The organism is Rhodothermaceae bacterium, assembly GCA_009838195.1.
Lineage (GTDB): Bacteria > Bacteroidota > Rhodothermia > Rhodothermales > Bin80 > Bin80.
On the sequence record VXSC01000018.1, the window covers coordinates 115,343 to 230,685 of the forward strand.

General features: G+C 50.0%; 90 protein-coding genes, 1 tRNA gene and 1 pseudogene (2 of these 92 running past the window's edge). 37 read left to right on the forward strand and 55 right to left on the reverse strand.

Annotation, left to right across the window (positions count from 1 at the left end; all coding sequences use genetic code 11):
* From F4Y64_03565 to F4Y64_03595, 7 genes are all read right to left on the reverse strand, one after another.
* Window positions 1-1,930 carry the 5' portion of a DUF1080 domain-containing protein gene (locus F4Y64_03565; protein ID MXX96676.1) on the reverse strand. 701 nt of this gene lie to the left of the window's left edge, so 1,930 of the gene's 2,631 nt are visible here — the first part of the coding sequence; the start codon lies at window positions 1,928-1,930; the stop codon falls past the left edge of the window.
* Between the two features lie 137 nt (window positions 1,931-2,067).
* Window positions 2,068-3,042: an aldo/keto reductase gene (locus F4Y64_03570; protein ID MXX96677.1), complete on the reverse strand. Its 975-nt coding sequence runs from the start codon at window positions 3,040-3,042 to the stop codon at window positions 2,068-2,070.
* Window positions 3,042-3,485, reverse strand: a complete 444-nt coding sequence (locus F4Y64_03575) for a DMT family transporter (protein MXX96678.1) — start codon at window positions 3,483-3,485, stop codon at window positions 3,042-3,044. Before F4Y64_03575 ends, F4Y64_03570 begins: the two co-directional genes overlap by 1 nt.
* Before the next feature lie 43 nt (window positions 3,486-3,528).
* Window positions 3,529-4,662, reverse strand: a complete 1,134-nt coding sequence (locus tag F4Y64_03580; GenBank protein MXX96679.1) for a Gfo/Idh/MocA family oxidoreductase — start codon at window positions 4,660-4,662, stop codon at window positions 3,529-3,531.
* 166 nt (window positions 4,663-4,828) lie between these two features.
* Window positions 4,829-5,884, reverse strand: coding sequence for a lactonase family protein (locus tag F4Y64_03585; GenBank protein MXX96680.1), 1,056 nt, complete (start codon window positions 5,882-5,884; stop codon window positions 4,829-4,831).
* Window positions 5,884-6,780, reverse strand: coding sequence for an NAD(P)-dependent oxidoreductase (locus F4Y64_03590; GenBank protein ID MXX96681.1), 897 nt, complete (start codon window positions 6,778-6,780; stop codon window positions 5,884-5,886). Before F4Y64_03590 ends, F4Y64_03585 begins: the two co-directional genes overlap by 1 nt.
* 184 nt (window positions 6,781-6,964) lie before the next feature.
* A complete protein-coding gene (locus F4Y64_03595; protein ID MXX96682.1) occupies window positions 6,965-8,221 on the reverse strand; it encodes a DUF2088 domain-containing protein in 1,257 nt (418 codons plus the stop codon).
* A gap of 147 nt (window positions 8,222-8,368) precedes the next feature.
* Here F4Y64_03595 and F4Y64_03600 point away from each other — a divergent pair, with 147 nt between their 5' ends.
* A complete protein-coding gene (locus F4Y64_03600) occupies window positions 8,369-9,823 on the forward strand; it encodes an arylsulfatase (GenBank protein MXX96683.1) in 1,455 nt (484 codons plus the stop codon).
* A gap of 85 nt (window positions 9,824-9,908) precedes the next feature.
* On the opposite strand, the gene F4Y64_03605 is transcribed toward F4Y64_03600, so the two are convergent.
* Both F4Y64_03605 and F4Y64_03610 read right to left on the reverse strand, forming a co-directional pair.
* Window positions 9,909-10,154 carry a hypothetical protein gene (locus tag F4Y64_03605; GenBank protein MXX96684.1) on the reverse strand — a complete coding sequence of 82 codons (246 nt, stop codon included), beginning with the start codon at window positions 10,152-10,154 and terminating at the stop codon, window positions 9,909-9,911.
* Window positions 10,155-10,500: 346 nt separating this feature from the next.
* The gene (locus F4Y64_03610; GenBank protein MXX96685.1) at window positions 10,501-10,716 is read right to left on the reverse strand and encodes a hypothetical protein; all 216 of its coding nucleotides are present in this window, start codon (window positions 10,714-10,716) and stop codon (window positions 10,501-10,503) included.
* Window positions 10,717-11,167: 451 nt separating this feature from the next.
* On the opposite strand from F4Y64_03610, the gene F4Y64_03615 reads away from it, so the two are divergent.
* The 4 genes from F4Y64_03615 (at window position 11,168) to F4Y64_03630 (ending at window position 16,092) form a co-directional block, all read left to right on the forward strand.
* Complete coding sequence (locus F4Y64_03615) at window positions 11,168-11,893, forward strand: SDR family oxidoreductase (protein MXX96686.1); 726 nt, start codon at window positions 11,168-11,170, stop codon at window positions 11,891-11,893.
* Window positions 11,894-12,098: 205 nt separating this feature from the next.
* Window positions 12,099-14,789, forward strand: a complete 2,691-nt coding sequence (locus F4Y64_03620) for a TonB-dependent receptor (protein ID MXX96687.1) — start codon at window positions 12,099-12,101, stop codon at window positions 14,787-14,789.
* Window positions 14,790-14,821: 32 nt separating this feature from the next.
* Window positions 14,822-15,781, forward strand: coding sequence for a hypothetical protein (locus F4Y64_03625; protein ID MXX96688.1), 960 nt, complete (start codon window positions 14,822-14,824; stop codon window positions 15,779-15,781).
* Between the two features lie 125 nt (window positions 15,782-15,906).
* Window positions 15,907-16,092, forward strand: a complete 186-nt coding sequence (locus tag F4Y64_03630) for a hypothetical protein (protein ID MXX96689.1) — start codon at window positions 15,907-15,909, stop codon at window positions 16,090-16,092.
* Here F4Y64_03630 and F4Y64_03635 read toward each other — a convergent pair.
* From F4Y64_03635 to deoC, 3 genes are all read right to left on the reverse strand, one after another.
* Window positions 16,086-16,670, reverse strand: coding sequence for a DUF2911 domain-containing protein (locus F4Y64_03635; protein MXX96690.1), 585 nt, complete (start codon window positions 16,668-16,670; stop codon window positions 16,086-16,088). The genes F4Y64_03630 and F4Y64_03635 overlap by 7 nt on opposite strands.
* 331 nt (window positions 16,671-17,001) lie before the next feature.
* Entirely contained in the window at window positions 17,002-17,568 is a 567-nt protein-coding gene (locus F4Y64_03640; GenBank protein MXX96691.1) for an SPOR domain-containing protein, read from the reverse strand.
* The gene (deoC, locus tag F4Y64_03645) at window positions 17,558-18,253 is read right to left on the reverse strand and encodes a deoxyribose-phosphate aldolase (protein ID MXX96692.1); all 696 of its coding nucleotides are present in this window, start codon (window positions 18,251-18,253) and stop codon (window positions 17,558-17,560) included. The genes F4Y64_03640 and deoC overlap by 11 nt, the downstream gene beginning before the upstream one ends.
* A gap of 66 nt (window positions 18,254-18,319) precedes the next feature.
* Between deoC and F4Y64_03650 the strand changes: the two genes are divergently transcribed.
* The 3 genes from F4Y64_03650 to F4Y64_03660 all read left to right on the forward strand — a co-directional run bounded on the left by F4Y64_03650 (window position 18,320) and on the right by F4Y64_03660 (window position 21,271).
* Complete coding sequence (locus tag F4Y64_03650) at window positions 18,320-19,201, forward strand: ABC transporter substrate-binding protein (GenBank protein MXX96693.1); 882 nt, start codon at window positions 18,320-18,322, stop codon at window positions 19,199-19,201.
* Window positions 19,198-20,214 (forward strand): iron ABC transporter permease, encoded by a 1,017-nt coding sequence (locus F4Y64_03655; GenBank protein ID MXX96694.1) that lies wholly within the window; start codon window positions 19,198-19,200, stop codon window positions 20,212-20,214. The genes F4Y64_03650 and F4Y64_03655 overlap by 4 nt, the downstream gene beginning before the upstream one ends.
* Window positions 20,215-20,275: 61 nt before the next feature.
* Window positions 20,276-21,271, forward strand: a complete 996-nt coding sequence (locus F4Y64_03660; GenBank protein MXX96695.1) for a polyprenyl synthetase family protein — start codon at window positions 20,276-20,278, stop codon at window positions 21,269-21,271.
* A gap of 6 nt (window positions 21,272-21,277) precedes the next feature.
* On the opposite strand, the gene F4Y64_03665 is transcribed toward F4Y64_03660, so the two are convergent.
* The 4 genes from F4Y64_03665 to F4Y64_03680 form a co-directional block, all read right to left on the reverse strand.
* The gene (locus F4Y64_03665) at window positions 21,278-23,266 is read right to left on the reverse strand and encodes a GWxTD domain-containing protein (GenBank protein MXX96696.1); all 1,989 of its coding nucleotides are present in this window, start codon (window positions 23,264-23,266) and stop codon (window positions 21,278-21,280) included.
* Window positions 23,267-23,310: 44 nt separating this feature from the next.
* Window positions 23,311-23,505 (reverse strand): general stress protein CsbD, encoded by a 195-nt coding sequence (locus F4Y64_03670; protein MXX96697.1) that lies wholly within the window; start codon window positions 23,503-23,505, stop codon window positions 23,311-23,313.
* 74 nt (window positions 23,506-23,579) lie between these two features.
* Entirely contained in the window at window positions 23,580-24,041 is a 462-nt protein-coding gene (locus tag F4Y64_03675; GenBank protein ID MXX96698.1) for a hypothetical protein, read from the reverse strand.
* Window positions 24,042-24,052: 11 nt separating this feature from the next.
* Window positions 24,053-26,488 carry an acyl-CoA dehydrogenase gene (locus tag F4Y64_03680; GenBank protein MXX96699.1) on the reverse strand — a complete coding sequence of 812 codons (2,436 nt, stop codon included), beginning with the start codon at window positions 26,486-26,488 and terminating at the stop codon, window positions 24,053-24,055.
* Between the two features lie 494 nt (window positions 26,489-26,982).
* On the opposite strand from F4Y64_03680, the gene F4Y64_03685 reads away from it, so the two are divergent.
* From F4Y64_03685 to F4Y64_03710, 6 genes are all read left to right on the forward strand, one after another.
* Entirely contained in the window at window positions 26,983-28,395 is a 1,413-nt protein-coding gene (locus F4Y64_03685; GenBank protein MXX96700.1) for an NAD(P)-binding protein, read from the forward strand.
* Window positions 28,396-28,518: 123 nt separating this feature from the next.
* Window positions 28,519-29,637: a hypothetical protein gene (locus F4Y64_03690; GenBank protein MXX96701.1), complete on the forward strand. Its 1,119-nt coding sequence runs from the start codon at window positions 28,519-28,521 to the stop codon at window positions 29,635-29,637.
* 341 nt (window positions 29,638-29,978) lie between these two features.
* Window positions 29,979-31,109: a hypothetical protein gene (locus tag F4Y64_03695; protein ID MXX96702.1), complete on the forward strand. Its 1,131-nt coding sequence runs from the start codon at window positions 29,979-29,981 to the stop codon at window positions 31,107-31,109.
* A gap of 1,340 nt (window positions 31,110-32,449) precedes the next feature.
* Entirely contained in the window at window positions 32,450-33,562 is a 1,113-nt protein-coding gene (locus F4Y64_03700) for a hypothetical protein (protein MXX96703.1), read from the forward strand.
* A gap of 219 nt (window positions 33,563-33,781) precedes the next feature.
* Entirely contained in the window at window positions 33,782-34,264 is a 483-nt protein-coding gene (locus F4Y64_03705; GenBank protein ID MXX96704.1) for a thioredoxin family protein, read from the forward strand.
* 271 nt (window positions 34,265-34,535) lie between these two features.
* Window positions 34,536-36,059, forward strand: coding sequence for a sulfatase-like hydrolase/transferase (locus F4Y64_03710; GenBank protein MXX96705.1), 1,524 nt, complete (start codon window positions 34,536-34,538; stop codon window positions 36,057-36,059).
* A 206-nt stretch (window positions 36,060-36,265) separates the two neighbouring features.
* Here the strand turns inward: F4Y64_03710 and F4Y64_03715 are convergent, their stop codons facing one another.
* Both F4Y64_03715 and F4Y64_03720 read right to left on the reverse strand, forming a co-directional pair.
* Window positions 36,266-37,456 (reverse strand): thiolase family protein, encoded by a 1,191-nt coding sequence (locus F4Y64_03715; protein ID MXX96706.1) that lies wholly within the window; start codon window positions 37,454-37,456, stop codon window positions 36,266-36,268.
* Window positions 37,457-37,468: 12 nt separating this feature from the next.
* Complete coding sequence (locus F4Y64_03720) at window positions 37,469-39,820, reverse strand: 3-hydroxyacyl-CoA dehydrogenase/enoyl-CoA hydratase family protein (protein ID MXX96707.1); 2,352 nt, start codon at window positions 39,818-39,820, stop codon at window positions 37,469-37,471.
* A 442-nt stretch (window positions 39,821-40,262) separates the two neighbouring features.
* Between F4Y64_03720 and F4Y64_03725 the strand changes: the two genes are divergently transcribed.
* Window positions 40,263-40,937 carry a hypothetical protein gene (locus tag F4Y64_03725; GenBank protein ID MXX96708.1) on the forward strand — a complete coding sequence of 225 codons (675 nt, stop codon included), beginning with the start codon at window positions 40,263-40,265 and terminating at the stop codon, window positions 40,935-40,937.
* Window positions 40,938-41,336: 399 nt separating this feature from the next.
* Here F4Y64_03725 and F4Y64_03730 read toward each other — a convergent pair whose 3' ends face one another.
* Window positions 41,337-42,242 (reverse strand): DUF4097 domain-containing protein, encoded by a 906-nt coding sequence (locus F4Y64_03730; GenBank protein MXX96709.1) that lies wholly within the window; start codon window positions 42,240-42,242, stop codon window positions 41,337-41,339.
* A gap of 141 nt (window positions 42,243-42,383) precedes the next feature.
* Between F4Y64_03730 and F4Y64_03735 the strand changes: the two genes are divergently transcribed.
* Both F4Y64_03735 and F4Y64_03740 read left to right on the forward strand, forming a co-directional pair.
* Complete coding sequence (locus F4Y64_03735; GenBank protein MXX96710.1) at window positions 42,384-42,830, forward strand: OsmC family protein; 447 nt, start codon at window positions 42,384-42,386, stop codon at window positions 42,828-42,830.
* Between the two features lie 13 nt (window positions 42,831-42,843).
* Complete coding sequence (locus tag F4Y64_03740) at window positions 42,844-43,275, forward strand: OsmC family peroxiredoxin (GenBank protein ID MXX96711.1); 432 nt, start codon at window positions 42,844-42,846, stop codon at window positions 43,273-43,275.
* 178 nt (window positions 43,276-43,453) lie between these two features.
* Here the strand turns inward: F4Y64_03740 and F4Y64_03745 are convergent, their stop codons facing one another.
* Together F4Y64_03745 and F4Y64_03750 are read right to left on the reverse strand one after the other, a co-directional pair.
* The gene (locus F4Y64_03745) at window positions 43,454-45,304 is read right to left on the reverse strand and encodes a DUF3459 domain-containing protein (GenBank protein MXX96712.1); all 1,851 of its coding nucleotides are present in this window, start codon (window positions 45,302-45,304) and stop codon (window positions 43,454-43,456) included.
* Window positions 45,279-45,644, reverse strand: coding sequence for a cupin domain-containing protein (locus F4Y64_03750; protein ID MXX96713.1), 366 nt, complete (start codon window positions 45,642-45,644; stop codon window positions 45,279-45,281). The genes F4Y64_03745 and F4Y64_03750 overlap by 26 nt, the downstream gene beginning before the upstream one ends.
* 370 nt (window positions 45,645-46,014) lie before the next feature.
* Between F4Y64_03750 and F4Y64_03755 the strand changes: the two genes are divergently transcribed.
* Window positions 46,015-47,724: an amidohydrolase gene (locus tag F4Y64_03755; GenBank protein MXX96714.1), complete on the forward strand. Its 1,710-nt coding sequence runs from the start codon at window positions 46,015-46,017 to the stop codon at window positions 47,722-47,724.
* 227 nt (window positions 47,725-47,951) lie between these two features.
* On the opposite strand, the gene F4Y64_03760 is transcribed toward F4Y64_03755, so the two are convergent.
* The 7 genes from F4Y64_03760 to F4Y64_03790 all read right to left on the reverse strand — a co-directional run bounded on the left by F4Y64_03760 (window position 47,952) and on the right by F4Y64_03790 (window position 56,107).
* Window positions 47,952-50,036 (reverse strand): TonB-dependent receptor plug domain-containing protein, encoded by a 2,085-nt coding sequence (locus F4Y64_03760; GenBank protein MXX96715.1) that lies wholly within the window; start codon window positions 50,034-50,036, stop codon window positions 47,952-47,954.
* A 367-nt stretch (window positions 50,037-50,403) separates the two neighbouring features.
* The gene (locus F4Y64_03765) at window positions 50,404-50,643 is read right to left on the reverse strand and encodes a hypothetical protein (protein ID MXX96716.1); all 240 of its coding nucleotides are present in this window, start codon (window positions 50,641-50,643) and stop codon (window positions 50,404-50,406) included.
* Window positions 50,644-50,851: 208 nt separating this feature from the next.
* Window positions 50,852-52,084 carry an AAA family ATPase gene (locus F4Y64_03770; GenBank protein MXX96717.1) on the reverse strand — a complete coding sequence of 411 codons (1,233 nt, stop codon included), beginning with the start codon at window positions 52,082-52,084 and terminating at the stop codon, window positions 50,852-50,854.
* A 300-nt stretch (window positions 52,085-52,384) separates the two neighbouring features.
* The gene (locus tag F4Y64_03775) at window positions 52,385-53,581 is read right to left on the reverse strand and encodes a nucleotidyl transferase AbiEii/AbiGii toxin family protein (GenBank protein ID MXX96718.1); all 1,197 of its coding nucleotides are present in this window, start codon (window positions 53,579-53,581) and stop codon (window positions 52,385-52,387) included.
* A complete protein-coding gene (locus F4Y64_03780) occupies window positions 53,571-54,383 on the reverse strand; it encodes a hypothetical protein (GenBank protein ID MXX96719.1) in 813 nt (270 codons plus the stop codon). Before F4Y64_03780 ends, F4Y64_03775 begins: the two co-directional genes overlap by 11 nt.
* 310 nt (window positions 54,384-54,693) lie before the next feature.
* The gene (locus F4Y64_03785; protein ID MXX96720.1) at window positions 54,694-55,644 is read right to left on the reverse strand and encodes a 3'(2'),5'-bisphosphate nucleotidase; all 951 of its coding nucleotides are present in this window, start codon (window positions 55,642-55,644) and stop codon (window positions 54,694-54,696) included.
* On the reverse strand, window positions 55,634-56,107 hold the full coding sequence (locus tag F4Y64_03790; GenBank protein ID MXX96721.1) for a type I restriction enzyme HsdR N-terminal domain-containing protein: 474 nt from the start codon (window positions 56,105-56,107) through the stop codon (window positions 55,634-55,636). The genes F4Y64_03785 and F4Y64_03790 overlap by 11 nt, the downstream gene beginning before the upstream one ends.
* A gap of 55 nt (window positions 56,108-56,162) precedes the next feature.
* Between F4Y64_03790 and F4Y64_03795 the strand changes: the two genes are divergently transcribed.
* Window positions 56,163-56,236: transfer RNA gene (locus tag F4Y64_03795), tRNA-Pro, on the forward strand.
* A gap of 423 nt (window positions 56,237-56,659) precedes the next feature.
* Here the strand turns inward: F4Y64_03795 and F4Y64_03800 are convergent.
* Window positions 56,660-56,839, reverse strand: coding sequence for a hypothetical protein (locus F4Y64_03800; GenBank protein ID MXX96722.1), 180 nt, complete (start codon window positions 56,837-56,839; stop codon window positions 56,660-56,662).
* 620 nt (window positions 56,840-57,459) lie between these two features.
* On the opposite strand from F4Y64_03800, the gene F4Y64_03805 reads away from it, so the two are divergent.
* Window positions 57,460-58,863, forward strand: coding sequence for a sulfatase (locus tag F4Y64_03805; GenBank protein MXX96723.1), 1,404 nt, complete (start codon window positions 57,460-57,462; stop codon window positions 58,861-58,863).
* Window positions 58,864-59,664: 801 nt separating this feature from the next.
* On the opposite strand, the gene F4Y64_03810 is transcribed toward F4Y64_03805, so the two are convergent.
* The 7 genes from F4Y64_03810 to pdhA all read right to left on the reverse strand — a co-directional run bounded on the left by F4Y64_03810 (window position 59,665) and on the right by pdhA (window position 69,952).
* The gene (locus tag F4Y64_03810) at window positions 59,665-63,447 is read right to left on the reverse strand and encodes a c-type cytochrome (GenBank protein MXX96724.1); all 3,783 of its coding nucleotides are present in this window, start codon (window positions 63,445-63,447) and stop codon (window positions 59,665-59,667) included.
* 711 nt (window positions 63,448-64,158) lie between these two features.
* On the reverse strand, window positions 64,159-64,341 hold the full coding sequence (locus F4Y64_03815; protein ID MXX96725.1) for a hypothetical protein: 183 nt from the start codon (window positions 64,339-64,341) through the stop codon (window positions 64,159-64,161).
* A gap of 18 nt (window positions 64,342-64,359) precedes the next feature.
* Window positions 64,360-65,748 carry a glycosyl hydrolase gene (locus F4Y64_03820; GenBank protein MXX96726.1) on the reverse strand — a complete coding sequence of 463 codons (1,389 nt, stop codon included), beginning with the start codon at window positions 65,746-65,748 and terminating at the stop codon, window positions 64,360-64,362.
* Entirely contained in the window at window positions 65,745-66,557 is an 813-nt protein-coding gene (locus F4Y64_03825) for a metallophosphoesterase (protein MXX96727.1), read from the reverse strand. Before F4Y64_03825 ends, F4Y64_03820 begins: the two co-directional genes overlap by 4 nt.
* 32 nt (window positions 66,558-66,589) lie before the next feature.
* A complete protein-coding gene (locus F4Y64_03830) occupies window positions 66,590-67,831 on the reverse strand; it encodes a 2-oxo acid dehydrogenase subunit E2 (GenBank protein MXX96728.1) in 1,242 nt (413 codons plus the stop codon).
* Window positions 67,832-67,858: 27 nt separating this feature from the next.
* Window positions 67,859-68,842 carry a pyruvate dehydrogenase complex E1 component subunit beta gene (locus tag F4Y64_03835; protein ID MXX96729.1) on the reverse strand — a complete coding sequence of 328 codons (984 nt, stop codon included), beginning with the start codon at window positions 68,840-68,842 and terminating at the stop codon, window positions 67,859-67,861.
* 3 nt (window positions 68,843-68,845) lie between these two features.
* Complete coding sequence (pdhA, locus tag F4Y64_03840; GenBank protein MXX96730.1) at window positions 68,846-69,952, reverse strand: pyruvate dehydrogenase (acetyl-transferring) E1 component subunit alpha; 1,107 nt, start codon at window positions 69,950-69,952, stop codon at window positions 68,846-68,848.
* Between the two features lie 110 nt (window positions 69,953-70,062).
* Here pdhA and F4Y64_03845 point away from each other — a divergent pair, with 110 nt between their 5' ends.
* The 8 genes from F4Y64_03845 to F4Y64_03880 all read left to right on the forward strand — a co-directional run bounded on the left by F4Y64_03845 (window position 70,063) and on the right by F4Y64_03880 (window position 79,092).
* Window positions 70,063-70,788 (forward strand): polyprenol monophosphomannose synthase, encoded by a 726-nt coding sequence (locus F4Y64_03845; GenBank protein MXX96731.1) that lies wholly within the window; start codon window positions 70,063-70,065, stop codon window positions 70,786-70,788.
* 43 nt (window positions 70,789-70,831) lie between these two features.
* Window positions 70,832-72,091 carry an NADP-dependent isocitrate dehydrogenase gene (locus tag F4Y64_03850; protein ID MXX96732.1) on the forward strand — a complete coding sequence of 420 codons (1,260 nt, stop codon included), beginning with the start codon at window positions 70,832-70,834 and terminating at the stop codon, window positions 72,089-72,091.
* Window positions 72,092-72,237: 146 nt separating this feature from the next.
* On the forward strand, window positions 72,238-73,161 hold the full coding sequence (locus F4Y64_03855) for an ATP-binding cassette domain-containing protein (GenBank protein MXX96733.1): 924 nt from the start codon (window positions 72,238-72,240) through the stop codon (window positions 73,159-73,161).
* A gap of 35 nt (window positions 73,162-73,196) precedes the next feature.
* Entirely contained in the window at window positions 73,197-73,904 is a 708-nt protein-coding gene (locus tag F4Y64_03860; protein ID MXX96734.1) for an ABC transporter permease subunit, read from the forward strand.
* Window positions 73,905-73,925: 21 nt separating this feature from the next.
* Complete coding sequence (locus tag F4Y64_03865) at window positions 73,926-75,440, forward strand: ABC transporter (protein ID MXX96735.1); 1,515 nt, start codon at window positions 73,926-73,928, stop codon at window positions 75,438-75,440.
* 11 nt (window positions 75,441-75,451) lie between these two features.
* Window positions 75,452-76,342 carry a DUF4340 domain-containing protein gene (locus F4Y64_03870; protein MXX96736.1) on the forward strand — a complete coding sequence of 297 codons (891 nt, stop codon included), beginning with the start codon at window positions 75,452-75,454 and terminating at the stop codon, window positions 76,340-76,342.
* 15 nt (window positions 76,343-76,357) lie between these two features.
* Complete coding sequence (gene htpG / locus F4Y64_03875) at window positions 76,358-78,205, forward strand: molecular chaperone HtpG (protein ID MXX96737.1); 1,848 nt, start codon at window positions 76,358-76,360, stop codon at window positions 78,203-78,205.
* 8 nt (window positions 78,206-78,213) lie between these two features.
* Complete coding sequence (locus F4Y64_03880; protein ID MXX96738.1) at window positions 78,214-79,092, forward strand: ROK family protein; 879 nt, start codon at window positions 78,214-78,216, stop codon at window positions 79,090-79,092.
* Window positions 79,093-79,381: 289 nt separating this feature from the next.
* On the opposite strand, the gene F4Y64_03885 is transcribed toward F4Y64_03880, so the two are convergent.
* The 10 genes from F4Y64_03885 to F4Y64_03930 form a co-directional block, all read right to left on the reverse strand.
* The gene (locus tag F4Y64_03885; GenBank protein MXX96739.1) at window positions 79,382-81,280 is read right to left on the reverse strand and encodes a hypothetical protein; all 1,899 of its coding nucleotides are present in this window, start codon (window positions 81,278-81,280) and stop codon (window positions 79,382-79,384) included.
* Entirely contained in the window at window positions 81,277-83,649 is a 2,373-nt protein-coding gene (locus tag F4Y64_03890; protein MXX96740.1) for a sensor histidine kinase, read from the reverse strand. Before F4Y64_03890 ends, F4Y64_03885 begins: the two co-directional genes overlap by 4 nt.
* 20 nt (window positions 83,650-83,669) lie before the next feature.
* Window positions 83,670-84,131 (reverse strand): hypothetical protein, encoded by a 462-nt coding sequence (locus F4Y64_03895; GenBank protein ID MXX96741.1) that lies wholly within the window; start codon window positions 84,129-84,131, stop codon window positions 83,670-83,672.
* Window positions 84,132-84,152: 21 nt separating this feature from the next.
* Window positions 84,153-86,279, reverse strand: coding sequence for an AAA family ATPase (locus tag F4Y64_03900; protein MXX96742.1), 2,127 nt, complete (start codon window positions 86,277-86,279; stop codon window positions 84,153-84,155).
* A 12-nt stretch (window positions 86,280-86,291) separates the two neighbouring features.
* On the reverse strand, window positions 86,292-86,522 hold the full coding sequence (locus F4Y64_03905) for a hypothetical protein (GenBank protein ID MXX96743.1): 231 nt from the start codon (window positions 86,520-86,522) through the stop codon (window positions 86,292-86,294).
* A gap of 16 nt (window positions 86,523-86,538) precedes the next feature.
* The gene (locus F4Y64_03910; GenBank protein MXX96744.1) at window positions 86,539-88,710 is read right to left on the reverse strand and encodes a DEAD/DEAH box helicase; all 2,172 of its coding nucleotides are present in this window, start codon (window positions 88,708-88,710) and stop codon (window positions 86,539-86,541) included.
* Between the two features lie 312 nt (window positions 88,711-89,022).
* On the reverse strand, window positions 89,023-89,958 hold the full coding sequence (locus tag F4Y64_03915) for a phosphoadenosine phosphosulfate reductase family protein (GenBank protein ID MXX96745.1): 936 nt from the start codon (window positions 89,956-89,958) through the stop codon (window positions 89,023-89,025).
* Entirely contained in the window at window positions 89,951-93,385 is a 3,435-nt protein-coding gene (locus tag F4Y64_03920; protein ID MXX96746.1) for a hypothetical protein, read from the reverse strand. The genes F4Y64_03915 and F4Y64_03920 overlap by 8 nt, the downstream gene beginning before the upstream one ends.
* 117 nt (window positions 93,386-93,502) lie before the next feature.
* Window positions 93,503-94,414 (reverse strand): DUF4007 family protein, encoded by a 912-nt coding sequence (locus F4Y64_03925; protein MXX96747.1) that lies wholly within the window; start codon window positions 94,412-94,414, stop codon window positions 93,503-93,505.
* 572 nt (window positions 94,415-94,986) lie between these two features.
* Window positions 94,987-95,604, reverse strand: coding sequence for a bifunctional 4-hydroxy-2-oxoglutarate aldolase/2-dehydro-3-deoxy-phosphogluconate aldolase (locus F4Y64_03930; GenBank protein ID MXX96748.1), 618 nt, complete (start codon window positions 95,602-95,604; stop codon window positions 94,987-94,989).
* A gap of 205 nt (window positions 95,605-95,809) precedes the next feature.
* On the opposite strand from F4Y64_03930, the gene F4Y64_03935 reads away from it, so the two are divergent.
* The 6 genes from F4Y64_03935 (at window position 95,810) to F4Y64_03960 (ending at window position 102,802) form a co-directional block, all read left to right on the forward strand.
* Window positions 95,810-97,393: an aminotransferase class V-fold PLP-dependent enzyme gene (locus F4Y64_03935; GenBank protein ID MXX96749.1), complete on the forward strand. Its 1,584-nt coding sequence runs from the start codon at window positions 95,810-95,812 to the stop codon at window positions 97,391-97,393.
* 471 nt (window positions 97,394-97,864) lie between these two features.
* Window positions 97,865-98,239, forward strand: coding sequence for a hypothetical protein (locus F4Y64_03940; GenBank protein MXX96750.1), 375 nt, complete (start codon window positions 97,865-97,867; stop codon window positions 98,237-98,239).
* Between the two features lie 57 nt (window positions 98,240-98,296).
* The gene (locus tag F4Y64_03945) at window positions 98,297-98,530 is read left to right on the forward strand and encodes a hypothetical protein (GenBank protein MXX96751.1); all 234 of its coding nucleotides are present in this window, start codon (window positions 98,297-98,299) and stop codon (window positions 98,528-98,530) included.
* 708 nt (window positions 98,531-99,238) lie between these two features.
* The gene (locus F4Y64_03950; protein MXX96752.1) at window positions 99,239-100,099 is read left to right on the forward strand and encodes a hypothetical protein; all 861 of its coding nucleotides are present in this window, start codon (window positions 99,239-99,241) and stop codon (window positions 100,097-100,099) included.
* Window positions 100,099-101,241, forward strand: a complete 1,143-nt coding sequence (locus tag F4Y64_03955) for a DNA methyltransferase (protein ID MXX96753.1) — start codon at window positions 100,099-100,101, stop codon at window positions 101,239-101,241. Before F4Y64_03950 ends, F4Y64_03955 begins: the two co-directional genes overlap by 1 nt.
* 106 nt (window positions 101,242-101,347) lie before the next feature.
* Complete coding sequence (locus F4Y64_03960) at window positions 101,348-102,802, forward strand: arylsulfatase (protein ID MXX96754.1); 1,455 nt, start codon at window positions 101,348-101,350, stop codon at window positions 102,800-102,802.
* Between the two features lie 125 nt (window positions 102,803-102,927).
* On the opposite strand, the gene F4Y64_03965 is transcribed toward F4Y64_03960, so the two are convergent.
* The 8 genes from F4Y64_03965 to rpoN all read right to left on the reverse strand — a co-directional run bounded on the left by F4Y64_03965 (window position 102,928) and on the right by rpoN (window position 109,968).
* Window positions 102,928-103,788, reverse strand: a complete 861-nt coding sequence (locus tag F4Y64_03965) for a serine hydrolase (protein ID MXX96755.1) — start codon at window positions 103,786-103,788, stop codon at window positions 102,928-102,930.
* 31 nt (window positions 103,789-103,819) lie between these two features.
* Window positions 103,820-104,668 (reverse strand): ATP phosphoribosyltransferase, encoded by an 849-nt coding sequence (locus F4Y64_03970; protein MXX96756.1) that lies wholly within the window; start codon window positions 104,666-104,668, stop codon window positions 103,820-103,822.
* 12 nt (window positions 104,669-104,680) lie between these two features.
* Window positions 104,681-104,944, reverse strand: coding sequence for a phosphoribosyl-ATP diphosphatase (locus F4Y64_03975; GenBank protein ID MXX96757.1), 264 nt, complete (start codon window positions 104,942-104,944; stop codon window positions 104,681-104,683).
* Between the two features lie 204 nt (window positions 104,945-105,148).
* Window positions 105,149-105,370 carry a hypothetical protein gene (locus F4Y64_03980; GenBank protein MXX96758.1) on the reverse strand — a complete coding sequence of 74 codons (222 nt, stop codon included), beginning with the start codon at window positions 105,368-105,370 and terminating at the stop codon, window positions 105,149-105,151.
* 406 nt (window positions 105,371-105,776) lie between these two features.
* Window positions 105,777-106,841 carry a ferredoxin--NADP reductase gene (locus tag F4Y64_03985; GenBank protein MXX96759.1) on the reverse strand — a complete coding sequence of 355 codons (1,065 nt, stop codon included), beginning with the start codon at window positions 106,839-106,841 and terminating at the stop codon, window positions 105,777-105,779.
* Window positions 106,838-107,968 carry an aromatic ring-hydroxylating dioxygenase subunit alpha gene (locus tag F4Y64_03990; GenBank protein ID MXX96760.1) on the reverse strand — a complete coding sequence of 377 codons (1,131 nt, stop codon included), beginning with the start codon at window positions 107,966-107,968 and terminating at the stop codon, window positions 106,838-106,840. Before F4Y64_03990 ends, F4Y64_03985 begins: the two co-directional genes overlap by 4 nt.
* 158 nt (window positions 107,969-108,126) lie before the next feature.
* Complete coding sequence (locus F4Y64_03995; protein ID MXX96761.1) at window positions 108,127-108,369, reverse strand: hypothetical protein; 243 nt, start codon at window positions 108,367-108,369, stop codon at window positions 108,127-108,129.
* 156 nt (window positions 108,370-108,525) lie between these two features.
* Window positions 108,526-109,968: an RNA polymerase factor sigma-54 gene (rpoN, locus tag F4Y64_04000; protein MXX96762.1), complete on the reverse strand. Its 1,443-nt coding sequence runs from the start codon at window positions 109,966-109,968 to the stop codon at window positions 108,526-108,528.
* A gap of 122 nt (window positions 109,969-110,090) precedes the next feature.
* Here rpoN and F4Y64_04005 point away from each other — a divergent pair.
* From F4Y64_04005 to F4Y64_04015, 3 genes and pseudogenes are all read left to right on the forward strand, one after another.
* A pseudogene (locus F4Y64_04005) lies at window positions 110,091-110,288 on the forward strand (Holliday junction branch migration DNA helicase RuvB).
* 48 nt (window positions 110,289-110,336) lie between these two features.
* Window positions 110,337-111,647, forward strand: a complete 1,311-nt coding sequence (gene ruvB, locus F4Y64_04010) for a Holliday junction branch migration DNA helicase RuvB (protein MXX96763.1) — start codon at window positions 110,337-110,339, stop codon at window positions 111,645-111,647.
* A 169-nt stretch (window positions 111,648-111,816) separates the two neighbouring features.
* Complete coding sequence (locus F4Y64_04015; protein ID MXX96764.1) at window positions 111,817-114,753, forward strand: FAD-binding protein; 2,937 nt, start codon at window positions 111,817-111,819, stop codon at window positions 114,751-114,753.
* A 14-nt stretch (window positions 114,754-114,767) separates the two neighbouring features.
* On the opposite strand, the gene F4Y64_04020 is transcribed toward F4Y64_04015, so the two are convergent.
* On the reverse strand, window positions 114,768-115,343 hold the end of the coding sequence (locus F4Y64_04020) for an MFS transporter (GenBank protein ID MXX96765.1). 882 nt of this gene lie beyond the right edge of the window; 576 of the gene's 1,458 nt are visible here — the last part of the coding sequence; its start codon lies off the right edge, out of view; the stop codon is at window positions 114,768-114,770.

Below are 115,343 nucleotides of genomic sequence, written 5' to 3' on the forward strand. Positions count from 1 at the left end.
GTGCATTCAGCGTTTCATCCCATCCTCCGTGATGCTGCAGAGCGATCGGGCCGCGCTCAGGGAGATCCGGGATTTCGGCGTTCTTAATCACCTGCTTCCCGTTCAGCATGACCCAGATTCGATTACCGATGAGGGTAATGTCCATGGAATTCCATTCTCCCATCGCATGATCTGCACGCATGCGGGGGACGGCTGCCGCACGTTGCTCAGGTGTTGCATCAGGGTTTGTACGTACCCCCCAGAGCTCACCGGAGCCAACCCCCCAGTTCCAGAGATTTACCTGTTGTGTGGTGCCGCGCAAAAATATACCGGAGTCTGAGTTAGGAGTAGGAGTGGTCATGATGGTGCCATCCTCGTCCATCTGGTAGGACCCATCCGGAAGGATTGTCGGCATGTCAAAGATTCCACTGGCACCTTTGAATCTCCAATCCACATGCAACTGTAAATCACCGAATTTTTCGGTCGTCCAGAGGTGCTTGTCCTCTGCTTCGGAGAGGGCATCGTAGTCAATCATGTACTCTTTGACGGTCCAGTGCCCCCCGTCTCCTTCCGGTACGTTCCAACCCGAGAAATCCTTCCCATTGAAAAGCGCGCGATATGCTGGCCATTCACGCCACGTTGGGTAGGTATAACGAGGGGGAAGTTCATTCGCGTAGCGGGGCTTCGGCGGTGTTCCTTGGTTGTAGAACACATAAAGCCCGGTCTTCCCTGCAAGGACCACGTCCTGATCGCCATCTTTGTCCATGTCCTTCACATTGATCTTCATTCCGACGCCAACGACATTATTGGGTGGTGGGCTGATCCCTCCCTCATCCGGGTAATACGGGACATGATTGTATGAGAGAATATGCCGCTGAAATTCGCCACCTTTGATATCGTACCAGAACACAAAAGATGGATCTCCGACACCGACATCTCCTCCGTAGTGTGCAAATAGGCGCTTACCCGCAATCAGATCATCTTTTCCATCCCCATTGAGGTCTCCCATCGCCAGTGAGTGGAAAACACTGAAATCGGTTTCAATCCAGTGCCTTGTAAATGATCGTGTGCCAGAGGCGTCTACGGACTGTTCGTACCAGGCGAGCCCATATGCATGCGCACTGCCAAGGATGACATCATTCAGGCCGTCCTCATTGACATCATGTACGATATTCGGATGTGCGGTTGCTCCTGCTTTTTCGGAGAGGGCACTTTCAAAATTCCAGTCGGCGTGGAAGGGCCAAGGTCCGCGCGGATCGTCCGGCTGCTCGTACCAGCCCAGGCCCGTGACAATATCGAGGCGGCCGTCCATATTCAGATCCCCAAGTGCGTTGCCATGGGTATCTCCATCGGTTCCAACAATGTACTCAATCCAGTACGGGGGTTCGTCAATATGCTCGAGCCATGTCATCCCCTGTCCTTCAACTAGGCTCCAGTGGTTGACCAGAATATCTTCGTCTCCATCCCCATCAATATCTCCATGCACGACTCCTTCCATATTAAAGGCCTGATGGATCTTGTGTGATTCCCATTGCTCACCTGGATTAAGTGGCCTTCCAGGGTTACGATACCAGTAGGCTCCTTTCATGAACATCCATCCGCTGCTCACGATATCTTCCCATCCATCAAAGTCAACATCGAGCGCAAATTCGCTGTTGCTTTCCGTTTCCGGGCCATTGGTTTCAGCTCCTGGGCGATAGTTCAGGTGCTTAATCCACAGAGGGGCCTCGTACCAGTTTCGCCCTGCTGCGATATCGTAGTCTCCATCGTTGTCAAGATCAGCAACAGATGCGGTTTCTGAAAAGGGTCCGAACCAGTAACTGTTCTGGAGAGGATCATGTACGGGGCCATCAATCTTTACGGGTGTAAATATGATTTCCTGTGCATGGGCAGATACAGTCAGATTCAGAAGAACAAGCAGTGTCAGGGTGGAGCGGAGGAAGTAGGTCATGGTTCAATCGGTATAACGGTCTATTCGGATTACTGCGTAGCGAGCCGGGGCAAAGAATCCCTACGCCTTGGCTGGCCTCGACTCATGATCTTCTCGAAGCCTTATGGGGGCAAGCACGTAAGGTTTGACATTGTCCTTTATCTCAGCCACGCTTTCTTTACATCGGGGTTTCCTGCGTCTGTAAGGTGCTCCATCTGGGCTTCAGATAGCTTCAAGTCCAAAGCGGCCAGGTTCTCCAAAACCTGCTCTTCCTTGCTTCCTCCAATGATCGGGAGCACCGGTGGATCACTCTGTCGCATCCAGGCGATGATGACCTGATTCACGGTTGAGCCGGTCTCCGAAGCTACAGACTGTAGCGCCGCTAGGCGTTCGTCGGCTTCCGGGCCTGCAAATTGTGCAGGCACAGGGCGGTCATCACGGGAGTAGGCGCCCTGCAAAAGAATTGAGTATGCAATCAGCGATATATTGTGATGAGTACAGAACCGCTTCATGTCGTCAGTGATACATATTTGCGGTCCAAAATCTGCGCCATGCCGCGGCCGCAGATAGGTATACCGCTGCTCAACCACGCTGTATTGCGTAAATCCCTGTAGGGCGGCCAGCATATTTGCCTCTGCCACTCGCCAAAGCCACAGATTACTCGCTCCCAGGATGCGCACTTTTCCGGCAGTCACCAGGCGATGGAATGCCTCCATGGTCTCTTCGACCGGGGTCTCGAAGTCATCTCTGTGTGCATAGTAGACGTCAATACAGTCTGTCTGGAGGCGTTGAAGGCTCTTGTTGCACTCTGATTCAATCTCCGAGGCACTCAAGCCACCTTCACATCCAGGGTAATCGAATCCGAGTTTGGTACTGAGCACCATCCTGGCGCGATTGCCTCGCGCCGCCATCCAGCGTCCAATCGTGCTCTCACTCTCCCCTCCCACGCATCCCGGGTACCAACTTGCGTAGAAGTTACCAGTGTCGATAAACGTGCCTCCGTGGTCCGCAAATAGATCCAGCAGTGTGTGGGATTGGGTTTCGTCTACGCGGCTGCCAATCAGGTCTGTTCCATAGCAGAGTGCACTGACCTGTACGTCAGTATTTCCAAGTCTTTGCTGATCCATCTCCATCAGTCAACAAAGGTCACAATCGCAGCACCACCGAGCAAGAGCACTACGCCAAGGCTTTTGATTAAGGTAATCGGTTGTTCGGGTGAACCCAGCCAGCCATAATGGGATAGCACCATTGCAGTAACCACCTGTCCAGCAAGGAGTGACATGAATAACGCACCTGCACCGACCTTTGGAATGATGGCGGCAATCGCAAAGACAAGGAGTGCGCCCATGATCCCTGCAGTGAGCAGTACCGGGTTCACATCCTGCAGGCGACCAAAAAATTCTGAATCCCAAGCGGTCAAGCCCACAACAATGGCGGTGACCGCGCCGATGCACCAGAAGAGGGCGTTGGCCATTTGTGGATTCTGAACGGCTGCGCCAACGCGTCCGTTCATGGCTAGGTGGACTGCCAGCACAACGCCGAGTCCGAGTGTGAGCAAGAAGAATGCCGCTTTCATTTATCTAGGGATTTTGTGTATGTGTGTTGCAAAAAGATCGAACTCAGAGGTGAACCCACCTCTGCTTAGTATGGCTCTCCAAAACTGCATCACAGAGAACCATCGTATGGAGACCATCTGCGAAGGTTGGGTAGCGTGCCGACTGAGGGTCTGCACCCGATGTAATATCCTCATAAAAGGCGCGAAAACACTGTTTGAATGCATCGGGGAAGCCTTCATTGTGGCCACCGGGGTAGTTGCTGAATCCGCGGACCGTAGCATCCATCAGGGCGGGGTCACGTGCCAGCAACTCATTAGATTTGGACCTGTGGCCCATGAATAATTCGTTCGGACGCTCACTGCACCATGAGAGGGACCCTGTTTCGGTTGAAATCTCGTAGGTGCAGTAATTCTTGCGTCCAGCGGTCACTTGCGATACCCAAAGTACTGCCTGTGCGCCGCCTTCCATGCGTAGGATCACACATCCACAGTCCTCTGTATCGATGGGAATATCCTCCAGCTCTTGCCCTTCAGCACTAGTATATGTAGCGACTCCACCTTTCGGTTTCTTTCGGATGGGATGAATCGTGCTTAGATCTGCAAATACAGACTCAACTTCGAGACCAGTAATTGAGCAGATTAGATCCATCCAATGGGTGCCAATGTCTGAGACAGCACGCAGGGCACCTCCCTCAGAACTTAAAACGCGCCAGTTAAAGTCGGTATCGTAGAGTAGCCAGTCCTGAACGTAGCGCCCGACGATGCTGTATACTTTTCCCATGTTCTGGACGCGTGCACGTGCCTCAAGATTCAGCGGGTAGAAGCGGATATTGTAGCATACTCCGGCGTGCAGGTTTTTCTCTTTGGCCAAAGCAACCAGTTCCTTTCCCTCTTCCGCATTCATTGCCAGCGGTTTTTCACACATCACATGTTTGCCGGCAAGGAGCGCCCGACGCGAGAATTCGTAATGCATAACGTTGGGTACAGCCAGGTGAACAGCCCGGACGGTCGGATCGGAGAGGACCTCATCAAAACTGCCGTAGGCGTGAGGCAGGCCGAGGTTTGCCCTGGCAGCCTCCGACTCTTCAAGATCTATACCTAAAATGCCTCGTATTGGCATACCGAGACGACGCAGGGCTTCTACATGAACCGGACCGATAAAGCCTGCTCCCGCAACAACAACACCGATGTCTTTCATCTTTGACAGCTGTTTGAGTGAGTGAATGTCAGGGTCGTCCCCGCCATCGGGGAGGGGAGGTCGCGACGGGTATAATCACAGTGTTTAGATTGCTTCATAGCGAAAGGTTGATTGCGTAAGTGAAAGTACAAAATAGGACACAAATAGATCATCCCATACACCTTTGTCATTGAATGATTTTGACACAGGCAGGGCTGGGTACATGTACAATTTGACTGGGTCCAGCAAGATGCCCGGTTTCTTGATCAATACGAAAAGCGACTAGCGTATCCGAATCCTGATTCGCAGCGATCAAATGCTCTCCAGAGGGATCCAGAGCAAAATTGCGGGGAGTTGTTCCGTGAGTCGAAAACCACGCGGGGCTTGATAACCCCCCATCACCTGAGATCTGGAAGCAGACAATACTGGACGGGCCGCGTAGTGACGCGTACAGAAATCGTCCAGTTGGATGGACATGGATATCTGCGCCGGACCGCTCCCCGGTGTACTCCCGGGGTAGGGCGTCCACGGTATTCAGTACGTCCAAATGGCCATCTTTCCAGGAAAGAATTGAAATAGAGGAATCCAGTTCGTTGAGCAGGTATACAGTCGTTCCAGAGGGATGGAAGACCAAATGTCTTGGACCTGCTCCCGGATGAATTGTTAAGGGATCACCAGAAACTCTCAGGCTCCCATTATCTGTATGGTACACGCATACCTGATCTGTGCCCAGATCTGGAACGAGGCAGTATTTACCCGTTGGATCAGGAACAATTGCATGTGGATGGGGGGCTTCCTGTCGTGCTTGATTTGGCCCGGATCCCGTGTGTTGTACGTGCCTTGCAATCTGCTCAAGCCCACCGTGATCGGACAATTTTACGGCGGTGACAGACCCGCCCACATAGTTGGCAGCCAAGAGGTGGTTTTCGTTGATGCTGACATAGCATGGAGCACCTCCTTGCGTACCGATATGGCCGAGCGGCTCAATAATTGCCGGGTTGGCATCCCACCCCCACGCCTGCAGGGCGCCCTGAGTCGAACCGTCAAACTCCAGTGTTTCACTTGTCGCGTAAAGTCGCTGACGGGCGGCGTCTACAGCTAGGTACGAGGGACTCGGAAGCCCACGAAACGCATTCTCTGGCCGAAGCCCACCTTCGCGGAAGGAATAGGTGTAAATGCCTGTTCCACGCCCATTGACATGGTCAAGTCGCTGAGTATAGGTACCAACAAATACGGTTGCCATTAGTCCGGTGTACCAATTTGCACGCCAGCTAGGTTCTCAAGTGCCATGATGAGTGCATGATTTCCTTCACCTCCGAGTCCTCGCTCCTGTAGGCTGCGATAGAGTTGAAAAATTTGGCCGGTCATTGGCAGGGGAATGCCCAATGCATCGGCTGCCTCCAGAACCAGTCGCAAATCCTTTTGCTGGAGGTCAATTGTGAATCCGGGTTCAAAATCTCGCACGATCGCTTGGGTCCCACGGTTACTGAGCATCCAGCTGCCCGCTGCTCCATGTTCGACAGCCTCCAGCGTTTTTGCCAGATCCAGCCCTCCTTTCTGTGCAAAGAGGAGAGCTTCGCTTATAGCCATCATGGTGCCCACCACTAGGATCTGATTTACGAGCTTCACCATCTGGCCCGCTCCTGTGCCTCCCACATGCGTAATCCGGCTGGCCATTGCCTCCAACGCACCCATCGCACGCTTCACGTCAGATTTGTCCCCACCGACCATGATACTCAGGGTTCCATTGGCCGCGCCTTCGCTGCCGCCGCTGATGGGTGCATCCAACATTCGCAATCCCGCTGTATGAAGCCGGGCTTCCATGCTGACGGTCGCCTGAGGACTGATTGTACTGGTATCAATGATCAGTGAACCGGCGTTAGCACCATGTACAACTCCATTTTCTCCGAACAGTACCTCTTCAACATCGCGGGTTTCGCTCACACAGAGGATGATGATATCAGACCGTGCTGCCACGGTTGCAGCATCGGGTGCTCCATTCGCTCCAGCGGCCTCAATGGGTGCCATGCGAGAGGAGGTCCGATTCCAGACATGCACTTCAAAACCGGCTTTCAGGAGGTTGCGCACCATACCCCCGCCCATAATGCCGAGACCAATAAATCCAATGATTTCTTTCATCGTCAGCAAGGAATATAACACAGGCTCTTTTATTTGGGCGATTGCTGAACGGATCTGCAGGTTTATTCCTGAACTGGCCGTAATGGCATTCTGCTCAAGACCTCGGAACTAAAATAATTTTCTGGACCACTGCGGAGATGTCGCAAATTCAGGGGTCAGCCGGGATGGCGAGGTAGGAAAATGTCTAGGTCTTCGCAGAATCAAGCTTATACAGATGCTCTCCGGCTCTGGGTACGTACAGATAATCTGGATCCTTTCGGTTTCTCCACCAGCGAAGGTCAATGGAGTCTAGGTCATGGTATCCAAGTCCAACTTTTTCGCATCGTTCTTTGGAAATCTGGCTGGCGAGTGTAAGACGGATGCGAGGGGTTTCCACACCATCCTTATAGGTGGTTTGCCCACGAACATGTGCCGCATGTGCAAGAACAGTCCACGGAAAATGACGATACTGATTCCAGTTTGCTTTGAAGTAGTCCGTGCCGTGAAAGCCGATGGTATCCAGGAGTGTGCCGTGGGTATACGAGAGCTCTGAAATATGCGGGGCATAGAGGAGGATTTCGCCACCATCGGCAATAACCGGTTCCAGTTTATACATCCCTTTTGCTCCTGTCCATAGATCATCATACATGGACGGGATGATTGCGAATGCCTGAGAAACTGGCTTTTTCATCCACGTGATATGTAGTTGAGCAGAATGCCGGGCTGCTCTCAACCAGGATTCATCCTCATCGTCCCCGATGTACACTCCGGCCAAACCATCGTCCTGCACAACCAGATTCATGAAGACGCGATTGCAAGGAAGCTCATTGGCCGCACGGTTGATCAACCGGCGAATCGGCGTGTCATACGTGCCGATAATCGCACGGCTGGACATGAGGGCACCGACCCAGTGCGTAAAGTCAATCACTTCCGGTCCACTGATTCCAGGAAAAAAGTATTTGTTTCCCCCTGAAAACCCCGCCACCTCATGTGGAAAAACCGGCCCGCACACCAGGGCCACGTCATAGTCAAGCACTTTTCTGTTGATTGTTACAGGAAGTGGGCGTTTGATCAGTCCTCTGGTGATTGAAAAAACCTCTTCATCCGGGATGGTTGTCAGGGTGATCAGTTCTGACGGGTCAGCCCATGCATGATTAAAAATATTGACGCTCGAGTAACGGCCGCATTTTTCAGCATGTGAGATTCCCACAAGTGCTAGCCGAGCCTGCTCACTCATCGGCGGATGGGTTCCAAGTGCAATCAGGAAATCCAGAGCCGCGACCCGTTCCAGTAGAAGATCACAGACCAAGGGGAAGATTGTAGGCAGTGGTGCCGTACGCGTTGCATCCGGGATGATCACTAGGATTCGATCATCGCGTGCAAACCGGTCCCCTAACTCTTTTTCAAGAATCCGGGCGATATCTGTTTGAGTCAGCAGCGCTATTGGTGATTTAGATCCCATCAAGGTTTGTATTAATCCTCGAAGTATTAGATTCCTTCTGATAGCAGGATTCAATAGAACATGATACTCAAAAAATTCTGGGGAATTGGTTTCTTTCTTGTGGTAGCTGGGGTTTTAGGCTGCCAAACATCGCCAGAGCGTCCGAATATTCTGATCATTCTGGCGGACGATCTGGGATATTCGGATATCGGAGCGTACGGAGGCGAAATCCATACGCCAACTCTTGACACGTTGGCGGAAAATGGAGTCCGTTTCCGCCAGTTCTATAATGCGGGACGCTGCTGCCCGACAAGAGCTTCCCTGTTGACCGGCCGCTATCCGCACGGTGTCGGGATGGGGGCAATGGTGTCTTCCGTTGACAGCGAGCTGACGACGGGACCCTATCAGGGCTATCTTAGCGAATCGGCATTGACCCTTGCGGAGATGCTTCAGGACTCTGGTTACCGCACCTATATGTCCGGGAAATGGCATGTCGGAGAGCGCCCTCAGCACTGGCCCCGCACGCGCGGGTTCGAACGTTATTTCGGTTTAATCAGCGGTGCGAGCAGTTACTACGAGATCATCGAAAACCAGCCTCGCAAACGGCAAATGGTATTGGATGATGATCCTTGGAGCCCACCAGACTCGGGGTTCTATATGACGGATGCATTCACGGACCGAGCGATTGAATTTCTTCAGTCGCACCCATCTGAGAAGCCGTTCCTGCTCTATTTGGCTTACACTGCTCCACATTGGCCTTTACATGCACTCCCCGAAGATATTGCCAGATATGCACATGAGTACGAAGAGGGATGGGACGTGCTGCGTCAGGATCGCTATGCACGAATGCAGGAATTGGGAGTGATCGATGAAACGTATGCTTTTTCTTCCAGGCCCCCAAGGCTGCCTGCCTGGCAGGATATGATCGACAGAAATGATTGGGCGCTACGCATGTCCGTATATGCCGCGATGGTGGATCGTATGGATCAGGGGATTGGGAGGGTGATCGATCAGTTGCGGTCTACGGATGCGTTGGACAACACATTGGTGATTTTTCTCTCAGATAACGGTGGATGTGCCGAGAGTGTGGATGGGCGCCGGTTGCATGACCCAAGTACACATGCAGGCGAGCGAGGATCATATCTGGCTTATGAGGAAGCATGGGCGAATGCCTCGAATACTCCCTTCAGGCTTTATAAGCAGTGGGTACACGAAGGTGGCATCGCGACTCCCCTGATCGCACACTGGCCTGCCCGCATCAGAGGGCCAGGCAGAATTATTGACGAGCCCGGCCATGTCATAGATCTAATGGCAACGGTTGCCGAGGTTGCTCGGGCCACCTTGCCTCATTCCGATGGAAAGAGCCTATTGCCACTGTTGGATACGCCCGAGTACAGTTGGCCGGATCGTACCCTGTACTGGGAGCACATTGGGAATCGTGCGATCCGTCAGGGGGACTGGAAACTGGTTTGGGACCGCGGACGCGCTGAGTGGGAGCTCTATAATCTTGCATTGGACGCAACGGAATTGTATGACCTTGCTGCGGAAGCTCCGGAGATTGCTTCTAGCTTGCAGCATCGTTGGGAGGTCTGGGCAGACTCCATCGGGGTTCAACTGCGTTGATAATTTCAGCCAACAGATGAGGTGAGGGTAAGAGGTTCAATAAGATTCCTTTCGGGTCAAGTGCGTGAACCACGAGTCCCTGTGTTTACCCACTCGGTGTTTTAGCATTCGTCCCCTTCTGTTCAGGTTCAACATTTTGGAAGGAAGCTAAAAGTCTAACCTCATTTTGTGCAATGGAGTCCAATATCCTTGCCTCGCTTTTTTCAATAGTGCGAGAAACCCGCCGGGTGATCAGTAAGATTATTCCGTACAGAACTCCAAAGATGGCAAGTAGAAGGACTGCAATGATGAGGAGGGTGATAATGATTTCAAAAGGACCTAGACTGAACATGATTTTGAGATTATTTTGTCTTACCAGTTCCGGATACACAATAATCGCCCACTCGGCGCCTAAACGTCCGTCACCTTCTGTTAATTTTCAGTGTTTTTGAAGGAAGCTGCAAGTCGGGTCTCGCGTTGTGCAATAGAGGTCATAATTCTGGCCTCACTTTGTTGTAGGGAGCGAGAAACCTTCCGGTTGATCAGTAAACTAATGCCGTACAGAATTCCAAAGTTGACAAGTAAAACGACTGCGATGATGGAGATCATGAGGGTTCCAAAAGGACCTAGGTCATAAATAATTTTGAGGTTGATCTACCGTGTCGGTTCCTGACACACAACACCTGCCCACATGGCACTTATGCATTCGTCCCCTTCTGCTCATTTTCAATGTTATTGAGGGAAGCTGCAAGTCTGGCATCACTTTGTGCAATAGAGGTCATAATTCTGGCCTCGCTTTGTTCTACGGAGCGAGAAACCCGCCGGGTGATTATTGAAATTCCACAGTATATAACTCCAATGAGGACAAATGAGTAGACTGCGAGGACAAGGGGTTCATATGGGAAAAATAGCATGTTATCGATCTGTTAAACCTGTTTTATTTTGTCGATTCCTCGTACACATCGCAATGGCTTACGACAGGTCGGTCAGAACCACGTTTAGAAACACCGATAGGATTCGAAACGTGATCAACTGCTTTGTACACATAAAGTAGCGTACGTACGCCGGTCTAATCCACGCTGGTCCCCAACGGGAGAATACCAATTCTCATGCAGCGTTTAGGTTCCAGTCTTTCCGAGAAACAGGGGTCACGCCGGGAGGCTTTTTCTGAGGATTCTTAATTTCGGCTTTGCTAATTTCGAAAACATCTAAAGCTTGCACATAGCAGTGAAATCCTTGGGAATACTATATGATCTTCAAAGGGTAGAGTCGAGTTAAAAGCGGCAGGGCTATTTTAAAGCGTCAGTGTTTTTCTGACGATTCCATTGCTCCCAGATCTAGGGTCTAGTTCATTCAATCATAACCATGCGACGCACAATTCTGATTACAGGTGCCAGTACAGGCATAGGTGCCGAAACGGCTCGGTGCCTAGCCAAGGGCAATACCTTAATTCTTCACCATAACCAATCCCCGATTGAACCCGTGGTGGAAGAGGTACAGGCTATGGGTGGCACTGCCTATACATCCCAAGCTGATCTCATGAGCGAAGCCGGGTGTTACTCCCTGATGCAGGAGGTGAACCGTGTTACAGAACACCTTGATGTATTAATCAATAACGCGGGAAGTCTGCTCCAGCGTCACCTGGTTGAAGAGGTGACATGGTCACTCATGGAGCGCATCTTTACACTGAATACCTATTCGGCGATGTTGCTTACAAAGCTGTGTGTTCCATTGTTACGGAAAGGAAATTCACCCAGCATCGTGAACATGACTTCCATTGCAATGCGGCATGGTGCGCCTACAGCAACGGTGTATGGGGCCGCAAAAGGAGCGATGGACTCGTTCACGCGTGGATCGGCACGTGAGCTTGCCCCGGACATTCGTGTCAATGCGGTTGCTCCTGGTGTGATTCTCACACCATTTCATGATCGCTATTCCACTGACGAAAAATTGGCTGCTATGGCCAACGATACACCTGTGGGCTTCAATGGCGAAAGTGATCATATCGCGCAGACGGTAAAACTTCTGATCGAAAACTCCTTCATCACCGGCGAGACCATAGATGTCAATGGTGGGTTGTTTATGCGCTAATTACCATTTTTCTTTGTGACCCGGAGCGCATCGTAAAAGCCGTCACGTACCGGTCTGTCTGAAAAAGCATATCAGGAATTATCTTCTGGGCGTGTGAACCTATGCTGTGTCAAATTGTCTTAGTTTCGTCACTAGCTACCTGCAGCAGTTTATTGCCACTCAGAAAAGTTGAGAACATTTTAGCAAGGCTCCCTAATAATTCGTAATGAAACACTTCCTGTTAATTTTTTCAAGTCTCCTTTTTGTGAGTGCCTCTCTGGCACAGTATAACATGACCGGGACCGTTGTCACGCTTGATGTCGGCGACTCATTACCTGGTGCTTCTGTAGTTCTGGAGGGCACTTCTCGTGGAACTACAACGGATACAGAAGGACGTTTTGAGCTCTCCGGCGTTTCGCCTGGTACCTACACGATTACCGTTTCCTTTGTGGGCTATGAAAATGCATCACAGGTGGTGACCGTACGGAGTGCTGATATCGTGCTGAATTTCGAACTTGAGTCTACCAGTGTGGCTTTGGAGGGCTTGGAAGTATTTTCTTCGAGAGCATTGGAGCAGCGGACTCCGGTTTCCTTCACGACCCTGGGGCGAGCAGAGTTGCGGCGTGATCTTGGTTCGCGTGATGTGCCACTGGTGCTCAATAGCGCACCGTCGGTCTACAGTACAGCGCAGGGAGGTGGTGCGGGTGACGCGCGTGTGAATGTACGGGGGTTCAATCAGCGCAATATTGCCATCATGGTCAACGGGATTCCAACCAATGACATGGAAAATGGCTGGCTTTACTGGTCAAACTGGGATGGTTTGGGGGAGGTGATAAACTCCATCCAGCTTCAACGTGGCCTGTCTGTTGTCACACTGGCGACGCCGTCCATCGGTGGTACAATGAATATCCTTACCGACCCGGCACGTAATACCCGACAAATACTCCTCAGACAGGAATTCGGGAACGATGGGCTTCGTAAGACCAACCTTGTACTGTCCTCCGGGCTGATTAATGGTAAGGTTGCCGTGACCGTATCCGGGGTTCGAAAGACGGGACGGGGGTATGTGGACGGAACGTGGACGGACATGTGGTCCTATTACGCTGCAGTCGGTTGGAATGCAAGCAGTAGGCATCGTATAGACTTTTTTGCAATCGGTACACCTCAGCGCCATGGGCAAAACCTGTTCCGGCAGAATATTGCTGCCTATGACCACGGCTTTGCAAGAAAAGTGTTTGAGCGGGATGGATTGGATGAAGAGACGATAGACGATATTCTGCGGCAATTCCCAGAAAGAGGGCGGCGCTGGAATCAAAACATCGGCGCCGTCTCAGAGAGCTATACACGAGATCAGCACAATGGCTTTGGGCCCGTTCGGCGCAAGAATGCCGAATATATTGATGAAATTGAGAATTTTTTTCACAAGCCCATTGTGAGTTTGATCCATTTTGGACAGCTGACAGACAAGTCCCTGCTTTCGACTACCCTGTATTATTCAGGAGGAAAAGGCGGTGGCTCTGGGCGCCATGGTGCATTTATCCAGAATTATGATGGCCCGTCCCCTGTCCCCGACTATGATGCGCAGATTCAGTGGAACAGAGAGAATGGGCAGTCTTTCGGTATAATCCGCAACCGCCATAATGTCCAGTGGACACTGGGAGCTATTTCCAAGTTGACTCACCAGGTGAGCAGCCGCTTCAAGTTGGAGGTAGGAATTGACTGGCGCACGGCGGAAATTCAGCATTTCAGTACGGTGAGGGATCTACTCGGAGGGAATGGGTATTTGCGAATTGGAGATAGTGACTTCTGGGATCCGGAAGAGCAGGTCCGGCAACTGGGTGAGCGCTTTGAGTACAATGATGAGGTGACGGTGGATTGGATCGGGGGATTTCTGCAGGGGCAGTATGATGCAGGTCCATGGAGCGGTTTTGCAGTTGCAGGTTATACCAGTGTGAAGTATTCGTTTGAAGATTTCTTCACCGATGACGGAAATGGGGAATTTTTCACGGCGTCGCCACCTTCCATTGGCGGTTATCAGGTCAAAGGTGGCGTAAGTTATAGCCTGAATGATGCGGTCTCCGTTTATGCAAATTCAGGCTATATCTCCAAAGTACCTGTTTTTGATGGTGTCATAGATGCCATCTCGGGCAGCATAAACCCAGACCCTCAGAACGAAACATTCGTCGGGATAGAAAGCGGTATGAGTTTCAGGTCTCTCAACAGAAAAATGACGGCGAAGCTCAATTTCTATCACACTACATGGAATGATCGTACGGTGACTCGCAATCTCGTGGAGCAAAGCGGTAATGATGAACTCGTAAGTATCAAAGGGTTGAATGCACTGCACAAAGGAATCGAAGGAGAGCTTGCCTGGCAGCCGGTGGATTTCGTGCGCGTGGATGGCGCTTTTTCTTTTGGTGATTGGCGCTACACCGATGATGTGTCGGGTACATACACACTTGATCGCTCTAATCCGGATAGTCAGCAGGAGGTGTCGCTTCCGCTTAGTGGCGTCAAGGTAGGCGATGCTCCCCAGTCACAAGCGGCCTACGCGATAACGGCATTCCCGTATTCGGGGCTACATGTTAAGCTGACCGGGCGCTCCTATGCCCGGCATTTTGCGGATTTTGATCCTGCAGGATATAGTGATCGAAGGAGTACTGTATGGAGGGCTCCGGGATATAGGGTATTTGATCTACAGGCTGGCTATGATTTTGACAGAGGACGATACGGCATTCGCTTGTTTTTGCATGTCTTCAACCTAACGAATGCGTTCTATGTGCAGGATGCCGTAAATAATTCCCGTTTTCACGCCTATATCGAGAATGGTTCAAATATGGGAAGGGCAGACGATGCAGAGGTATTCCTTGGTTTACCCAGAACATTTAACGTTGGGACGCGCATCACCTTCCACTGAGATTGGTATCTTAGATAATACACCAAGAAGCCATGGCGCACGTTGCTCCGAGACGGCAGGTTGTAGGAAATAGGCTCACTGTTCGTTTCAACGATCACAACATAAACCAGGTAAACGTACATTTGGCCAACGCTTTGCGTGAGGTGGATCCTCAGTGGCGCAAAGAACCACTCTCACAAATGGCCTCTGTTATAGACCTTGATCGCGAATCAGTTTCGCTAGTCCTCGTACATGAGATCCACGGTGGCGTGGACAAAGAAATTGTCAAATTTTCGGAGCCCAAGTATGCGCCGTCGCCTGACAGATATCTCAAACTTGCCAAACCCGCCTACTACAGGGACGAGGAATGCCTAGTTGCGGGTATCCGCGACCCTGAGGACGGGACGCAAATAATGGACGCCACACCGTACATGAGCCAGACTATTCCAGTAGAATTGTCTAGTGGCATGATTCGGAACCTTAGCGCACAGTTTACGCTAAGGTCAGACAATGCCCCTTGGGTTTACTGCACGTCTATTCGGCCAAATAGCCAAATCGAGTACAGCAAGCTAAAGCAACTTTTTGATGACGATTACAAATACAGTGCAGTCACGAAAATCCAAGATCCCAGTGCGTTTGCCCTCCAATTGGGTTTGGATTTCGTGCTCATGGATGATTCGTCCGAACACGTAGAAGTGGACATAATTGCCGCATGGGGCTATGAGAGAGCCAGTGCTAAGTGCAGTCTATGGGATGGCCCGCGCTCGATTAACAGAATTGTCCACGTTTACCACGGCCCCGTTTCCTATCAGGACCAGTCAGGGGTATTGCAGGATCTGAACGACTTCAGGCGGCTGCCTGACGGAATCTACGCCACGTTTACAAAACGCGCTAAGTACCGTAATCAGGTCGAGTACCGGTTTGCTATATCTCCCCTCGGCATAGCGAAACGAGACACCCTGTTGCTGCCCGTATCAGAGGAGCTTTATAAACTGGTTGTTCCGGAGTCGTGATTCTTTGGACTAAGCGCTGATCAGTTCAAATGAACGACAACAAAACAACGCCGAAAGAACGCGAGCGTCTGTTAAACGAGTGAACCAATGTCCTCAGCCCCAACTTGTGCTATACGGGGCTTATCGTGTTGAAAGTTTTTGCAGGAGGGAAGCTAGAAGGATGGAAACAGCAAGCGCAAACGCAGGCACAAGCCGAAGTCGGGCCGCATGTCGTGCGGTCCACAATATATGGTGGCCTTTACCCGAATACATGGGCACCTTCAATTTCTGCAGACGCCGCTACGTATCTGAAAGTTTACAGCCGCTACTGAACGACCGTGAAGGGAACGCTCGCCATTGTATGCTCCCATATCATAGAAAGCACGCCACCTTTATCCGTCACGTCGAAAAACCCAATCGTGAATTGATCAGCGCTGTGGGTCATCTCACTCACCGTCATGGGAACACGGACGACATCTTTGTCAGCAGTATAGCCATAGGCACCCCAGATTCCGTCCCCGGGAGCTCGGCCAGAATCTTTGGCTGCGTGCGCAGAAAGAATAAAGGTCCAGCCATCCTGGCTTAGATCAACGAATACACTGTATTCACCAGCCGCAATCTGGACATCGCCAATCATGAGGGGAATCTCGGTGTGCAACCGTGTTGACTTGTTTGCACCCGCGCGCCAGACAGGCGCAGGCCCGGTCACCATCGTACCATAGTCTTCGTCAGAGCCAAAGATTCCTGTGCGGCCACGAAGGATTGGACGCCCATAATCAACAATGATCCACGCTTCTCCAATCTGCGTCGATGCTTCGCCGCGAGGGGAGGAAGGCCGCTGAGATAACGCGTCACTGGCTCCAAATAAGAGAAATGCCAACAGGAAGAGTGCAGTATTGAATCGGTACATGAGAGTGTGTAAGTGATATGTTTTTCGGCTCTGTCAACGCAGGGGCTGCGCTCCTGTTTCCTTGGTCAGCAAGCCGGCACTGAAGTGTCCAACACTGCATATGTATTGACATTCGGCTCCCGGTCACGCGACATGCATCGGGATTCGTTCTACGGTTTGTAGCGTCAACGTTGCTACGTTTATCACAGGTTTGTAGAGTGTACGCTGGATGATTCACACAGTAGATCTTTCCATGCCAGTTGAGACAAACTTCAATCTGGACCCGACTCATACGATTTCACTGCGACTGCGTCTTGTACCGTATTTCATGCTGACCCCGAACCCGTTTCAACTACTCTATCGGAGTTCCAATAATGACCATGTCTGGTGCGATGAACGCACTGGCATAACTCTTCTCAACCGCTTCCAAGAAGAGCACGGCATCATCCCGATTGATAAAGTTTCCGAGCCGAACGCGATAGTAGGGGGCACGGAAATCCTGGTAGACTGGTGGCTCCGGTTCGATTTGTGGGTACAACTCATAAACTGAAGCATCCTTGACAAAATTCCGCCACCAGGCCAAAGCATCTTCGACCACCTGATCTGCTTCCTGTTTATCTAGTGTAGATATAATCTGAATTCGAAAACCAGATTGCGCATCCGAAGGATCGAATAACAGCAGATCAGCAGATAGCAGCACCTCAGGAACGTCGTGTTGGATCATGTTTGAAGGATCTTCCAACTGTTCCTGATACGCTTCTGGATTGAAGTCCTCATACTCGGTCCAATCGATCGGCACTTCGTCCCCGACTTTTGTGTCCATCGTATCAACAAGCGACCTTGATCCCGGAGCGGAGCAGCCGACTGCACTAAGAAGCAGGAGGATCAGGATCCAACCACGATTAGAATCAATCATCATTCATTCCTTGGATAATTGCTACCGAAGCACTGGCCCCAATCCTGCTTGCTCCTGCTCGAATCATCGTCAGCGCTTCAGCACCGGTTCGTATTCCACCGGATGCCTTGATGCCAAGCCTACTCCCAATTGTATCATACATCAGGGCAACATCTTTTTCGGTGGCTCCTCCACCCGCAAATCCTGTTGAGGTTTTGACATAATCTGCTCCGGCATCGCTCGCTAAACGGCATGCTGTGCGCTTTTCTTCATCCGTCAGTAGAACGCATTCAAGAATCACCTTCACCAAGGCAGTGCCCTCACAAATTCGTACAATTGCCTCAATATCCTTTTCGACATCCTTGTACAAGCCACTCTTCAGCAGCCCCACCGCCATGACCATATCAACCTCGGTTGCTCCCTTCTCAACAGCAAGCGATGCTTCCTTGGCTTTTGCGGTAGTACAACTGTTTCCATGTGGAAATCCTAGCACTGTACAGACTGCCGGAGACTTTTCCTGGAGCATCAATTTAGCTTCTGTAACGTAGCACGGAGGAACACACACACTAGCAAACTCATACTTGGCGGCTTGTTGACAAAGAACGTCTATATCTTTGATCGTAGTATCAGGACCGAGTTTGGTATGATCAATCATCCCAGCCAATTCGACAGCATTCAAGTCTAAGGTGTTGAGGCGAATATCACTCATTGAGGAACTAAGGATTCCCTGTTATAACTTCTGATCCGTCTACGGGTGCCATCCGTCCAATTCTCAATGCGTCAAATCTGTTTGCTTTTCCTGGTCCTTACCGGCTGCTCGGCCAGCCTGGAGGGAGAACGCACGATTCAGGATGATCTAGGTCGCACCGTAGAGGTACCCCATAGCATTGAAAGGGTTGTCCCTTTGGCACCCAATATCACAGAACTCCTCTTTGCCTCCGGGGCTGGATCAAAAGTTGTCGGGGTATCGGCTTATGACGATTTCCCCCCTGCGGTTGATTCACTGCCCCGGTACAGTGTCATCCCAATGGACTTTGAAGCTATTGTCGCTCTTGACGTAGATCTGGTCTTTGCAAGTGAACAGGTGAACAATCCAAAGGATGCAAATACTTTTGCAGCAGTAGGGATTCCTGTCTACTTTGTTGCTGTAAATACACTCGAGGACTTAACGAGGGCAATGCGGGATCTGGGCGAACTTCTCGGTACATCAGGGGCCGCGCACAAACGTGCCACACAGCTTGAAGACTCACTCGCTCAGCTTGCCGTTCTGACCGCAAATCTACCCGAAAAACCGGACGTACTGTTTTTGATAGATACGACCACATTGTATGCATTCGGGCAGGGGAGCTACATACATGAAATTATTGATATAGCTGGCGGTCATAGCATCACGAAGACCCATTCTATACGGTTTCCTATTCTGACAGATGAGTTCGTTTTGGCCTCTGATCCAGATGTGATTGTAGGTTCATTTGGCCCTGGATTCGAGAAGTCCCGGCTGCTTGCACATCATCCAGCTTGGGATATCTTATCGTCCATTGTTTCCGACCGGGTCTTTGGACTTGACCCCGCCATATTACGGCCCGGTCCGCGTCTCGTGGCTGGGTCCTGGGAACTCGCCCGGGTGCTGCATCCTGAAGCGGTGACGAATCCATGAACCGCTGGACAGCTGCATTACTGGCCTTGGCACTTTTTAGTGTAGTGATCTCCGTGAGCATGGGAAGAGAGGTGTCGTTTACTGAAGCACTGTCGGTATTGTGGCACCATGTTACATTTGGATATGGTGCCACTCCAGATCCCATTGCAGATCGTATTGTTTGGCAGCTGCGTCTTCCTCGTGCTGTACTTGCCCTAATTGTAGGAGGTGGACTCGGAATCATTGGAGCTGCAATGCAAACCTTGGTTCGAAATCCGCTGGCAGAGCCCTACATCCTGGGAATCTCCAGTGGTGCAACCGCGGGTGCATCATTGTTCTATCTGGGCTTTTTGCCTCCCCTGATTTCAAAAGCACTTTCAATGCCGATTGCCGCCTTCGCAGGAGGATTATGTGCAATCCTAATCGTCTACAGCGTCGCAGGTAGCCGGGGACATCTGTCCGTAACTAGGCTGCTTTTGGCCGGGGTAGCTGTCGCATCTCTGATGGGAGCTCTGGCCTCCTTTATCACTCTGTCTTCTCCTGATCCGGATAAGCTGAGGTCGGTCTTATTCTGGCTTCTGGGTTCACTCCATTTGGCAACATGGAATGCACTCATCTGGCCTGCAATTGCTGTCTCAATCGGTCTTGTCGTATTACTTGTGTTGGCACGGCCATTGGATGGGATGCTGACGGGCGATGAGTCCGCCCATTCCCTCGGTGTACCTGTTGAGTCTGTGAAACGAATCCTGATTGTTCTGGCTTCACTAGTGACCGGATCAATCGTTGCCGCAAGTGGAGCAATTGGGTTTGTGGGGTTGATTGTTCCTCACGCCGTCCGTTCCTTCACCGGTGTGACCCATAGACGGGTATTACCAGCGAGCTTTATCGCCGGAGCAATTTTTCTTCTCTGGGCAGACGTTGCGGCCAGAGCCCTTTTGCCCGGCGCACAATTGCCGGTTGGCATTGTTACAGCGCTTTGCGGCGTGCCATTCTTCCTGATACTACTCCGTCAAAATCGTCATGGTTTTGGTTGATATTCTCATGAGGAATTGATGCGTGAGTCCTAACCAAATCTCTTAACGTATTACTGCATTGATGGAGGAAAACCAGAAGGAGCCGGTGGTTGCGGTGCGAGACTTTCAATCCGTTGTGGAGGACGACCTGAAGGAATTTTCCCGCCATTTCAAGGCGGCCATGCGTGTGGAACACGGGCTGCTAAATCTGGTGCTGCAGTACTTTCTGCGTCAGAAGGGGAAGCGGATCCGGCCACTACTGGTACTTTTGACTGCTAAAACATGTGGAGGTATCCGCGAGCGGAGTTATCGCGCTGCTGCGCTGGTTGAACTGCTTCATACGGCTACACTTGTGCACGATGACGTGGTAGATAAATCAGAAAAACGACGAGGCGCCTTTTCCATCAACGCACTTTGGGGCAATAAGGTAGCCGTTCTACTTGGAGACTATTTTCTAAGCCGCGGCCTGCTCCTGGCACTGGAACATGACGACTTTGATCTGTTGCGCGTTCTCAGTGACGCAGTTAAACGTATGAGTGAGGGAGAACTCCGACAGGTACAGCGTTCTCGCAATATGGATGTTGATGAAGAATCCTACTACAGGATCATTTCGGACAAAACGGCCTCGCTCCTGTCCGCATGCACACGCTGTGGTGCATTGAGTGCGGGTGCAGACGAGCAAAGCCTGAAAGCGATGGGAGAATATGGGGAGCAATTGGGGCTGGCATTTCAGATCCGGGATGATCTCTTTGATTTTGGGACGCAGGAAGTTGGGAAGCCTGTTGGAGCAGACCTTCAGAAGAAACTGGTGACGCTCCCTCTGATCCATGCACTTGAAGTGGCAGACCTGTCCGAGCGAAAGCAAATCCTGAAAATTATACGCAGAGGGAAACAGTCAAAGGAGAGTCGGCAGATCATTCTTGAGTTTGTCAAATCAACCGGGGGGCTCGCCTACGCGCAAAAGCGTATGAAGGATCATGTGAAAGCGGCACAATCTTTACTGGAAGTTTTTCCAGACTCCGAGGCTCGCAGGGCCATGCACGCGCTCAGCCACTATGTAGTCTCGCGGAAAAAATAGTCAGATCTACTGCAGCGTCAGTACTCTTACAGCCTGTGCAGTTGCCCCCGTGACCAGATCCTCTACTACTACCTCCAATGTGTAGCTTCCACGCGATGCCTCCTCCAATTCAATAGAGACATAAGAGATTGGTGACATCTGGAAGCTTCGCTGTTCACTCGTCTGCAAAGTGATAGCTCCGGTTCGATCACCATCCTGAGGAATCAGCGAATAGGCAATGCGGTATCTGGTCTGTCCATCCGGCTCACGTTCCAGGTTATAAATCTCAAAGTACACGACGGGCGTTTCAGATCTTGAAAATCTCCCGGATGGGTTCACATACAGGATCACCTCATCACGCCCGACTGCATCCGGCACGGTATCGATGCTGTCTGCCAGGAGAATGTCACTGAGTTGCAAGCCCATATCGGTAAACCGGGGCACCGTGTAGCGAAATCGGGTTGCCTGAAGATGCACTCCCCCCAGCACCCGGGCATGGAGTGCGAAATGGAAGGACTCCGCAGGTAAATCAAGCTGGAATCGGTCAATGGTCCCGGGAGCTCCCCGGACATACGTTGTTTGCTCCCGGATATAGTTGATGCGATCCCAGTCATTGCCATGGACGGCAAAGCCGGTTTCCACGATGATGGAATCAGGTCCAGAAATTCGTGCCGTTTCGTGTAGAGAGACTTTGTAGTAAACCTCCAGCAATGTTCGCCCGTCGATCCCTCGAAATGCGCCCACAACGTAGGGTACCTCCCAATGCCGGGTGCTGGAAGGCCATCGATGTCGGTCCGAACTTAATCCGGCAGCAAGAAACGCTGCACTCCTTCGCTCCGCATCCAACGCATCCAAGCCCACAAGTGATGCTTCGAAGGTGGGCCCAACGGGGGACGGCACAAAGTGCTCTGTGATCCCGCAGATCTGTGAAATGCAGGTCGGAGCAAAATGAAATACCAGCACGGAGTCATTGTACAACCAGGAATTTGCTTCTCCGATTGTGTAGTCGTCTGGCTCTCCATGACGAATGAATACGATTCCCTGGTCCGTGAAATCAGAACTGAGTAAATATGTAGGTGGGAAGTAGGATTCGTCGTATGTAAACATACTCCGAAACCATGAGCGGAACCCGTTGAACAAATAGTCCTGCTCTGCTACGCGTAATCGTCGGTAGTGCTCTGCCATGCGTGCATTGTGGGGAGCTGCTGGCATCGGATTCCGGCGATTCCAGAAGACATTGAAAAACCTGCGGTACCCCTCTGGACCTTCAATTCGCTCAAATGCAGCCAATTCTGCAGGGCTGGCGATCATTTTTATTTCTTCGAAGAGGATCAGAGCATCCACCTTTCCATTCAGGTTGGTGATCGCTTCCTCCACGGACCTAGTTCCCTCTTCTGGGCGCATCCGTGCAAAGTCCAACCGTGCCCTCGCCAGTAGTGAAATGGTCTGGTTAGCCTCTTCATTTTCGCGGTAGATATCCTCTGCCGCCTCATACAGGCCTTGTCGCTCGTACGCCCGGCCGACGAAGACTTTGGACAGGGTTCCTGTCTGGCGTCGAAGCCATAACCTTGCCTCCTCTGGCTCCGTGGTTACGAGGTAGCGCCAGTAGAATGACAATAGTCGTGGCAACACATAATTCAGCTCTGGGCGATGCCTTAACTGGGACTCTCCCAATGTAATGGCCTGCTCCAGATCGTTTTGGTACCGTTTGAGGATGGCGTACTGCAACAGAACATCCTGGTAAGCCGAATCCTGTGCGAGAACAAATTCAAAATCGTTCGCACTACGAGTGAGTAATTGTTGCAGGCGGCTTTTGAGGGTTGGATTACGGCCACGCTCTCTCAGAGCGATTCCGCGGAGATAGCGTCCTTCCACATTGGTTGTGTCCGATTCAAAAAACGAATCCAATATCTGGAGTGCACGCTCGTACTCCTGGTTGCCAACTGCTTCACGCGCCGGTCCCAGATCCGGTGAAGGAACCTGCCAAAGCAGCAGTACAAGAACATAGCAAGCCATCGCAGATTTCCGGCGAACCGGAGGATTCAACCTCTGCGAAGCGATCAGATGATCGCACTAATCTTTTGAAAGATCTCGCCTGTTGGCTCACCGGTCTTGTCGTGAATGAGCTGGACCATCTTGCGCATATTTCCCCGCGCCCGCTTCATTTCTTTGTCCTCAAATTCGACCTCACTCCAAATCGACCGAATCTGGCTGCATACCTGCCGCCAGTTTTCGTTCATACGCTCAGTTGCCATCAATATAGGTTAGATTCAATACAAAGGGGGGTTACAGAGGTACTCCCGGCATTCGACTGATTGAATGTTTTACCTTAGAATCTGTTCCAGAACATGAGGATCAGAATCGTGAACCACAAGAGGTGACAGACCCCTGCAGTCATGGCAATGGAGCGAGCACGGGAGGCCACTTGTTTTTTCGATTGCTCAGAGACCTCGGAGTCACTATCTGATTCAACGGCTGTACGCAGCGAATTCCAGAGTGGGCGCAAGAGTAGATATTGAATCCCCAAAAGGAGAACGATCAAGCCTGAAGCGATGTGATATTGAATTTGTCCTGGATAGCCACCACCTACCATCAGCAGACTCATAGAGAACACAAATGTCAAAAAAATCATGATTCCCATGAGTGAAATCGTACGAGAGCCATCAACGGCAACCGCAGGATGTCCAGCCACAGCAAATTTCGCCTGACTACCCAGTCGCAGACTTAGGCCAAACCAGGCAGCTGCCGTCAAAACGTGAAGAATTAGTAACAGGTTCTTGAGAAGAATCATGATTCACTGGTCTATGTAGATGCATGGTGCCGCGAGTACGTCGCTTCATCGAAGTCATCCACCTGCACGGCCTCCCACGCGACCTTGGCAGCTTCCCGAATTTGCGCCGCCTCTTCTGTAGAAATTATTCCGGCCTCAAGGGCTCTATCGAATCGTGTATTTTTGGGCTTTCTTGCCAACGCGCCCGAACGTACTGCCTTTGAAACCTTGGCCTCAATGGGACGAACCCCGGCAACCAAGTCAATTGCGTGTTCCATGCGGCTCAGTCCGCGGGTACGATCTTTTCCGAGGTAAACTCCGGCAGCAATTCGGTTTCGCTGCGGACCAGGAGTCTGCATAAGCTGTGCAACTTTGTGTCCCAGCTTGTCGGACGGGCCTCGCCCGAAGCTGTTGAACCTGTGCCAGAGCAATGCCGGTCCGCGCACCCACCAGGTTAAACCTGGAACGCGCATATTGGCAAGTAAACCTTCGAAGGCCTTTTGAATTTCAGCAAAGGCATACTCCATGGCCCATTTGAAGTATGGAAGATCTTCCTTCCGCATCCCTTCGGCCTCAAACCGTCGGAGTGTGGCGGAAGCCAGATACATCCAGGAAAAAATATCGGCAAAGCGGCCAGTGATTTTTTCCTTTCGTTTCAGTGCGCCACCTAGGGAGGCCATCGCCAGATCTGCCATGAACGCAAAGGAGGCGGACACCCAGTTCAGTCGCCGAAGGTATTTCCGCACAACCCCGCGACCGGGTACCCTCGCCACATGGCCATGTGTGATTCCCAGGATCAAACACCGCGCAGTATTTCGCACGACATGTCCAATATGCCCAATGAATGCACGGTCAAACCGCACAGGATCATTTTCGCCCAATGCGAGGATTTCCTTGTATGCCCAGGGGTGGCAGCGCAGTGCTCCCTGACCGAAGATCATCAAGGTCCGTGTCAATATGTTTGCACCTTCCACCGTAATTGCAATGGGATTGCTGATATAGTGATGTGCTAGGATATTGCGCGGGCCGGACGAGATGGCATTGCCCCCCATAACATCCATTCCATCATTGATAATCTTGCGGCTCAATTCGGTCAAATTATATTTGAGGATCGCAGTGACTACAGCGGGTGTTTCTCCACTGTCAATAGCTCCAAGTGTATAGACCCGGGCAGCGTCCATGAGATACACAAATCCGCCGATACGTGCCAACGGCTCTTCAATGCCTTCAAATCTTCCGATAGGGAGTCCGAACTGGCGTCGGACGGCGGAATGAGCTGAAACTCCGAGATAAACCGCTTTAGAGCCTCCCAAGGCAGATGCTGGAAGCGATATCCCGCGTCCGGCTGCCAGCGATTCCATCAGCATCCTCCATCCAGCTCCCACCCCTTTTTCCCCACCAATAATTGCTTCAAGGGGGACAACTACATCATGACCCTCAAAGGGGGCATTCGCAAAGGGAACGCCCAGTGGATCATGTCTTCGTCCGCGCTTGATGCCTGGAGTATCTGAGGGAACCAGAGCACAGGTGATTCCGAGATTTTCTTGCTGGCCGAGGAGATGGTCTGGATCCCTTAGCTTGAATGCAATCCCCAGGACGTCGGCCACGGTTGACAGCGTGATATATCTCTTTTTCCAGTTGAGCCGGATGTTTATATCTCCAGATTCATCTTTGAACAGAACCCCATTCGCCTGTATTGCTCCAGCATCACTCCCGGCCCCTGGTTCTGTAAGTGCAAACGCCGGCAGAAGTGCTCCGGTAGCCAAACGTTCCAAGTACCATTCACGCTGTGCCTGCGTACCATAATGAATGAGCAGTTCTGCAGGCCCAAGAGAGTTGGGCACCATCACGGTTGTTGCGAGTGGGCTACAGTGCGACTGTAGTTTCATCACTACCGCGCTGTTCACCATTGCAGAAAATCCTAGGCCGCCATACTTCTTGGGAATGATCATCCCAAACATTTTCTCCCGCTCCATCAGTCGCCAGGCCTCATCGGAGAACTGCCGATCTGCCCATACCTTCCAATCATCAACTAGGTCACACAAATCCTGGACGGGACCATCTAAAAATTGCTGCTCTTCTGAACTCAGCCTGGGGTAAGGCGCCTCCCGGATACGAGTCCAATTTGGGCGCCCGGAAAACAATTCTCCCTCTACCCATACCTTTCCTGCCTCCAATGCCACCCGTTCCGTATCCGAAATAGCTGGCAGCAATCCCATTCGCTTAATGGTCTGCATGACAGGACGGGTGAATAGAGTCCTGCGGAGTGGCGGCAAAGCAAAGATCAGAGTGACGAGCGCTGCGACAAGAAGGAACCAGACAGGTGCACCTGCGGAGTAGATCAAGAGAAGAAAAGCGATTCCCCAGATCCAGATGCGTGCGCCGAAGTAGGCCAGAAGCGAGGCACCGACGATGCCAATTCCAATTCCTTGCCAAAGGATCAGAACGCTATATCCGTATTGCTCCATGTAGTTCTCGCTGGGCTTGGTTGAATATAGGATACACAGCCGTTATACGATCCCGTAATCAAAAAGATAAACTTGGCCCCAGAACATTTTTCCAGTCCTAAATCAGATTCTTTGACCCTAATCCCAACATCAAAACACGTTGCGACGGGGCTCACTTCGGAAACCTGTATTCATTCAGACCCACTCCATTTTGGACTGTTGGTTTCGCTGCACAGATTGAAAAGTGAATCGAAGACGAATCCTATCGCAGAAACGCGAGGCGGCAAGTACCTGTACAACTGGATTGGCCGTTTCTGATGAGAAGTTATAGTTTTAAGATTTCCGTGGCGATGGCGTTCGAAAAATATAGATACAAAATTACAGCGGGCAAATGCATTTGGAGGCATTTATGGTGCTAATCAAGCTGTGGCAATTTCCAACAGGATTTCTTTTATGAGGATATTTTGTGAAGTCCGCCATACAGGAGGTCGTCTATTCGAGTTTTTTCGTAGACCATGAAGGAACAGACACAACATCGCGAGGCACCACCCCTGAAAAAGGTGGCCATTGTTGGTGCAGGCATTTCGGGTTTAGGTGCAGCATGGGCACTGAGCAAGCAACCTGAGCAATTCGATTTTCGGGTATTCGAAGCGCAAGATCAGATCGGAGGCAATGCAATTACCGCAGATATGCCACAAGATGACGGAACCTCCATTCCATTTGATATCTCCGTGACGGCATGTATCCCGTCTGTATACCATCACATCTTGCTTTTTATGGAGCAGCATGGGATCGAGTTACTTGACACCAAATTCAGTTACAGTGTGCAGTATTATGGCGAAGTCTATGCGCACGACTTTGATTCCGAAATCAGTCGACAGCTGGGACCGGAAATCAGGAAATTCCAGAAACTCTTAAAACGTTTGCAGTGGATCGGTCAACTGAATCGTACCCGATCCAAATTTCTGAATGCACTGAATCCGTTCAACTACATCAGTATGAGGGTTATCCTCAATCTGGGTGGCTTTTCGGGTGATTTTAGATACAAGGTTCTCAAACCCATGTTTGTCAATTTCTTGATGGCCACGAACGTATTCGATATGCCTGCATCCATGTTTTGCCGCTATCTGGAATTCTTTAATATCGAACGCGCAACACCGATGCAAACGTGGGATCGGGGTACGCGGCGGATATACGAGAAAATGGCCGAACCATTCAAGGATAAAATATACTTGAACCGGCCGGTGCGGAAGGTCTATCGTGAGCCGTCTGGTCTCATCGTAGAAGATCAGAACAGAAAAACAGAAACATTTGATGAAGTGATCTTTGCCTGCAATGCAAACCAGACGCTGATGATCTTAGATCAACCGAGCTACCTGGAACGCTACATTCTCTCCTCTATCCGTTATGAGAGCGAGTTGCACAACCACACGGTAATTCACTCAGACGCGTCTATTCTCCCAAATAACGACACTAAACCATTGACGACCCGAAGCAACTACATAAAGCAGTATGGTGCGAGGCCCGACAACTACGAAATCACTTACATCATGCACAACCAGCAGCCTTGGGCGAGCCACTCAGACAAGCCCTGTCTGGTAACCTACAATGCAACCAGTAAGATTGACGAAGATCGAATTGTCAAAACGTGGTGGTTTCAGCACATCGTGCACGATGTGAAGCACTTGGCGTTCCTAGTTCCGCTGTTTGGCTTTATTCAGGGGAAGAAGCACACATGGCACTGTGGAGCACACACGCTGATCAACAGCCAAGAGACCTGTTTTGTAACCGGGCTTGCTGCCGCCAGACAGATCGGGGCCGAGTATCCGTTTCACGATGCGGAGGCGCGAAAATGGTTTAATTTTTATGGAAGGATGCTGTACGGTTGGAGATTCAGGAAGGCAAAATCCACCTCCGGCAGAAATTGATTGTGCGGGACATGGTTCTTGCGAAGGGGGCGGGGCAGAGTCTAGGGGCCAGATTGTTCGATGTCACCGTTGGATGTATGGCCTGCTCGGTAACAATTCTTCTTAACAGTAAATCAGGTGTAGATGGGATTCGTTTCTAGTTCTTTTTTTAAGTGGAGGCTTGTGGGCGTACTGTTTCTTTTATTGGCGCTTGCAGCATGTCAGAGCGAGGAAATCCCCCTTACCAGATTTGAGAACTCTCCGATCATTGACAGCTTGCTGGCTGCCGCTCCGCATTTTGTGGTCAATACGGACACCGAACCGGAACGGTGGGTGGCCACAACTCGGCTAGGGCTCCCGAACGATTCATTAATCCTTGGTAGACCCTCGAGCATGATCGCAATAGGAGATACTATTTATATCTCTGACCGTCAATCTGAAAACATCTTTGCGGTAGGAGTTGATGGTTATCTCAGCCGGAGAATTGGTAGCCCAGGAGAAGGCCCTGGGGAGTTTAAATATTTAGGTTTAGGAGGACTACAATACAATGGTTCGCATGTATTCGCGAAGGATGCGGAACGTGTACAAGTGTTCACGGACAAATTTGAATATGTTAGTTCGGTCTTCTCCTTCGATATGTTCCACCGGAGATTTTCGGTTTCGCCCGATCATATATTTCTGGAATGCCCGGGCGCCCCACTAGAGAGCGATTGGCTAGTTTGTGCCCGCAGCGCAGCATCCCCGCATGATGGGATTCCGGGCATCGCATTGCTTCCTAGTCTGGATCTTCCGAATCAGGGCGGGGAAAACGGCTACCTGGTAACGGTGACTCCAGACGGCGACCGCATTGCCCTGGCATATAAGGGGCTCCCGTATATATTTGTTTACGACGATCAGTTCAGGCATTTGCGAACGATCCGATTTGAGGGAAGCGATGTTCGTGACTTTGAGCCCATTGCAGGTGCTCCCCCCGCTGCAGCTGGTGTAGAACTTCCAGCCGGGACGGAGCCTGGCACACGCGGATTCATATCTGCGATAAAGTTCATCAATTCCCGTTATCTGGTTGCAGTAGCACCCGTACTGAAGAATTATGTTATTGATCTGTCTGAAAATGACTACACGGTTGCAAGGAAAACCATCTTCCGTACCATCGACGATACGAAGGATATTACTGCTTACGATTTCCTCCTGTATGGAGATTTCCTGTATGTGTCTTCACGGTGGGAAGAATATGTATATGGCTACGAGTTTAACTTAGAGTGAGGGGGATTAGGGGGTGTTGCCATGTGAGGCATTCTGAGGTCCTAATTTACGATCAGTGGGCTAGATGAGGGTTCTCCAAACCCTGACTCGTTCATTCCTCGTTGATTCTGAGCCATTTATGGGAACCTCTCTGGGCAAATCGTAGCAGAACTGCCGCCGCGGCCGCTAGGCAGATGCTCTGCAACGGAAGACGATCCAACCTCCTGTAATTGTTAAATTTTTTGTGAGGTCGTAAAATTGCTTGGAATTCGAATCGCGTTCGTATACTCCGTTGCGTTCGCTTACCCTTTTAGAATATTGTGGGTTGCTCACTGAGCAATCATACGTGTGAATCAGTACGGATGGATTTCGTTTCTCTTCCCAGCATACCCATCAGATGGAGGTATGCGGGGATCCTGTTTCTTTTATTGCCCTTTGCCGCATGTCAGAGAGCGGGAATCCCCCTTACCAGATTTGAGGACTCTCCGATCATTGACAGCTTGCTGGCTGCCGCTCCACACCTTGTGGTCAACACGGACATTGGGGCGGAAAGATGGACTGCAACGGCCAGAATTGGGCTTCCAAATGATTCGTTAATTCTCGGTCAGCCTTCGCATATGATGGCGATCGGAGATAGTGTTTATATCTCTCAGTACCCGCCATCACATATCTTTGCCGTGGGAGCGGATGGCTATCTCCGCCGTGAAATTGGCCGGCCAGGAGAAGGTCCTGGAGAGTTTACTTTTATCAGTGGCTTGCAGTACAACGGTTCGCACGTATTCGTCAAGGAGATGGAGCGCGTACAGGTTTTCACGGAGAAGTTTGAGTATCTCGATTCGTTCTTCTCCCTGGATATAGAGCACGGAAGATTTTCGGTTTCGCCCGATTATATGTTTCTGCAATGTCCTTGGGACGTCCCTCAAGAGTACGACTGGCTAGTCTGTGCTCGTAGTACATCACCCCCTTACGACTGGATTCCGTCTATCGAATTGCTTCCTGGTTTGGATCTTCCGAATCAATCGGGGGAAAACGGCAACCTCGTAACGGTGACTCCTGACGGGGATCGAATTGCCCTGGCATATAAGGGGCTTCCGTACATCTTTGTTTACGATGATCAGTTCCGGCATGTGCGAACGATTCGATTCGAGGGAAAAGAGGTTGAGAACTTTCAGCCGGCGGGGTTTCCTGGTACAGATATTGCAGAACTGCCAGCCGGGACGGACGCTTTCACGCAGGCATTTCTACTCACCATGAAGTTCGTCGATTCCCGCTATTTGATTGTACGGGCAGCCAAAGGTGGGGGAAACGGGGACTACATTCTCGATGTATCCGAAGATGATTATAGGCTCGCAAAAAAGATTGTTTTCCGCCCCATGGACGACTCGGAAGAGAGAAAGGATATTGTTGCAAAGGACTACCTACTGTACGGGGATCACCTGTACGTATCTTCAATATGGCAAGAGTACGTATACGGCTACCCGTTCGACCTGTGATTCAGGGATACAGAATTTTACAATTAGATTGGTTACCCTTAGCTTCCATCAGAGTCGGCGAGAATTATGTCGCCTGTGCGCTTGCACATAAAGCGTGTCTAGAAAACTTCAAAACCCGCTAATTCCCGTTGTCCAGACTCCCGGATACTCAGCAGACGGCCCGCTAGGAGGATAGCTAATTGAAAACGTTGAAACAGTTCACGCACACGGATGTCCTAGAAGTGTACGACTACTGTATCGAATCCATCATCTGCAAGCAACGTGACCTCATGGAACTTCTATATGATCGATACACCGTGCGATCAATGATTGCTACAAGTCAGTAGCCCCTGGATAGATTGTACAAGACCATGGAAGATCCGACCTCGGCAGATGCCATCCCGAACCGACTCGTCAGCAATGCACACAAAATTGAGTTGACCGGGGGGGCCATGCGCAACGTAAAAGGACAGCAGGAATCAGAATACGAACTCGCATTATGCCCCAAATCGCGTTGACAAGATTTACAGTCCCGGTTGCCTCGGATTAGATATCCATCGGAATACGCATTTATCTTGATACACAAAAGAGACAAGAATGTCTCTAAGATTGAAAAAATCAAGAAAAAAGAACCTATTGCAAAAATATTTTTTCGGAGGCGAATATCACTCCAGGAGTACCTGTGGGCATATTTTTGACGTAGTAAAGGACTTTTTCAGGAGGCTCGAAAACAAAAACCAGATAAAATATTTGGTGTTTAGTTTCATAAGTCGTATGCTTGGCCATCCAGTAGTTGCTCTCCGTCTCACAGGGCTGGGAGAAACTACTGGTCTAGCAAACAAATTGAATCATTCATTCTACACGAATGGATACAAAACCAAATCATTTTACAATGCGTAAGCGAAAAAATTCCTTGATACGATCGTGTCTTGCTCTGTTTTGTGCAGTTTTGCTGGTGTTTCTCGGAAGTAGTAGTAATGCATACTCACACACCGACATAAAATGCAATTGGACGTGTAGCTGGATGTTATGCGAGGGCGGGAGTGTTCCGTGTCGGGGGGCGGGCGTCAGATGTTGCCACACTGAGGATCTTCCCTGTACTTCAGATGATACATGGGGTGTTCAATGTATGGGAAGGCTTGACACATTTTTACAATGAAAATAATTAATACTCGTAAATCTCGGGTGCTGTTTGCATCGTTGATATTCACATTACTTGTTGGTCTATCGGGGTGGACATCTAGCAATGCTGGACTTAATCCTGACTGTGGTAGCGCACAATCATGTCGCGCGGTGGGATGTGGAGGAGGAAATCAGTTGTGTGCGTTGATGGAATGTGATTTATGTGTTGAAGACTTTTTATGCGTGCCGTTTGTCCAGATATGTACTTCGTGGGGATGGTCACCTATATAATGAACGGTAGATACGCTATCCTGGTCTTCTTTTTTACTTTGTCCTGCAGCAGTGGGGGGAATAGTGAACGTAGTGAAGATGAGGCCGTCTTCGGGGATGTGTTTTTATTAGAAAAAGCTGAGGAGCAACAAACAAGGGAAAGGGTTTGGAAAGATGTGTCTGTGAGTAAGCTGTATGAGTTGGCTGCGGATGAAGATATTGTCCTGTATGATCCCGGGTATATCATACCGGATCCCAATGGAGATGTGTATGTTGTAGACTACGGGATATATGAGGTTTTGCGGTTTGATTCTGAGGGCAATTATATCAGGTCCTATGGCGATGGTATTGGTCGTGCCCCTGGCGAATTTGTAAGCATAACTAATGTTGAAGTCACAACTGATTCGCTCATGTATGTAACAGATCCCAACAACTGGAGAATTTCTTCTTTCTCAAAGGCAACAGGGAAGTTTGTGGATTCGAGAGCATTTGGCAGGCAGGAGGCTCCTACTCGGCACGCCATAACAGACACAGGCAAAGAATACATTCTCCGAATGTTTAATAAACTATTCTTTGAATCTAATTACGGGGGTAAATCGGTTGAATTTGGAGAATTATTAGAGGGTGACCCTTCTGTTCTCCCAAGTAATCTACTGGCAGATGGGATGTTTGACACGTATAAAGACTGGTTGGTTTATGTTCCTTTTCGTTTTCCTGTAATTATGATTTATGATGTGAATGGCACTCTCCTTCGGGCAAAGAAGACAATGACCTTTGACAGGTTTGAAGAGCCCGAGCTTGTACCAGATGTGACAAATGGAATTGCGAGCTATATCGTTGAAGGCTCTAACGTGAATGGTCCATATATGAGTATCGTGGGAGACGAATTGTTTCTTCAGTCCCTTGAGTCCCGCGGTGATTCAGGAATAATTGTTGATGTATATGAAGCTGGGTCGGCCGAGTACAAGTATTCTTTTAGGATAGATTACAAGGCGTCTTTTATAACAAATGATCGAATATACCAGATAGACGGTGATGCCGTTGTGACTGTTAATTCATATTCAATAAACGGATCTTCTTAAGTCAGGAAGGAGTCGAGGTATAGGTCTTTTACGAAAGAAGTTTTCTACCTCACCAGGGTACCACCTACCACCTGTCATCCAAAAGTAAAAGTTTCTTCGACTTGTGTTGGGTCATGTTGTTCATTGAACGGGCTTGCATCGAACTTCTTCCGTGCGGAAGACATTTTGGGGTTTGGGTCTAAATCGTATCGTGTTGATACAAGTTTCAGAGAAATTACAATGAGGTATTTAGAATGGACAATGTATGTGCTGGTAGTAGTAGCATTACTGTTTTTTCTTCGAGTAACTTTTTTTGCCAAGTCGATTGATGACCACGGCATTGTGGATACCCTTCCGGCTATGTTAGAATATTTTCATGAGGATCAGGATAGATTAGTGTTAATTGTATTAACTCCTACCTGTCCATATTGTCTACAGAGTTATCCCTTTTACAGAACACTTGTTGCAGAGAAAAGCGAAAATACTGGGGTAGTCGCCGGTATTAATCCAAGTATATCTATTGAACTTCAAAGACGCATACTTCAAAAAGAAAATCTATCTGTTGATACATTGATTGCTCTGCCCAACCAAGATTGGGGAATAACTTCCGTTCCAACGATTATCATTTTGGATGATAGAGCAAGAGTTGAGCATGTGTGGGTTGGTCTCCTTGATGCTGACCGGGAAAAGAAAGTTCTATCTGTTGTTGCCCAGAACGAGTAGTTTATCCTTTCAAGCTAATCGTTTGACAATAATGGATTCGATTTCGAACTGTGATCCAGGGATACCGGATTTTGCAGTCGGATAGGTCGGGTTCAGCGGGTCTGTAGTTTTTGAAGGGTTTTGCCGTGAGGAGAGCTTGGGTCGAGAACTTGGCGAGTTCTTTATTCAGGGTGGTAACCAAGCCTCTTTTTGCCACCGGGTTTGTAGGTGTCGGGGCAACCTAAGGGTCGGCGAACCTGGACAAAAACGGATCCTGTCCCCGTGAATATTAATGTTTAGTGGTCCTATCACCGTATATATAATAATCTCTCATTGGCGGCGGTCAATCTATCCAAATACATCCAGAAATATTGGAAAATCTACGATTGAAAGGAGCCAAGAGGGGACAATTCAAGTAACAATGCTAAAATCAGGGATTATGCACATTTACCGGGGACTCGTTGCTGGATTGCTGCTTATGCTTGGCAGCGCATGCAGTTCATCCGCTCCACCCAACATCGTGCTGATAATTGGCGATGATCACGGGTATCCATATTTCGGTTTTACGGGATCGGCTCATGTTCACACGCCACACATGGACCGTTTGGCGCATGGGGGTGCGCTCTTTACACAGGGGCACACAACGGACAACCATTGCCGTCCAGCCCTTCAGACGCTCAGTACGGGACTGTACCCTATACAGTATGCTGCCCAGATGGAAGTGTTCAAGGCACGGGATCAGGTAACTGATCCCGAATATGGTCAACTTGCTCCCGAAGAAAAAGTGCAGTGGGGGTTCCTGTATGAAGCCAGTGCCATGCGTAAATTTGAGACCCTTCCCGGTCTACTGTCTCGCGCAGGCTATGCCAGCTTTCAGGCGGGCAAGTGGTGGGAGCAATCCTTCACCAATGGTGGATTTACCGAAGGTATGTCAGAGGGATGGGCTCCAGATGAAGTTGGTCAGCCAGGCTTTTTCGGAAAACTCATGGGAGGTGACGGTGTGGAACTCGTTCGGGAGACATCGCAGCCGGTGTTTGATTTTATTGACCGTAATCTAAATACCCCTTTCTTCCTGTGGTATGGGCCCTCCCTGCCGCATGTTCCTCTGAATCCCCCTGAAGAATATTATTCGAGGTATAGGGATACCAATCTGTCTGAGTCAGCCAAGGAGTATTATGGCAATTGCACATGGTTCGATGCCGGAGTAGGAGACTTGTTGAACCACCTGGAAGTGCGCGGGCTTCTTTCAAACACGTTGATCGTATATGTGAACGACAATGGTTGGGAACAGCCCCCCTTTGAAGAATACAAGGATGTCCCCATACTCTACAACAATGGCGGTCCCAACGGGAAGCTGTCACTACATGATCAGGCTTTTCGAACCCCGATAATTTTCAATTGGCCGGGTGTGATCGGTGCTGCCGTTTTTGATGATGTACTTGTGAGCAGCGCGGATCTACTGCCAACGCTGTTGGACTATGCTGGCGTAGAAATACCGGAGTACCTGCCAGGGGTATCCCTGCGTCCGGCGATTGAAGGTCGAGGTAGCATCCAGAGAGATGCTTTGATTGGACGGGTCACGCAAATGCGATCTGAGATCGATCCAATGGGCAAGCGTCAGACGGGGTACTATGTTCGTACGCGCCAGTGGCATTTCACCTCTACGGAAGGAGAGGTCAGGCTCTTTAATGTGGAGAAAAATCCATTTGAAGATGTTAGCTCAGATCACCCGGAATTGATTCCAGGGTTTCTGGAGCAGATTGAAGACTGGACGAAAGAGTTCAGTTCTACTGTTCTGGATCCCAGTCTTGAATAGCCTCCAATACCGTCTGTACAATCTGAGCTTCGGGTACAGTACCAACAATCTTGTCCTGCGTGAACAGGTGTGCTCTTCCGCGCCCAAGCGACATGCCAAGATCAACTCCCTGTGCCTCACCGGAGTCGGTGATTGCGCACCCATCAAGGCCACGGTCAATTCCTTCTCACAACTTGAATTCCGGCTTAGCCTGCCAGATAACTCGACTAACCCGAGTTATTCAGGTTCTCAAAGATCGCTGCCGCGCCCATTCCTCCTCCGATGCACATGGTGCATAGCCCGTATTGAATACCACCTCGAATCATCGCGTGCAGTAAAGTAGCCGTCAACTTCGCTCCGGTGCATCCCAATGGGTGTCCTAGGGCAATTGCTCCGCCTTGCACATTTACAATGGAATCATCCAGGTTTGCTTCCCTGATGACGGCCAAAGCTTGCGCGGCAAACGCTTCGTTCAATTCGATTAATCCAATCTGACCTAGACTGAGACCGGTCTGCTCAAGGACGTTCTTGATGGCCGGTACTGGACCAATCCCCATCAATTCCGGGGCTACGCCAGCCACGGCAAAGCCAACCATACGTGCCAGTGGCTTCGCACCTAAACGCTGAGCCAACCCTTCGGACATCACAACGGTTGCCGCAGCGCCGTCAGACATTTGAGAAGAATTGCCAGCAGTTACACTGCCCCCACTTCGAAAAACCGGCCTCAAGCGACCGAGTGCTTCCAGGCTCGTATCCGCTCTTGGGCCCTCATCCATACTGAATTGGTAGCTGACCATTTTAGGAGTCCCGTTCTGGATGCTGTTTTGCTTTATATCCAGAGGAATAAGTTCTTCTTCAAAAAGGCCTGCCGATTGAGCAGCAAGTGCTCGCTCATGAGATCTCAGGGCGAAGAGGTCTTGATCTTCACGGGATATATCGTATTTCTGTGCGAGATTTTCTGCTGTATTCCCCATCGAAACATATACTTCGGGCCTTTGCTCAGCTGTATCGGGATCTGGCTGAAAATAGTATCCACTCATGGGGACGAGGGTCATACTTTCGGCCCCTCCTGCGATAATACACTCGGCCTGTCCTAACCCGATCGCCTGATTTGCCATAGCGATGGTCTGAAGCCCCGACGAACAGAAACGATTGACGGTGGCTCCCGGCACAGAATCAGGCAGACCTGCCCGGCCAGCGATAATGCGGCCCACATTCATACCCTGGGATCCCTCGGGAAAAGCACACCCAATGAGGACATCATCAATTTCTTCTGCGCTCAGATTTGGAGTATGGTCCAAAGCGGCCCGAACGGCCTCTGCACCCATTTCCTCAGGACGCATAAAGCGAAGTGCACCGCGCTTCGCCTTTCCAACTGGCGTGCGCAGACTAGTTACTATAACAGCTGACGATTGCATTTTCAAAATTGCTCAGTTGCGGACCGGCCGATTATGTTTCAATAAACCTGCAATACGCTCCTGTGTCTTTGGTTGTCCCAGAAGACCGAGAAACACTTCCCGCTCTAGGTCTAATAGATAGGACTCGGATACTTCCTCTGCGCCGCTTAAATCCCCGCCTGTAAATACATACGCCAGTTGCTTTGCCAGATGCAGATCATAATCGCTAATGAATCTGCCCTGATGTAACTGGTAAACCGCCGTATTTAATGCCGCTGCTCCAGGACGTCCGAGTACACGAATAGTTTGGGGCGCCGGAGGACGATAACCTTGAGCAGAAAGCCGCAGGACCTCATGTTTTGCCGCGTGAAAACGTCTCGCGCTATTCATCACAATACATGCATGATCAGGAAGGAAGCCCAAATCACGCGCTTCTTCTGCGCTGGTGGAAACCGTTGCCTTGGCAACCGCCTCAAAGTACCGCATCACATCAAGCAGCAAGTTACTGTCATATCCATGATTCTCTCTGCTGGCTTTCGCTGCAAGTCGCATACTTCCTGTACCCGCTGGAATCAGACCAACCCCCAACTCCACAAGACCGGCATACGTTTCTGCAGCGGCAACGGGGTTCGCGGAAGACATGATGAGCTCGCATCCTCCGCCAAGTGCTCGCTGATGGGCAGCCACCACCACGGGTTTGCGCGCATAGTGTACCTGCTGCATTGCCGATTGGAAATGGGCAATATACTGGGCAATCTCCCCAAACTTGCCGGACTGCAGCGCTCCGGCCAATTCTGCCAAGTTGGCTCCCACAGAAAAGTGATTCCCCTCGTTTCCAATCACCAATCCACACAAATCTGGACTGTTTTCAACCCGGTCAATCGCCTCCAGCATGCCGCCAATCACCTTGCCTCCCAGCGTGCAGGCCTTGGAGCGGAATTCAAATAACGCAACCCCGTCTCCCAGATCAACTAGTCCTGACTCCTCGTTCGACCACAGGTCTCCGCCTGAATCCAGCTTGATGGATGCTAGGGAACGCTCTGCAGCGGATACCTTTTGAACTTCATATTCTTTTTGGGCCGGGATGTAAACCCCGCGGTCAGTATAGAAAGACGCATCGCTTGGCATGTCCAGCACCCACTCAGGCAGCACAAGCTCCTCCTTGGTCATAGCCTTCCTCACGGTGTCAAACCCAATCGCATCCCATGTTTCAAAGGGCCCCATCTCCCAGCCAAACCCTGAACAGATCGCTTGATCAACACGTGCCGGGCTGTCGGTCACCTCACCGATTCTCCTTGCAGCGTACGCCATGAGATCAAGCATCGTGGAGCGAAAGAAAGCTCCCGCCCGTCCTTCATCTTCGAACAATGCCGAGAGACGATGATGGAGCGGCCCCGCCGATTTGATTTTGCGTAGATCTCCGAGATCCAGTTCCGAAGGGTCTTCATATTGCCTCGAGGCGAGATTGAGTGACCGAATTGTGCGGCCTTCCTTCCGGTAAAACCCCGCTTTGGTCTTTGCTCCCAGTGCTCCTTGACTTACCAATTCTTTCAGTACGGGCGGCACGCTAAAACGCTCTCTACTTTCGTCCTGAGGAACGCTCTCATAAAGGTTCGCGCACACAAGCTGCATCACATCCAGCCCAACCAGATCAGCCGTCCTAAATGTGGCTGATTTTGGGCGACCGGCCAGTGGTCCTGTCAAAGTATCAATTTCTTCAATCGTGTAGCCCCCGGTGACAAATTGGTCGATCGCTCCCATCATGCCGTAAATCCCAATTCGATTGGCAATGAAGTAGGGGACATCATTGGCCTGTACAACGTTCTTGCCCAGGTGGACACGGGAATACCATGCAATCTTGTCCAATACCTGGGGGGTTGTATCAGCATGGGGGATTATTTCAAGGAGGCTAAGGTACCGTGGCGGATTAAAGAAATGTGTGCCCAGAAAACGTTGCCGAAATTCCAGGCTACGCCCCTGAACAAGCGCACGTATCGGGATGCCGCTAGTGTTAGTGGATACGATATTGTCTTGGCCTGTATGCGCCTCAATCTTTTTCAGTAGGTCCTGTTTGATGTCCAAGCGCTCCACCACGGCTTCAATCACCCATTCGACCCCCGAAATTTTCCCTAGGTCATGCTCAATCGTTCCACAACGAATACATCGGCTGGTGGCCTTTGTGAAAAACGGACTCGGTTTCAATTTTGACGCACCTTTCAGACGTTTTTTGACCAGTGCGCGCGGATCAGAGCCTTCTGCAGCTAGATCTAAAAGCAGCACTTGGACGCCAGCATTGGCTAGATGAGCTGCGATTTGAGCTCCCATGGTACCCGCACCAATTACCGCCGCTGTCCTAAACGGCAGACGCGTAGAATTTCTTTCCATTCGGTTTCTTAGCGTTCAAACTCGGTTAGAACCTTCTGCGCCGCTGCGGTTCCAAAAGCATAAAAAAGTTACAACGCTTTGGGTTCCCCCGATTCGATCCTGATAGAGGTAGAAATGTGTTGACACCCGTACCAGAAGTTCAGTAATGAGGGTAAGGTTACTTCCGGTCTGAATATACCGCTATGGACAAATCCTTGTGATTGATCCGTAGCGAATGGCTTCTGTCGTTTAAGACTCAACATATGGTTCAATCACTGATGGAGATTTCCTCTTGATTGAAGGTCCAATGCAGTGGGCTCGGTGTTGCGTTGCCCCCAGCGCATCCTAGTACGTGGTCCCCGAGGTCGGAGCATCGAAAAAGATCCATGGACAATCCCCGACTGGGAGAGTCGCGGGACGTACGCTTGGCATTGGAACCCGCGGGGAGCGAACAGGATAGAAAATGAGCAATTCCTCCAATCAATTAATTCCGAAGAAAACGGTGCTCATGACCAGAGCCCAACAGGTTGATCGCAACCGTGCCATCGTCCAAGACCTCAAGGGGGGGATGAGCACCACGGGGGCCGCAGTCAAGCATGGATTAAGTGCCGAACGGATTCGCCAGATCGCCAGACAGATCGGGGTACCGCTCCCTCGGGGTAGACTCACCAAAGCCGCGTCCGCTGAGCGCAACCGCGCCATTGTCCAAGATCTTCGGGGGGGGGGGATGAGCATCAAGGGGGCTGCCACCAAGTACGACCTAAGTGGCTACTGGATCAAGGAGATCGCCAAGCAGAACGGGGTGTCGCTGCCCCCAAGCCCGCAAATGCACGCAAAGCGCAACCGAGCCATTGCCCGGGATGTCCGGGGTGGAATGAGGTGTATAGAGGTCGCGACTAAGTACGGGTTGACCCAGCCCAGTATCTGGCGTATCGCTCAGGCGGAGGGAGTAGACATGTCGGGAAGGAGAGGATCCCGCGGGCATCGGGAACGCCCCCGGGAACGTGACCGGGAACGTAACCGCCAGATCGTCCAAGACCTCAAGGCTGGCATGAGCCGCAAGGAGACCGCGACCAAGTACGGGCTGAGTAGAAATAGAATCGGCGAGATCGCTAGACATGGCAAGGCAACGTCCTAAATTGATCTATTCCAGCTCCCCAAGCCCACCTCCCCGAGATTGCACCCGGAGGACGGTTGATCACACCAACTCCCGGCAAAGGCGCTCAGACCGGACTTACAGGAGACCGAAAATGGCCTCGGAAACCCAAATCAGTCGCCAAACCAGGGGAAGCTGCCACTAATAATCTAGTTCCTGTGGAATTTCAGGGCAAGGTCGGCCATCCCCGTCAGCAGTTTCGCGGTAGGAGAGTCAAGGAACAATACGTACCTGTACCTGAAGCTCCAAGGCTGAGTTGGATAACCTCGGCCTGTTTTGGTCCTCTGTGCATGCCTACGGTGCGAGGCATCCAATGGCTGGTGCACTGCTGTTCCCAACGTGGTGATCAGGCTGTCTGTCTGACACGAGGTCACTCTCTAATTAATGTCGGCGCAGGGACACATTCCCGACACCGGCAGCCATGACGATTGACGCATCGCCGCCCCCATTGAGTTCACCGGAAAAAGAGTGGGATAGGAGCTTCTTGGAGACCTCAATCGGAAACTCACAGGTCACCGTCCCCAGACTTGCAGTCCCGCGTACCTCGGCTTGAACATCTTCAGGCAGCGAGAGCGATACATTGCCGGCACCTGTGCGCAGTTTACTTTCTCCTCGGGGTTGTCCCAGCATTTCCACGGTTACATTCCCCGTACCTGCTACCGCATGCAATGCATCAACTTGAGCATAAATGGATAGATTCCCGGCTCCTGTCACGACATCTGCCTCCTCCAAATTCCCAGAGATCTCAACATTTCCAGCTCCAGATTTTACATCTACCTCACCTTCAATATCCTCCAGTATGATATTGCCTGCTCCCGTACGTCCTGTTATTTCTCCGGTGACTGACGTAATGGTGATATTACCGGCACCTGATTTGAAGTCAACATCGTATTTTTCGGGTACGCGTACGGTCAGTCGAATTTTAATAGCCGAACCCTTGCGCCATCGCATTTGCCTGCGCTCCTCTTCCACTCTCGACTGAATACTGACATCGTCTCCATCCTTATCAAATTCGTAGCGGTGAGCCGACTGGAGAATCCTCTCGGCCTCTTCTGAACTTTCTGCCCGCGCCCGGCGCTCAAGTTCAATCTTCACAGAATTGCCACCGGTGGCCTCAATTTCCACGTTACCCCTGTCCAAATCCAGGGTAAGTTCACCTCCCGGATTTACCTTGTATTCTTTCTTGATCACATCCCGTGCAGTGGGGATCGACTTGAATGCTGCCAATATCAAAATGGCTGCGACGGCAAAACCGAGAGTCTTCGTGTAGGCAAAGGAACGGTTCATTTTGAGTAGTCTATAATGAAAGCGGTTTCATCTCGTAATAAGGCTACGAATATGTTTGCGGTTAGGTTGCAAAGCAGTCGTTATTGGAGGGAATCCTGAAGACAATATCGTAGTTCAAGCCTCCGCTCCTGAACGATTTTGATGGCCAAGGTTACTCTCAAGCGCTTAGACGACAGGTTTCACTTCCTTGCTACGAACAGTAACGGAAATTCGTTGCATTTTGATACCGGTCCCGAAGAAGGGGGCAGTGGTCAGGGGGTCGGACCGATGCAGGCGGTTGCGATGGCTCTTGGCGGGTGTAGTGGAATTGATATCGTTATCATCCTCAATAAGCAGCGCCAGGACTTACAGAGATTTGATACAATCATCACTTATGATCGTGCAGAACAGGAAACCCCTTCCTTGTTTACGAAGCTGCATGTTCATTATGAATTTGAGGGGGAGTTGGATCCAGACAAGGTTCGACGCGCCGTGGATCTGAGTGTCAACAAGTATTGCTCTGTGGCAAAGATTCTGGAAAAGACCGCCCCCATCACCGTGAGTTGGTCAATCAATGGTCAACACTATTCCTTAGAAACCGCAAACTAAATTATCGACTACGATGAGCGTAAATCATGCGAATGCCTCCTGGGAAGGAGATTTAAAATCCGGTAGCGGACAGATCAAAACCGACCGGGGATCCCTTGATACCCCTTTCACATTTGGCTCCCGCTTTGAGGGAGCTCCTGGAATCGGTCCAGAAGACCTAGTGGCGGCAGCCATTTCAGGATGTTTTTCGATGGCCCTCTCGAATGAGCTCGACGGCCGTGGCAACACTGCAAACCGCGTTGACACCCGCGCAACCGTTACCCTTGGGCCAGACCCAGCGGGCGGCTTTCATATTTCAGGTATTGATCTCGTGGTCCGCGCAAATGTGCCTGGCATTGATGATGCTGCATTCCAGGATGCCGCAGAAGCGACTCGGACCGGTTGCCCGATCGCAAAGCTCTATGCGGGTACGACGATCAATCTGGACGCAGCACTTGAGTCCTGACTCTGCTACTTTTTGTCTACTGGTGGTTAGCAGGGGGAAGTGAGTCAGGCGATTCCGTCTACCGTTGTCAATATGACCCTTCTCAAGAGACCTGACTGCCTTTGTCCAATATTTTGGAAGCGGAGAATTCTCTCGCAGGCTTTGATCAAGACCTGCGAGATATTCAATCAAATCGGGCTTACATTGACAGGTATACACGGGCAGAAAGTGGAGGAACGGTTAAGGGAGTTCCTACATCTGCTGAACCGGACGGGTAGACTTGTCGGTAGCTGCCTTGAGGTATGTCTATCTGGTGCGTTTCGTCTGAAGCATTGAAAACGACCAGCGCGTGCTGATCACCTAAACGCCGCTCATAGACAAGCACCCGGCGCTCATCATCCACGGTGAGCCACTTGGTTGCTCCGTCAATAAACAGTCGCTGGTTTGCCTTACGGAGTGCAATCAGTTCCCGGTAGAGGCCGGTCAACTGGTGGTCCGCCAAGACTACATCTGGCCGTCTTTCAAGTCCCAACGGGTGTGTGCGCTCATCCTCAAAGTTATAATCGGGCCAGAGGAGTGGTTTTCGAACATCTGGATCATCGCCACCCCACATCCCCATCTCGTCCCCGTTCCAGATATGGGGAGCCCCGGGCCAGGTGAACTGCTGCACGAGTATCAACTCCTGGATCGCTCGCGTCCTTGCGTCGGGGCGATCCACCTTGAAATCAGAGCTTCCCCTAGGGTGTTGATTGTATTTGTAGAGATTTAGATTGTAGATGCTGGTACTGATTCGGGGTGTATCGTGGCTGGCCGCGAGATTCATCATGGCATTCCAGAAACGCTGGGGAATCCCTGCCATAACGGAGTCAAGATGCGCGACATACTCAGATGCACTCAGATTTGGGGGAGCCTGTGCAAAAAAGCTCCGTGTAGGCATGTACCAGCGATAATTCATCACGGCATCAAACACATCTCCCTGAACCCAGGGAACCGGGTCCGCCATTCGGTGCGGCCATGAATCCCACCAGACCTCCCCAACGAGATAGGCTTCCGGGTTGATGCTCCGAACGAACTCACGATAGTCTCGCCAGAATCCGAGGGGAACCATCTCTGCGACATCCAACCTGAATCCATCCAGCCCATCCTCTGGGTCCCCGTCGCCATTTGGGTCAAGCCATCGCCGAGTAACATTATAGATATGTGCTTTGGGGCCCGGGTGGAGATTGCCCTCATGAGCCCCATGCGTATGATCCTCAGGAACGTCTACTTTTGCCAATTCAGGTAATGATTTTACTCCCACCCAGCCGTCATAGGAGAATTCATTTGTGTCCGGTGTTGCCGGATCGTCAAACTGGTTGATATCATACCAGTCTGCAAACGGAGATTCCTGCTGATTCTCCAAGATATCTTCCCATGCCCAGAACCGCACACCTGTATGGTTCCAGGAGAAATCCAGGATGATCCGCATGTCTCTGGCGTGCACCTCTTGAATCAGTTCCAGAAAGAGGCTGTCCGCAGCGGTCCACTGCCATGTATCTGGATCCAGGGGATCCTCTGAATCTGCAATCTCACGGTCACCGACCGGGTCGGGGCCAAAATTTCGGTCTACATGGCGGTAGTGGCGGGCATCAAACTTATGCAGGGAGGGGGCGTCATTGATTGGATTGAAGTAAAGTGCATTGACTCCCAACTCCTTGAGATAATCCAGCTTCTCCAGGACTCCCTGCAAGTCCCCGCCATAGCGCCGCCACTGCGCGGCGGTATAGAAGTCCTTGTCATTCTCAATGGCCCAGTCGTCCAGTTTGTACCAGTCATGGGTCCAGGGAGTTGGGGCCCAATTTTTCGGCTGTGTGTCAAACCAGAATCCGCGTATATCGCCCGGTGTTGGGTCATTCGTGGGATCTCCATTGCGGAATCGCTCAACAAAAATTTGATACCAGATCGCCTCATCCGCCCAGGACGGAGGATCACTGATCACAGTTTGGGCCTGCAGCGGCAAGGCCAGACTAATCAGAAACAAAAAGCTAACGTAGATACGCATCGGTTCCATCTAACCAATCTTGTCGGGGAGGGCAGAACACGTCCACATCGAGTGTGTCCTGCAGCGCGACAGCTTTGTGAGGGAGATGGGAAGGGATGACCAGTACCTCCCCTTCGTGTACAATGACCTCCTGTTCTCCATTGTCTCCAAGCCAAAATTTCAGGGCGCCACTAAGAACGTATGTCAGCTGCTCATTGTCGTGCGAATGCCATGGTACTACACTATCCTTATCAAGGTAGACATGCGTAATCATCATTCGCTCACCGGTAATGATACGCCGTCCAAGGCCGGCCTTGACCTCTTCAACTGGCATGTCGTCCCATCGGTGAAGCGTTGCCTGTTTGTCCATATTTACGGTCTGGATGGTTCGATAATTGTTGAATGATTCTCGCCTCAAAGATAATGTGAGAGGATCGCTCTAACAAATTAGATTGGTCTCGTTCTCAGTCGGGAGTGGATGGAAGGTTCAACTCGGGGATCTTTCACCGGGGCATAGAATCCCATCTGGTTGTCCGGAGGTGATGATTAGTATTCCGAAAAACCCTTTGGGTAATATCGAGTCAAATTGATCAATTTTAGCTTGTCACATATTCCCGATCAGGCTCCAATAATATTCATCCTTCCAAGCTCAAACGGTCACAAACTCTGCAGGATGACCACTTGTACTCCCGGCGGCAGTTACTATCTTTCGGAGGTTACGCTTTCAGAATACTGGACTCATGAAGCTCATTTCCTTGAAATACTGTGCACTCTTACTGTCTGCCTTTATACTGTTTGGCTGTTCTAGGCAGGAGTCTGCGCGACTCGTATTGACCAATGGCAAGATCGTGACGGTTGATCCATCTCTACCTGAAGTAGAAGCCCTGGCCGTAAGCGGCGATACGATCATGGCGGTTGGCACCTCCGAAGAAATTGCAGCATATATCGGAGGGGAAACCCGGGTCATTGATTTAGAGGGTAAACTGGCCATCCCCGGTTTTATCGAAGGGCACGGTCATTTCCTGGGTATCGGAGAAGCCAAGATGATTCTTGATCTTACGACAACATCGAGTTGGGAAGATATTGTCGCCATGGTTGAGGCCGCTGCCCTTGACGCTGAACCTGGCGAATGGATCACCGGTCGCGGATGGCATCAGGAAAAATGGGATTCCATTCCAGCAGGGACAGTCGAAGGAGTTCCCACCCACCATAGTCTCAGCGAGGTATCTCCTGAGAACCCAGTTCTGCTGCGCCATGCCAGTGGTCATGCCGCATTCGCGAATAGAGCTGCAATGGATGCGGCGGGGATCAGTCCCGAAACTCCCAATCCTGCGGGAGGAGAGCTCGTGCGCGATGTACGTGGAGAACTGACGGGACTCCTGCGAGAGACTGCCGCATATCTCGTGGCAGCTGCACTGGAAAAATCAAGAGAAGGCATGAGCACCACTGAACTGGATCAGGAGCGGCGCACAATGGCACGCCTGGCCGCTGAAGAAGCCCTGACCCATGGGATCACCTCGTTCCACGATGCCGGTGTGGGATTCGGTACTGTGGACTTCTTTCGCGAGTTGGCAGATGAGGGTAACCTTCCGGTCCGGCTCTATGTGATGATTCGCTCAAACAGCACAAATCTGGCTGATCAACTTGCATCCTACCGGATGATCGGATATGGGAACAACCACCTGACGGTACGCAGTGTAAAGCGTTCAATTGATGGCGCTCTGGGCTCTCACGGAGCCTGGCTGCTTGAGCCCTATACAGATATGCCTGGGTCAAGAGGACTTGAAACGGTCGCCGTAGAAGAAATCCGGGCAACAGCAGAAATCGCAAAAGCCCACGACTTTCAAGTGAATATTCATGCGATCGGAGATCGTGCCAATCGTGTGGTTCTTGACATCTACGAATCGTTCTATGGTACGGGGGATGAGGATTTACGCTGGCGAATTGAGCATTCTCAACATCTCCACCCAGATGATATTCCTCGGTTCGGTAGCCTGGGCGTCATTCCAGCGATGCAAGGGGTCCATGCCATCAGCGATGCTCCGTGGGTCTATCGCCGTCTGGGCGAAGAGAGGGCCGCAAGCGGTGCATATCGCTGGCAAACATTATGGCAGACAGGTGCAGTCGTAACCAACGGGACCGACGCGCCCGTAGAGTCGATTGATCCTCTTGCAAGCTATCACGCAACCGTGACCCGCAGGTTGGCTGATGGCTCTGTCTTTTATCCTGAGGAGCGACTCTCCAGGGAACAGGCACTACAGTCGTACACACTCAATAATGCCTATGCTGCCTTTGAAGAGGATATAAAAGGATCGCTTGTTCCCGGTAAACTGGCCGATATTACCGTACTTTCACAGGATATTCTGACGATCCCTGACGAAGAGATTCTCTCTACGGAGGTACTCTACACCATCGTCGGTGGAAACATCCTGTACCAAAGGGACCCATAATTCAGGTTTCTTCGGGTGTGAAGGCCGGAGATATACTGGAAGGGAGCAATCCGGTCACAGTGGTCGGGTGACAATTACTGCAATGCCAGCTAAGGAAGCAACTGCACGTACGACACGTGTAAAATTATCCTAGGGTCGCTAAGTTGTCAACGTGTGTGCACAGAATGAGGGAAATGCATCTACGGCGATGAAGAGTGTGAGCGGTATTTAAATGACCAAAATTTCTACTACCACTGAACCCGGATCCCTGCCTGCATAGCCCTTCCGGCGGCAGGGTACATGAAGATCGTCTCGGACTCTTCCTCGCCTGATATAAATCCCGTTGTGCTGAAGGAGTTGTTCAGCAGGTTCATTGTTTCGAACTCCAGTGCGATCCAGTCTAAGGTATAGGTCACTTTAAAGTCCACGGAAGAGAAGTTCTCCAATCTGATGGAATTTTTATCATCCAGCCATGTGCGGCGCGTACTGCGCACCGTTGCCATAGCCTGGAGTCGATCAAGAACAGGAACACTGATCGCGGCGGATACATAATCACGCGGGATCGCCTTGACAAAATTTCCCCTATTCTCTCCGGAAAGGTATGTCACGTTTTGGAGCGTATAGTTGAAACGAAATAGTGCAAGATTTGGCCTTTCCAGTTGGAGCCCCATCTCAATTCCTCTGTGACGGCTACTGGCAATGTTTTCGTACTGGAAGGTATTTAGATTCACCTCCAACTCGTCCTCCATGTCCATCTGATAGATGCTGAGTGATAGCTCACCATTCAAGTTTCCGGGGATCAACACTGCTCGGTGGTAAAATCCGGTTTCAAGGCTGACACCCCTTTGAGGCTTCAGTTCTGAGTTAGAAATGAATATGGCGAATATTGGGATTAATCTCTGACCAAAGAGTTGATCCAGCGTTGCTGTCTTAAATGATCGTGCTACGTTGGCATACCAGTTCCCTACGTGCCGGGCACTGGCTACATAGCGAGCATTCACCCCCACCTTGGGACTTAACGCAGTATGGACTGCATCCTGCTCTGTCCCTCCTTCAGGTGAGTAGGTATCGCGAATGCGATCATAGCGGGCACCCGCCGACAGCCGCAACCAGGATGTGGGCTCAATGTCATATTGTGCGTATGTAGCTAACGCCGAACGGGAGCCATCCCCCTTGGTTGAAAGATTTCCTCTCGCTCCATCAAATCCGTCAAAGGCCTCAACTGTACCGAATACCATATCATACCATGCTACGTCCAATTGCCCATTTTGCAGATCTGTGCCAATGGTCAAGCGGTCGTGTGCAAACAGTTGTGGAGACACCCATTGTGCGCTCATGAATAAGCGGGAGACATCAAATTCTCTCCACTTTACATCTGCGAATTCCGCACTCAGGGGTAAGGTCCGCGCACCTTCCAGGGTGCGCCTGTTGCCAACCAGAGAGCCACGCAACTCGGACTGGTCACCCAGATTGATTCGACCTTGCAGCGCCAGTCGCTTAGTACTCTCATCATTGTTATCAAATTGAAAGAATGGAGATTGCTGCAGACGATCTTGGGCAATCTGGTCGCTGGTTAGTGGACCGGGAATGTCATAGCTCCGCTGATGCATTGACCCTGATAACGTGACGAGGGCACGATCAGATCGTATCAGGTCAAACCCGAGGCCCAAGCCTCCCAAAGTACGATTGGCATGTTCCCGGTATCCTTCGGTTGATTCGTAATTCCCATAAGCGGAAAGCTTTCTGGCACCAAATGACACCCGTGCGGATCCACTTGCATTGTAGGTGCCAAAGGAGCCCCCAGCCAAGGCCATTTCGTAGCTGGAGGGAGCCTCGGAGTCGGTCACAATATTAATGACTCCCCCGATGGCAGCATCGCCGTAGAGGGATGAGGCTCCGCCACGCAAAATTTCAATGGATTCGATTGCAGCCAGAGGGATCTGATCCCAGTTCACAAGCCCGGTTTCCAGAGCATTGATGGGCTGTCCATCTACCATTAACAGCACGTACTCGGCCTCTCCTCCGCCATAGAATCCCCGCACAATTGGTTGGACATCATATCCAATTCCATCCAACTGCAGTATCGCAAAGCCGGGCATATGCTGTAGTGTTCCCCCCAGGTTTTGAACCCCAGCCAACTGTGAAATTGTTGTGCTTTTCAGCACACTGATGGCTCCTGTAGACTGGGAGCGTATGGACTCGTACCGATCTGCGGTAATAATCAGTTCTTCCATATCCACGACGCTCAAGGTATCAGCATTATCCTGAGCCGAGAGGACTACCGGATATATCAGCGTAAACAGTACTAGAAATCGCGTTATCGTCTTTCTCATGAATGAAACTCCCAAAGTTACCTGTTATTCATACTTGATTTCGTGAATCATGATGCATTTTCTAGCATTCTGAAAGATTGCCGACGAATGCAGGTGTATCTCGTTTTACATCTTGCGGCCACTTTCTACCCATTATTCAAAAACTCGATCTTATTGAAGGACCGACTGGTAAGTTGTGGAAGTTGCTGAGTGAATTTGCTCCCCGATCCAGAAAGTCAATTTTGTGGATTCGCTCCGCTATGTTGAGGTCGCCCTCTATTTCTATATTCCGCTGTTAGCGATATAGCGATAGGTAGCTGCAAATGGAGAAATATCGAATCCTCGTCCCCTTTGTAACGGGTATTTATGTGTCGCTCAACAAGCTTTTCTATCGGCAAATACAGCGACGTTGATCCAGAAACTGCTGCCGCTTATTCCTCTTCTGGGAGCGAGGGTAAATGGCTATGTTGACGCGCTTTACTGTTTTGACATAGTCCTTGATATCCTTTTTCAGATCCTCATCATCCGTGACTATGATTTCTGCGTTGCTCGCGAGAATCAATGCTAATATGTCTTCATCGTCAGATTTAAGTCTCTCCAATTCCAATTCGCTCTTAGCGATTTTCATCTTTCGCTCTGAAATATACCTCGCTTTGCCGCTTTCTCGATATGCTTGAAGTTTTTGTTTGAACCTCTTAGTCCGACCTAGTTCTTGTCCAAGTTTTCCGGTGCCTGTGTAGCAGAGTACGCCATATCCGTACTCTATCCATTTCAAAAGGGGATCCGGCTTTTCTGCAACGATAATTTTGGGTACGACCAAACTCACTGAGTTTGAATCAATTATCGTCGGCGTACACATGTGGCTCAATGCCTAGGTAATCGTCTGTCTCCTTATTGAAGAACTCGCGGTACTTTGCTGGTGCACCCAAAAGATTGCCATTCTCGTCGAATCCTAGCTCGTGAATCGTGGCAGCTGTACCAGTTTTCTCAAGCCATAAAATTCCGACATCCTCGAAGTCCAATATCTCCTTTCGCACACAGATAGACAGCCGGTTAATGATGAAATCAGAGTGCGATTCTACAATGAATTGATGGGGTGAATGTGCTATGAGTTCGGCCAACTGTGCCTGTGCCATCGGGTGCAGATGAGCCTCAGGTTGTTGGAGTAATATTGTCTTGTTCGGCCCTTCCTTACGCATTGCCCTGAGAGCAGGTAAAATTGCATGAATACCAAGGCCAACATCGGAAACATTGAAAAAGTGATTGTTAAACCCGACCTCCAATTCAAAGGATGAGTCTCCTGTACTGCGAATTCGAATTTGGTCAAATAGGGACAATTTCCGGCCAATCTCGGACAATTCCTCGGATTCCCTAGGTTCAATTGGGAGGGCTGTGTTCCAACCGTACTGTCGCTGCTGGGGTTCTAAATAAGGGCTTATACTTTCAAGAATTATTGGACTCCATGGCAGTTTATTGGAGAGGTTTTTTAAGTAATCATTAAGCTCAGTCTTGGGAGACTTATCGGGTGGGGCTGATCCATTTTCGCGAACTTGACCAACTTCTTCTCTGTATGGAAAATCTCCGTGCCTCACTGCAAATGCAAGCCATTGGGATATTTGGCCGTATATGATGTTGTCTGCACTCACCAAGATTTCAAAAGAGCGAGTGGACATTCTCAATTCGCGAGTTGAGTCTTCCCGAGTAATTGTCAGTTCTTCAAGCCCAATTGGTTTTATCTTAACCTGTTCTTCGAAAAGGCCTCTTTTGTTTTTGCAAAATTGAAATAGGAATTCAATACCATTTGCACTTCCACCCAGCGAGAATTTTTTGTGTCCTACCCGGGCAATATTTTCAAGGGCACCCATGCGAAAGGGGGCAATGTTGAATGGGTTGTATTCCATTGCGTTCTGGTTGGCAACCAATCTTGCAAACGCGCTGTAGCAGCCTAGAAGCGTAGTCTTTCCAGAGCTGTTTTCCCCGATTACTACGGTGATTCGTGGTAATGCTACAGAGTGCTCTGCCTCAAAGCACCTAACATTCGACAGACTTATTCTGTCAATCTTGGTCATTTTGAGTCCTTGAAATCTTGGTCAATTTTGTAGCATCAAGTTCATAGAATCAGGACAAATCTCTCTGCGCCGAACAAGGGGTTCAGTAGCTATCTCGATGCAATGACCTTAATACCGTGGATATTTTGAAGGGGTAATCTCCTCCAATGTTCCCAATAACGTCGGGATATAATTCGCTGGTCGGAGCAACGGCTTTTCCGGCAAGCGCTATCTGTAGATATATTTGAGGGATAGATAGTACCCATTCACATGGCAGATCAATCCGAATGGTGACAACATGCATCTAAAATTGCAGGTGTATCATGATGGCTGGATTTTGGGCCGTAGCTCGACCAAGTAGCGAGGAACGAAAGCCTGTTGTGTGATAGTTGCCCCATGGATTTGGTCAATCTCGTACCTGCAATGCTCTCCGTTAGTAACGCTGATGGCATGAAGCACAAGGTCGCCATCTTCTGTACGACGCAATGAATATGGCTCAATGCGATGGATTGATTGTTTGTACTGGAGGTCAACATATAGGTAGTTCACCGCTGCAAAACGGATAGATTCCAAGTATGATTGTGTGGTGCGCTTGACAAGTAAGCTCATGGTAGGTTCTCTGACCACCACTTCACCCGCTGTCATCTTTTCTATGGCAGATAATGAAGGTGGGGCACCGCTTTCAAGCCAGTCAAAAAATTCAGGCAATGCATTGAAATAAGACTCAATTGGAGGAAGTTCTTGAACTTGATGTCTCAGCATTGGAACCCAAGTACGTTCAAGCTCCTTCCTTTTTGATTGCACATCAACAAGCGTTGGGATCGGATTTCCACGGTGAGCACATTTTTTCCGGATTGAATCATTTAGAACAGATAGATTAGGATGTTCCTCATTGCTGCGAAATATATTGATTGCATCATACAGATCCTGTGCTTTAGCGTGTTGTGCCAAAGCGCAAATGTTTTCTGCATAGGCCTCCTCTGGAGGGTAGCACCTTATGAGAGGTTCCCCTTGTGGATTATCGCTATAGCAGTGATGGATAATGCGTACAACTGGCGGCAGTACAATAACATCGTCAAACGTTAGGTCGAGCTTGAGGATTGGGAGTGAGAAATACCCCTTTAATGAGCCAATGGGGCCACGATAACCAATCTTACCCTGGCAAGATTCGGAACCGAGAGCATTTGTGTAAATCTCAAAGTTAAGTAGTTCTTTCGGAATTTCAAGACCAGCTTGCTCAAAAACCCATTCACTGATTTCGCTGAATGTTTCAATGAGAAAGTCACGGCTGAGGTGGGACGGTTCTACAATCGTGAAATCAAGGTCTTCGGAAAATCGATAAGTTTCGTAATGACACTTATGGAAGCTGGTCCCTCCCTTGAAGATCCAGCTATTCTTCAGTGAGGAATGATGATAGATACCGGTTAAAACCCATCCAAGCACATAGTCTTTCTCAATAACATAAGGTTGCAGTCTGCATAAACGTGCGACATTCATAACCTCTTTCTTAATAACCATCTCTTTCGTATTGGAAATCCCTTTCAGGAACCCAAAGGCGCCATTTCGTCACCAGTCGGGGGCATGGAAAGCCGGGAGCAATTTTGGCATTACCTTTAGTCATTCTCTTCTTGCAAGCATCAACGAGATATGTACAGTCTGACATGCGTTCTGCCAGAAAGCCTAGGCGTTTGAAGACGGCTCCATTGCCGAGACGTTCTGCGTAGGAAATCAGTTTTTTATCCTGTCGGCGGTTATGACGTAAGTATTCTCCAAAGCAGGCAATCACATGATCTATCCCACCACAGAACAAGGGGTCATCCAAAAGGTCCAAAATAGTTCGGGGAAGATCTGAGATAGCGATCTTTATATTTTCGTACCATACACACTCAAGGCCAAAAATTTTATTGGGATGAATATGCTTTACAGTGTATCTAAGGCCTAAGTGACGTTGATATCTGGATCTCACGGGCTTTCCAGTGAATACGACCGTGTCGATGAAGATCTGTTCTGTAAGATCCCAATATTCAGTCATGGTTCGACCACCGAGATATGCCGGATCAAATAACGCTGGTACGACCATCCAAGAGTGATTCAGTACCTGTCCCAGATCCATACAGCCGAGTTCTGCTACTGCATAGATTCCTGGGCCAACCCGTCGCAGATAACCCTGACTGCCCCACCGGGAAAGTAATTTCGAAGCGGTGGAACGGTTGACATTGAGGGATCGCCCGACATCGTCAATGCGAACAATATCTCCAGCGGTTCTCAATACAGTGGCCAGTCTAATTCGGCCTTTGGGTAGACTAATCTCCTTGATCATGTCACGTGCAGTATATCATAACTGCAAAAATTCACAAAAACCGGGTATTTTTACATACTCAATGTACTATTCAGATGTATTTCTGATCCCCAAGGTACTATAGTCAAGGAAAAAACTTCCAGAACAAGGGCACTGGTGGTCATATGACTCCGTGTCATCAACTCTAATTGTTGTTGGACCAAATGCGGGAATCCAGTCTTCTCCAGATTTTGGGGATGGTTTGTTGTCAGGCAGAGCACAATCAGTATACTTCAAGTGCAATAATTCACAATAAATGAGAAATTATGCATACGTAATATACTAACGGAATCTATTCTTGAAGAGACTGACCTAGGTTTAGAGTCTTCAGGGCTTCGATTATTTCTCCATGGATTTTACCATTAGTCCCGATGATTCCGCAGTTGTGTTCGAGACCCTTTCCGCAGGAAAAATCCAATTCTTTACCCGTACAATCTGTTACTTTCCCCCCTGCTTCCGTCAGCAAAAGGGCGCCCGCTGCGTGATCCCAAATACGTTCTATATAGTCCCCGCGTGTAGGTAGGCGCATATAGATTTCTGCGTCGCCACTTGCGACGACAGCATATTTTGCTTGGCTGTCCAATCGCTTCCGTTTTGCGGTGATCCCAAGGTGTCCAACAACCCTCTCCACATCTTGGTGTGCACTGTGGCCAGACTCTACACTTTCGCAAATTCGGGCATGCTCCAGATCCTCAGTTGTGCTCACACGGAGGGGAAATTCTCCCCGCCTTGCACCGAATCCCTTCGCAGCCAGAAAAATATTATGGTCCAGATTTGGGCACGCAAGCCCAGCGACTGCCACTTTCCCCTCAATAATCAGGGCCAGAGCTACGGCAAAATGCTCCTTCCGCAAGAACCCTTTCGTACCATCTATGGGATCCAGAGTCCAGAATCGGTCAGAATACGTCTCCGTATTACCATAGTCAATCCATTTCAGAGCACTCTTCATTGAAGTGCCAGGGCGAATCACTTCGAGATGCTTTCCTAAGGTTTCTCGAAGCTCTGACTGTACATCTGACCTCAAAAGCGTACTGTCCTCTTCTGCAATGATCGGATCATCCGGAAACACTTCACGGAGAGTCCGGCATACCAACGCCTGGCTTCCAAAGTCTGCGATTGTCACGGGACTCCGATCCCCTTTTGTAATGGCAACCCGCTCCTGAACAGATCGGCACAATAGTGCTGCCTCGGAAAGTGCGGCGTGCACGGTCTGAAGCTCTATTGAATACGAATCATTCAGCATGATTGATTGGCAGAATCATAGTTCTATAAGATGGAATTTTGTCTAAGAAATGATAGGAGCGATGGACATGATCAACCATGCAGCAATAATGCTGCATGCCATTGGTAATCACCAGATAGGGGACCTTCAGTGTGGCGTTGTAATGCCCAATCTGATTAAACGTATCTTGGCTGAGTTGAACGGACGGCCTTTTACATTCAACAACCATTACCGGCTCAATTCGTCGATCATAGATGACGATATCTGCCCGGTAGTGACGATCCTGTATCGGGATCGCTACCTCAATGCCTACCAATCCGGGTGGAACATCCAAATTCCTGATGAGATACTGGACAAAGTGTTGGCGTACCCATTCCTCGGGAGTCAACGGCACAAAGCGTTTCCGAACCGGGTCCAAAATTACTCTGCGCCCGGCCTGATTACGTACCTCATAGTTATAAGGTGGCAGGTTTAGTTGCTCCATGAAAAGGGAGTAATGGTGGATCCCATAGTCTCTATACGCGTTAGCCGATTCACCTCGGGGTGTAGCGCAGCCCGGTAGCGCGCTTCGTTCGGGACGAAGAGGTCGTGGGTTCAAATCCCGCCACCCCGACAGTTGCCTTTCTCCGTATGCTCATCATTGCGTGCGCCCTTCGTCAGTGGTTCGTGAGATTTGATCCCCGCTGTTAATAGAATCGGGTTTACTAAACATCTCCTTGCGAACCGTTGGTTCAACGTAACCAAGACAAGATTAGACTACGTCACAGATCGATAGATTCGCTCAGTCAGGCGAAAAGATCCATCTGATTAGGATACATGCTGACGTGGATATATGCTCTGCGGAATCTTTTTCTACCACTGGCAAGTAAATTTCATTGCAAATCAGTTTGGAAACCAGACCGATCCCGGCCATGAGACTCATTGTTGGTTTTACTGGAATTCTGGCAATAGTTGGGCTTAGCTCCTGCTCCGTTACTTCAATATTTTCTGAGAATAAGGCCGAGTGCTCTACTGAGCATTTGCATTGCAGTGGTAATCACTCATGCTCTTCCACTCCAGATTCGTGCACTGCCTGTTCCATGGTAGACGGTGAACTAGAGTGCGACACGGTGACACACTCGAGGATCCCAAAGATGTGTGCATCTAGCTCTGGTTTCCAATGTGTTGGCGACATTACATGTTCGGCATCCCCGAATTCGTGTACTGCCTGTTCCATGGTAGACGGCCAACGAAAGTGCACTACGACGACGCTCTGGAAGGACTCAGAAGCGTGCTCATCCAGTTCTGGTCTTCAGTGTGTTGGCGACATTGAATGTTCGAAAACCCCTGATTCGTGTACTGCCTGTTCCGCGGTAGACGGCCAACTAAAGTGCACCACGATAACGTTCTCAAGGGACCCAAAGACATGCACATCCAACTCTGGTCTCCAGTGTACAGGCGACATTGAATGTTCAGCGACCTCTAACTGGTGTACCGCCTGTTCGTGGGTAGACGGCAGGAAAGAATGTCATGCTACTACTTCTAATTCAAGGATCGTAAAAGTGCAAAGCTGACCTCACATGCACTGGATTGAATCAGTGTTGTGCGGGTAGCTGTGCTTTCATCAACTCTATGTCCGAGCCCAGGAAGAGTGTGTGTTCCTGGTTATAATTCCCTATTCCGACGCACTCGGTCAGTGGTTCTTTATCAAGCCCAATTGGTTTGTTGAATCTGTGTTTGGTAGTATTGGATTCGATATTTGTGACTAATTTCACTTTCGTTGAATCTCAATTGGGTTACCCCTGGCGGCATGAAGCATACTGACGAATATCGTTTTCAGGGGCTGGTTTTCTGTATATGAATCGTCACCGCATTGCCTTTCTAATTGTGGTATTGACCACGATCGGCTGCCAACCTGCCTCCGATACCCCCAACGTAATCTTGATCATCACGGACGATCAGGGATGGGTAGATCTTGGCAGCTATGGGTCAGATGTTCTGTCAACTCCGCACCTTGACGCATTGGCTGCCAATGGTCTTCGTTTTACGGATTTCTATACGGCTGCCGCTTCCTGCTCTCCATCCAGAGCCGCCTTTCTCACGGGGATGTATCCGCAACGGATCGGTATTCCCGGAGTCTTGATGCCACAGTCCAGACGCGGTCTGCATCCAGACGAACGAACTCTGGCAGAAATGCTCAAAGATTTGGGCTACGCCACTGCGATCTACGGTAAATGGCACTTGGGCCATGACTCTCTACACCTACCTCTACAACACGGTTTCGATGAGTACTTTGGAATCCCGTACTCCAACGACATGACGCCGGATGCAATAAAGAATCCCAATCCACCTGCCAGACAGCACCCGCCGATCCCACTCGTTGAAGACTACAAGACCATTGAGCTGGAACCGGACCAATCTCAACTGACCCGGCGCTATACCGAGCGTGCAATGGACTTCATAGATGCCAATTATGATACCTCTTTCTTTCTGTATCTCCCTCACACGTTCCCGCATGTTCCGCTTTTTGTTTCAGACGCCTTCGAGGGGCAATCCGGCGCCGGGCTTTATGCAGATGTGATTATGGAAATCGACTGGTCAGTAGGTCAGATCATGGAGGCGCTCAAGCGGCATGACCTGATTGAAAATACGCTCATCATCTTTTCGTCAGACAATGGCCCGTGGCTCATCAAGGGAGACCACAGCGGACATGTTGGCCCACTGCGCGAGGGAAAAGGGACCACGTTTGAAGGAGGACACCGGGTGCCCCTGCTGGTGTCCTGGCCCGGTGTAATCGCGCCAGGTGTCACTGATGCCATGGTTTCGGCAATAGATGTGATGCCAACTATCGCAGCATTTACCGGGGCACCACCCGGACCATTTCCATTTGATGGGCAATCATTGGTCAGCGTTATCCATGGGGGTGCGTCTCCACATGAGGCACTGTTCTTCTACCAGGGACACCAACTTCATGCAGTTCGATCCGGCCGGTGGAAATTGCATGTGCCGCATCACTACCGGAGCATCCATGGTGCAACGCTTTCAACACCGACCTTCCAGGGAGCCTATCGGCAGGATTCGATCGGGTTATCGTTGTTTGACCTGCAGTCAGATATTGGAGAAACGACCAACCTCGCTGATTCTCATCCAGGTGTCGTGGATAGACTCCTTGGGTATGTGAACACTATGCGAGAGGATCTGGGGGATAGACTTACAGATACCGTGGGGAGTGGCCGCCGTCCACCACTGGTCTTGGAATAGCAGCTGGAAGGTATTCGTCTGGAAGGTCCATCTTTATCTTCAACCTGAATATCTCCCAACCAATCAGATCTTGAATCAGATGCAGTATGTGACCGCATTTCTCCCAACTTACATTCTCTAAACTTGGGAAGTTCTGGTACAAAACAATCGTAAGCGGAATAAATTGCCAGCACAGGCAATCTTGCAACCCCAGGTAAAGCAGTTTCCCAGTGTTGTTCTGCAATTTTCACAATCTCTGCGATTCTTCGATTGGTTGGTCTTGCTAGCGTAAGATTCGCGTTTCTCGTTCTCCACTCTACAAGTTTTTTGAGGACATAACGAATCAATGATTTTGGGTCACTGCCACTGCACTGTATTTCTTGAATAAACCACAGAAAATCTGTCTTGAGTTCAGCGGGGCGTATGTTCCCCAGATAATCAAGTTTGATGTCATTCACACCGCTCCGAAAAAAACTCGCCCCCACGGTGGAAGTGCTGCTCACTGGGTAAGCGATCGCGGCAAAATCAAACGACACAATCCCAGCAAAGCGCTCCGCATGCATGTAGGCAACTTCGGGGAATTCGGTGTGGGCCAATCTGGACGGGTTCCAAAACACACTATACACATTCTGGGTATGTGTAACGTTTGCTTCGCCCATGGCCAATGCCCGGGCATCTACTTCTCCTGTCAGGAAGTCTACCCCATACTTGGCAATCCGCTGCGCTGACGCAGGGGGCAGATCATGGTGATAAATACCAGGAGATAAACTGTGTGTCGAAAATACATTCGGAATCACAAGGTCAACGGTTATACCCCCAAACCTATTGAGCTGACGCCTCAGCGGTTCGCAAATACGCGAACAGGTCCTGAATTTCCTTGTCGGACAGCACAGAGAGCAATTCTTCCGGCATTAATGATTCCTCGGAAACCTCCAATGATTGTATTTCGGTGCGGTTCAGCACGACATCCTTCTGCCCTATGGGCCGGAGTATAACTTGGCGGTCACTTTCACCTACCATGGTACCTACATACGTACGTCCGCCGCGGGTCGTTGCGAGCACCATCCGGTAATCGTCTTGGATGAACTCATCCGGGTAAATGAGATTGCTGAGCAGGTAGTCTACATCTGTCCGATTGGACCCCGTTAGGTCTGGGCCTATAAGTCCGCCGACACCATTCATTTGGTGACATGCCCCGCAGGCCTGCGCAAATACAGTCTGTCCATTGGCGGCATCCGCTGCCATTCCAGACGTTACCAGAGTGTGATATCGGGCGTAAGCCGCGGCTTTATCTCCTGGAATCTCGTCAATCGGTCCCCAGATTTCTACAAAACCACTTCCCACGACACGCCGCATTTGCCGAGCGATCCAGACAGGAATATCATTCCGCTGGATTGAACCATCACGGAGTGACTCAACCAGCATCCATCCGTATACTGGACGCGATGCCATGGTTTGAATGATGGCCTCTTTGTCGTAGGGGGTTGCGTCCACGTACATTGAGAGCACAAGTTGCCCCAGCTCCTCGTCATTGAAAGCTGCGACTGCCTGGATTGAGGCAGTTCGCATATTCGGGTCATTAATCAATTCAAACAGGGCTTCTCTGAGTGCATCAGGTTGTGATGGTGCAAGTGCCGTCAACGCGGCAATCCGCCGCTCCGAAGACAAAGAAGCATTCATCACCTCAGTCATAAGGGCGCGTTCAGCCTCGGCATCACCAAATAGCTGGGCAACTGTGGTTGCCAGTACACGGGTTTCACGTTTGCGTCGCAATCTCCGGTAGGTACGGTCCCAGTCTTTGGGTGCTTCTATATCTCCCGCACCTTCCAGGCCCGCCAGCATTCCACGCAACAGATGCTCATTCCGGCTTGCGTGAAGTGCGGCTAGCAGTGGAGACATATGTCCGGCTCCAACCAGTCGCCGCCCCACAAACTCTGTCATTTTCGGATAGTCATTCGCATCTTCAATAAGCAAAAGTGCACGTTCAGGTGCTTCCGTCACCAGTGGTTCAAAACCTGTCCACAGTAAGGTTGGAATGTTTGGATCTTCGCCGTCCTCCGGGTAGTTCATCAACGCCTCAATGATTGGCCAGCGCCCCTCATTGGGGATCCGCTGAAGCATAGCTGCGAGGTATTTACGCACGACTGGAGAGTTCTCCCTTTCGGCAAGTTCCTCAAGAGTCAGCAGAACTTCAGGATCTATTGCGTCCTGTTCCGTGATCAATCGAACGCCCCAGGCCCTTATGTAGGGTTCCCTGTCCTGCAGTGCATCCGAAAGAGATTCAAGCGAGAAATTGCCTGTTATGTACAGCGACCACAGCGCACGCAGTCTGAGTGGCGTTGTGGCACCAGTTTCATAAAGTGTGTTCAGATGTGTCAGGGCTGAGGCGTCCAGCACACGCACACTCGCACGGTACTGCAATATTACACGGGCGCGTCGAGCATGCCAGTCACTTCGACTATCCTGAAGCTCCGCTAGCTCAAGGTCACTGAGCTGACGCAGATCCCCATAACGACCATCCCATTCCACGGCATGAGACTCTGATGGTGTAATTCGAAAGATCCTCCCGGTATCCTTGTCCAAAACGTCCCCGCCACAGATGTCCGCGTCGTGCCAGTCAAGAACATATAGTGCTCCCTCTGGGCCTATCTCCATACTAAAGCCAACCCATTGGGCATTATGTGCCATCATAAACTCATCTCCGTGACTGGCTATGAACCCACTACGACTTGGATGTAGTACATCACTCAGGACTGCGTGCTCATGAATATTGGCCATGAACAGGCGCCCCGTTTCTTCCGGAGCAAATGCATCAGATTGATAAATGCGGGCGCCCCCATGCGCCGAACGGTGTCGGTGGTCTACTATAGGAGCAATATCTTCGTAAATATGGGGGTTTAAGTGAGTGCCACCCTGCCGCATGTAGATCCCGCCTGGGGTCACATGGAAAACATGCGGGATCACACAGGCGCTTATAAAGAGTTCACCATGTGCGTCGTAATCAATTCCCCAAGGGTTACTGAAGCCATGTGCCACTGTTTCAAACTTGTCTTTTATTGGATGATAGCGCCATACGCCACCATTGATTTCCACACCGTCGGCTTCCAGTAGGTCTTCCGGGAAGGCATCTTTATGTCCGTAGAGCTGTGCTTCTGGCCCTGGTTTTCTTATAACCGATGAGGTGGCAAATCCCTCAAGACCATAGAGCCATCCATCTGGCCCCCAGTGAAAACTGTTAATTGTTTCGTGCCTGTCCCGAATTCCCCAGCCGGTAAGGCGGATCTCAATGTCATTGACGTCGGCACGATCATCACCATTGAGATCGGGGATAAAGAGCAGGTGGGGCGGGGCGCCAAGAAAGACCCCACCAAAGCCCACAGCCAGTGCACTCGGGAAAGCGATCCCTTCCATAAAAACTTTTCGAACATCTGCAGTGCCATCGCGATCGGTATCTTCCAGAATTACGATGCGGCTATCCCCAGACCCAGAGAATCCTGTCTGACGTGATTCGTAGTCCCGATTCTCTGCTATCCACAACCTTCCCTTATCATCCCACGCAAAGGCCATGGGCTGCGTGAGTAGTGGTTCACCGGCCCACGCGTTAACCTCGTAGCCCTCTTTCAGAGTCATCATCTCTGCTGCTGCCACTGGGGTAAGGAACTCTGCTTCGCGCGCTTCCTGCTGCGCCAATCCCCAGAGGGACGCGGTGGAATACATTGCACCGGAGCGATCGGCATAGTCCTCCCATTTTGCCCGCATCGTAATGTCACTCATTTCTCCCGTATACACGAGTAAACGGTGCCGGATGGTTTCCGTATTACCGGCTTCAATGGTCCAGTTGCCAAGTCTGGCACGAACGGGCCCTACTCCCAGTTGACCATCCACACGCCAGGGTTGTGGGAAATCCGCATTATCAGGATGATCAAATATGGCTACATGGGCCATATCTTCGCGTCCCGGCAGCGCAAGACCGACATCCATCCACATGGCCCGCTGGCCCTCAGCAAAATGATTGCGCTGTCGTGCAGCATTCACTGCACGCCCTTCCATACCCGGGGCCCAGGGCATCCGTAGAAACAGCCCGCTGTAATCATATTTGCCGACCAAAACGTCATTGATGGCCTTGCCCGTCCAAGTCAAATCCAGTACAACGGTACTGTCTGTCTCGTACATAGTCCAGTTCTGGGTTTCTTGGAGAACAGGATTGCCGTTCTCATCAAGTAGATCATAGACGGTAGCCCAGCCAATCGTGTCTCCGGCGGCTCTGGTTACTATCACAGTATCTCTTTGCCAATAATCTCCCTCTGGGTGGTGGAAGTAATCCCGACCATTCAGCCGTGTGAAGCCCCAGTACAGGCCAGTCTGATGGCGATGATGGTCGGGACTGAATTGTGTCACTGAGGTCGCCCCATCCGGGGTCAGGATCGGGTGCAAAAACGGTCTGAAGTCCTGCGCAGACTGCACTACCAGTGCAGTATCGCCACGCACGTCATTCAGTACAATAACCTGATCATCCGTTTTTAATGCCCTCAGGCGAGAAATCTCGGTTACACTGGATGTGCAGCCCGCAAGGGCAACAACTATTATTGGAAACAGGTTTTTCATAGGTGGATTATCCGTTAGGGAAACCTCGTTCAGTATCTTTTTACACCCAAGCCACCAAAGAAAGTGCTGTTTTCATCCGAGTCCCTGAAGATACGGATGAACGGCTATGTTCTATACCGATAGCCTAACACAGCTGGCTACAGTGTCTGGGGTCCGTACATGATCTTCAGCACAAGGTAGTGACCAAGAGGGTTTATTTCTGAGGTTTCTGGGTATACAACTGAACTATCAGATTGGACAACCCGGGTTTAATTGGGAATTAAATACCTAAGTACCCCGCCTGATTAGAGTAACGCCATTTAATCCTCGCCCCATGACCACGTTTTGTACGTCCACCTGCCTGTCATTGTCTTTCATCCGTAGGAGGTACACCACACTAGGTAGGGAACTGCCATTCCACCGCACTTGGTGTATCCCATTCGTAAATGGAGGTTCGTCACGATCGCAATTCTTCGTTCCAGCGCATCAAACGATCTTGATCCTAACTATCTTCGGCGCTTTGTTGCCAATTGTCAATTTCACTGATTACTCTTGAAACCAAAAACCCGAGGTTCTTTACAATTGTCTACAGCTTTACTGATCGCTTCAGAAATGGAAAACTTCTAACTTTTGCCGATCATATTTAAAATCCTCGATCACTCCGACTCGTGCTTTATCAGCATCCCCTACAAAAGACAGCAGATGGATGTAACGTCTATGTTGGAGAATCAACTAATTTCGGACTCCCACGTAGATGTCGTTGACAAACTCCTTGGGTAGGTGAACACGATACGGGAGGATCTCGGGAGTAGGATCATAAACACCGCGGGGAGTGGCCGGTGTCCATCGCTGGTCTTGGAATAGCAGCCGGGGATATCCGTCCAGAAGCTCCCCTTTCAGGTTTGGGATGAACACGATCTTTTATGGATGATCCTATTCATCTGGCAAATCCCAGTCAAAATTCGTAAAGGCGTAATACTCTTCCGACCCTGAGAGTCTACCCAGATAAAGTGCCAGTTCCCGTAGGTGATAATCCCCCCACATTACACTTTCCCCATTCGCAACGGACGAACCCTCCGGCACATAATCCCATCGCCGGGGCCAATGGTACACACTATGCAGAAGCAGACCCTGATGATTTGGGTCTGTGCTCAGATAAGGTTCATCCAGCAGCGTAGACGCAATCTTGCGCCCGGCCATCAAATACTTCCTGCCCGATTGTGGACCCAGAATTTTTCCGAAGCGCAAAAGACCCTGCGCAGTGATTGCAGCCGCAGAACTGTCTACCGGTTCCCATTCATTGAATGGATCTGCGTCCTGCCGGGACCAGTCTCCCAGATTTTTCAGACCCGGCGCGCCTGTATCCCAATAGGGGACTCCACAGGTCGGTGAGTTTTGAATGTAGTAGTCAGAAGTCCATGTGAGTACGTTGTGCATTTCATGTTCAATGTCCCCGTACTTTGTCTTGTAGCGTTCGGTAAGCAATTGAAAAAATTCCAACAACTCAGCATACCCCAGAATAATCCATGCCAACCCCCTGGTCCAGGTGGTGAACGGTGAATATCCCTGTTGGGTGCTTGGACACCTGTAGGACCCAGTGCGCACATTGAAAATCGCTTCGTGAGCGACCCGCCCCGCCTCCGCGTATCCATCACGGTCCTGAAAGGCCGAAGAAACAATGTAACGGGAGGTTGTGCGTATGTGGGCAACTGCCCGATCCAGTAACTCAAACATTTCATCTTCTTCTCCCCGCAAGACACCTCCCAACAGATGGGCAATCACCAATGCGCGGAGGGAACGAATGGTGTCCGCAAAAAGAGAATGCGGGCCGTTGAAAGAATGGATGAATCCAAGGTTTTCGCCGATATCCGTCCAGCGATGTGCCTGAACAATCCCACTGGTGATTAGCGCGTGAACATAGTATCTACGCTCCCACTCATTGTGCGGGATCATGCCTTCATCCATCTGACGAAGGAGTGTGCCAAACGTACTGGTGACCGTAAATCCATGATCGTGAACACCAAAGTTTGTGGTCTGGGGCAGGATTTGCTGAATGGTCGCCTCACGTGCATAATTCAATAATTCCTTCGAGTCAGTCGCTTCAGCCTGCAGAAGCATGGATCCTATTCGGAAGCCGCGAGTCCAGTCTGTCCAACTCTGAGAGGTATAGTGCCCGTTCTGGGTATAGACCAGCGCATGATGGGTTTCCGTTTCATCTGCTGCCTTCTCAATTGCCCACAGCTTCTTTTCAGATGCTTCCCACATCCGTTCCAAAGGCTTTTTGAAGGCCTCCAGGGGAATCAGCTCTTTTGTCTCAATCATACGATTGTCTCGTCCTGTCCATCGGGTAGATAGCGGGTATGCTCAGTCAGGTTAAACGTGCGGGTTTCCTGGGCATAAATATAATACTGGGTCTCAATCCCCTGAGAGGTTTTCTCAAGGAGGATCCATGAATTGACCCCATCGTGCGAAAAACGCCCGCGATCCGAGGTAGCAGTTCCAGCAACAGAGACCAGTATTCGACCTGGAGTGGTATTGCAAAACTCTATATGAGGCAGGTGCCAATGACCGGCGCAAACCACATCCACGCCACACTCGACAGCTGCCTGTAAGAGCTCCGCTCCTTTGCGGGCCACATCCAGCTCTTTGGATGGATGAAAAACCAGCAACGGATGATGAACTGCGAGAACCTTAAACGCATCAGGAGGCTGTCGAAGGAAATAATCGTAGACCCTCTCGATCTGCTGCGTCGTGCAGCGCCCTCCCTTGACCGTGAGGCCGTGTGCAGTATTTAGTCCCAGTACGGCCAGACCTTCACGAGAGATATTCTTCTCAAGATCTTCTGAGATCCACTTTTTATAGCGCAGGAACGGATTGAATACCCGGAGCTCCGGGTGATGCCACCAGGCATGAGCATCATGATTTCCTGGAATAACAAGCAGCGGCTTCGGGAGTGCACTAAGAAATGCTCGCGCCGCCCTGAATTCGGACCTCCTTGCCCGCTGAGTCAGATCACCCGTAATGATAACCGCATCGCATCCTGCCGTACGAATGCTAGTAATCAGGTCTTCCTGTATATGCGCAGAAGAAAGCCGCCCAAAGTGTAGGTCGCTAATATGTGCAACCCGCATGTCCGTGACAGATTCGAAGGTAGATCTGTTAACTAGAGTAACAGACTAAGGGGCGATTCCAGCAGTTCTTTCACGGTAGCCATAAACTGAGCTCCTACAGCCCCGTCAACTACCCGGTGATCACACGAAAGCGTGAGCTTCATCCGCTTACCTGGCACGACAGAACCATTTTCCACAACAGGCGTGTCTCGTATCCCACCAATGGCAAGGATACAGGCATTCGGAGGATTAATGATGGCGGTGAACGACTCGATCCCAAACATGCCCAGGTTACTGGTGGTAAAGGTAGACCCCTCCATCTCATCCGTGGCCAGCTTTTTATCTCGTGCCCGCACGGCCAACGCTTGAATTTCCTGGGCAATGGCCGCGACACTTTTCTGTTGGACATCACGAATCACCGGCGTGACCAATCCATCCTCAATCGCGACAGCGACCCCGATGTCTACATAGTTGTACTTGAGAATCACACCATCTTCGGGAGCATACGTGACGTTCACATTTGGATGCTGCACCAAGGCATTGGCACAAGCCTTAGTTACAAAATCGTTGAACGAAACTTTGGGACCACCTGATTTTGCCAGATAATCATTCAGCATAGTACGCTGAGTGATCAGAGCAGCTACATCTACATCCGAAGTTAGATAGAAGTGAGGCGAAGTGTACTTGCTTTCGGCCAGTCGCCGGGCAATCGCCTTGCGCATCTGAGAAATGCGTACGCTTTCAATGCCACGGTCCGCTGCAAGAATACGTGCAGATGCGGGAACAGAAGCGGGCGTCCGAGCAATTTCTGCCTCCACATCTCGCTTAATGACGCGTCCACCAGGACCGGATCCTACTAGGTTGGCCAACGGAAGGCCATGATCAGTCGCCATTCGCTTGGCCAGCGGCGACGCTTTGGTTCGCCCATTGGAGGTTGCGGCAGTTGCCTTTTTTTTCTTCTTATCCGCAGGAGGAGTTTCGGCTGCAGTTTCGGCAGATGGAGTAGGTGCAGCAGCATTGGACTCATGTTCTGCGATCAGCTGTGATACATCCTCTCCGTCATCCCCGAGAATGGCGATCAGACCTCCAATCGGCAATGCATCCCCCGCCTTGGCAACTTTTTTGAGCAATACGCCATCGTCGTAGGCTTCAACATCCATGGTGGCCTTGTCCGTCTCTACCTGTGCGATCACATCCCCAGCGGCAATCTTGTCTCCTTCCTCAACGGACCATTCCACCAAGACACCTTCTTCCATGGTGTCCGTCATTTTCGGCATTTCTATTGCAATCGGCATAAGTCAATCCTTGAAGCGGGAAGAAAACTAGTCAAGATACATAACCTCACGGCAGGCACGGTAGACATCCTCCGAACTCGGCATATAGTATTCCATCAGGTTTTTTGCATACGGAGCAGGCGTATCCTTGGCCGTGACCCGACCTATGGGTGCATCCAGGTCATCGAATGAGCGTGCTTGGATCTGGAACGCGATCTCAGAGGAGATACTCGCAAATGGGTTACTCTCGTCAACGATCACGCACCGGTTTGTCTTCTTGATGGATGCTATCACGGTCTCCCAGTCGAAGGGACGGATAGTGCGCGGGTCAACTACTTCTGCAGCATAGCCATCCGCTTCCAGCATTTCGGCGGCTTCCAATGCGCGCCAATAACTCTTATTATGTCCAATGATGGTCACAGCATCCCCTTCGCGGGCAATTCGTGCTTTCCCAATCGGGATGATGTAGTCCTCTTCATCCGAAACCTCTCCACGCATCCCATACATGAATTCACTTTCCAGGAAGATCACTGGGTCATCATCCCGAATTGCTGATTTGAGCAGTCCCTTCGCATCATCTGGATTGGAGATGGAAATCACTTTCAGTCCGGGGAAGCAGCTGTAGAGAGCTTCTACCGACGTATTGTGGGTTGCTGCCAGTTGCCCTGCAGCACCATTGGGGCCGCGAAAGACAATCGGGAAGGAAAACTGTCCGCCTGACATATAGCGGATTTTCGCAGCGTTATTGACCAGTTGATCCATTGCCACGAACGCGAAGTTCCAGGTCATGAATTCAATAATGGGCCGCAGCCCATTCATGGCTGCTCCAAGTCCCAGGCCTGCAAACCCGTTCTCACTGATTGGCGTATCAATCACGCGCCGGTCTCCGTAGCGGTCACGCATCCCTTCGCTGACCTTATAGGCACCGTTGTATTCGGCGACTTCTTCTCCCATGAGGAAGATGTCCTCATCCCGGTCCATCTCTTCGACCATCGCGGCGCGAATGGCCTCTCGAAGTTGTAATTCTGCCATCGTTCAAATCGTCAGGAAAGGAAAATCTTTCTGCGTATATACATCATCGTAGATCGCTTCCAGTGGAGGCAACGGGCTCTCATCAGCAAACGTAACCGATGCAGCCACCTCTGCTTTCACCTCTACATCCAACACATCCAACTCCTCGTTCGTCATCAGCGTGTTTTCCAGGATATAACTTTTCAGGCGAAGGATAGGGTCTTCATTCTTCTTTGCTTCCAGTTCTTCTTTGGTCCGATACTTTCCGGGGTCACTCATAGAGTGTCCTCGGTAGCGATAGGTTCGGATCTCCATCAAAGACGGTTTTCCTTCACGTGCCAGCGCGACGTGGTCCCGCATCGCGTGGCAGACACTGAATACATCCATCCCATCCACTAGGGATCCTGGCATGGCATAAGAGATTCCCTGTTTGAATAGATCTGTCTCGGCAGCGGAGCGGTCAACCGCGGTTCCCATCGCATACTGGTTGTTCTCAATCACGTAAATAACTGGCAGCTCATAGAGTGACGCCAGATTCAACGCCTCATGAAAAGCCCCTTGCCAAACGGCTCCGTCCCCCAAATAGCATACACACACGCCTCCGTCATTTTTGTACTGATGTGCAAACGCAATGCCTGTGGCAACGGGAATATGAGCGCCCACAATACCGTGCCCACCAAACAGTCCTTTTTCCTTGTCGAAAAAGTGCATGGAGCCGCCCTTTCCTTTTGAGCATCCATCCGCACGCCCAAACAGTTCGGCCATACACTCGTTAGAGGACATTCCTAGTGCCAGTGCGATACCATGGTCGCGATATGCCGTGATGACAGAATCCAAACCAGGTTTTAACGCGTAGACCGATCCGGTGGAGATGGCTTCCTGACCAATATATAAGTGTAGAAAACCACCAATTTTTTGCCTGCCATACATCTGCGCTGATCGCTCCTCAAAGCGTCGCTGCAGGAGCATGTTTCGATAGATATCGCCAATGTCTGCTACGCTCAGTCCGAGATCCGAATGAGTAAACCTGTCCCCTGGATAATTCCGAAAGGTAAGTTCAGCCTCGATAGTATCATAGGAGGCTTCCGAATGGCCGTTCTGCAGCACTTTGCTTTTTGTCTTCAAAGCCATGGCATCAGGATAAGTCAGATATCTACTTGCATTTTATCAAGTCCAACCCCTGTGTACCCTTTTGGAGCATTTGGGATCCCCACAATCTGTAGGGCTCCCTGCTGAGGACAATGAATCGTACTCTCGTCATTATCCCAACCTATAACGAAGCGGAGAATATTGCTTCGGCGCTCCGCCGTGTTATGGAGCAGCCGTCCGATCTGGATGTTTTGGTTGTGGATGATGGATCACCGGACGGTACCGCAGAGATTGTCTGCCATACGCAGTCAAGCTATCCGGGGCGGATTGACCTTCTGGAACGTTCCGGGAAGCTGGGACTGGGAACTGCCTATCTCGCCGGCTTTGCCCATGCACTGAAGCATGGATATGAGGTTATTTGCGAGATGGATGCCGATCTTTCTCATAACCCCAATGATCTGCCGACCCTGATTGGGGCGATCAAAACCAATCAATGCGACCTGGCAATCGGCTCCAGGTACCTGAAAGGCGTACGAGTGGTGGACTGGCCACTTGGTCGATTACTGCTCAGCTATGGAGCAAGCTGGTACACACGCATTGTCACGGGATTGCCCGTCTATGATGTCACTGCAGGGTTTGTAGCCTACCACCGCCGCGTGCTTGAATCCGTGAACCTGCAAGCGGTCCGCAGTAACGGATATTCATTTCAGGTAGAGATGAAGTATCGTGCCTGGAAAAAGGGCTTTCGCCTGTCCGAAATCCCCATTGTGTTTACGGAGCGAACCGAGGGCCAGAGTAAAATGAGTTCGGCCATTGTTCGCGAAGCTGCTTTCAAGGTTTGGGAGCTGCGTATACGCTCCCTCTTTGGAAAACTCTAACTTCTTCCATCTTCTTAATTATCTATACATATAATCGTTGATCATGTCCTATGTGCACTTGGCTTCACCCAAATCGGGGGAGCCTATCCAATTCTCCGAAGGAGCTCTGCAGGTCCCCAACAACCCGATCATTCCCTTTATTGAGGGGGATGGGATTGGGCCAGACATCTGGGCGGCTGCCCGGTTTGTACTTGACCGTGCGGTTTCCCATGTATATGGAAATGAGCGGACCATTCACTGGTTTGAGATCTATGCCGGAGACAAAGCGCAGCGTAAGTTCAGTGAATGGCTGCCGGAAGACACTCTGCAGGCAATCCGGGATTACCGTGTTGCGATTAAGGGGCCTTTGACGACACCGGTTGGCGGCGGAATTCGGAGTCTGAATGTTGCGCTGCGCCAAAGGCTAGACCTCTATGCGTGCGTGCGTCCCACACAATATTTTTCAGGAGTCCCGTCACCCGTCCGAAATCCTGAACTGGTTGATATGATTATTTTCCGCGAAAATGCCGAAGATATTTATGCCGGGATTGAATTTGAACACGGGACAGAGGAGAATCGGCGATTCCAGGATCTGTTTCAGGAAGTCTTCCCGGAGCGCTTTTCAAAGATCCGCTTTCCAGAAAGCAGCGGGATTGGAATCAAACCCGTCTCAGAAAAGGGGACTGAGCGGATCGTGCGGGCTGCGATTGAGTACGCGATTACCGAACGCAAGCCCAGTGTCACGCTGGTCCACAAAGGCAATATCATGAAGTATACCGAGGGGGCATTCCGTGACTGGGGATACAAGGTCGCTGCAGACCAGTTTGGGGCAACGCCGCTGGATGGCGGCCCCTGGCATGTACTTCGTCGGGATGGGCATGAGGTGATCATTAAAGATGTCATTGCGGATGCATTTCTGCAACAGATTTTGACCCGGCCCAAAGAGTACAGTGTCATTGCTACCATGAATCTGAACGGGGACTACATCTCGGATGCGCTTGCAGCACAGGTCGGAGGGATTGGGATTGCTCCTGGAGCCAATATCAACTACGATACCGGATTGGCCCTGTTTGAGGCAACCCACGGAACCGCGCCCAAGTATGCAGGACAGGATAAGGTCAATCCGAGTTCTGTATTGCTTTCCGGTGAAATGATGCTCCGGCATCTGGGTTGGAAAGAGGCAGCGGATGCCGTCATCGGTGCAGTCGAAAAGACGATCAGCCAAAAGCGTGTCACCTATGACTTCCACCGGTTAATGGAGGGAGCGACCCTGCTCAGCTGCAGCCAGTTTGGGCAGGCGCTGGTTGAAAACCTGAATACCTGACGCTGGAAACGTGCAGTTAAACTGGCTCGGTACAGGCTGGACAAAATCTATACGAAACGCAGCCCGTCAATCGTTCTTTTTCCCAGTTTTTTCTGGCACGGTAACTGCAAATAGGCGTAAAACGGAGTTTAATTCAGAATTAGCTTATGATCGAGGTCCAAAATCTCAGTAAATCGTACGGTCCTGTTGAGGCCGTGCGCTCAATATCTTTTCGGGTAGATCAGGGGGAGGTCGTTGGCTTTCTGGGCCCAAACGGTGCGGGAAAGTCCACGACCATGAAGGTTATGACCGGATATCTCCCGCCCAACGAGGGGACCGTTCTCGTGGATGGCATGGATATCCGTAAAGAAGCACTCCCGGTACGGGAGCGGATAGGTTACCTGCCGGAAAGTACTCCACTGTACGCAGACATGATTACCTACGATTACTTGGAGTTTGTTGCCGCAATGCGCGGCATTTCCGCAGAGGATCGTCCGGCACGTATTCGGGCAATGACCAATGCGTGCGGTCTGCATGATGTCCTTTCAAAGCGTGTGGATGCGTTATCCAAGGGGTATCGACAGCGGGTTGGCTTGGCCCAGGCAATGATCCATAACCCTCCCATTTTGATTTTGGATGAGCCAACGAGTGGTCTGGATCCAAACCAGATTGTCGAAATTCGTGAACTCATTCGGGAGATCGGGAGAGAGCGGACAGTAGTGCTTTCCACACATATTCTATCTGAGGTGCAGGCCTCCTGTGACCGCGTGATCATTATTGACAACGGAGTCCTGGTGGCCGACGGAACCCCCGAAGAGCTTCGTTCCAGCCTTTCAGGAGGCGAGCAGGTCTCCGTCACTTTGCTGGATAATGAGGAGGAGGTCGCATCCGTTCTTGGCTCCTGGGATCCAGCCGAGGTGGTTGAGCACGGCACGGACGACAATGGAGAGACATACTTCAGGCTGAACTCCTCAAGTGATATCCGGGCGGACTTGTTTCGGCTGGCCGTGAGCCATAACTGGACACTGACTGGCCTGCACCGAGAGGGCAAGAACCTGGAAGATGTCTTCCGGCAATTGACCAGTGGTTAATTCCGGACAGGTACATCCAAGACTTTAGACGAACTATGCATCAAACCTGGATTCTTACAAAGCGTGAATTGAGGGCCTACTTTGATGGGCCAGCAGCGTACGTGGTATTATGTGTATTCCTGGCCATCACAGGCTGGTTTTTCAGTAATGCACTGTTTTTACAGAACGTGGCTTCCCTGCGTTCGGTGTTTTCGATTGCCCCCTTCATTTTTCTGTTCTTTATGCCTGCACTGACGATGTCATCCTTTGCCGAAGAGCGCCGCGCAGGAACACTGGAATTACTCTTGACCCTTCCGGTCCGCGACTGGCAGGTCATCCTGGGAAAACTCCTGTCGGTTGCCCTCCTGTTGCTGCTGGCGATTGTACTCACGTTTGTGTACGCGATCACGCTGGCTCTACTTGGAGATCTGGATTTAGGTGGGACGGTTGGAGGCTATCTGGGATTGTTTTTACTGGGGATCACTTACGGGGCCATTGGCATCTGGGCCAGCAGCCTGACCCGTAACCAGATTGTTGCATTCATCCTTGGCTTTGCCATCATCTTCCTGTTGTTTTTGCTTGACAAGATTACAGACTTTGTCCCGGGTCAACTGGGAGTCATTATGCAATATCTGGGTGCGGATTACCATTTCCAGAACCTGATGCGCGGGGTGATTGATACTCGTGACATCCTTTACTACGTGTCGTTAACAGGATTTGCTTTTCTGCTGACGACTTACACCTTGGCCAAGCGGCCGGAATAGACTGATTGTGACTGCCGAGCCATGAAACGAGATTTTTCTGCACAAACTACAATACTCCTCGCTGCTGCGATTCTGGTCGTGGTCAACCTGATCGGCCTGAATATCTTCGGGCGACTGGACCTAACGGACGATCGAGTGTATTCGCTCTCGCGTGCATCCAAAGATATTGTCCAGACTCTTGAAGACCCGGTTACCATCACGGCGTTCTTTACTGCTGATCTGCCAGCACAATTTGCCTCGAATCGGAGGTTTTTGAGGGATAAACTTGATGACTACCGTGCGTACGGTGGACAGAACATTGAGTATCAGTTTATCGATCCGGGAGAGGATGAGGATCTGCGCGGTGAAGCCGGACGACTGGGCATTCCCCCGGTCCAGATTCAAGTGATTGAAAGTGACAACGTACAGCTGAAAAATGCCTACATGGGTGTCGCGATTGAGTACGAGAATAACCGTGAAACTATTCCGGTGGTTCAGGATCTGTCACGACTTGAGTACGACTTGACGAGCGCAATCCGGCGATTAACGCGTGAAGAGAAGCCGGTCGCAGGATTCTGGACAGGTCACGGAGAGCCGGATCCCATGCAGAACATGCAGACCCTGCAGCAAAGCCTCTCGACCAACTATGAGGTTCGGATTGTAACAGCGGCTGACATAGGAGGAGCAGACAGTCCAGATGTACTGCTGGTCATTGCACCAAACGATACAATCCCGGATCCTGATCTTCAGGCACTGGATGCATACATCATGGACGGTGGGCGTGTCGGGTTCTTACTGAACCGCGTGGCTGCGAACCTGCAGGCGGGCCAGGCTGTCGAGTTGAATATTGGCATTGAACCGCTGCTCGCGAATTATGGGATCATTCTTACCCCGAACCTGATCATGGACGAGCAGAGTTCTGTCGTCACCGTTCAGCGACGTCAGGGATTTTTCAACATCGCCCAACAGATTCAGTATCCCCTCTTTCCCGTTGCCTCCCGATTCAATTCGGAGAACCAAATGGTGAATCGGTTGCAGGAACTCATGTTTTACTTCGTAAGCTCGGTTGATACGAGTGCCGCGCTGCCGCCGGGAGTGACGCGTGAACCCCTCATTTATTCGTCTCCGCAGAGTGGCTTGCAGCAGGGATTCTTTATGCTACAGCCAACAGAAACCTCAGCAACGCTATCGGGAGGCCCCTATTTGTTAGGTGCCGCCTTTGTTGGACCGTTCCCCAGCGTATATACGCCTGGGAGAACCAGTCCACCAACCCGACTAGTGGTTGTAGGAGATGGAGACTTCGTCAACGAGTCCATCGTCCCCCCGAACGGCGGCAGTACTCAGTTTGGATTAAATCTGGTTGACTGGCTCGTTCAGGACGAGGCGCTCCTGAGCATTCGCTCAAAATCAATCGAACCGCGAACGCTCCGGGACGTCTCGGAGGGTATGCGGCCTATAATCAAGTATGCCAATATGCTTGGACCACTGCTGATTGTGGTCTTATTGGGACTTGTGCGTTGGCGCAGACGACGTGCAAGACAAATTGTAGTCCTGTAACTATCTGACTTATGCGACAAAAGCAAACACTTGTACTTGGCGGCACGCTGGTTCTACTTTTGGTTCTTGCCTGGTTATCTGGTGTGTTTGACCGAAACCCGAGTAGTATTCGTGTACCGGAGTTGGACCTTCCGACCGATGAAGTAACACACATCTCCGTTACGTTGCCGGACACAGAACTGAGTCTGGAAAAACAAGGCTCGCGGTGGTTCATGCGTGCGCCTGTAGATATGCCTGCCGACTCACTAACAATAGCACGTGTTTTGACCGAACTGAGTGATCTCTCACTGAATAATCGTGCAACCAGCAACACGGATCGCTACGAAGTTTACGGTATTGATTCGACCGCGTCTGCGGTCACGCTTACGTGGCCTGATGGGTCAGAGGAGATTGTGATTTCGAGACAGGGGCGTGATTATATGTCGATTTATGTTCGCATCGGAGACGATCCCAACGTCTATTCAACCAATGGCCGAGTCACCGTAAATCAGGATCCAGAAAGGTGGCGAGACCGTGGGGTCGTTGATCTGGGCATGGGGACTGTTACTTCTGCCCGGGTGACACGTCAAGATGTGTCTTATGAGGTTTCCTTTGATGGCGGCACCTGGATGGTGGACGATCAGCCGGGGGATAGTTTACAGATCACTAACTGGCTACGTCGATTTGCACCACTGAATGCGGACGGGTTCTTCGATGACCTCCCCGTGCAGGTTCTGACAGATGCCAGCTACCGCGTTGACTTTTCAACCAATGTGAATGCCACCGTGTCCATACAGGCAATGCATGCAGAATCTGCAGTTGCTCTGGTTCCCGGTGGAGGCCAATTTACGTACAGAATCTTCGAGAGTCGACTAGATCAAATTTTCCCAGAGCGGGAATCACTACTTGCCCAGGGAGAGTAGCCTGAACCTATTTGGATGACCGAGAACACATCAACTCAGCAGTTTGAGTATAAAGCTGAGATGCAGCAGTTGCTGCATCTCATCGTCAATTCGCTCTACACCAATCAGGAGATCTTCCTTCGGGAATTGATTTCAAATGCGTCAGACGCCCTGAACAAGGCTCGTTTTCGGCAACTGACCGATCATTCTGAAGGTAACCATAAAGATCTCCAGATCACGATTACTTTAGATAAAGAGACCAAGACCCTGTCCATAGAGGATACGGGGATTGGGATGACGCACGAGGATCTGATTGAGCGGTTGGGGACCATTGCAAGCAGCGGTACACTGGCATTTATCGAGGAGCAAAAAGCATCCGGTAAACCAGTAGATGCCGGCTTGATTGGTCAGTTCGGTGTCGGCTTCTATTCTGCGTTCATGGTCGCAGATGAAATCGTTCTTGAAACGTTGCATGCCGATGAGGGGGCCGAGCCATTCAATTGGACAAGTGATGGAACCGGAACGTATGCGATCAGCCCAGGCACGAGGGAAGATCATGGAACTAAGATCACATTGCATCTGAAAGAGGAGGCAAAAGAATTTGCGGAAGAAACTCGCGTTCGGTCCATCATCCGGAAGTATTCAAATTTCGTGGACTTTCCTATCCAGCTTGGTTCCGATCAGGTAAATACGTTAAAGGCACTCTGGAAAAAGCGCAAGGAAGACATCACAGAGGATGAACGGAATGAGTTCTATAAATTCGTGACAGGTGATTTTGCAGAGCCTTTCGGACATCTGCACCTACAGATCGAAGGACTCCTTTCCTTTGAAGCTCTGCTGTTCGTCCCTGCGCAGGCTCCCGTGTCATTTTTTCGGGAAGATCGTCGGAGTGATCTTCATCTCTACTGTTCGGGTGTGTTTGTACGTGACGATGCCGAAGAGTTGCTCCCCGATTATCTGCACTTCGTGCGGGGTGTCGTGGATACGGATGATCTTCCACTAAACGTGTCCCGGGAGGTAACGCAAAACAGCCCCGTTGCCCAGCGCATTCGATCCACGTTGACCGGCAAGTTGCTCGGTCTCCTGAAGGAGTGGGCTACCGACGATGGCGAACGATATGAGAAGTTCTTCCTGAATTTTGGTCCAGTACTTAAGACGGGACTCTGGAGCGATATGTCCCGGCACGATGAACTCTTGGAGCTGATGCGTTACCCGTCAACAAACAGCGAAAATCTGACGTCGCTCCATGATTATGTGGAACGTATGACTGGGGATCAGGAAACCATTTATTACCTATTGGCGGATTCTCTTGAGTCTGCCCGAAAGAGTCCTCACCTTGAGGTTTTTGCTCGTAAAGGGATTGAGGTTTTGCTTCTACCGGATCCCATTGATGCACTTACGCTTCCAAACGTACAGAAGTTTGAAGAAAAGAACTTCGCTAGCGTGACTGCGGCCGAGCTTGATCTGGGCGAAGATGAGGAGTCGGAACCGCTGCCTGGGGATGATCGGGACGCGCTGCTCTCACTCTTCCGGCTCCAGTTGGGAGACCGGATACAGGATGTGGTCGCTTCCAAACGTCTGGTTGATTCTGCCGCGACACTGGTAGCCGCCAAAGATGGACTTGATCCGCAGTTAGAGCGGATGATGAAATCCATGAATCCCGACTATGAGGGGATGAAGAAAGTGCTGGAAATCAATGTGGAGCATCCACTGATGCAAAATATTCTGGCACTCAAATCTTCTGAAAATCAGGATACTCTGATCGAAGAAGCCATTGAACAGGTCTACGAAGGTGCCCTTCTTCTGGATGGCAATCTCGCAGAGCCCTCTGCATTTGTAGAGCGTATGACTCGTATCCTTGTAGATGCGACTCGCACTCAGTAACTCGTACCGTGAAAACTGACTCTCTTCTTGGAGGAATCGAAGCAGGGGGAACGAAATTCGTCTGTGCAATTGGCCACCCGCCAGACGACATCCATGCCGTAGAGCGATTCCCTACAACAACGCCGGAAGAGACGATCAGTCGAGCAGTGGACTTCTTTCGTTCACAGCCTCAACTGCCGGATTCCATTGGCATCGCCACATTTGGCCCCGCTGATGTGCGACCAGATTCAGAGACCTATGGATTTATTACCAGTACCCCGAAATCAGGCTGGTCAAACACGGACTTGGCCGGACGGATTTCACGAGAGTTGCAACGCCCAGTCGCCTTTGATACGGATGTCAATGGTGCCGCGGTCGGCGAATACTTATGGGGAGCCGGGCAGGGGACACAAAATCTTCTCTATCTTACGATTGGGACGGGTTTTGGGGGTGGGGCCCTGGTGAATGGTCAACCTGTTCATGGGCTCGTACACCCGGAGATGGGACATCTTTTTTTGCCGCGTGCCGAGGGAGACAATTACGAGGGAAATTGTCCCTTTCATGGTGCTTGCCTGGAGGGGATGGTGGCTGGGCCAGCGATCCAGGCACACTGGGGGACTCCTGCCGAGGCCCTTCCACCGGACCATATTGCATGGTCGTTTGTGGCGCATTACCTCTCGTTTGCGGTAACCAATATGATCCTGATTCTCTCACCTGAACGGGTCATTATGGGCGGCGGAGTGATGCAGCAGGAGCATTTATTTTCTGCGATTCATTCACGTGTCCAGTCACACTTGAACGGGTATGTAAAGGCGAAAGAACTGATAGATCAGATTGACCGGTATATCATCCCACCTGGACTTGGAAGCAGGGCTGGCGTGCTTGGAGCGATGGCACTCACACTGTAATACTCCCTGATATCTTTATTGTGGAGGTGGTGAGAAGAAGCTTGTACGATGACCACTTCATATACGGGTCAATCGTTTTGCCACTTACACGGAACTTCTAAAAAGGGTCTTGCACGAGGCCCAACTTTAGGCTATGTCCACAATAATTGGTCAAGCGATAAGGGAGGTAATCCAATTGTTTGATTGCCAATTTATATAACCCCTGACATAATTCCGGCTCGTGTTCAGACAGAACGACATGATATACCCAGTTGTCACTGAAAGAGGGGATTGTATAGTGTAAGCGCATTCATCTTAATTCCCCACCTTCACCCGATATATCCGCTACTTGAACAATAATAGCTGAGTGTTTATAATCCTTTGCTTTAACAGACACTCCTTCCGCAATATTGTTGTTCCAAATTACGGTCGCATAGATCTTTCCGTTGTCATCGGACTCGATGAATTTTTTCCCATTTTCATTGGGTACTTCCACCTGGCCACGCTCAAACTTGGTGATAAATTCAGAGTCCCCCTTAATAGCCTCCAAACTTTCGCGTACAGACTTAAACACGCTCTTCTCATTGAGATCCTGCAGTGATTGTGCAATCCGGTCACAAGTTTGCTCTGTCAAGACGAGGTGCTGGACGGATTTTGAATCGTCTGTACGACCAACATAGCAAGAGGCGGGTCCAACATTACCGATGTCAAGTTCGCGGGTCTTACCGCTGGTGTCAATATAAAACAGTGACACACTGATCGGAAACGGAACTGGCAAATTCGCTGGCAGACCAATCCGCCCCATACGTGCAAGCAATTTCTGTTGTAGCTGAATTGCATAGGTCTCCCGCAACCGGGCAATCCTGGTCAACTGTCCCTCTTGACGGAGAGATTCTATGAGATCATCCCGATGCCGCGACTCTACCGCTTTTAATTTCCATTTGATCCATTTGCGCTGTCCATTTGGCTGAATCATAATTGGTGTTCGGGCCACGTTATCGTCTCGATACGACCAATCTCTAGGTTGAAGCTCGCTGAGCTCCCCATGCAGTAGCATAATGTGCTCAACGTCATCACGGCTAAGATCGCAGGCTGGTGTCACGACGAGTAAGACCTGTTCACATTCACTCTTCGATTTGAGTATATCACCGAACTGTAGATTGCGCGTGCCTGTGTCTTCGGATAATCTCAGCCTCTTCGGATGCGAAAATATCATTCGATGTACGAATTTCTGTAAATCTGGAGTTCCAGATAAATGAGGGGCAGGGTAATTGGTTGAGTCAATATTATTCAGTTCTAGAGCTGCTTCAATTGTCCTGTCATCACCTTCAATCTCGTGTTGCAGAACGCGATCTGCAACATCGATGAGATAGTCGCCTAAGCACTCTCCTTCAAAGTTCAGGAGCAGTGTCCAGATTTGTGCTATGTCTGGTAGATCTAAACGCCTGATTTGCCGAAGGAAGGTCTCGCGCGTACTTTTGAGACATTCGTCCCACGCATACAAAAATCCCGCGACCCGTTTCGCATCTTCATAATGGTTGGCCAATCTTCTCAGTATCAATTCTAACCTGCGATCCCTCTCAAGATCGGCTTTGCTTTCCACACGAAAAGTAGAAGCTAATAGTTTCGCCTCATCTCGGAAATAATCTTTTTTTCCATCCAGGCGACCACTGTCCGATGTTAGAATGATAAGCGGAGGATTATCAGTCCTATCCTCGACGAGTTGGCGGACTAGATCAACACCAAGATTAATGTCATCATCGGATCGCTGCCTTCCTAGAAAAAGATCAATTATTATTATATCTGCTTTACGTGCCTCATCAAGGAAATCACGCCCCACCTTCGTGCAGGTCAAATCAACATCTTTAAGCTTATGAACAATTTTATCGAGCCTACTTCTCTCAGTCCTGTTAAAATTCTCGTAATCTCCGAAAAGTGTAGAGATAGCAGCTCCTTTAAATTCGTTTCGACTACTCCAGAGAACACCTATAAATTTCTGTGACTTCCGAAGGTCACTGTCGTCGGTCTCTTCAAATTCAGGATACAATTCCGATAGTTGTGTGCGATCCTCCTCTGTAAGGTCATCAAGAAACGTTGACCAATCTCTGTCGTCCAACTCATCAGGTTTTGGTACTTCATCAAATGCGTCGTCAATCACAACGGCCTTTCGGATGCCTTTCTGGAGAAGCAAAGTTTTCAAATCCATCATGACAAGGCGACTTTATTAGGCAGTTCAAGAATAAATCGATGAAGTCGGCCAGTTTCGGAATTTACTTCTTCATCCAGAGTCAATGTTCCGCCGTGATATTCTGCACATTCCCGAGCGATGTACAAGCCCAGCCCCCGGCGATTAGGCTTTTCTTTTAACGAAAAAAACGCTCGAAAAATCTCTTCTTGGTTTTCTTTCGTAATCCCACTGCCATTGTCTTGGTATGAGACAGTCAGAGGATCGGTATCTATTGAGATAGCGATTTCTGGCTTGAATCTCGGTTCACGCTGTCGGCGCATATCAAGCCAGTAAATAGAATTTGAAATCAAATTTTCAATGATTTGTATGATCATGCCCTTCACTGCATTTACGCGAACTCTGTGGTTGGGCAACGTCAATTTGGGTTTAATTTCGTGGCGTATGAATTGACGACTATGAGAGTTTAGGACATCCTGGACTAAAACATCAAGTGCGAATTGTTCCCTCCGCTGTCTTCCAGATACGCTAAGGGGATCTAGGATACGAAGACGCTTGCTGACGGATTTGATTTCTGACCGAAGCGAAATTAACAAGCCGCGTATTTGATCAGGGACATTCTTCTCACGTAAAGCCTCGAGAGCTACAAGTGCGTTTTCCGTTGACCTTGCTAGTTCGTGCGCTACGACCTCAACAAGGAGACCAACACCTGCCATTTGTGTCATCATCTGCTTTTCTTCTTCAACTTCGGAGATCCGTGACTGCATGCGCGAAATAGTCTGCTTGATTTCTGTAAAGACATCCTGTAATTCATTTACAGTATCAACGGACTCTGGAGCAAGACGCCTGATTTGTTTAATAGAATTATTTGCTCTATCCTCTAAAGCTGATATCTCTGTCTTGACTTTGGCCACGTCTAGTGGCTGGCCTTTCTTACTTGACGCAAATTGGTTAAGAAAGCGCCGGAGCCTATTCTGGATGGTATTATTCAACAAATCAATGAGTACTTGTTGTTCAGGACTTTCGCGGAGCCCCTGCCGATTCGTCTGATCGACGAGCTTTGGATTCCCGAGCCGGGAAATTGTTACCCGACCAACAAATTGTGCCTTATTTAGCAGATAACCTTTGCTTCCCAGTGCCCGTCTATCCAATTCCAGCCAGTCATTGTCTTGTTCACCGTATGGCAAAACGCGGAAACCATCACGGAATAGGAGGATACCCGACCAATGACGTTGCAGGTCACGTACCTCTTTCTGATTGCCAATACTGTCTATACCCGACAGACGTTTTCTATTGAACCAGTAAGCTTCAAATTGGAATTCACCTAAATCATTCAGTGCCGAAGGCGGGACTCTTCTAGAAGTTCCCACAACTAACCCTTCCAGTTCAGGTACGGTAAGATTAAGAGGTACCTTCTTCTTTGGATGATCAAAGCCTAGATCCAATGCTTCAAGTGTGCCTACTAAAGCGGGACCAGAGTCACTGATTATATATCGCCCTTTAACCGCTGCGTGGGCATGTTTCAACAGACCTTTGTCCATTCGGGGAATTGAATTTCGCGACCCATTCCAGGAAACCGCAATTCTCGGGCGCCTCTTGGTATCCGAGAATGGATCCGTAAGGCGTGAGAAGTCATGCTCACACATCTCTTTGACACGCTTATCTGTCCAGTCAGCAGCCAATGCTCCAACGATAAGCCGCGTCCCACTCCAATCAGGTTCTGGCTTTGGGCTACCCAGCACAGGGGTAACCTCGACCGTGTCAAGCATAGCGTCGTGGTTGTCAAACTCTGACCAATCAATCGTCAAAATATTAAGGAGAGTATCGCTTTTCTTTGCCGTTTCAACCTTCAGGATATTTCCCAATCGCATCGCGGAGAGTCGCCCAATTCCTTTTTCACCCAGATATGGTGCACGTTTATCCTGATAGGAGTGGTCGGTGAGTGCCGCATCTATTTCGCGTTTTCGGGAAGCCGTACCTATCGTGAGATAGTTGTCAATCAAATCCTGCTTCGACATCCCTGTGCCCGTGTCGGACACGATTATCCTGTTTTCATGAGCATAAACTTCATCAAGTGTACTTAAAAAGGATTGTAAATCTTTGACTTGACCAATTGCCTCGTGAAAACGATGGAGAGAATCTTTCGGTGCAGATGAATTCAAAGCTTTATATAGATCAACCTTGAGACGGCTGATCTCTACCGTCCCATCAATCGCTCTTCGTCGGAACTTCAGATAGTCGTTGCGCCGCAGTACGATTTCAAAACAAATTTCTGCACCATTTGGCGATTTAGCGTCAAAAGCATTTTTGATTAGTTCATAAAATGCAACCAGGTCAGAGCCAATTAACTCGGCACCAAGCGCCAATACTGTTCGAGCACTAACCCTAAACAAATCGTCACCTCCAGATTTTGTTATACGGTTTTCTCTTTCCGCAAGAGCAAATCAATAGCGTCCGATAAATTCCAAATCGGTTCTGCGTCACCGTCTCTCAGCATGGCAATGACTGTCGAGATGCCAGCCACGGCAAGACCGTTAGCTAATGAGAGCATTTTGTTCGGCTCAGAGACAATCTTCACATCTCCAGATTTGCTGACCGCAATGAGCATGAGCATGTGAATTCGCCAAGGATCACTTCCGAATATTGACGCACCGGTAATCTTAATAGTTTTGGATTTAGTAATCTCGGCAGGTTCGAGTCCGAGTCGACATGCGACACACACAGAAAGGAACCAAAAGTCTATCATGCGAGGAAAGGGACTCTGATTGATCACTGAATTAGCTTCACGCTGACTGTATCGGTGAAATGCTTCATGGAATTCCTCCGGTACGATGATGTCTTTTCCTGCAAAAGGGTTGTAATACCGATCCGCCATTCTGATCTCCTAAGATTATATTTACAGCTCTGTCTCGGAATTTAAGCGGCGCTGGCAGAGTTGACAAGTACTCTTATGGTCGCAATTACAGCGGAGCACCTTGCGTTCAAAAACACCGGGATCATTTATCAGCATAATAGGATAGTGTGCGGGATTCGTGAGTGTATAAACGTTACCAGCAGCTTCGTCAATGATGTCCTCACATCCGTGGATCTCGTCGTGGGTTAGAAACAGTATAAGTTGTTTGCTTTCGTGCACAGCCTTGCGTAAAATAGATCGTTTCACGAAACCACTTGTCATGCCGAGTGGGGTATCAATGACATTAGGGGCTTCAACTTCGCTGACCTTTGTCAGCGCCAATATGAATGCGAGCGTCAATGCTCTGCGTGATGCTCCATTCAGGTCCCGATCTGGATCAAGTGTCCGATTCTCCGGGCCATGCACAATGATGTCGAATTCCCTGCTGATCTCGGCGCGTTGAATCATGGCCCGTTGTTCAGGGTCCGAACCAATCATTTCGAGGAAAATACTATTCATTTGATCACTCACCTTTTGCAATTCCACATGTGCGATTTGCCTGTAGGAATTCTGCAAGACCTCCAATATGTCTCCTGTAACATCCCGTTCAGCAAGTATACGTTCTCCCATCCTCTTTTGGCGAAGCAGACTGTCCCGTTTTGATTCCAAGCTTTTTTGCTCCTTAGTCAGACTTTCTAGTTGGGTATTGATGGCTGATTCCTTCCGCAGGAACCGGTCTCGCTGCTCTTTGCTTTTCTGAAGAGTTTCGCGGAGACCTTGTATATCTGTATCGGGTAACGAGTCAAGTTGTGTTTCAAGATTTCGAAGCTCCCGCCCCTTTTCATCGCGTTGCTTCTTCAAGTAGTCACGGCGCTCAATCACTGCTTTGGATTCTTGTAACCATGTTGTTTCTCCAGAGGCATGGTCAGCCAATAGCGTCTTCGTATCGTAGTACAGGTCGGTAATGATTCCTTGGATTTCGCTGGAGCGCTGACTATCCCTAATTAATTTCTGTATATGTGCACGGCGCTTCTTATCCTCTAGATTTCCTAATTCGAGTGTTTCTCCACAAATGCAGACTTTCGCTTGAAGGCGGTCACGCAATAGCGGAATCGTAATATTTGGAATTTTGCCCTGATCATGCAACTCATCCAGTTTATCGAATGCATTGGACAGTACGGGCGAAAGGAGGCTAGTCGCAATTGACCGGCCACGAAACAATTTTGAATGATCCTTTTCCGCCGCGTCGCGTAAGCCACCGAGCTGTTTGATCTCCTCCCGAACACGGTGAAGGTCTCTTTTCAACTTCTCCCTATCACCTTTTTCCAGTGCCGCCGAAATTTTACGATCAATAGAGACGCACAGATCATCAAAGGTCACGAATTGCTGTTTCACCTCTTCAAGTTTCTCCACCAGTGTCTCACTCTTGTTTTCTATCTCTTCAAGTTTTGTTGCGATTGTCTTTAGTTCACTGTCTCCCCCAAGCTGTTTTGATTTTCTATTTACTTCCGATGCAGACTTTCGCACATGTTTGATTGCATCGTTGATGACCTCAAGCCCGAGAAGAGAATGAATTGCCCGTTGTACTCGCTGGCGTTTGGTAGATTGAGTAGCTTCAACAAAACTTAATGCTCGATCTCCGTCAGTGAAGAATATCCCCCTGAGTTCCGGCGGTAGCTCATCATTGATGAAAGCCTCTGGTTCATGAATTGGACTTGCACCGGTCTCAGTTAATTGGAATAGTCTGACCGTTGAATGGCGACGGCGTGAGATATGGTCTTCTACATCTTCAAGTGTGGAGCGAATGATGCGGTATCGATAGCATGATTTCTCCTTCATGCCAGAAATAAGACGAAACTTCGTCAACTCAAACTCTACCGTAACCATGATCTGAGCGTTTTTACCTTCACTTGCCTGCCAGTCAATAGGGTGGAGCCGAAAACTAGTGCCCCCGTCAGGAAGGGCTACATTTCCGTATAGAGCCCACTGCAAGCCGTGAAGAATTGTCGTCTTGCCAGACTCATTTGCTGCACGGATCACGGTGAGACTCTTTTTGGGATCGGTTGAAAAATCCAGTTCAAGATCACGCAGCATTCGAAAATTCTGAAAATTTGCTCGGAGAAGTTTCATGAGCCCGGCACTTCAAGAATTGGTCGCTTCACTGCGCTGAGAAGCAAGGAACCTTGCAGCAGCATTACACTTGTCGTTGATCTTTTTCTGGATATTCATTCGGGACACTCTATGTTTATATTCATACTCTAAAATTTCTGCAATCACACGAATCATCTCATCCTGATAACCAACGCACCTATCTTCAATTGAGTGACACTGCTCAAGAATGATCGAAATGATTTTTCTGTCGTTAAGTGGCATGATTATCCCTTGTTCGTCACAGAAACGCAGCGTCAACCATTTGATTGATAACCTTGTGTGGACCATCTGGTAGACCTGCATTTCTTGCTAGGCTCGCGAATTCTTGCACACGATCTAGTTCCGAGCGCACAAGTGTGCGCGTGTCGGGGTCAAGACCATTCTCCAACCCCGGTGGTAGTGCTAAGATGTCGTGGATGACACTGTGTGTTTTACCAATAGCATCACAAGTCCGCAGGAGGCGTCCGCGTCGCTGTACCCACTGCCGTTCTACTGTTGTGCTCGCAAGAATAAATGCCTTGCATATTTGGGGGATGTTTACGCCTTCGTCAAGCACGCGTTTTGCAGTAAGAACTTGGATATCTCCCTCCTGAAATGACTTGATGATCTGCTTCGTCCGTTTCCGATTTACTGTTTCTTCAGCCGTAAGTTGGTGGAAAAGAATATTGTTGTCCGAAAGCAGTCGGTTAACGTTGTTCAGCTGATCTGGTCCTTTATCAGACGTATAAATCAGGGTATGGCGGAGATTACTCTTGTCTTCCTCATTCAGTAGGTCGACTAGCATGGCAACCTTACCTGATGCTGTTTCCAGTAAGGCCCGCCGTTTCCACATCAACTTGGAGAGATATTCGTCTGGATTTCCGTCTTCGTGACGCCAAGCGTTTTGCTTAATCTTACCAGTAAGATAAAGCCAATCTTCTAACTCACTTTGCGAGAGATAAACGGGGTGAACATAGTAGTCGTATTCAACCAAGCAGTGGCCAATGGCTTCTTCAAGTGTGAAATGGAATACGACCGGCCCAAAATATCTTAGTAAGGCTACTGTCCCGGCCTCATCATACTGGCGGACAGGCGTTGCAGACAAACCGAGACGATAATCAAAACAATCGGGAGGGTCGTTGATAAATGAAGGCCTTCCAAGATTATGTGCTTCATCCGCGATTAACAGCCGATTACAATCAAATTCCTTTAGATTAGCAAGAAAATTGGGGGTACACAATGTGTCGTGGCTGACAACAACGACCTCTATGTCCGACAAATCAAAGCGTAATTGTCGTCTCAATCTTTGTAGTTCGCGGCCACGCTTTTTGGGGTTACCTACTTTCGAAAGATTGACAGGATTTAATCCAAATGTCGTGATTTCATCACACCATTGTTCAATTAAAGGCACGTATGGAACCGCAATTACGATGAGTAGAGGCCGTTTCTTTTGATAAAGGTGGTAAGCTCCGATCATTGAGGTGATTGTCTTCCCTGAACCGGTCGCCATTTCCAATATACCTTGATACCCAGAATCACACCATGCCGTTACAGCTTTTCCCTGATGTTGAAACGGTCCTGTTTTGTAATCCAGCCAATTCGGAATTGTAAACTGGACAGAACGATCTGGGCGAATATGAGACGGGATAGATTCGTTCGAGATTTCTATGGCTCGATCATATAGTTTCTTCAACTCGTTCTCAGTTGGAGGCGACTCTGATTTGTAAGAATGAATCAGACGTTGACGAATCGCATCGGGAATATCAATAGTAATACAGTTTTCGTGATTATCATCCCAGAGATTTTTGAAAATATTTTGCAATTTCTCAGTGGTGTAGCTTTGGCCAGAGTCTTGCCATGATCTAGATATAGCAATTTGTTCTAGATTTCTCCGTATCCCTGCGTGGGTGACGTTACTTGAACCATGTGCGGCAACTACATGATTGTCGCTCTTGAAAAGCCACACCTTTGGATGAAACAGAGCATCCTTCATTAAGGCAACCTTGATTTCAATCTTACGCTCTCTAAGTAGCCACGAAAGACATTTGAGTGTGTGATTCTGGAGCAAGTCCTCCGTGATAATCAGGTCTTCCATTATCCTTTCCGCCACGCTTTCCACAGAGCTTACCCCCTCCTCTATCGCAATTTTGTCCTGTGTGCTGAGCAAGGGACTGATGATCAACCTAAAACTGTTCTTGGAACCGGCAATATAGGTCGCTAATCCTGGGGCAAGCAATGCAAGAACATGGCTCGAGAAAAAACCTACCATACAATCAACTTTGTCAGCGACCCTAAAACCAGGAATCAGGATTTCTTCCACGAACGGATCGCCAGGCAGCATGTAAAGCGGATGGACATCTTCTAGTAATCGGATCATCCGCTCGGTTCTCATACCTTCTGGAATGTGCTGAAGAGTCTCTAAGTATTCCATCAAATCGTCTAACTTTTCTGACGACTTCTATCCCTCAGTTTGGTCAACGCAACCAAACTGAGACTCGAAACATTCTGGATTCCACAGCAAAATATGTAGAACAGTGCACTGGAAGGGTCTTGCACTGACATGTGACGATACACACAGAATGGCAGTAGTTCACCGTATATCCTAAGCGCATACTCGTAGGTCTATGCCTAATATCCCCCCACAGCAGTCCTGATTCTCTGATAAGCAGTCACCGGCACACCTGCATTTCGGAATGGAATCTAAACACTGCAACAAAATACAGCCTCACGTATGACGAAAATATCACAGGTGACATATAGTACATCCAGTGCTGCTGTTTTCCAAATCGCGCACTTCGTCAAAAAATTGCTCCATCAGCGTTATGTTGGCACGACGGTTACGCAGTTGTTCTTCGCGCATTTTGGTGCGGTGCTTGATTTCAGCTATACGTTCTGGGGTGGACAGTTCTTCAAGTGATTCGGCGTCTGACCATGTAAAGAGCTCACCGTTTTCCAGATCAATCTTTTCGTAGGACTTAGCCCGCTCAAACAGACTTGGGTGATTTTCCAGAAGTCCGACCCACTCACTTTTGCGTTGGAAAAAGCAAAAGTAACATCCACTTCGAGAACGCCAACGATAATACTCTGGATATCCAACGCCGCTGTCATTGAGGATCCGATAGATATCAGCTTTCTCAAGACCATCCTCAATGAAAGGAAAAACCGTAGTGATGTTAGGCTTCGTGCTAATGTAGCCTTTGCGGTGCTGAAAATACTTGCGTCGGGTTTTTCGGTCTACACGCCATTCGCCCTCATCGGCTCGAATGCCAACATAGCTGATTACAGGATCCTCATCGATATAATCTTCAAATGGCTTTAGCTTCAGGACCCGCGTACACCATCGAACGTTTGGACTCGGAAGAAATCCACCATAGAGTTCTAAATAGTGATCAAACGGTGTTTTGTCAGGTTCATCGGGGCTGGTAGGTGGTACTTTGGCCCGAAGTCGGTGAATGGGTCGCCCAAGGTAAGCCTCGAGGCGATCAAGGTAGTCGTATGTCTCGGCAAGTTCAGTACCGGTATCACAGAACACATATTCGGCTTCCTCTAGGGGTGGCCGCCGGGGAGTACTTGACTTACCGAGCACTTTACACCAGCGCTCAGGATTATGAAGATAAATGGCAAGTGCACTACTGTCTTTGCCCCCACTGAAAGCAACAATGTGTCGTGTCTCACTCATTGGATTTCGTGACTTCTTCGCGTTCCGCGAGCAGTTCGTTGGATAATTGGGCTAACGCCGCAATTTTTGTCTCAGTAGTTACATTTTCTTCCGCCAATTGATCCCTGAGGTTCCTGTATACCCTCATGATATGGTCACGATCTTCAGGGTGAATGCTTATGATTTGTTCGTGCTCATCCCTGTATTGCATCGTAACACTCAACCGAATTCTCTCCACAAGCAAAGAGCCGGTTTTAGCCGACTTAATTTCACCTTGTGCTTGCTGTATGTCAAAAGCGATTGGCTCAAGCATATAGAATCTGCGGGCAACCTCACGAAGTGCATTGAAAAATAAAGGTACATCTTCATCTCTCCACTGCATTGGCGGTCGCTTCGCGAGGAGTGAAGCTAAGGATTCGTACCAACTTTGGGTGTCAAGAATCTCGTCAGTGGCACGAACTAAGAAAGCTTTAAGCTTTATGTCACTTGCGTGGGGAAGCAAAAGACGGACCCGCTCAGAGAGTTCATGGCGGCGGTCTTCAGATGTTTTGGATTTTAGTCGAAAAACATTTGCAATCTTCGTCTCCAGATCTGCGAGGAGAGATTCATATGCTCCGCTGAGTTCACGCAGGGCTTTCTGAAGATGCTTGGTATAAGCCCCCACGTCGCGCGGGGAAGCCTCATTGTTAGCTAAGAAAGAACTGACACCACAAGCTTCCGGCAGATCCTCAAAGAGCAAAGTAGTTGGTTCGACAGCGCGATGAAGAACCTCACGTACGTTTAAGGCGATTTGCGAGAGTGTGCCAGTCCTACGCACATAGGGAGGCAGGCCATGTATGCGTTCCAGTATACGTAGTGCTAACGGTAGAGGTCTTTGAACCGATTTTGAAAGTCCAACTAATGGGGCGAGGCTATGAAGTAGCTCTGCTCGATTACCTTCAATTGTGACCCACTGTAGCTCAAATTTTTCTGGGCTCTTCAGGAAACGTTCAATCGTCTCAAATTCAATACTTGGAATAAACGTGCCATTTTCATAGAGAGCTATTTCATCTTCAGCAGACTTAATAATTGCAAACAGGAAAACAGGCATCAGTCCCGCACGCACTCCATAAGGAGGGAGACGGAGAAGATCATAGAGTTGCTTCACCGGCACACGCCGTCCTCTTGCTTCAAGGAGTATGTCCGTAACCTTCTTCCAGATAGCTACACAGCCGGAGTGTTGCGTGGAATCGGGCTGACCAAAGCACCAAAGTTCAGGGTCGGTTTCCGATTGGCGATGGATCCCGGTGGACTGAAGTATCGAAGCATACATCCCGTACTCTGCCGGATATTTTTCGATACCCAGCCGGTTGACAGTCTCTTGCTCAAGTATGGCCTTGAGTAATATCTTCAATCCTTTTACCGCACTCGGAGAGGGCTTTTGGCGGTTGAGCAGTTCATTCCAAATCTGCGGCGAGTGTGTGAAGACTTCATTGCAAATCTGACTCAACTTATTCTGTACAGACCGTTCATTGGTAAGACGGAAATGCTTACCCTGGTAGATCCAAGTGCAAGGGTTACGACCATCAGTATCCGCGACCAGTAAGGAGGTGAGTCGCTGCTCAACATAGCCCTTTAGATCAGTGAGCTGCTGATCCACCTCGTGGCGAGCTACTTTATCACCTTGCAACTCGTCAGCATGATCGCGCACCCACTTTAGATAGGCAAATTCACGTACGATCTCATGAAGTGTTGATACACCATCGGGCACAGCAACCAATGTTAATGGATCATTTATCAATTCTTGGATTGAGGAAATCAAGTTTTCTTCCTGACCGTCCTGATCAGGGAGCACATAAATAATGCGTCCATCGGAATAGTGACGTGGCTTCTCTAAAAGTTCAGGCCAGTCCATCTCTGATGCGTAAAGCACCTCAAAGACGCGTGTAGTACCCGTGCGGAAAGAGTGGCGACGAGCCACAACTGGTGTTGGGGGTAGCACGGCAGCAAGGAGAGTTGAGAGTGGAGTACGAGTAGAGATCTGATTACGGGCATGTTGAAGAGCAGCATCTAGATCAAAATCGCTGCCCTGCCAAATGTGATACTCGCCCTTAAACGGGCGGAATACTACATGCCGACCAGTGATGAGCGAATCCAGTGATGAATTCACGGCCTCATACGTAGCGTCAGCTGTGGCATAGAGTACATCTTTGGTGGGTGACAATCCGGCAAGTGGGCCTGCAAAACTGAGCATAGCAATCTGCTTCACCAAGCGTTCGTCAAGCTCATCCGAGGATTTTAGTCTAGAGAGAGTGGCTTCAGTCTCAGCCCAAAGCTTGCCCATATGTTGACTAAACAGCGCCGTTCCGACAGAGCCTACGAGATAGTCGTAAAGATGATCAAGACGATAGAGAGGTAACCGTGTAGGTGAGGTACCACTGGATAGATCTCGACTTTTGAATAAGTCCAGAAAACTGCTCGGCTCTCCCGAGGCCAAAAAAGCGAACAGCGAACGCTCGTTTTGAGCCAAGCGGCGAAACAAAGGTCCAACAATCAGACTAACGGCAGGGTGTAACGGAAGAGCACTCGCAAGATGTTGACTGACCCGTACACTGTCTATTACCGGTCGAAAAGTGATCGTATCAAGTAATTTATCTACCACAGTGGAGCAATCATTGGGCAACCTATCTGGTTCGTCAAGATGTATAGCTTCTGCCAAAAGGCGTAATGTTTCGCTAATAGGCTCAACAAATGCAAAGTCTTCAAAGCGGCCATGAACTTTGCGCCACTCATCGCGCTGTGAGCTACTCATGCGGCCAGAGTAGCGCTCAATCGACTGGTGTGAAATTGTTATGATAAGGATTGGAGCAGCTTCGTCCAACGTATCACTCTTACGAGAAGCCCGTTCAGCAAGTCTCTGCAGAAGGTACAGATCACTTCGATCTGGGTAGAGTGCCGAATATTCGAGTAATTTGCCCAGCTCATCCACGATTAGTAGTAGCCCCCCATTGGATGCAGTGCGTACGGCTGCAGCCGTACGCTGATACAGATCGATTACGATGTCATCACTGATTTCGGAAGATGCAGCTGCTTCTGCTTCTTGCATGATTGTTTGAAGCGCAGCACGACAAATTCTCACCTTCTTGCTGGGTTGTCCTCGTTTCCGCTCATAGGAATTATAGAAAGAAGACGTACCATTAATCAATCCACGCAGCAGTGCCTTACTTAGCGGCTCACGTGATCCAACTACTAGTACCGGACAAAATATGCCACCACACACATCATCGAGCTCTTTAGATAGGGCCAGATCGGCATCGGACAATTTGTGGACTGCGTCATCATTTCTATGTAGAAGGTGAGCAAGGAACAGCGCAAAGGAGCTTTTACCTCCACCATATGGGCCGGTGATTGACCAGGCTCCCCCAATCATCTGAGTGGCGGATGGTATCTCAACTATTCTCTCAATCATCTCACGGGCCTTTGACGTAACGATGTAGCTACCTAACCCTTGAGTACCGTAGAAATCACGTGTTAGGTTGACGCTGCGGTGAAAAGAACCTTGGACAGAGACAGTCATGCAGAAAATTCAAGTGATCGCTTGCAAAGAATGGGCGTAGTAACGTTCCAGCATAGCTTGGGGAGTGGCTCCCGGCAATCGGTAAAACTGGTTAACGCCTGCAGTGGTATCAAAGCGAAATGGGATCTCCTCAAATGTCTCAATACGGCTTACTAGTTCATAAGCTTGCTTCTCACTAAGCAGAAAAATTTGTGCTGGGCTTGCCCGATGTGTAATTACGTTATGAGCAGACAGCGACTCCGATGTATTGAAATTTCGGTCCCAGTAATCTAGAACCGCATAGGCAAAAATTTCGGGCGGAAGCCCACGCTGTTGACCTTCGCGCAAGTAGATCACACCTCTATTTTCGTATAGTAGACCCAAGGAGGCAAGTGGAAATTCCACGACACTCTCCAAGTGAGTGTCCGTTCTGTGTCGGGCAACGTAAGTACTCAGCAGACACTGCAAATCTCGGAGGAGTGTGGAATCCGAAGGCATAGGAGAGCTCCTCTCATCTAACCACTTTTCTAATATCGGCTGTAAACTCCGAAGCTCAATGCCTGCCCCCCGCCAGTGGCCAAATATGAAATGCCAGAGAGTAGCTCGGTTAGATGACCGACAGAGAAGCCAATGCAATAGCCAAAGCGTGCCCGTGTCTTCACAGTAGGGGTCGACTCCGTTTTCTCCTAACAAATACACTCCGAACTCGGTAACGCGTAAGGCACTCCGTTCCTCCGCATAAGGATCAGCCTCAATTACATCTGTAGCAAGTCCCCAATGCCGAATCGCACGTACCATATTCTTGCCGACCCCGAACTCAGCCATTGCTGAGTCCGATTGGAAGATAATGCTATTATTGTTAATCGCATCTACCGCCTTTTTCAACCACATGAGTCGTAGCGGAAATGTTTCGTGGCCAGAAAATGAAAATTGTGAGGCCATAACCACCTTTACTGATTGTTCAGGATTATTTGAAAAAAATCTCTTGTTTTTTATCTGTTCCAAACAAAGTGTCCACCAGCTTCCCAATTCGTCTTGACCAAACAGAGGTTATTACATTAGAGTTGTGACGGGTTAGCGTCTCTTTAAGAAGCCATGTTTGAGCCGTCTCACGAAGAATAAAACGTTACAAGTCGAAGATGAGTTGCAAGGGCTCGTTGAGATCCCTGCGATGGATTGGTATTGAAATGTCGCCTATCCTATGTTCTCGACGTCATCCCATAGGCCAGAACTTAAACCTTAACCGGTCGATGATCAGAAGGTCACTAGGGTTCATAAAACCGGAAACCATACCGAATAGTCTTCTACGTGCAAAGCAACAGAGGCTGGTAGACTCCATGATCTAACAATTGACATTCCAAGCCATGCAGTTACTTATCAATGGAATCCAAGCTGCGACCGATTTGAATAAATGCTATTGTCAACCACCACTACCCCAGAATCGTGGTTTTCCGAAATACTCTCAGGGGTGAGATTCCACTCGGTTACTTGATATCTTATACTATAAATCAGGCTCATTCCCGTGCTTCTGCGATATTTGCACATAGGGTGCGAGCGCGTTCGGTCAGTGTTGAGAGTTGACCACTTCGAATAGCCTCTGTATCAAACAGAGCACTGCCTAAACCCACGGCGGCGGCTCCTGCACGGATCCACTCACCTGCGTTTTCGGGAGTTACGCCTCCTGTTGGTGCCAATTTTAAATGTGGTAGCGGAGCTAAAAGCGCTCTTATATAACTCAATCCCAGCTGTTCTGCAGGAAAGACTTTCACCATGTCCGCCCCGTATTCGTGAGCGATTTGCACTTCGGTGGGAGTCAATGCACCTGGCAGAACCGGTAAGCCGCAAGCGTGCCCGGCGTGGATTACCTCTTTCTTTGTGATTGGGCTCACGATAAAGCTTGCTCCTGCCGAAGCAACCTCATGAGTCTGCTCTTCTGTGATCACCGAGCCAGCCCCAATCAAGATCTCTGCGCCGTAGGATTTTCGCAGCGCCTCAATTGAGGATAGCGCGTTCGGAGTTGTCAGAGTAACTTCAAGAACCGTAATCCCTCCGCGTATGAGTGCATCGACCGCTGGCTTGAGTGGCAATGCTTCTCGGAGACGCAAAACGGCAATTGCGCCTGATGCAAGCATTTTTTGGGTCCGGGCTCTTCGATTGTCCATCTTTTTTCACAAATTGTGGAGCATTTTGGGTTTATGTTCGTACCTAGATAGAGTGTAGCTGGTCGTATCTCCCATTCGATATATGCGACCAGGATTGGCCTCCGTGAACGCTTTTCTGCTCACTCAATTCAGAGTGCACGGGGCCTCTTATCAACTCTCCAAAGATACTACCACCATGAATCATTCAGTTCAGGTTCCCGCATCCAACACCAACGGGCAACACGATGTTAGGAAGAATTCAGTGAATCAGAAATTTCTGGCTGAACTTGAGCAGCAGGCCCGTGCGCTTGAACCCACTCAAGAGGAGTTGGGAGAGTTGTTTACGAAAGTTGAAAGATACGCCCGTCGGCATATTTCAAATGTATGCGAGACTCCTGCCTTTGTTAAATCGAAGGAGCGGAGTGTGGGATTACTGTCCTCGCCCATCACTGAGACAGGGATCTCGCTGGATGACACATTACAACTTATGTATGATTACGTGGATCACGAGGGGCTGAATTCGGGGTCTCCCCGATATCTCGGCTACATTCCGTCTGGTGGGTTGCCACATTCAGCATTTGGCGATTTTCTCGCAGCCATCGGTGGGCGATATGCGGGGGTATTTCACTCTGCTCCTGGGGCTGTTCGTATGGAAAATATGCTTATCCGCTGGATGGCAGAGGTTGTCGGCTATCCCAAAGGGGCTGGCGGTTATCTGGCTTCTGGCGGAAGTATTGCCAATTTGTCTGCGGTGATTACTGCGCGTGAGGCAAGTGGACTTCGCGGAGCTGATTATGACCGTGCAGTCATATACATGACCGAGCACACACACCATTGTGTGGACAAGGCGCTCCGCATTGCGGGTATGGGTAGTTCAATACGGCGCAGGGTTGCTGAAGATGATCGCTACCGGATGTCTGCCGAGGCACTTGAGAAAACGATTGCTGCTGATCGAGCATCTGGCCTGAACCCGTGGCTGATTGTCGCTTCCGCCGGCACGACCAATATGGGTACGGTAGACCCATTGGAAGACATCGCCTCCGTTGCTCGGTCAAACCATCTCTGGTTTCATATTGACGGTGCGTACGGCGCGTTCTTCGCACTCTGTCCAGAAGGCCAGGAGGTTCTCTCCGGCATGGATCAATCAAATTCCCTGGTACTAGACCCACATAAAACGCTTTTCCTGCCGTTTGGTACAGGAGCGCTCCTGGTGCGTGACCAGGAATTCCTTGGCCCGGCACATGGTGGTCGCGGTGAATACATGCGGGATATGGACTCGGATGCCCACGAACTTTCTCCGGCATATTTATCTCCCGAATTATCCAAACATTTTCGGGGGCTCCGCATGTGGTTGCCTCTCAAACTTCTGGGAGTAGCTCCATTCCGCTCGGCTTTGTCGGAAAAGATTCACCTGGCCCGGTACGCGTATGAGCGTCTCCAAAGTTTCGAGGGGGTTCAGGTTGGTCCGTCACCAGATTTATCTATTGTTACGTTCCGCTATGTCCCCGAAAAGGGAGATGCAAACGAGTTTAATCTTGCCCTGATCGACAACCCAGCCGAGAGGATTATGAAGCGTTGGCAGGATCGCGATGCAAACGAATTTAATCTCGCCCTGGTCAACAACCTGCATCGGGATGGTCGGGTATTCCTGACATCCACGAGGATCAGGGGGACCGTAGTACTACGTTTGGCGGTCGGCTCATTCCGAACGCACCTGGAACACATCGATGAAGCGCTTGAGGTTCTGAGCGAGCATGTCAGGGCCCTGAAAGAGAGTTGATCACGCCACACTCTCTGACCTATTGCCGGAGTTCTGCTCAACAGGCACAATGAGGTCTCAGTTCCAGGGTTGTCCATGGGCTACAACGTGACACATTATTGGCTTACTCGGGATAGGAGAGCGGATTTGCAATCTCTGTCCACGTTTCGAATGTCATCTGGAGCCGGGATTGTTTAGCCGCCCGTCCTTATCCAATATCCATGAGGAAGGTGCCGACCGCAGGGATGATGGTGTGCGCACCACCGATTAATCTGATCATCCAAGTGGGTTGCTTTGGCGGCTCCAGTTGAAATCCTTCGAATCCCTCGGACTTGCTCCTGGGGTCCAGCGGGCAATCCCCCCTAGAAGAGGCAAGATAATTCCTGAACTGAAACGGCCTGAGCGGGAACGAGGGTTCTGCAGGGGGGCAAACGTAATCGCTACACATGAGTTTACGAACACAAAATCAATCGCCCCGAAGGGGGGAATCGAATGAGCGGAAATTATGAACTTGGTGACCGTGAAAAGATCAAAGAAATACGGGATCGTGAACGGTACTCAAGGAATGTACCTGTAATCGATGGTGATCCGCGTTTCCAGATATACTGGACAAGCGAAGATGAGGTTGAGTTACACGTTTCAGAAGGGGCTTTGAATGGCGGAGGAATCCGGCAATTCAAGCTGCGGGGCGATGAGGTCGTCTGCGAGTTTTGGGAACGTGATGGCAAAGGTAAGCAATGGTACCCCGTAGAGAACAAACGGCTGGGTCGTCTGCAGGGCGGAGAATATCTGACCTGTCCGAATGCGTCACGGTTGCCGGAAATTATCGAGCGGGAATACGAGAATCTCTGCAGGTACTATGACTGATCAACTTGCTGAATTGCCCCCTAGTTGGACCTGCCCTGCGAATCCAAGGTCGAGCAAGTGCCGGAATTGAACGATGAGGATGTGGAGAAGGAACTGGAACGCCTAGTGATTGAACATAAGGAACTATCGGAATCAATCGAATCGCCCTGGGATCTGCAACGCCTTACCCGTCACCTGATCGTAACCACCGAAGCGTATGTCGTGCGCCTGTATATAGAATTATTGTGGGCCGATGTGGGTAGCTTCGTGTCTGAGATGACAGCCATGATGTTCAAGACAGAAACGGGGTAGGATCTTGAGGATCTGGATACATGATGCTCTTGGGTCTTTTGTTTCTAATTCTCTCTCTTGCTTTGGGGGCGGGTGCCGTGTTCTTGCATGATAATGCAGGATGGGATAATACTTTAGTCCGCTGGCAGTGGGGGTTACTGGTGGCCGGGTTTTTACTTTTACTGTCCGGAATAATCATATAAACCCGAGTATGTGAGGATGCTCCGAATGCAACGTAATACGCCTTATGTTTCGCCCCCCGCGGTCAATCCAGAGTGTAAATGCCACTTTTGTATCTTTTGTTATATGTGTAGATAATTCTTCGCCCTTTCTAATCTGCGAAGTAAAGGAAAGAAACGTGCAGCATAGGGTTACCGGTCGGACACATTTTTCAAACATTTCCTTTGTTGAAAATGAGCTTCTGCTGGTCCTATAATGCGAAAAATAGGTTGCCATAGAGTCCCAGTGGCCTTGGCACGGTCGCAGGATTTTTTCCTTAACACCTGAGTTATGTGATTTGGTACGCTAAATGGTTTCTGGAATAAATCGTTGAGGAAATAATTCAACTATTTGCAATAAATTGGAACTTTAATGCTCGGGAACACCTAATGTATATGGCTTCAAAAAAAAAATACATAATTAGCTGTCCCAACGAGGGTTAAGTAATTATTGAGTCCCCATTTCTAAATTGCCTAAGCTGCTTGGTAGCTCACTCAGTACTCACATATAATGGAAAGAATATCAAGCGAGCAGGACAATCCTTATCCTGACTTTGTTAATCGCCTCCGGCTATTGATCTCGAAAAATCCCGAGATTATCACGCTTACGTTGAGTAATATTTTCACAATGCGTCTTATCGGAAACAAGACACATGGGGACTTGGCAGAAATTGCTATATCGGAATTTATCAATCAGTACATGTATGATTTCCATTCAATTCATGTGGGAAAAGATTTATACAGGGCCAAGAAGCGTGAAGAAGATATCAAGGTCGTCAATGAGATAACAAAAACGGAATTCCCAATTAGCCTGAAAGCGTACGGAAATGGGCCCTTGCAATTATCCACTAACAAATCATATACGATGTTTCCGAGGCTATCTGAGGAGGGTGTAATCATAACTGATAGGAACCGAATTTTCAATGTTTTGGATAGTTCTGCATTTGATGATTTTTATTCTGCGAATGTACTGCCACTGATATATGATGAAAAAACTAAACGCTGCAATATAATGGTTTTTGATTCAGTTAAAGCTCGAAATGCGGTCGCGAAGATTACACGTATAGATCATGGCCATGGGCGAAAACACCCGGTTTATTTGTTCTACGACTCAGATGACAATTACATCTGCGAAGTAAGATATGGTGGGGCATCTGCGAATGCACTACAGCGTGGGCTCTGGACTCACACTATCAGGGCACAGAAATTTTTTACGAGCGTCACAGATGGTTGGATAGATTACTCCCACAACAAGGTTTTAGTAAAGCTATTTTCTTGTGCCCTTGTGGCAAGCAGTAGTGGTCACCAAACTGCTTTAGATGTAATAAACGAAGACATCAGCAAAATCAAAGAGTCGACCCAGAAAAGATAATGTCAGTGAATTACACCTTGTTTGGCGATCCTGTCGTTACTGTTCCTGTAACAGAGGGAGTTAAATATGCCGGATCCAAACTCAAATTACTGCCACACATTCTGCGCCTTGCACACCGGACCGGGGCAAAGAGCGTGTTAGACGGATTTTCCGGCACTACTCGTGTTTCGCAAGCATTTGCAAGATCAGGATATAGTGTCGTTTGCAATGATGTATCTGAGTGGTCCAAGGTGTTCGGGAACTGTTATTTAATGAACAAGATGCCTAGGATGCACTACGAAGGAATTATCAACCACTTAAATGCTGTTCCTCCAAAAACCGGCTGGTTTACAAAACACTATGGCGGAATCGTTTCTCGCATTGGTCAACTGTCAGTGGAGCAGGACGGTCTCAAGAAACCTTGGCAGATTCATAATACACGCAAACTAGACGGGATCCGATCGGAGATAGACAGAATGGGTCTTTCTCCAATAGAGCATGCGGTCGCACTGACCAGTCTTATATTGGGGCTTGATCGTGTAGACAGCACAATTGGACATTTTGCATCGTACTTGAGAGAATGGTCAAGACGCTCCTTCAATATGCTCCGGTTGGAAATACCAAAATTATTTATCTCTGAGGAGGATAATCGGGTACTGCAAAGAGATGTATTCGATGTTTCCGGGATTGATGTCGATTTGGCATATTACGATCCCCCTTATGGTTCCAATAATGAGAAGATGCCACCATCACGAGTCAGATACACGGCCTACTATCACCTATGGACTAGTATTTGCCTGAATGACGAACCGGAACTCTTTGGAAAAGCAAAGCGCAGATTGGATTCTTCTGACAAGCTCTCAGCTTCTGTATTTGAAGAGTTCAGGAGGAATCCGGCCACAGGAAGATATTTCGCTGTTGAGGCACTTGAACAATTGATTGCTTCAACCCGTGCGAAATGGATTATCCTCTCTTACAGCTCCGGTGGGCGTACCACCGCTACTGAAATAGACTCAATGATTCGAAATTGTGGTACAGTGCTAGAGTTTGTCAAGATTAATTACAAACGTAATGTGATGGCAAACATGAGATGGACAAATGAGTGGTTGAGTGACGCTGAGTCGCCAAATTGCGAGTATCTGTTTCTCATTGATAAAGGGTGAGTGTAGAGCTCCAGAATAGCTCCGGCGACAAAACATGTTATATCAGTTGAATCGCGGGTGTCTTAAACCTGCTTAAGAATTCACCCTGCTTTTGTCCGATAACATCATGCAACGTCCACTGAAGGCCACTTTCTCGACAATCTCGTTCCTGATATTGAGCATACAGCTGTCCGGTTACCAACCTGCAGATACCTCCAGTCAATCAAATGCCGTGATTAGTGCATCTGTTTCCGAGCACATCTCCAAACAAACAGCGCAAGAGCAGCCGCCAAACTTTATTGTGATACTGGCAGACGATCTTGGTTACGGTGATTTGGGGGCCTATGGTCAAAAGAAAATTCATACGCCAAGACTTGACCAAATGGCCGCGGAGGGAATGAGGTTCACGAGCTTTTATGCCGGACATACCGTCTGTGCACCATCCCGTGTAGCCCTCCTGACAGGTGTAGACATGGCGCATTCACATACACGATCCAATGCCGGACCCGGGCTTCAAGAAACAGACTTAACTGTGGCTGAAGTACTGAAGGAAGCAGATTACTCCACGGGAATCTTTGGTAAGTGGGGATTTGGAACACCGGAAAACGGCGCACCCGACCAGCAGGGATTTGATGAATTTCTGGGGTACCTGGGGCATGTTCACGCACACTCATACTATACAGATCACCTGTTCAGTATTCAGAACGGCAAAACAGAACAAGTACCTGTTGATACGACACAGTATACACCGGATCTATTTACGGAAGCGGGACTAGATTTCATTACACGTCACAAGGATCATCCATTCCTGTTATACCTCCCTTATCCGCTGGTGCATGCGGAACTTTTGGTGCCGTCGGAGTCCATGAGACCCTATCTGGATAGTACGGGACAAAGTCTCCTAATGCCAGAAAAACCATTTCCCTGTTGTGGCGTCATTGGCACCTATCGTGGACAGAAGCAACCTCATGCAGCATTTGCAGGTATGGTTTCCAGACTTGATAGAGATGTTGGCCGGATACTGGATCATATCCGCGATCTTGAATTGGATGACAACACGATCGTGTTTTTCACCAGTGACAATGGTCCACATATTGAAGGCGGAGCTGATCCCGGTTTCTTTGAAAGCAATGGTCCTCTGCGCGGGCTAAAACGTGATTTATACGAAGGCGGTATCCGAGTACCTGCGATTGCCTGGGGCCCCGGAATCATCCCAGGAGGCATTGTGAGCGACCATCCTTGGGGTAGCTGGGATATCCCTGCTACGCTTGCAGATTTTGCAGATACATCTGGACCATCTACTAATGGAATTTCGATGCAAAATCTGCTGCGCGACGAGGGACCAGTCGCCCAGCACGAATATTTTTACTGGGAATTCAACAACGGTTGGGGTGGGCATTATGTACAGGCTATCCGCCAAAAAGATTGGAAACTACTACGTTTTGCTGAGCCCGAACGGACCTGGTTTGAGCTATACAATCTGCGTACAGATATCGGGGAATTCAATGACCTTGCCCCAAACTATCCAGAGATGGTTACGAGATTGAGTAATCTGATAGACAAGGTTCGTGTGAATCCATGACGCCGCAGTAGCTAATCATCAGAAAAGTCTGGCATCTTTGCACCGAACTCTCCTGCCGATGATTGCCACTTGCAAGGCTGTGAGAAGTATCCGGTATACAGGTAGTCTGGACGGAGGGGGCCTGACTATTCGCCCCGCAATTCAGCGTGCGTCGTGCGTGCGATTCCTGCCCCCAGAGCAGCTGAGTCGGCATCATCCTCTAATCCCTCAATCAGAATAATCAGAACATAGGGTGGGGAGTTTGGTGGGTAGATGATGGCGGCATCGTGATGAATACGCGTGATTTGCCCGGTCTTGTGTGCAACCAGTACGTCGGACGGGAGTCCGGCGGGAATCATTTCATTGAATGCCTGGTCCAGCAGTACCTCAACCATGTTGCTATCTGCCGCGGGGCTGACTGCTTTTCCCTGGTGGATGGCCTCTAAGAGGGTTGCCAAAGCGCGGGCTGTCGTTGAGTTGCTGAGACCAAGTTCAAAGGCTTTGAGATCTTCTACTCCCCGAAGTACCTGCATACCGGGAGCTCCCAGAGAATTGACTGTTTCCTGAACAGGCTCTGCTCCCAAAAAGTCAATCAGAAGATTCGTAGCGAGATTGGACGATACAGTAATCATTTGATAGATCAAGTCCGAGATCGTCATGCGTTCTCCCAGCCGTTCATAGATCGCATCGTCCGAATCCTCCTCAATACGGTAGGGAGTCCCATCCACAATTGAGCGGAAAGAGTTTTTTACTTCAAGGGTTGAGTCCAGGGAAAGGCCAGTGTCCCGAACTCTCCGCCATGCTTCAATCTGCACCGGTACCTTCATCGTGCTAGCAGCATGAAAAGGGCGGTCGGGAAGTATGTCCAGAGTGGTTTGTGTGCTTGCATCCCGAATCGCTACAGCGACCGTAGCATTAGGATACTCGCTGATCACAGTCTCTATTTTGTCCTGCAGCGTAACGGGCTCATTGCATGAGAGTACAGTTCCGCCAATCAGGATCAGCATCATCAGTCTGAAAAGGGAACGATTCACGGTTTTAGATTCTACAGGTACGTATATCAGTGATCACAATCCCCGTTGCACCAAGTCGCTCCAGATCGTCCATAATCTGGTTGGCTTCTTCACGTTTCGCCAAAGCTTTCACTGCAATCCAGTCTGGTTTACTCAGAGGAGCAATGGTCGGTGATTCAATGCCGGGGGTGATCTCACACACACGTTCGAGCGATGATCGGGGACATCCATATTCGATCATCACATAAGTTCTGGCCAAGAGGATTCCCTGAATGCGTCGCACGAACAGACCTGCCGCTGACTTGGCCTCAACCGTTCCGGTGCGGCCAGTCAATACAGCCTCAGTGTGTAGAATTGGTTCGCCAATGACAGAGAGTCCAGCATCCTCCAGGGTACGTCCGGTCTGGACAAGATCAGCAATAATATCCGCGACACCCAGTTGAATGGAGACTTCAACAGCTCCGTCGAGAGGTACGATCTCGGCTTGGATTTTTCTTTTTTTTAGATCAGCTGAAACTAGGTGACTGAACGAGGTTGCGATGCGGAGTCCATCAAACTGGTCCGGGGTAAGGTTGCGGTCACGCGGGCCTGCATAGCACAGCCGCGCTGTCCCGAATCCGAGAGAGAGAATTTCTTCCAGGCCAGCCTGCTGCTCATTCAGAAAATCCCGGCCAATGATACCCAAGTCAAGGACCCCGTTACTCACATAAGTCGCAATATCACGAGGGCGCAGGAAATAGAATAGGGCTTGATTGTCCGTATCTCGAATGCGTAACTCACGGCCTGAGCGCCGGCATTTATAACCGGCTGCCTGAATCAGTTCTACAGTATCCGAGGCGAGTGCTCCCTTATTAGGTAGTGCAATCTGCAACATTTGAAAAGCAGCTTAGAGGTGACGGTAGATATCTTCCAGAGACAGGTCACAGGCGAGCATCATCACCTGAATATGGTAGAGCAGTTGAGAGATTTCTTCTGCGGTGCGTTCTCGGGTTTCGTAGTTGGCCGCCATCCAGACCTCCCCAGCTTCTTCTAGAATCTTTTTTCCAATTTCGTGGGAACCTGCGTGCACCGCCCGGACGGTGCCAGATTCTGTGTCTTGTCGATCTATTTTATCCTTCAACTCCTGAAAAAGATCTTCGAACCGCTTCATATTGAATACTGATTGGGGGTCATTGTTGGAAAATGCAAGGCCTCGCCAAATGCTTATACACGTCTGCTGAGGCTTTTGTATTGGCGCAATCTAACACAAAAGGCAATGCTACCTTCAGGAAAGATAAAAGAAAGGGCCAGATCACGAGATGCTGGCCCTGCAGGAATGAGGATTCCCCGAATTTATTTCAACTGTTAACAGACGCTAGGCCTTGACCGCCTCAGCAAGTAAGCGATCGAGTTGTGGTGCCGTGCGTCCTCCGGTTCCTACGAGGATATCATCGAAGAACGCAATCAAGGCTGAACGCTCTGACGGCATCGATTCAAACGATTCCAACGCGGACAGGAAACGCTTCCAGACAGATTCTTCAATCTGGCCAGCTAAGTACCGTGCAAACAGTCTTCCAAGTGGATTTGAATTTTTCATTTTCTCGTTTTGCAGCGTGTCAGAAGCAACTAAAGTTCAATGTTTCGCTCTATCACCCAATCACTACGGCAAAAATCGGACCAAAGTTACATTTTCGTGCCGTATGCAACCCACTTACACGCAGAAAACCCGATATACGCAATCCAAACAAAGAAATGATATTCTAAAAGGGTATCGTAGGCTTGGTTTTTCCTTTCCGAATGTCAGTGCACAAGGGGCACGTACGTCCAGCCAATGCGAATCCAATCCCCCTCGAGGCACAAACCATTTGCACCCGCGCGGAACAACCCTAATTCGGCCAAACAAATCCCAAGTGCACTCCTCACAAATACAAAAGCAACCGTGACTTTGAATTCGTTCCTGAAAATCAGGGTTTTGTCTATTCACGAATTGACGACATAGGACATTAGTCAAAAGAGAGGACTACCTCCGGCGTGGTGGGGACTGCTTGACAGGTCAGGATTGCACCACCTGCAATCTCCTTGTCTTCCAGCGCCATGCGGGATCGCATGTGTACGGTTCCCCGAGTGATCCGGGCACGGCAGGATCCACAAACGCCAGACTGGCATGAGTACGGCGGCTCACCTCCGGCGGCACGAATGGCTTCAAGCAGCGTCTGCCTCGCTTTGACGGATACTTGAAGTGTTTGTCCGTTGAGCGTAATCCTGGCCGCGGACTCACAGCCGTCGACCGAGAGATCCATCTTCGCGCTGGCACCACCGTAGCTCTCCAGCCGGATTCTGTTGTCGGGTACATCAATATTCCTGAGCGCTGTCTGGACTGTTGCATTCATTCCTCCCGGTCCGCAGATGAAATATTGCGTGTCCTGCGCTTCGGGCGGATGCTCGGCTATAAACTGAGCTACTGCAGCCGCACCTATACGGCCTCGCCTCCAACAAGTCTCGAATGACCAGAAGCTCATGCGTGACAATACGTTGCGGACAACTAGACGACCCTCAGAAGCCGCCTCAAGTTCAGTCAGCGCCGTGCAGAAAATTGTTGAACGTGCATCAGCGTTCCCGTACACCAAGTATGCAACAGAATATGGCTCGGTCGCCAGCAGCGTTCGGATCATGGCATAGATTGGCGTGATACCGCTTCCTGCGGCAAAGAAGTAGTAGGTCCGGCGTGCCCGCACGTTTGGCTTGAGGCAAAAACTACCAAAGGGCGGAGCTACATTGATCACATTGCCTGGCACAATATTGTCGTTGATGTAATTGGATACGAGTCCGTTCTGCACACGCTTAACCGTGACGCGCAGTGCAGCGTTCTGGAGCGGGGCTTCAGAGATCGAATACGTACGCCGAACCTCTTCGCCCTTTATTTGGAACTGGAACGTTACGTGCTGACCGGCTTGCCAGCGAAACGTACTGGCCAGTGTGGAAGGAACATCAAATACCACACTCCGGGCGAGTCCCGGGATCTCCTCCCGTACCGCGGCAACGGTCAGCTTGTGAAATCCATGAATCACGTACGACCCTCCATATACTGTAACACAACTTCCTGATGCTGTATTACTGGGCTCTCGCCCTGTGCTGCAGGTCCGACCTCAAAGTAGGGGCTCTTCAGCGCACGCTGCTGCTGTTCGCAAGCGTACACGTCCTCCGCGGTGAAGTCGCCCGAGGTCATCGGATCATCGTGGTCGCCGGATTTGTATTTGCCCGAAACCGAACGTCGCCAAAATGGTGCCGAGCGAGCAGATTGCTTCGCGAAAGCAAAGATGGACGCTTTCTTTACTCGTGTCCGGTTTTCAACCCGGGACAGGTCAGGAGCCAGGGGTGTGATCGTAAAGGTTGACCAGCTTGATTCATTCTCCGCCAATCCGATACCCGGGAATAGCATAGGCACCCATGCTCCCAATTGATCGGGAGGCAAGATTAGCGGCATCGGTGTATTGCGTGCGATGTTGGCTGCATAGTCAGGCGCAAGGGGCTCCCAGAATGCGTAGTGTGGACCAACGAAGCCATACTTGGCCTTCGCATGATCATACATGGCCAGGGTCCCCGAATGAAGGTGGGACAAGTGGTATACATCAATGTAGTTCTCAACAACGATCTTCCAGTTGGCCTTGACTTCGTAGGTGTTCCGTGTGTTTGGGTATTCGACCAGAGCATTTACGTCATGTGGTCCCAAGTGCGGCTCAATTTCACCAAACCAGTCCATAATCGACCCGGCATTCGGATCAGGGTGCACAAACAGCATTCCGCGCCAAACATCAACAGAGGCGGCCTTCAGGCCGTAGCATGCTTTATCTATCTGACCAAATTCTCGCTGTTCATCGGGTACTGACAGCAGGTTTCCTTCTAGATCATAGGTCCAGTCGTGGTATGGGCAGGTAATTGCCTTCTCGGTCTTTCCCACTGCTCGCAGGAGTTGCGTACCGCGGTGCCTGCACACGTTATGGAATGCTCGGAGTCGTCGATCCCGGCCCATAACGATGAATAGTTCGTTGAGTCCGGCACGAATAGACGTGTAAGCACCCGGCTCCGCCACATCCTCTACAAATCCGGCGTAGGCCCATGTGCGCGAGAAGATTATCTCCTGCTCGCGTTCGTACCAGTCCTGCCCGGTATAGGCTTCGACTGGTAAACGATGCAACATGCGTCCAGACATGTTAGCTTCCCAGCACCGGTTCAACCGCTCCTGGAGCCAGGTCTAAAAGAATAGTCACTATGCCCAACACGATCCATAGCACCGTTACCAGCCAGAAAATCACCGGCTGTGTATCTCTCGAGATCGATCCCACTAGATGCGTTTCACTGGTCAGGAAAGCCGGGACGGCCCAGTAGATGAACAATATCCCCCAGATCCACATCCAGTTCATTAATGTTGCAACGAGCAACACGGCCAGCGCGACGACATTGACCCAACGCGGGGTGTGGGGACTCCGGTGGTTTTGCATTTGTATATCCGTTGTTTGTAGTTATTGCCAAAAGAATGGACTGGTCCAGAGCGACGAGATCTGCACGGTCAAAGCCCGTGGACCACAGTGTCGGCACACTGGACCGTCTGCCAATATACGATTCGATCTATTTGTGGGCCGTGTCATTGGCGGGAAACACGCAGGTCGGTTCCAGAAGGCTGTTTCGTTGTAACTCACGGCGTATCCAAACCTTCAACAAGGGGACAAATCACTAGACACCTGATATTTGTGATCAGGTTAAAACAATCTCCCTTCGCAGCCGAGCGACCGGCATCCCTAGTTGCATTCGGTACTTGGAGACTGTACGTCGTGCAATACGGTATCCCTGCTCCTTCAAGCCGGCTGTGATTTCCTGGTCTGTCAATGGATTCGTTTTGTCCTCTTGCTCGATCATCCCTGCGATGATGGACTTGACTTCTTTGTTCGACACGTTGATGCCAGCGTCTGTCGCGACTCCTTCAGAGAAAAAATACTTGAGCTCATAGACACCAAAATCACATTGGACATACTTGCCGCTCACCACGCGGCTGATCGTGGAAATGTCCATACTGATTCGCTCAGCAATATCCTTGAGGATCAGTGGGCGCAAATACCCCTCCCCGTAGGTGAAGAAGGCTTCCTGGAAGGAGACGATCTCGCGCATGACCGAGAGCATGGTTTTGCGGCGCTGTTGCACGGCATCAATAAACCATTTTGCCGACTCAAGCTTGGACCGAAGGAATTGTTTTGTTTGGGCATCCGGTGTCTTTTTTGAATCCGACTTCTTGTCTGCAAACATCTTCTCCATCATCTCCCGGTAAGGTTTGGAGACTGAGAGTGATGGGAAATTGCCGGAATTGAGCTGAATCACAAACGATTGATCCGCTTTCCGAACCAGGAAATCAGGTGTTACATAGTTTTCCTGAGGCGTGATTGCACCCTCACCAGGCTTCGGATTGCAGGACTGGATCAGGTCAATAGCAGATTTGAGAGTGATATCGTCAATATTCAGACGTTCTTTGATCCGCCCATACTGTCTTCGGGAAAAAGCGGCAAACAGCTTGGTGATCACCCGAACAGCAACAGCATGTCCGGGAGTGTCCTCTGGCATCAGTTCCAACTGGATGAGCAGACATTCCTGTACGCTGCGTGCTGCAATGCCAGGCGGGTCAAGCCGCTGAATACGACGCAAGACACGTAGGACATCCTTTTCTGAGAGTTCCTCCCGGTAATTGAACGTAATATCATCGACGATCGAAGCGAGTTCTCGTCTTAGGTAACCGTCCTCGTCTATGGATCCGATGATTTGTTCTGCAATCAATGTGTCCCGCCGGTCCAGACTCAAAAATCCTTTTTGGCTGCGCAGGTAATCTGTCATGGATTCCGCGGACGTGATTGGCATCTCTCGGTCTTCCTGATGATCGTCTACGCGGGCTTTGTATCCATACAGGTCATCTACATCCGGGAGCAAGTCTTCCAGATCAAATTCTTCTTCATTACTGCTTTCTGTGGACTCTTCCTCAGATCCCGATGTGATTTCATCCGGTGCACCCTCTTCCAGAAGAGGGTTCGCTTCCAGTTCCTGCTGGATGCGCTGCTCCAAAGCAAGTGTTGGCAGTTGCAATAATTTGATGTACTGGATCTGCTGAGGAGACAGCTTTTGCTGCAGCCGTAATTCTTGACTCAGATTCAGCATGTTTTGAGGATCTATATTATGTTTAGCCGCAACTCGTACTTGAAACGTAGCAGGTAGCTACTGGGTTTGCAGCTTGCATACTGAATAATTTATGCAATACACAATACGGCTCCTATATACTTATGACTGACCGCCCGGGTACCATTGCACCCAAAATGCACGATGAGGACTTTGAGAGACGACTTCGGCCGCGAAGGCTGAAAGAGTTCATCGGCCAGGATAAAATCAAGAGCAATCTGAGTATATTTATGCAGGCTGCTCAGGAGCGCGAAGAAGCACTGGACCATGTGCTCTTGTCTGGCCCTCCGGGATTAGGGAAGTGTGTGACAGCAGAAACACAAATCCAAACTCCAGAGGGCGATGTCCCTATGGGCCGTCTGATTCCAGATGACCTGAGACCTGGTGAATACAGGGAGCATACCGTGACCGTTGTGGGGGCATGTGGAGCCGAGCATACGTCGCATGTGTATGCGAGTGGGCGTGGGCCCACGATCCGCCTCAGTACGGACTGTGGTCAGCATATAGAAGGCACACCAAGACATCCACTACTGGCAGAAACGCAAGGGTATTTGACTTGGCGATCTCTCGCATCCATTAAGGTGGGGGACGGTGTTTTGGTGTGTCCAAAGAGTTTGCCTACGGCCCGGAAGGGCCTTGGTCTGACGGGTAGAGATATAGATGCTCTGGAGGGGTTCCGTACAGAAAGACCAAAAATAACGGACAAGTTTGAGTGGTCTACGGTCACTCGGATTGAGTCATCTGAGGCGGAAACATTCGATTTTGTCGTTCCCAGCTCACATTCATTTATCGGGAACGGATTCTGTAACCACAACACAACGCTTGGCCATATTATTGCAGAGGAAATGGGGGCCTCAATCACGACTTCATCCGGCCCCGTACTTGATAAGCCGGCGGATCTGGCAGGAATTCTTACGAAATTGAAAGAAGGCGACGTTCTGTTCATTGACGAAATGCATCGGCTGTCCCCATTGGTCGAAGAATACCTCTATTCGGCCATGGAAGATTATTACATCGATATTGTCATTGACAGTGGCCCCAATGCCCGAAGCGTAAAGATTCCACTACCCAGGTTTACAATGGTTGGAGCAACCACGCGAAAAGGATTATTGACGGCTCCCTTGCGAAGTCGGTTCGGGATAGATTTTCGATATGATTATTATAGTGCCGAACTGCTCCAAGCGATCCTGATACGCTCCGCGAACATCTTGAACGTCTCAATCGAAAAGGAGGGAGCATGGGAAATTGCCCGCCGAAGCCGGGGGACCCCGCGTATTGCAAACCGCCTCCTGCGTCGTGCACGGGACTTTGCGCAAGTCGAAGGAGATGGTCGTATAAGCCTTAAAACAGCTGACCGGGCACTCACCGCACTGGATGTAGACAAAGAAGGACTCGACGAAATGGACACACGTATTCTTCTGAGTCTGATTGATAAATTTAATGGGGGACCTGCCGGACTTTCGACTCTGTCCGTATCGGTGGGTGAAGAATCAGGTACCATCGAAGAAGTCTACGAGCCCTACCTGATCCAGGAAGGATATATGCAGCGCACCTCTCGTGGACGTATTGCTACGAAACGGGCCTATCAGCACCTCAACCGAAAAATTCCTGGCGAAATGCCAATGCTTTTTGACGATCAAAACGCAGAACCTTCCGAATGAAACCGATTGCCATACGTTTCTTTCGGCTGATTCAGCTTTGTGCAGTCGTCATGGCAGATTCACTGGGGCAGGCACGGCACCTGACGGTTCAAGAGGACGGCGATGTGTATGTAGCTGGCTCCATGCAAGGCCAAGTCGGGAGAATCCTATACACCGGTCGTAGCGATTAATGCAAAACAAGGATCTGGCATTGACAGATTTTTTGCGCGCACTCAAAAGGGAGAGCCAGGGGGAGATTCGAACGGACGAGTATAGCCGCGTCCTCTACAGTACGGACGCCAGTATTTACAGCGTGATGCCGCACGGCGTCTTTTTTCCGGCTTCAAGGGATGATGTGCAAATGGCAGTCACGCTCGCTGCCAAATTCGGCATTCCGATTCTTCCTCGGACCGGGGGCAGCAGCCTCGCTGGACAGGCGGTTTCCGAAGCAGTGGTCATGGACTTCACCCGCCACTTAAACCGAATCCTGGAGGTGAACGAGGCAGAAGGCTGGGTACGGGCTGAGCCGGGTCTTGTACTGGATCAACTCAACAACAGCATCGCACCGACTGGATTGCAGTTTGGCCCGGATCCGGCCAGTAGTAATCGAGCTGCTTTGGGAGGGATTGTCAGCAATAACTCAACCGGAAGCCATTCCATCTGTTATGGCATGACGGCCGATCACATTCTCAATATGAATGTTGTGCTGAGTGATGGCTCACAGGTATACCTTGGGCCATTAGAGATGGAGGAGCTCAAAAAGAAGGCGCAGCGAAGTGGTGCTGAAGGAAGGATTTACCGGGGAATGATGGAACTGACCCAATCACCAAAGCATCGCAAAGCAATCATTGAAGGAACGCCTCGTCACTGGCGACGGTGTGGAGGGTACAATCTCGATCGGTTTGTTGGGGAAGCCGCGTCCTTCAAGGTCCCTCAGGACGAGCGGTTTAATCTGGCAAAACTGGTGTGCGGTGCAGAGGGGACTCTGGCGGTGATCCAGGATGTGACGCTGAATCTGGTGCCCATTCCCGAGGCTCGTGGCTTGGCAATTGTCCACTTTGGCTCCACTGTAGAAGCACTCCGGCAAATTCCGGCCATTCTGGAAGCCAACCCCAGTGCAATTGAGCTACTGGATAACCTTGGATTGCAATTGTGTAAGGATGTACCCGAATATGCACGACTCCTTTCAACATTCATTGAGGGGGATCCGGATTGCATTCTCATTACAGAGTTTTACGGGAGTGGCGAAGCAGAATTGCGATCGAAAATTGAATATCTGCGCACGGTTCTAGCTGCACAGGGGCATAGTGATAGTGTACTGCCGGTGCTGGAGCCTAGCCGGCAAGGGAATGTGTGGGCTGTTCGGAAGGCAGGCCTGGGTCTGTTGATGAGTATCAAGGGAGATCACAAGCCAATCCCATTTATCGAAGATGCAGCAGTTCCGACCGAACACTTGGCAGAGTATGTGGAGAAAATTGGCCGTTTCTGTGAAGAGAGAGATACCCGGGTTGCCTATTACGCGCATGCCAGTGCTGGTTGCGTCCATATTCGCCCCCTGATTAACACAAAAGAAGCATCGGAAATTGCCAAGATCCCAGAAATTCTTGATTTTGCCGTTGACCTACTACAGGGGTATGGGGGCGCACTCTCCAGTGAGCATGGGGATGGGCGGGCACGGAGCTGGATGAATGAGCGATTCTTTGGACCGGATTTGTATCGGCTGTATCAGAAAGTCAAACAATTCTGGGATCCCGAAGGACTATTGAACCAGGGGGTGGTTGTGGATGCACCTGCCGGAACAGAAAATTTGCGTTATGGCCCCGACTATGAAGTTATCCCCCTGGAGCTAAATCTTGACTTCAGTGCGGAGCATGGATTTGATCGTGCGGTGGAGATGTGTAATGGAGCGGGCATCTGTCGCAAAGAAACGGCGGGGGTGATGTGTCCCAGTTTCATGGTAACCCGTGAGGAAGAGCATACTACCCGGGGTCGTGCCAATGCCCTGAGAGCTGCGCTTTCTGGTGAATTGCCCCACGAAGAGTTGACCAGTAAGCGCATGTATGAGGTGATGGATCTGTGTGTCGAGTGTAAAGGATGCAAGTCCGAGTGCCCCTCCTCGGTTGATATGGCGAAAATCAAGTTCGAGTTTTTGTCACAGTATCACAAGAAACACGGCATCCCGCTACGCACACGCATGTTTGGGGATATCGCAAAAATCAGCCGCCTGACCAGCGGTGCACTCGCACCCATATTTAACGGGGTTTTAGGGAGTCTCCCCGTGCGTTTCATACTGGATCGCGCACTGGGGATCTCCATGCAGCGGAAGATGCCAACATTTGCCAGACAACCCTTTACTGCCTGGTTCAGGAAGCGCTCACGAAATGGACAGCAGAAGAGACAGGTCGTGTTATTTCATGATACTTTTAACACCTTCAACGACCCGCATGTATCCATTGCAGCTGTTGAAGTGCTGGAGGCCGCCGGTTTCAAGGTAATCCTGCCAGGGCATCGCTGCTGTGGACGGCCGCTGATCTCGAAAGGATTGGTAAAGAAGGCACGTGCCGCGGCAAAGGACACTGTAGAGCGACTATTGCCATACGCAAAGCAGGGACTGCCCATCATTGGCTTGGAGCCCAGCTGTCTGCTGTCCATGCGTGACGAATATCTGTACCTGTTGCCAGAGAGCGAAGATGCGCGAATAGTTGCCAGTCAAGCCGTACTGTTTGACGAGTTTATTGCCCGCCTTGCAGAAGAAGGGCGATTGCCAATGACCTTTACAGGCACCGCAAAAGAAGTCTTGCTACACGGCCACTGCCATCAGCGTGCGCTTGTAGGAACGGAGCCAACACGAAAAATCCTGACGTTACCTGAAAACTATCATGTGCGTGAGGTGGACTCCAGTTGTTGTGGAATGGCGGGTGCATTTGGCTATGAAAAAGAGCACTATGCGATCTCTCGAAAGATGGCAGAAAGGCGCTTGGTTCCCGAAATACGCAGCGCTGGCAGGGATGCACTGATTGTTGCCCCAGGCACCAGTTGCCGCCACCAGCTGCAGCACTACGACATCAAGCGCGTGTTGCATCCGGCGGAGGTGCTTCGGGATGCAATGATCTTGTCAGCAGACTAGAATTGGGGAAGCTCCTATGCTTCCTGCCTTCCAAGCTTTTCTGCCCGGTAACCGCCGGCCCGGAGGTCCCGCAAAAGCAGAAGTCCGAACACCACGATCAGGATGAAACCAAAGGGTGCCAGCGTACGGAAAGAGCGCCGGCCCCCCTCATTATCGGCAGGATTCAGTTCCGCCTGTGCCCGGTCTACGACCTCTAAAGCTACACCGGATCCGCTGATGGCCCTGAGTGCTTGCATGGTACTTCCACGAGGCAGTTCCCCATTGCTTTCGTATTGTGCCAGTACATCCTCAACCGTGGCATTTACGGCCATAATATCACCGGCTTGTGCTCCAGCGTTGTCGGCGACACCCGGGAATTGGAGGCTCACATCTTCAAATATTTTGACAACCACCGGACTGTCCAGCGTATCGTGTCCCCGGTCATCGGCAACGCTACCCAGCCAGGGCGTGACAAGGAAGGACGCCAACATCCCTACGGCCCCCATAACGCCGAGCCCCAACGCTCCGCTCTTAGGATTTCGTTCGGACACATAGCCCAACATGGTCGGCCAGAAATAAGCAATCCCGGCGGCCCAGATTGCGGCTGTCAG

Excerpts from the sequence above, each read along its gene's own strand:
- F4Y64_03680 (MXX96699.1), bottom strand. The coding sequence starts at position 26,488 with ATGGAGCAATACGGATATAGCGTTCTGATCCTTTGGCAAGGAATTGGA.
- F4Y64_03750 (MXX96713.1), bottom strand. The coding sequence starts at position 45,644 with ATGGACAAACAGGCAACGCTTCACCGATGGGACGACATGCCAGTTGAA.
- F4Y64_03620 (MXX96687.1), top strand. The coding sequence starts at position 12,099 with ATGAAACACTTCCTGTTAATTTTTTCAAGTCTCCTTTTTGTGAGTGCC.
- F4Y64_03675 (MXX96698.1), bottom strand. The coding sequence starts at position 24,041 with ATGATTCTTCTCAAGAACCTGTTACTAATTCTTCACGTTTTGACGGCA.
- F4Y64_03915 (MXX96745.1), bottom strand. The coding sequence starts at position 89,958 with ATGAGTGAGACACGACACATTGTTGCTTTCAGTGGGGGCAAAGACAGT.
- F4Y64_03705 (MXX96704.1), top strand. The coding sequence starts at position 33,782 with ATGAGGTATTTAGAATGGACAATGTATGTGCTGGTAGTAGTAGCATTA.
- F4Y64_03940 (MXX96750.1), top strand. The coding sequence starts at position 97,865 with ATGAGCGGAAATTATGAACTTGGTGACCGTGAAAAGATCAAAGAAATA.
- F4Y64_03975 (MXX96757.1), bottom strand. The coding sequence starts at position 104,944 with ATGAAGCGGTTCGAAGATCTTTTTCAGGAGTTGAAGGATAAAATAGAT.
- F4Y64_03710 (MXX96705.1), top strand. The coding sequence starts at position 34,536 with ATGTTTAGTGGTCCTATCACCGTATATATAATAATCTCTCATTGGCGG.
- F4Y64_03665 (MXX96696.1), bottom strand. The coding sequence starts at position 23,266 with ATGGCTTGCTATGTTCTTGTACTGCTGCTTTGGCAGGTTCCTTCACCG.
- F4Y64_03635 (MXX96690.1), bottom strand. The coding sequence starts at position 16,670 with ATGTACCGATTCAATACTGCACTCTTCCTGTTGGCATTTCTCTTATTT.
- F4Y64_03690 (MXX96701.1), top strand. The coding sequence starts at position 28,519 with ATGGGATTCGTTTCTAGTTCTTTTTTTAAGTGGAGGCTTGTGGGCGTA.
- F4Y64_03720 (MXX96707.1), bottom strand. The coding sequence starts at position 39,820 with ATGGAAAGAAATTCTACGCGTCTGCCGTTTAGGACAGCGGCGGTAATT.
- F4Y64_03585 (MXX96680.1), bottom strand. The coding sequence starts at position 5,884 with ATGGCAACCGTATTTGTTGGTACCTATACTCAGCGACTTGACCATGTC.
- F4Y64_03935 (MXX96749.1), top strand. The coding sequence starts at position 95,810 with ATGAATCATTCAGTTCAGGTTCCCGCATCCAACACCAACGGGCAACAC.
- F4Y64_03965 (MXX96755.1), bottom strand. The coding sequence starts at position 103,788 with ATGCTGATCCTGATTGGCGGAACTGTACTCTCATGCAATGAGCCCGTT.
- F4Y64_03580 (MXX96679.1), bottom strand. The coding sequence starts at position 4,662 with ATGAAAGACATCGGTGTTGTTGTTGCGGGAGCAGGCTTTATCGGTCCG.
- rpoN (MXX96762.1), bottom strand. The coding sequence starts at position 109,968 with ATGCTGAATCTGAGTCAAGAATTACGGCTGCAGCAAAAGCTGTCTCCT.
- F4Y64_03870 (MXX96736.1), top strand. The coding sequence starts at position 75,452 with ATGCGACAAAAGCAAACACTTGTACTTGGCGGCACGCTGGTTCTACTT.
- F4Y64_03735 (MXX96710.1), top strand. The coding sequence starts at position 42,384 with ATGGCCAAGGTTACTCTCAAGCGCTTAGACGACAGGTTTCACTTCCTT.
- F4Y64_03885 (MXX96739.1), bottom strand. The coding sequence starts at position 81,280 with ATGATGGATTTGAAAACTTTGCTTCTCCAGAAAGGCATCCGAAAGGCC.
- F4Y64_03610 (MXX96685.1), bottom strand. The coding sequence starts at position 10,716 with ATGCTATTTTTCCCATATGAACCCCTTGTCCTCGCAGTCTACTCATTT.
- deoC (MXX96692.1), bottom strand. The coding sequence starts at position 18,253 with ATGAGTGATATTCGCCTCAACACCTTAGACTTGAATGCTGTCGAATTG.
- F4Y64_03785 (MXX96720.1), bottom strand. The coding sequence starts at position 55,644 with ATGCTGAATGATTCGTATTCAATAGAGCTTCAGACCGTGCACGCCGCA.
- F4Y64_03765 (MXX96716.1), bottom strand. The coding sequence starts at position 50,643 with ATGAAAATCGCTAAGAGCGAATTGGAATTGGAGAGACTTAAATCTGAC.
- F4Y64_03605 (MXX96684.1), bottom strand. The coding sequence starts at position 10,154 with ATGTTCAGTCTAGGTCCTTTTGAAATCATTATCACCCTCCTCATCATT.
- F4Y64_03980 (MXX96758.1), bottom strand. The coding sequence starts at position 105,370 with ATGAAAAATTCAAATCCACTTGGAAGACTGTTTGCACGGTACTTAGCT.
- F4Y64_03930 (MXX96748.1), bottom strand. The coding sequence starts at position 95,604 with ATGCTTGCATCAGGCGCAATTGCCGTTTTGCGTCTCCGAGAAGCATTG.
- F4Y64_03910 (MXX96744.1), bottom strand. The coding sequence starts at position 88,710 with ATGGAATACTTAGAGACTCTTCAGCACATTCCAGAAGGTATGAGAACC.
- F4Y64_03755 (MXX96714.1), top strand. The coding sequence starts at position 46,015 with ATGAAGCTCATTTCCTTGAAATACTGTGCACTCTTACTGTCTGCCTTT.
- F4Y64_03970 (MXX96756.1), bottom strand. The coding sequence starts at position 104,668 with ATGTTGCAGATTGCACTACCTAATAAGGGAGCACTCGCCTCGGATACT.
- pdhA (MXX96730.1), bottom strand. The coding sequence starts at position 69,952 with ATGGCTTTGAAGACAAAAAGCAAAGTGCTGCAGAACGGCCATTCGGAA.
- F4Y64_03865 (MXX96735.1), top strand. The coding sequence starts at position 73,926 with ATGAAACGAGATTTTTCTGCACAAACTACAATACTCCTCGCTGCTGCG.
- F4Y64_03730 (MXX96709.1), bottom strand. The coding sequence starts at position 42,242 with ATGAACCGTTCCTTTGCCTACACGAAGACTCTCGGTTTTGCCGTCGCA.
- F4Y64_04015 (MXX96764.1), top strand. The coding sequence starts at position 111,817 with ATGCAAAACAAGGATCTGGCATTGACAGATTTTTTGCGCGCACTCAAA.
- F4Y64_03760 (MXX96715.1), bottom strand. The coding sequence starts at position 50,036 with ATGAGAAAGACGATAACGCGATTTCTAGTACTGTTTACGCTGATATAT.
- F4Y64_03780 (MXX96719.1), bottom strand. The coding sequence starts at position 54,383 with ATGATCAAGGAGATTAGTCTACCCAAAGGCCGAATTAGACTGGCCACT.
- F4Y64_03740 (MXX96711.1), top strand. The coding sequence starts at position 42,844 with ATGAGCGTAAATCATGCGAATGCCTCCTGGGAAGGAGATTTAAAATCC.
- F4Y64_03950 (MXX96752.1), top strand. The coding sequence starts at position 99,239 with ATGGAAAGAATATCAAGCGAGCAGGACAATCCTTATCCTGACTTTGTT.
- F4Y64_03625 (MXX96688.1), top strand. The coding sequence starts at position 14,822 with ATGGCGCACGTTGCTCCGAGACGGCAGGTTGTAGGAAATAGGCTCACT.
- F4Y64_03670 (MXX96697.1), bottom strand. The coding sequence starts at position 23,505 with ATGGCAACTGAGCGTATGAACGAAAACTGGCGGCAGGTATGCAGCCAG.
- F4Y64_03955 (MXX96753.1), top strand. The coding sequence starts at position 100,099 with ATGTCAGTGAATTACACCTTGTTTGGCGATCCTGTCGTTACTGTTCCT.
- F4Y64_03895 (MXX96741.1), bottom strand. The coding sequence starts at position 84,131 with ATGGCGGATCGGTATTACAACCCTTTTGCAGGAAAAGACATCATCGTA.
- F4Y64_03860 (MXX96734.1), top strand. The coding sequence starts at position 73,197 with ATGCATCAAACCTGGATTCTTACAAAGCGTGAATTGAGGGCCTACTTT.
- F4Y64_03700 (MXX96703.1), top strand. The coding sequence starts at position 32,450 with ATGCGTGCCGTTTGTCCAGATATGTACTTCGTGGGGATGGTCACCTAT.
- ruvB (MXX96763.1), top strand. The coding sequence starts at position 110,337 with ATGGGCCGTCTGATTCCAGATGACCTGAGACCTGGTGAATACAGGGAG.
- F4Y64_03920 (MXX96746.1), bottom strand. The coding sequence starts at position 93,385 with ATGATTGAGAGAATAGTTGAGATACCATCCGCCACTCAGATGATTGGG.
- F4Y64_03790 (MXX96721.1), bottom strand. The coding sequence starts at position 56,107 with ATGGAGCAACTAAACCTGCCACCTTATAACTATGAGGTACGTAATCAG.
- F4Y64_03695 (MXX96702.1), top strand. The coding sequence starts at position 29,979 with ATGGATTTCGTTTCTCTTCCCAGCATACCCATCAGATGGAGGTATGCG.
- F4Y64_03850 (MXX96732.1), top strand. The coding sequence starts at position 70,832 with ATGTCCTATGTGCACTTGGCTTCACCCAAATCGGGGGAGCCTATCCAA.
- F4Y64_03575 (MXX96678.1), bottom strand. The coding sequence starts at position 3,485 with ATGAAAGCGGCATTCTTCTTGCTCACACTCGGACTCGGCGTTGTGCTG.
- F4Y64_03845 (MXX96731.1), top strand. The coding sequence starts at position 70,063 with ATGAATCGTACTCTCGTCATTATCCCAACCTATAACGAAGCGGAGAAT.
- F4Y64_03830 (MXX96728.1), bottom strand. The coding sequence starts at position 67,831 with ATGCCGATTGCAATAGAAATGCCGAAAATGACGGACACCATGGAAGAA.
- F4Y64_03770 (MXX96717.1), bottom strand. The coding sequence starts at position 52,084 with ATGACCAAGATTGACAGAATAAGTCTGTCGAATGTTAGGTGCTTTGAG.
- F4Y64_03615 (MXX96686.1), top strand. The coding sequence starts at position 11,168 with ATGCGACGCACAATTCTGATTACAGGTGCCAGTACAGGCATAGGTGCC.
- F4Y64_03660 (MXX96695.1), top strand. The coding sequence starts at position 20,276 with ATGGAGGAAAACCAGAAGGAGCCGGTGGTTGCGGTGCGAGACTTTCAA.
- F4Y64_03810 (MXX96724.1), bottom strand. The coding sequence starts at position 63,447 with ATGAAAAACCTGTTTCCAATAATAGTTGTTGCCCTTGCGGGCTGCACA.
- F4Y64_03725 (MXX96708.1), top strand. The coding sequence starts at position 40,263 with ATGAGCAATTCCTCCAATCAATTAATTCCGAAGAAAACGGTGCTCATG.
- F4Y64_03825 (MXX96727.1), bottom strand. The coding sequence starts at position 66,557 with ATGCGGGTTGCACATATTAGCGACCTACACTTTGGGCGGCTTTCTTCT.
- F4Y64_03800 (MXX96722.1), bottom strand. The coding sequence starts at position 56,839 with ATGGAACAGGCAGTACACGAATTCGGGGATGCCGAACATGTAATGTCG.
- F4Y64_03820 (MXX96726.1), bottom strand. The coding sequence starts at position 65,748 with ATGATTGAGACAAAAGAGCTGATTCCCCTGGAGGCCTTCAAAAAGCCT.
- F4Y64_03960 (MXX96754.1), top strand. The coding sequence starts at position 101,348 with ATGCAACGTCCACTGAAGGCCACTTTCTCGACAATCTCGTTCCTGATA.
- F4Y64_03640 (MXX96691.1), bottom strand. The coding sequence starts at position 17,568 with ATGATGATTGATTCTAATCGTGGTTGGATCCTGATCCTCCTGCTTCTT.
- F4Y64_03595 (MXX96682.1), bottom strand. The coding sequence starts at position 8,221 with ATGGGATCTAAATCACCAATAGCGCTGCTGACTCAAACAGATATCGCC.
- F4Y64_03900 (MXX96742.1), bottom strand. The coding sequence starts at position 86,279 with ATGAAACTTCTCCGAGCAAATTTTCAGAATTTTCGAATGCTGCGTGAT.
- F4Y64_03655 (MXX96694.1), top strand. The coding sequence starts at position 19,198 with ATGAACCGCTGGACAGCTGCATTACTGGCCTTGGCACTTTTTAGTGTA.
- F4Y64_03745 (MXX96712.1), bottom strand. The coding sequence starts at position 45,304 with ATGGAACCGATGCGTATCTACGTTAGCTTTTTGTTTCTGATTAGTCTG.
- F4Y64_03775 (MXX96718.1), bottom strand. The coding sequence starts at position 53,581 with ATGGTTATTAAGAAAGAGGTTATGAATGTCGCACGTTTATGCAGACTG.
- F4Y64_03685 (MXX96700.1), top strand. The coding sequence starts at position 26,983 with ATGAAGGAACAGACACAACATCGCGAGGCACCACCCCTGAAAAAGGTG.
- F4Y64_03855 (MXX96733.1), top strand. The coding sequence starts at position 72,238 with ATGATCGAGGTCCAAAATCTCAGTAAATCGTACGGTCCTGTTGAGGCC.
- F4Y64_03570 (MXX96677.1), bottom strand. The coding sequence starts at position 3,042 with ATGGAGATGGATCAGCAAAGACTTGGAAATACTGACGTACAGGTCAGT.
- F4Y64_03925 (MXX96747.1), bottom strand. The coding sequence starts at position 94,414 with ATGGCCTCACAATTTTCATTTTCTGGCCACGAAACATTTCCGCTACGA.
- F4Y64_03715 (MXX96706.1), bottom strand. The coding sequence starts at position 37,456 with ATGCAATCGTCAGCTGTTATAGTAACTAGTCTGCGCACGCCAGTTGGA.
- F4Y64_03905 (MXX96743.1), bottom strand. The coding sequence starts at position 86,522 with ATGCCACTTAACGACAGAAAAATCATTTCGATCATTCTTGAGCAGTGT.
- F4Y64_03835 (MXX96729.1), bottom strand. The coding sequence starts at position 68,842 with ATGGCAGAATTACAACTTCGAGAGGCCATTCGCGCCGCGATGGTCGAA.
- F4Y64_03650 (MXX96693.1), top strand. The coding sequence starts at position 18,320 with ATGCGTCAAATCTGTTTGCTTTTCCTGGTCCTTACCGGCTGCTCGGCC.
- F4Y64_03590 (MXX96681.1), bottom strand. The coding sequence starts at position 6,780 with ATGAAAGAAATCATTGGATTTATTGGTCTCGGCATTATGGGCGGGGGT.
- F4Y64_03805 (MXX96723.1), top strand. The coding sequence starts at position 57,460 with ATGAATCGTCACCGCATTGCCTTTCTAATTGTGGTATTGACCACGATC.
- htpG (MXX96737.1), top strand. The coding sequence starts at position 76,358 with ATGACCGAGAACACATCAACTCAGCAGTTTGAGTATAAAGCTGAGATG.